The sequence below is a fragment of the Erwinia amylovora genome (genome assembly GCF_017161565.1).
Classification (GTDB): Bacteria; Pseudomonadota; Gammaproteobacteria; order Enterobacterales; family Enterobacteriaceae; genus Erwinia; species Erwinia amylovora.
This window is the reverse complement of sequence record NZ_CP066796.1, coordinates 1,895,454-2,010,796: the sequence shown is the minus strand read 5'-3', so window position 1 is coordinate 2,010,796 and position 115,343 is coordinate 1,895,454. Positions and strand designations below refer to the sequence as shown.

Below are 115,343 nucleotides of genomic sequence, written 5' to 3'. Positions count from 1 at the left end.
TGCACCCAGCGCCACGCCTGACATCGCAGCACCAAGCACTGGCCCCATCTCCGCATGGCTTATGCCCCAGTCTTCAATCAGCGCTGGCGCAATAAAGCCCATGGCCGCCGCGTCGTAACCATCAAACATAATGATAATGAAGCACAGAATGAGGACCAGCCACTGGTAACCTGATATCGGGCGTGAATCTATCCATTCTTTCACATCGATAATATCGTGATTGCTCATAGGGAACGCTCTGATTTTTTTATCAATAGGGGTATCGGGTTGGCATGCCAGCATCCGTAACTAACCGTTTGGTTAAAACATTAACCCGATCTCAGGAGTAAGAGTTATATTTTTTTTGCTTTCTAAAACAATACAATATGAATTTTTTGTATTTCGCTTCCCTTAACACGTTAGGGATGAGACCAGGATTTGTCTGCCATAAAATCGTTATACTGGTATGAGTTTTGTTTATTTGGTGAGCGATATCTTAAAAATTGAAACTGCTCAAACAAGGAGAGAGGCTGCAGTGAGTGTTGTGCGAACAGGGTTGTTGCCGCATAAGGGAACCCGGGGGAGTGAAAGGTCGATATAAGCGGGTGTTCGCCACTCGTTTGGGGGCAGTGAAACGTAAAACCCCGCCCGGCCGGACGGGGAGAGCGGCAGAGCGGGGGGAGGCCAGCAAACCTGAGTCGGTTACACCTGACTCAAGTTCTTTGCTTTTTTTTCAGCGGTTTTCGCAGCCAGCGGCGGCGTGACGGCCACGACCCGATCAGCCGCAGTTTCAGTGAATTTACGGCCGTAGTAGCTGTCCAGCAACACCTGTTTCAGCTCGTTAATCAGAGGGAAACGGGGATTAGCTCCGGTGCACTGGTCGTCTAAAGCATTTTCGGTCAGCTGGTCGACTTTTGCCAGGAAATCGGCCTCCTGCACGCCCGCTTCACGAATGGATTGCGGCATGCCCAGCGCGGTTTTCAAGCCATCCAGCCATGCCAGCAGTTTGTCGATTTTCTGCGCGGTGCGATCGGATGGCGCGCTCAGGCGCAGATGATCGGCAACTTCTGCATAACGACGACGCGCCTGTGGACGGTCATACTGGCTAAAAGCGGTTTGCTTGGTGGGGTTATCGTTGGCGTTGTAGCGAATCACGTTACCGATGAGCAGGGCATTGGCTAAACCATGCGCGAGATGAAACTCTGAACCGAGCTGGTGCGCCATCGAGTGGCACACGCCAAGAAAGGCATTAGCAGATGCAATCCCGGCAAGGGTGGCCGCGTTATGCACCCGTTCGCGCGCCAGCGGGTTTTGCGCCCCCTGCTGATAGCTGGCCGGCAAATATTCCTGCAACAGTTTCAGCGCCTGCAAAGCCTGGCCATCTGAATATTCGTTAGCCTGCACGGAAACATAGGCTTCCAGCGCGTGAGTGACCGCGTTCAGGCCACCACAGGCGCAGAGGGATTGGGGTAAATCCATCACCAGGTTGGCGTCAACAATCGCCATATCGGGCATCAGCGCGTAGTCTGCCAGCGGATATTTCTTGCCGGTAGCATCGTCGGTGACCACCGCGAACGGGGAAACCTCAGACCCGCTACCCGGGGTGGTGGTGACGGCAATCAGCTTCGCTTTTACGCCCATTTTCGGGAGGCGGCAGATACGTTTGCGGATGTCCATAAAGCGCAGTGCCAGATCGGCAAAGTGGGTTTCAGGATGTTCGTACAGCACCCGCATGATTTTTGCCGCATCCATCGTTGAACCGCCGCCGATGGCGATAATCACATCGGGTTTAAATGAGTGCATCTGCTCTGCACCCTTGCGTACGATACCCAGCGTGGGATCGGCTGCCACATCTGAAAACACCTCAGTCTCCAGGCCGTGGGCCTTAAGAACGGCGATCGCCCGGTCAGCATAGCCCTGATTGAACAGGAAGCGGTCAGTAACAATAAACGCGCGTTTCGCACCGTCGGTTGCCACCTCTTCAAGAGCGATGGGCAACGCGCCGCGGCGGAAGTAGATGGACTTCGGGAGCTTGTGCCACAGCATATTCTCTGCGCGTTTGGCAACGATCTTACGGTTAATCAGGTGTGCGGGACCCACGTTCTCAGAGATTGAGTTACCGCCCCACGAACCACAGCCCAGCGTCAGCGATGGCGCGAGCTTAAAGTTGTACAGATCTCCAATTCCCCCCTGGGAGGCTGGCGTATTGATCAAAATACGCGCCGTTTTCATTCTGATGCCGAAGGTTTGCACGCGTTGATGCTGATTATCCTGATCGGTATACAGGCAGGAGGTATGCCCGATACCGCCCATTGCCACCAGTTTTTCTGCCAGCGTTAGCGCTTGGCTGAAGTCTTTGGCCCGGTACATCGCCAGCGTGGGTGACAGTTTTTCGTGAGCAAACGGTTCCGCCTCATCAACCCGTCTCACTTCTCCAATAAGAATTTTGGTGTTATCCGGGACGCGGATGCCGGCCATGTCGGCGATTTTAGTCGCTGGCTGGCCGACAATGGCCGCATTCAGCGCACCGTTCTTCAATATGATCTCCTGCACTGCCTGCAATTCCGGCCCTTGCAGCAGATAGCCGCCGTGGCTGGCGAAACGCTCGCGTACCGCGTCATAGACAGCATCGACGACAATTACCGACTGCTCAGAAGCACAAATGACACCGTTATCGAAGGTTTTCGACATCAGGACAGAGGCCACGGCGCGCTTGATATCTGCATACTCATCAATCACCACCGGGGTATTGCCTGCACCGACGCCGATGGCCGGTTTGCCCGAACTGTATGCCGCCTTAACCATGCCCGGCCCCCCGGTAGCGAGGATCAGATTGACATCCGGGTGGTGCATCAGCTGGTTGGACAGTTCAACGGAAGGGCTGTCAATCCAGCCAATAATATCGGCTGGTGCTCAGGCAGCAACGGCTGCCTGCAACACAATGTTTGCCGCCTGACTGGTCGCATCTTTGGCACGCGGATGAGGCGAGAAGATCACCGCGTTACGCGTTTTCAGGGCAATCAGCGCTTTAAAGATAGCCGTTGAGGTGGGGTTAGTGGTGGGGACGATGGCGCAGATAATGCCGACAGGCTCCGCGATGGTGATGGTGCCAAAGGTGTCATCGCTGGCCACAATGCCGCAGGTTTTTTCATCTTTGTAAGCGTTATAGATGTATTCCGAAGCGAAGTGGTTTTTGATTACTTTATCCTCGACGAGGCCCATGCCTGATTCAGCCACCGCCATTTTAGCCAGGGGTATGCGGGCATCTGCCGCCGCCAGCGCCGCAGCCCTGAAAATCTTGTCGACCTGTTGTTGAGTGAAGGTGGCGTAGGTGCTTTGGGCCTTTTTCACACGTTCAACCAGCGCGTTGAGTTCAGCAACATTCGTAACGGTCATCATGCTCTCCTGAAGTAAGACTTTATGAGGAAACCTGTCAGAAAAACCTTCGTCTCTGCTGACCTGGCCGGAAGACCCGGTGATCGGCGTCTCGGTTGTCAAAGGTCGACTTAACGAGTCAGCGCATCAGCAGATTGACGATGACTTTTATCAGGTTTATGAGTGACTTTGATGCTTGTGAGCATAGCCGTTGCGCGGCGGCTTAAAGATGATGCAGATCATCAATTATGTTAGCTGATACCATTCAGCCTCGGCTAAACGACGCCGTAAGCCGCTGATATTCCGGTCGACAGGGATAGTCACCATCGTGGATTTACATTACATTAGCCGCCATCAAACTGTCCTCGCCACAGGAGCGCGCTGTGAACCCTGTTTTGTTAGATCTCTCTGGCTATATCAAATTTTTTGTTGGCCTGTTCGCGCTGGTTAACCCGATTGGCATTATCCCGATTTTTATCAGTATGACCCGTGATCAAGTCCCGGCGGCACGTAATAAAACCAATCTGACAGCCAACCTGTCGGTGGCTATCATTCTTTGGACCGCGCTGTTTCTTGGGGACGGCATCCTGCACATCTTTGGAATTTCGATTGACTCGTTTCGCATTGCCGGCGGTATTCTGGTGGTGACTATCGCCATGTCGATGATCAGCGGCAAACTGGGTGAAGATAAACAGAACAAGCAGGAGAAAACCGAAACCGCCAATCGCGAAAGTATCGGCGTGGTGCCGCTGGCACTACCGTTGATGGCAGGGCCGGGGGCTATCAGCTCTACCATTGTCTGGAGCACGCGTTATTACAGTTGGCAAAATCTGCTGGGTTTCAGCCTGGCCATTGCCCTGTTTGCCGGCTGCTGCTGGCTGTTGTTCCGCGCAGCACCCCTGATGGTCAGGGCGCTGGGGCAAACCGGGATCAATGTGGTGACACGTATCATGGGCCTGTTGCTAATGGCTCTGGGTATCGAATTTATGGTGACCGGCATCCGCGCAATGTTTCCGGGGCTGGTGACTTGATTAGTGTTTAATTCTTACAGAATGGACACCAAGCGCATTTAATGCGCTTTTTTTTTGCCTGAATCTCAATTCTGCACTTTAACAGTGCAAAGGGCTGCTTAAATGATCTGTCGGGGTGCAATTATTCATGTTTCTTAATTGCCTGTGACAATCATTAGTGTCATTACTGCAAAAAACCTTTCTTAGCCAGGCACAGATGCAAATGTTATTTCAATCACATCACACATTGCAGGTTTAATTGACGACTGCGCGGCGTTAACTGCTGGATGAAAATGTGTTTGTTGCTAAGTTTGTCCGCATTCGAGCACGTCCGGGTTAATGCGCTTATCTTCTGTACATATTGTGCGTGATATTTGTACCACAGGTAAATAAAATTGCTATTTATGAGTTAATTCAATGCGTTACCTGTTAATTTTTGATGATAAATAACCCTGTTCCCCTGACCTTTATCATGTTAAAAAAAAAGGGTTAACATTTTTATCATCTGGCATTAGGCAAACTAAGACATTTCTGATAATTTTCAATAAATCAGCAAAGGTTGGCATCGGATGTGCAAGGTTTTGCTGATGCACTGCCGTGTCAGTGCAGGCTTTTTATACAAAGGGGTTAATGCCTGATGAATAAGACCAAATCACGCTGTCTGGCGGCGATGGGAACAGGAATGCTGTTGAGTATGCAGGCGCTTGCTGCCGATATCCCGGCGGGAGTCAGTCTGAGTGACAGTCAGAAGCTGGTGATTAATAACGGCACGGAGCCATCTTCACTGGATCCGCAAAAAAGCGAAGGGGTGCCGGAAAGTGATATAACCCTGAACCTGCTGGAAGGGCTGGTTACCACTGATAACAACGGCAAGCTGGTCCCCGGCGTGGCGCAAAGCTGGCAGAACCAGCAGGGCAAGGTGTGGACTTTCACGCTGCGCTCCGACGCGCGCTGGAACAACGGTGAGCCGGTGACCGCCGCCGATTTCGTCTACAGCTGGCAGCGACTGGTCAGTGCTGAAACCGCTTCGCCCTATGCCAGCTTTGCCCAGGCCGCGCATCTGCTTAATGCCGACAAGATCCTTGCGCGAGAACTGCCTGCCAGCGCGCTGGGCGTTCGCGCGCTGGATGCGCATCATGTTGAAGTGACGCTCGCTGAACCAGTGCCTTATTTCCTTGCCATGGTGGCGCATACCGCCTTTAAACCGTTGAACCGCCGTACTATTGAAACCTGGGGCGAGAAGTGGACGCAGCCCGCGCACTATGTGGGAAATGGAGCCTACACGTTAAGTGACTGGGTGATAAATGAAAAGATTGTGCTGAAGCGCAACCCGCATTACTGGAATAACCGCAAAACGGCGATCGAGCAGGTCACTTTTCTGCCCATTTCATCGGAAACCAGCGATGTTAACCGCTACCGCAGCGGAGAGATCGATATCAGCAACAGTGCACTGCCGCCGGATCGCTTTCAGCAGCTTAAACAGCAGCTGGGCGCGCAGGTTCATGTCAGCCCCTATCTCTGTACCTTTTATTACGAGTTGAACAACCGCCGGCCACCGTTTAACGATGCGCGGGTGCGCACGGCGGTGAAGATGACGCTGGATCGCTCGATTATTGCAGAAAAAATCATGGGGCAGGGACAGATCCCGGCTTACAGTCTGACGCCACCTTATACCGATGGCGCCGCGTTAACGCCTCCGGCGTGGTTCACGCTCAGCCAGCCGCAGCGTAATCAGCAGGCCAAAGCGTTGTTGGCAGAAGCGGGTTACAACGCAACCCATCCGCTGCGCTTTTCTCTGCTGTATAACACTTCAGATGTCAACAAACAGCAGGCGATTGCTGCCGCATCAATGTGGAATAAAAACCTCGGGGCGCAGGTCACCTTACAGAATCAGGAGTGGAAAACCCTGTTGGATAGCCGTCACCAGGGTAACTACGACGTGGCGCGCGCCACCTGGTGCTCTGACTATAACGAGCCATCCACATTCCTTAATATGATGATCGGCAATGCCTCAACCAATACCACATTTTACCGCAGCGCAGCCTTTGACGAGCTGATGAAACGGTCGCTTACCGTTGCCGATGATGTGCAGCGGGCGCAAATCTACCAGCAGGCCGAGCAGCGGCTGGATGAAGATTCTGCCCTGGTTCCGGTCTATTACCGCGTTAGCGCCCGACTGATTAAACCCTGGGTGGGCGGCTACAGCGGTAAGGATCCACAAGATCATATGGACGTTAAATATTTCTATATCACTCAACACTAAGCGCGGGGCGTTTGCCAGACGCGTAATGGTGATAGCAAGCAAATAGCGCTCATTCGCGCATATAAAAAAACAAACCGGGCTGGCGCGTTCCGTTGCCCGGTGAAGTTTTCCCGACAGGGGACAGCCACGGTGCCTGGCACATGTTGGTACAAATAACACAGGAGTAGGTCAATCATGAAATACATCACCAAGACTACGCTGATCGCCGCAGGCGTTATGGCCGCTTTGACCGGCAACCTGGCGTGGGCCGCTAACGTTCCGGCTGGCGTGCAGCTGGCGGATAAACAGGAGCTGGTCAAGGGTAACGGCGCGGAACCGCAGTCGCTCGATCCGCACAAGATCGAAGGCGTAACGGAATCGAATATCAACCGCGACATTCTGGAAGGCCTGGCCGTTGCCGATACTGATGGCAAAGTCATCCCCGGCGTGGCGGAAAGCTGGGAAAGCAAAGAGGGCGGCAAGGTATGGATTTTCCATCTGCGCGATACGGCGAAATGGTCCGACGGCCAGCCGGTGACCGCACAGGACTTTGTGTACAGCTGGCAGCGGCTGGCTGACCCGAAAACCGCTTCGCCCTATGCCAGCTATCTGCAGTATGGCCATCTGCTGAACGTCGATGACATTATCGCCGGCAAGAAGTCGCCGGATGCCCTCGGCGTTAAGGCCATTGACCCCCATACGTTACAGGTGACGCTCAGTGACGCCGTACCTTATTTTTACAAGCTGCTGATCCACCCATCCATGTCACCGGTTTACAAACCGGCGATAGAGAAGTTTGGTGAGAAATGGACCCAGCCGGCGAATTTCGTCGGCAACGGCGCGTTTAAACCGGCAGAATGGGTGGTCAATGAACGGATCGTGCTGGAGCGCAACCCGCAGTACTGGGATAACGCCCATACCGTGCTGAACAAGGTCACTTTCCTGCCAATCTCGTCTGAAGTCACCGATACCAACCGCTATCGCAGCGGCAGCAGCGATATGACGTTTAACTATCTGCCAATTGAGCTGTATCAGAAGTTGAAAAAAGAGATCCCCGCTGAAATTCACGCTGAACCCTATCTCTGTACCTACTATTACGAGATAAACAACCAGAAGCCGCCATTCAACGATGTGCGGGTGCGCACCGCGTTAAAACTGGGTCTTGACCGCGATATTCTGGTGAACAAAGTGAAGGCGCAGGGTGAAGATCCGGCTTACAGCTTTACGCCTCCTTATACCGACGGCATTAAGCTGGCCACGCCGGAGTGGTTCAGCTGGTCACAGGACAAGCGTAACGAAGAAGCAAAAAAACTGCTGGCGGCAGCGGGCTACACCGCCGATAAGCCACTGACCTTTGACCTGCTGTACAACACCTCCGATCTGCACAAGAAGCTGGCGATTGCCGCTGCCTCGATCTGGAAAAAGAATCTCGGGGTGAATGTGAAGCTGCAAAACCAGGAGTGGAAAACCTATATTGACACCCGCCATCAGGGCAACTTCGATGTTGCGCGTGCGGCCTGGTGTGCAGATTACAATGAACCCAGCAGTTTCGTGAATATGCTGCTTTCAGACAGCAGCAACAATACCTCTCACTACAAGAGCGCGGCCTTTGACAAAGCGGTGAAGGCGACTCTGCAGGCGAAAGATGAAGGCCAACGCGCCGCCGACTATAGCGCAGCAGAGAAAGTGCTTGATGATGAATCAGGCATCGTTCCGGTCTATTACTATAAAAATCTGCGTCTGGTGAAGCCCTGGGTTGGCGGCTATGACGGGAAAGACCCGCTGGATAATATACGCGATAAAAATCTGTATATTATCAAACACTAAGCAGGTCGGGCAGCACGCTGCCCGTTTAACGCAATGTCACCGCAGCGGCTGTGCCGCTGCGGCTTAACGCCAGCAGGTATGGGCAATGTTAAAATTTATTCTGCGTCGTTTTCTCGAAGCGATCCCGACGCTCTTTATTCTGATCACCATCTCTTTCTTTATGATGCGGCTGGCACCCGGCAGCCCCTTTACCGGCGAGCGTCAGCTGGCGCCAGAAGTGATGGCTAATATTGAAGCCAAATATCATCTCAATGACCCGATGTGGAAGCAGTATCTCAACTATCTTCAGCAGCTGGCGCACGGGGATTTCGGCCCGTCGTTTAAATACAAAGACTATTCGGTTAACGACCTGGTAGCCGCTTCATTCCCGGTTTCAGCCAGGCTGGGCGCGGCGGCATTTCTGTTTGCGCTGGTGTTTGGCGTCAGCGCCGGGGTGATTGCTGCGCTGAAGCAAAACAGCAAATGGGATTACGCGGTGATGGGGGTAGCGATGACCGGCATCGTTATCCCAAGCTTTGTGGTGGCCCCGCTGCTGGTGCTGCTGTTCTCGATTACCCTGAAATGGTTGCCCGGCGGTGGCTGGAACGGCGGGGCGCTGAAATACATGATCCTGCCGATGGTGGCGCTGTCGCTGGCCTACATTGCCAGCATCGCGCGTATCACCCGTGGCTCAATGATTGAAGTGCTGCACTCCAACTTTATCCGTACCGCCCGTGCCAAAGGCTTGCCGATGCACCGCATCGTGCTGCGTCACGCGCTGAAGCCCGCGCTGCTGCCGGTGCTTTCCTACCTCGGGCCTGCTTTTGTCGGCATTATTACCGGTTCGATGGTGATTGAAACCATTTATGGTCTGCCCGGCATCGGCCAGCTGTTTGTTAACGGCGCGCTTAACCGTGACTACTCGCTGGTGTTAAGCCTGACCATTCTGGTCGGTGCACTAACCATTTTGTTCAATGCGATTGTTGACGTGCTGTACGCCGTTATCGATCCGAAAATTCGTTACTGATCTGGAGCTGGCAATGAAGTTAAGTAATAAAAACAGCGAAGCCCTGGATAAATTCAGCGAAAAGCTCGAAATCGAAGGGCGTAGCCTGTGGCAGGATGCACGCCGTCGCTTTATTCACAACCGCGCGGCGCTGGCCAGCCTGGTTGTGCTGCTGCTGGTAACGCTGTTCGTGGTGCTGGCCCCGATGCTGTCGCCGTTTGCCTATGACGATACCGACTGGGCGATGATGTCGGCCGCGCCGGACATGACCTCCGGTCACTATATGGGGACCGACTCCTCCGGGCGCGATCTGCTGGTGCGCGTGGCGATTGGCGGGCGCATCTCGCTGATGGTCGGCGTGGCCGCCGCGCTGGTGGCGGTGGTGCTCGGTACGCTTTACGGCACCCTGGCGGGGTACATCGGTGGAAAAACCGACTCGATGATGATGCGCCTGCTGGAGATCCTCAACTCATTCCCGTTTATGTTCTTTGTGATCCTGCTGGTCACCCTGTTCGGCCAGAACATCCTGCTGATATTTGTGGCCATTGGCATGGTTTCCTGGCTGGATATGGCGCGTATCGTGCGTGGTCAGACATTAAGCCTGAAACGTAAAGAGTTTATCGAAGCCGCCGAGGTGGGGGGCGTCTCTACCTTCAACATCGTGCTGCGCCACATTGTGCCTAATGTATTGGGCGTTGTGGTGGTTTACGCCTCGCTGCTGGTGCCGGGCATGATCCTGTTTGAGTCGTTCCTTAGCTTCCTTGGCCTTGGCACCCAGGAGCCGTTAAGCAGCTGGGGCGCACTGCTCAGCGACGGGGCCAATTCCATGGAAGTCTCGCCGTGGCTGCTGCTCTATCCGGCCGGGTTCCTGGTGATTACCCTGTTCTGTTTTAACTTTATCGGCGATGGTTTACGTGATGCCCTCGACCCGAAAGATCGTTAAGGAGTTTGCCGATGAGCGTAATTGAATTAAAGCCAGACATGGCGAAAACCCAGGGAAGCGAACCGCTGCTGGATGTGAAAGATCTGCGCGTGACGTTCAGCACCCCGGACGGTGATGTGACGGCGGTCAACGACCTCAACTTCAGTCTGCGCGCCGGGGAAACGCTTGGCATTGTTGGTGAGTCCGGTTCCGGCAAGTCGCAAACCGCATTTGCCCTGATGGGGCTGCTGGCCAGCAATGGCCACATTGGCGGTACGGCGCGATTCAATGGTGCTGAAATCCTCAATCTGCCGGAAAAGCAGCTCAATAAACTGCGCGCCGAGCAGATCGCCATGATTTTCCAGGATCCGATGACCTCGCTGAATCCTTACATGCGCGTCGGTGAGCAGTTGATGGAAGTGTTGCAGCTGCATAAAGGCCTGAAAGGCGCTCAGGCGTTTGAAGAGTCGGTGCGCATGCTGGATGCGGTCAAGATGCCGGAGGCGCGCAAACGCATGAACATGTTCCCGCACGAATTTTCCGGCGGCATGCGGCAGCGCGTGATGATCGCCATGGCGCTGCTGTGTAAACCTAAATTGTTGATCGCCGATGAGCCGACCACCGCGCTTGACGTCACCGTTCAGGCACAGATCATGACCCTGCTGAACGAACTGAAGCGCGAATTTAATACCGCCATAATTATGATCACCCATGACCTGGGCGTGGTAGCGGGCATCTGCGACCGCGTGCTGGTGATGTATGCCGGGCGCACCATGGAATACGGTGATGCGCGCCATGTCTTCTATCAGCCGACGCATCCTTACTCCATCGGCCTGCTGAACGCGGTGCCGCGCCTTAATGCGCCAGCCGGGGAGTCGCTGGTCACCATCCCTGGTAACCCGCCCAACCTGCTGCGCCTGCCGGCCGGTTGCCCGTTCCAGCCGCGCTGCCCACATGCTATGGATGTGTGCACCACCACTCCACCGCTTGAGGCTTTTGCACCTGGCCGACTGCGTGCCTGCTTTAAACCCGTGGAGGAGCTGGTATGAATAGCGTGGCGGAGAAAAAGATCCTGCTGGAAATTGCCGACCTGAAAGTGCATTTCGATATCAAAGAGGGGCGGCAGTGGTTCTGGCAAGCCCCCAAGACCCTGAAGGCGGTAGACGGCGTCAGTCTGCGTTTATATGAAGGGGAAACTCTGGGGATCGTTGGCGAGTCCGGCTGCGGCAAGTCCACGCTGGCGCGGGCGATTATCGGACTGGTGAAAGCCACTGACGGGCGTGTGGCGTGGCTGGGGCGCGATTTGCTTGGGCAAAGTGCCGAACAGTGGCGCGCCGCGCGCAGTGATATCCAGATGATATTCCAGGATCCGCTGGCATCGCTTAATCCACGTATGACCATCGGAGATATCATCGCAGAACCGCTGCGTACCTACCATCCGGACATGGCGCATGAGCAGGTGAAAGCGCGCGTGAAAACGATGATGATGAAAGTGGGGCTGCTACCTAATCTGATTAACCGCTATCCGCATGAGTTCTCCGGTGGCCAATGCCAGCGTATCGGCATCGCTCGCGCTTTGATCCTGGAACCTAAACTGATCATTTGCGATGAGCCAGTCTCGGCGCTGGATGTATCAATTCAGGCTCAGGTGGTCAATTTGTTGCAGAATTTGCAGCGTGAGATGGGGCTGTCACTGATTTTTATTGCGCACGATCTGGCGGTGGTCAAGCATATCTCTGACCGCGTGCTGGTGATGTATCTGGGTCACCCGGTGGAACTGGGCACCTATGAAGAGGTGTACCAGAACCCGCAGCACCCTTATACCCGTGCGCTGATGTCGGCCGTGCCGATCCCCGATCCCGATCTGGAGAAAAATAAAGCCATTGAGCTACTGGAAGGGGAACTGCCGTCACCGATAGATCCCCCTTCTGGCTGCGTTTTCCGCACCCGCTGCCCGATAGCCGGGCCGGAATGTGCCGTTACGCGTCCGCTGCTGGAGGGCAGTTTCCGCCATGCGGTCTCCTGCCTGAAGGTCGATCCTCTGTGATGCGCGGATAATCCAGCGGTCAGGTTGCCCGCATGCCTGTCTGGCCAACCTGACCGCGTATCATCATTCACGTGGCTGCCGCGCAGCCACGTTCGACATCACCGCCGTTTCACTCTTTCCACAAAATGTGGCACAGCTTATGGTCTTTCTCGCGGCAAATCAGCACCCGGGCGAACACATCGTTAATCGGTTCACCGTCTGCTTCGCCCAGGCCTATCACCACTTCAGCAAAAAAGTCCGGGTTCAGGTCGAAGTCGACATGATCTGACCAGTCTTCGGCGGGATCGTGCAGCTCGGCGCCGCCGCGCTGCTCAAACTGAAGATTAAACAGGATCACATCGGCAGGGTCGAGATTATCGACCGCCAGCTCAAGGAAAATATCGTATGCCTGTTCCAGCGTTTCGTCTTCGCTCAGGCGGTTGTTTAAATCCATAATAGTTCCTGTATTGCCGCTGCGGGCAGGTGCATTTTGGCTCGTTTTACAGTAACGGGCTGAAGAAGTAAAACAGTCGTTCAACGATGCGCTGCCAGTATGCACGGCGCGCCCAGCGTTTGGCATCAAGAAGGCGGGAGCGGGCGATGTAATCCTCCTGAACGCGGGCCAGGTCGCTGCCAAATCCGTTGTCATCAATCACCAGCGTTATCTCAAAGTTGAGCCACAAACTGCGCATATCCAGATTGACGGTGCCGACCAGGCTTAGCTGGCCGTCGACCAGAATACTTTTACTGTGTAGCAGCCCGCCCTCGAACTGATAGATGTTAACTCCGGCGGCCAGCAGTTCATCGAAGAAGGCCCGGCTGGCCCAGCGCACCAGCAACGAGTCATTGTGGCGGGGCACAATAATGCTGACCTCAACGCCGCGCCAGGCAGCGGTACAAATAGCATGCAGCAGGTCATCGCTGGGAACAAAGTAGGGGGTGGTCATGATCAGCTGCTCACGCGCCGAGTAAACGGCCGTTAACAACGCCTGGTGGATCATATCCTCCGGGAAGCCAGGACCAGAAGCGATAACCTGAATGGTATGGCCGCTCTCCTGCTCGAACGGCATCACATTGTCGTCGGGCGCGGGCGGCAGAATACGCTTGCCGGTTTCGATCTCCCAGTCGCAGGAGTAGATAATGCCCATTGTTGTCGCCACCGGGCCTTCCATTCGCGCCATCAGGTCTACCCACTGACCAACCCCGGCATGTTGTTTGAAATAGCGTGGATCGACCAGATTCATGCTGCCGGTATAAGCAATATAATTGTCAATAAGCACGACTTTGCGGTGCTGGCGTAAGTCCATGCGGCGCAGAAACACGCGCAGCAGGCTGACGCGCAGCGCTTCCACTACGTCTACTCCGGCATTGCGCATCATCGCCGGCCAAGGGCTACGGAAAAAATCTACACTGCCGGCGGAGTCAAGCAGCAGGCGGCAATGCACACCGCGGCGTGCGGCCGCCATCAGGGCTTCCGCTACGTTGTCAGCTTGCCCGCCCGGTAGCCAGATGTAAAACACCATCTCAATGTTGTGGCGAGCCAGCTGAATATCGCGCACCAGCGTGCGTAGCGTGTCATCGGTACTGGTCAGCAGCTGCAACTGATTACCTTTTACTCCCGCAATCCCCTGACGCTTTTCACAGAGCTGAAACAGCGGTTGGGCAACGTCGCTATTCTCTTTGGCAAAAATATGGTGACTGGACTTCAATTCGTTAAGCCAGCGGGCGGTAGACGGCCACATGGTACGCGCCCGTTCGGCCCGACGTTTACCCAGATGAAGTTCGCCCAGAGAGAGATAAGCGATAATACCGACCAGCGGCAGGATATAGATAATCAGCAGCCAGGCCATAGCAGATGGCACCGCGCGGCGCTTCATCAGGATGCGCAAGGTGACGCCGGCAATCAGCAACCAGTAACCGAATACCAGTAGCCAGCTGATCAAAGTGTAAAAAGTGGTCATTAAGTGAATAGTCCCGTTCACACATCAGAGTCGTGAGTTTACGTGCAGTTAATCGCGCTGAAAACCTTAAAGCGGCAAACTGTTGAAAGACAGCGGACCTTACAGAGTGCAGTAACGGTCTGTATTGGCCCGCAAATTTTCCTTAAACAGATGTCCTGGCAGAGGCTGTGATAAGACCAGGCGGAGACGAAGTGGCACGCTGGCGCATGATTCGACAGGTTCAGCGCCGCCGGGCGCGCTGGTGAGAAGGGCAGTCACGTCGCTATGGGCGTATGCATTCATTCCGCCATCAGCTAAGCCGGCAACAACGCCGCGCGATCCTGTTTATCAGCCACATTCTCTGGTCCTGTCATCAGGCCCGGCAAGCGTAGCCGCCCGGACGGCGACGGTTTAAAATGTCCGTTTAAATGGTTTGACCGTGACGAGCTTATAAACTTCCGCAGCGATGTACGGGTCATCCTGTGCCCACTGTTGTGCCGCTGCCAGCGAGGTGAACTCGGCAATAATGGTTGAACCGCTAAATCCCGCAGCGCCCGGTTCGTTGCTGTCAACTGCCGGCATCGGGCCGGCAATGATCAGCCGCCCTTCGTCACGCAGTAACTGTAAGCGGGCAACGTGCGCCGGGCGCACGGCGGCGCGTTTCGCCAGAGAGTCAGCATGATCTTCCGCGTAAATGACATACAACACTGTTGACAACTCCTGTCGGGGATGAAATTCGGCTTTACGTTAAGCGATCGCTAACATTTGTGCAAATAAAGATTATTCAGCCGTCCTTAAGGCCAATTTGATGAACTTTAAGCTGTAAAACAGCGATTATCGCCGCGCGTTTGTTGAAACTGATTGCTATTTGCATTTAAAATCGTCACCTCACATGATGAACAGAAAGATTATGACCACGCTGATAACTGATTTACCTCGCCGCTCACCGCTGCCACTGCTTGGCTCGATCGCATTGCATGGCGCGGTCATTGGGGCAATGCTGTATGCCTCATTCCATCAGGCAGTGGAAATGCCAAAAGCGTCTCAGCCAATTAGCGTTTCGATGGTGGCACCTGAAACGCAGCCAGAACCACAGGCTGCACCGCATGACGTCGCACCTGAACCTGTAGCGAAAGCAGAACCGGTACCTGAACCGGTAAAAACAGAGCCGGTAGCCATTCCTCAACCTGAACCTAAACCGAAGCCAAAACCTAAGAAGAAAGAGGTGGTGAAGCCTGAGCCAGAGGTGAAGCCCCGTCCGGCCGCTCCGCTGGAAACCCGGCCGGCAGAACAGGCTAAACCGTCTACCGCACCGAAAAAGTCGCCAACGCCTTCCAGCGCGCTGTCAAGCGGACCGCGTGCGTTGAGCGTGGGTAAGCCGTCTTATCCCGCCCGCGCCTTTGCCTTACGCATCGAGGGGCGAGTGCGCGTGCAGTTTGACGTGGACAGTTCGGGACAGGTGGACAACATTCGTATCTTGTCGGCAGAGCCGCGCAATCTGTTCGAACGTGAAGTAAAACAGGCGATGCGCAGGTGGCGTTATGAAGCGGGTAAACCCGCTAAAGACCTGAGTATGAACATTCAGTTCAAGCTTAACGGCGGTTCCAGCATCAGCTAACGCGGTACGCTCCACGTCGTTCAATCCTCCGGGCGCTAAATATCGGCAGCTCCCGGAGGTTAACCTCAAGGAACTATCGTTGCGGGTCTGCGCTAAAGTGGCTTTTACCCTCTGGCAACGGGCGCGGTTTTCCCTGGCTGTCGACCGCGACATAAATAAATACCGCTTCGGTGGTGCAGTAGCGTTGACCTATCGGTTCCGATGACACTTTTTTGATCCACACTTCAATATTAACGGTGACGGAACTGGTGCCGGTACGCACGCAGCGTGCGTGGCAGCAAACTACATCGCCTACCGCCACCGGCTTCATAAACGTCATGCCGTCTACCCGAACGGTAACGACACGCCCTCCGGCAATCTCCTTAGCCAGAATTGCGCCACCCATGTCCATTTGTGACATCAGCCAGCCGCCAAAAATATCTCCGTTAGCGTTGGTATCTGCCGGCATGGCAAGCGTGCGCAGCACCATCTCGCCTTGCGGGGTTCTCTGTTGTTCGTTCATTATATGCTCTTTGAATGGTTTGCTGGTGTGGTCTTCAATCCCCCGACAAGAGGCTTGTCGGAGGGGGGGCGTTTATTTTTCTTCTTGTGGCATCAAACGATAAATATAGATGCCGCTCAACAGGGTAAACAGCAGCGTCAGGCCGCTCAGGCCAAAGACTTTAAAGTTCATCCATGTATCCTGGGTTAGCCAAAACGCAACGTAAATGTTAGCCACGCCGCAGGCGAGGAAAAACAGCGCCCAGGCAAGGTTCAGGCGGCGCCAGGCAGATGCAGGCAGTTGGATCTCTTTGCCCAACATTTTCTGGATCAGAGGCTGCTGCATAAACCAGTGGCTGAACAGCAGGGCGGTAGCAAAAAGCCCATAAATGATGGTCACTTTCCACTTAATGAAATCAGGATTATGCAGGGCAATTGTCAGGGTGCCAAAAACAGCCACCAGGGCAAAGGTAATCAGCGCCATCTTTTCCAGCTTGCGATACAGCAGCCAACTGATGGCCAGCGCCACAGCCGAAGCGACAATCAGCGCGCCGGATGCGACAAAAATGTCGTACAGCTTGTAGAAAACAAAAAACACCACAAGGGGGAGAAAGTCGAGTAACTGCTTCATAGCGGCTTCCAGATAACGGGCTAATTCGAAATATCAATATGCCATGAAATGCCCCGGTCGGGGCACTCATTCACAATCAACGTAACAGCATATACAGCCGGGACAGATAGATAATCAGTGCGGCTGAAAGCAGGTTGCTCAGTGCATTCAGCAGCACCGAGGCAACGTCCGGCGGCAGCACCAGCAACGCCGAGGCCAGCAGCAGGACAACAAGCTTTGCCGCCATCCACAGAGTGACCGCCGGCGCCACCAGTTTCATCTGGCTCCAGCACAGGCGGAAGCTGGCACGCATCGCCGCGAAAACGCCGACTTTCTCAGTAGTCATAATCATCGGCGCCAGAGCCAGAGTCACCGCCAGCAGAACGCCGGGCACCAACAGCACCATAAAGCCAAGCTGGATGACCAGCGTCATCAGGAAGGTCAGCAGCAGCAGGCGAGGCAGGTCAGGGGCAGCGGCACCCATGGCGCGCAGAGCGCTGACCCGCTGTCCGGACGAAACCAATGGGACCAGGCTTAGCATGCCGCCAAGCAGCAGCACATTCCCCACCAGCGAGGCAAAGGTTCCGGCGGCTGAAGCGCGTAACAGCACCTGCTGCTGCTCGTGCGACATGTTGCGCACCATCTCCATCAGGCTGCTGGCAGAACCAGCCGCACCATCACCGAGGATCTGCATCTGATCGATTCCCGGCGTCAGCGCCTTACCGATAAGCATAGTGATAAATGAAGTCAGCAGCGCCATCAACATGATGGTGACCAGCTGGTGGCGGAAAAAATTCCCCGTGTCACGGTATAGCGAACCCGCCGTGATAGACATGTACTCTCCTTGAAAAGGCCGGTTTAAACACCCGGCGATTGTACATGTTCAGGTGGGGTACTGGCACTCAGATTGACATAACTTTCGCTTAAAGAAGGTTTTAACGGCAATTACTGACAGGACAATGCGCCGGTTAACGCATATTGCTCGCTGTTTTGCAGATGCGAAACGGGCCGTTTGTTCCGCATCTGATAGAAATTGATCTAAATCAACGCTATGTATTATAAGCTCTTTTTAGGGGTTTTTTCACATGACCGGCTGGTGAAAACAGCGTAAATATATGTCGCGAAATTTGGCATAAGGCTCTGCAGAAGGTCTTGCCCAGGCAAAATGAATGAATCTAAGCAAAGGAGTGGTAATGAAGTTGAAAGCATTAGCGTTGGCGGTTAGCGCGGTGATGCCCGTGGTCGCATCGGCCCATCAGGCCGGTGATTTTTTTATGCGTGCAGGTTCGGCTACCGTGCGGCCAACCAGCGGATCTGACGATGTGCTGGGGCTGGGCGAATTCAGGGTGGATAACAACACCCAGCCTGGTGTGACCTTTACCTGGATGGCTACTGACCATTTTGGCGTGGAGTTGCTGGCAGCCACGCCGTTCCGTCACAAAGTCGGTCTGGGGCCGACCGGGACGTTGGCCACGGTGCGCCAGCTGCCGCCAACGCTGATGGCGCAGTGGTACTTTATGGATGATGGCAGTAAATGGCAGCCGTATGCGGGTATCGGAGTTAACTACACCCTGTTCTACCACGCTGATTTTAACCAGACGGGGCGTGATGCCGGTCTAAGCGATCTGAGCGTGAAAAACAGCTGGGGCATGGCGGGACAGGTGGGACTGGATTACCAGCTGACCCCTGAATGGATGCTGAACGCCTCTGTGTGGTACATGGATATTGACACTAAGGTCAGTTTTAACGCCGGAGAAACCCGACAGAGCATTGATACCCGTATCGACCCGTGGGTATTCTTCATCGGCGCCGGTTACCGTTTTTGATTGGAAAAAAAGGCGCGATAATCGCGCCTTTTTAAGCGTTGTTGCTGACTACTTAATCTGCATATTGTTGACCACAGATTTCACCCCGGCAACGCCACGGGTAACCTGCACCGCGCGGTTTGCCGCCTGAGGTGAGATCACAAAGCCACTGAGCTGCACACGGCCTTTGAACGTCTCGACATTGATTTCAGTCGACTTGAGTGATTTATCACCCAGTAAAGCCGTTTTGACTTTGGTGGTCACCACCGTATCGTCAATATAACCCCCCGTTCCTTCTTTAGTCGCCGTCGGTGCACAGGCACTGACTGATAAGGCGACCACGGCGGCAATCACGACACCTGACAAGACTTTAAACCATTTCATAGCGTACTCCCTGTTATCATTCACATTGCGTTTTACCGACAAATGGCGGTACGCAATAATTTTTGTCGACAAAGGTGATAATTGCAAATTTCAGGCGCAACAAACGGAAAGAAAATAATGCCTTATCGCTCAGATAAGGCATCGTCAGCTTCAGCTTCGGGTAGCGTCTTTCAGACGGGCGGCAAAGGCGGTCAGTTCAGACAGCATCAGCGCAGGATCGGCCAGATGTTTTTCAATGATTTTGACCACGGCAGAACCTGAGATAGCCCCGGCCGCCCCGGCCGCAATCGCCTGCTGCACCTGTGAGGCTTCTGAAATACCAAAGCCCTGCAGCGCGGGGGCAGCATGATACTCGCGCAGTTTATCCACCAGATGTCTGAGCGGAAGACTGGCACGGGTTTCTGAACCGGTCACCCCGGCGCGCGACAGCAGGTAAGTATAACCCCGGCCGTGAGAGGCGATTTCGCGCAGTAAATCGTCACCGGCGTTTGGCGGGCAGATAAAAATCGGTGCAACGTTATGGCGCATGGCCGCCTGGCGGAACGGCGCAGACTCCTCAACCGGCACGTCGGCTACCAGCACCGAATCAACGCCAACCTGCTGGCAACGGGCATAGAAGTTATCAATGCCGTTGGAGAAGACCAGGTTGGCGTACATTAGCAGGCCAATGGGCAGCTGTGGGTATTTTTGCCGAATAACCGCCAGCAGTTCAAAACACTGCTCTGGCGTTACCCCGGCAGCAAAGGCGCGCAGATTCGCACTCTGGATGGTGGGGCCATCTGCCAGCGGGTCAGAAAAGGGAATACCCAGCTCAAGGGCATCGGCACCGCCCGCCACCAGCGCATCGATAATCTGTAACGACAGTTCGGGCGTCGGGTCGCCGAGGGTGACGAAGGGGACAAACGCCCCTTCCTGCTTTGCGGCCAGACGTTTAAAACAGAGGTCGTAACGATCCATCAGATTTCTCCCTTAGCGGTAAGGATGTCGTGCACGGTGAAGATGTCTTTGTCACCACGGCCGGAAAGATTGACCACTAACAGCTGCTCTTTTTCAGGATTTTCGCGCGCCATTTTCAGCGCATGGGCCAGCGCATGTGAGGATTCCAGCGCCGGGATAATCCCCTCGCTGCGGCACAGCGCTTTAAAGGCATCCAGCGCTTCGTCATCGGTAATTGATACGTAGTTCGCCCGGCCGATACTGTTGAGGTGAGCATGCTGCGGGCCGACGGAAGGGAAGTCGAGACCGGCTGAAATCGAGTAAGATTCTTCAATCTGCCCGTCAGATGTCTGCATCATCGGTGATTTCATGCCAAAATAAATACCGACTCGCCCGTGCTTGAGTGGAGCGCCATGTTCGCCGCTTTCAATACCATGACCGCCCGGTTCCACGCCAATCAGCTCCACGCCGGATTCATCGATAAAGTCAGCAAACATGCCGATGGCGTTAGAACCCCCGCCGACACAGGCGATGACCGCATCCGGCAGGCGGCCTTCCTGTTGCAGGATCTGCTTTTTAGTCTCTTCACCAATCATGCGCTGGAATTCGCGTACGATGGTCGGGAACGGATGAGGGCCAGCCGCCGTACCCAGCATATAGTGAGTGGTTTCGTAGCTGCCGGACCAGTCGCGCAGCGCCTCGTTACAGGCATCTTTCAACGTGGCAGCACCGCTGTGCACCGGGATCACTTCCGCACCCATCAGGCGCATACGAAATACGTTAGGCGACTGGCGCTCTATATCTTTCGCACCCATATAGATACGGCATTTCAGGCCAAGCAGCGCGCAGGCCAGCGCCGAGGCAACGCCATGCTGACCGGCACCCGTCTCAGCAATAATTTCGTTTTTGCCCATGCGCTTGGCCAACAGTGCCTGGCCCAGCACCTGATTGGTTTTGTGCGCGCCGCCGTGCAGCAGATCTTCACGCTTCAGATAAAGGCGCGTTTTGCTGCCTTTGGTCAGGTTTTTACACAGTGTCAGCGCGGTTGGACGGCCAGCATAATTTTTCAGCAGGTCGGTAAATTCAGCCTGAAATGCCGGATCGCTTTGCGCGCTGATAAAAGCATCTTCCAGCTGCAGCAGGGCAGGCATCAGGATCTGCGGCACATACATGCCGCCAAACTCACCAAAATAAGGATTTAAACGTGTCATGTTATCTCTCTTGATCAGTAGGCTTTCAACGTATGGAACACGGAAGCCATTTTTGCTGCATCTTTGATTCCGGGAGCGCTCTCCACGCCGGAATTAAAGTCGAGACCGGCACAGCCCTGCTGTGCGGCCAGAAGGCAGTTGTCCGCACTCAGGCCGCCGGCCAGCAGGACGTTATCCCACTTTTCACCTTGTAACAGCGACCAGTCAAACGCTTTACCGCTGCCGCCATTTCCCTGGTCAAATACGTAGCGATCGACGTGCGGCCAGTCGCGAGCGGGCAGGCTGGTGCTGATGCTGAAGGCTTTCCAGATCTGCACGTTTTCAGGCAATGCGGCTCGTAGCTGGCTAATGAACTCGCGATCTTCATCACCGTGCAGCTGTACCGCGTGCAGGTTGAGCCGCCGCGCGATAGTGACAACGTCACTCAGGCCGTCATTACGGAACACGCCAACGTACCTGAGTGCGGCGGCGGCCATGACCTCTTGCGCCCGTGCGGCGTCAATCTGGCGCGGCGATCCGGCGGCAAAGATCAGCCCGCCATAGATAGCCCCGCACTCCAGCGCGCTGCGCGCATCTTGCGGGCGGGTCAGTCCGCAGACTTTGTTCTCACCGATAATCACCCGCCTGACCGCAGCGGCAAGGTTGTCTTCCGACATCAGCGCCGAACCTATCAGGAAGCCGTCGGCGAAGTGACTCAGTTCGCGCACCTGGGCATAGCTGTTGATGCCTGATTCACTGATGACCGTCACGCCCTGTGCCACTTTCGGCGCCAGACGGCGGGTACGGTCGAGGTCGATTGACAGATCGCGTAAATCACGGTTATTGATGCCGACCACTTTTGCGCCCAGCGCGGTGGCGCGCTCAAGCTCTTCATCGCTGATCGCTTCCGTCAGCACGCCCATATTCAGGCTGTGTGCCACGGCGGCCAGCTGGCGGTACTGCTCGTCATTCAGTACCGACAGCATCAGCAGAATGGCGTCGGCCTGATAATAGCGCGCCAGATGGATCTGATACGGGTCGATGATAAAGTCTTTACACAGTACCGGTTGACTGACTGCTGCACTGACGATGGGGAGAAAGTCAAAGCTTCCCTGAAAGTACTTCTCATCGGTCAGCACCGAGATGGCGGAGGCGTAATGCCGGTAGACGCCGGCAATCACCGCCGGGTCAAAGTCTTCACGGATCAATCCTTTGGACGGCGAGGCTTTTTTGCACTCCAGAATGAACGCGGTACGGGCGCCCTTCAGCCCCTCGTAGAAGTTGCGCGTAGCCGGGACAATCTCATGCTGAAACGAGGCCAGAGGCTGCTGCTGCTGGCGAGCCGCCAGCCAGTCGGTTTTATCGCGCACGATGCGATCAAGTACGGTTTGCTGCATGATTATCCTCTTTCTGCCAGTGCGACCACATGCTGCCAGGCTTTGCCGCTGCGGATGGTTTCAAGCGCTTGTCGGGCGTTGTGCCGTAAATCTTCATGGCCAAAAATTTTCAATAGCAGAGCCACATTAGCCGCCACGGCTTCTTCATGAGCCAGCTGGCCTTTACCCTGGAGTAAACGCGTCAGAATGTCACGATTTTCTTCCGGCGAACCCCCGGCCAGCGACTCTTGCGGGTGATCAGACAGCCCGAAGTCATCCGGCGTCAGCTGGTAGCAGGTGATATCGCCGTCGCGCAGTTCAGCCACCTGGGTTGCGCTGTGCAGCGCCACTTCATCCATTCCGCCGCCGTGCACGACCGCCGCACGCTGGTAACCCAGCATTTTCAGCGTCTCGGCAATTGGCAGCACCAGCTCCGGGCTGTAGACACCGATCACCGCCAGCGGCGGGCGCGCCGGGTTAATCAACGGACCGAGGACGTTGAAGATAGTGCGGGTTTTCAGCTCCTTACGCACCGGCATCGCATGGCGGAAACCGCTGTGATACTGCGGGGCAAACAGAAAACAGACGTTCAACTCATCCAGCGCCTGACGAGCCTGTTCAGCCGGTAAATCCAGGCTGATGCCAAACGCTGCCAGCAGATCTGAAGATCCGGACTGGCTGGAAACGCTGCGGTTGCCGTGCTTGGCCACTTTCAATCCGCATGCTGCCGCAACAAAGGCGCTGGCGGTGGAGATATTTATGCTGTTACTGCCATCACCGCCGGTGCCAACAATATCGGCAAAAGGGTAATCCGGGCGCGGGAAGGGTTTCGCATCTTCCAGCAGGGCAGTCGCCGCTCCGGCAATCTCTTGCGGTGTTTCACCGCGCACCTTTATGGCGATCAGCGCGGCGGCCAGCTGCACGGGAGCCAGCTGCCCGCTGATGATGGCGGCGAACAGCTGGTGGCTCTCCGCCTGAGTCAGCCCCGCGGACTGGTATAATTTTTCCAAAATGGTATTCATCAATGGCTCCTTGATGACGCCAGCGCCCAGGCGAGGGTTTGCTCCAGCAGACGCGCGCCCTGGCTGGTCAGAATGGATTCCGGATGGAACTGGAAGCCGCAGACGCGATTAGCGTCATCGCGCACCGCCATCACCATATCGTTAAAAGTGGCATTAACGGTCAGTCCGGCGGGGATCGCGCTGCCAACCAGTGAGTGGTAGCGCGCCACCGGCAGCGGGTTGCTCAGCCCGGCAAACATGCCGTGATCGTCATGACTGATGGCGGAGGCCTTGCCATGCAGGATTTCCCCCGCCTGACCGACGTGGCCGCCGTATGCCTCCACTATCGCCTGGTGCCCCAGACAGATACCAATGATCGGCAGGCGGCCTCGTAGCTGCCGGAGCAGTTCTGGCATACAGCCCGCGTCTGCAGGGGCGCCGGGACCGGGCGACAGCATCAACACCGGACTTTCCATCTGTTGCAGACAAGCAATCAGCGTCTCTGCCGGGACGTTATTGCGGTAAATCGTCACCTGGTGGCCAAAGGTACGCAGCTGGTCGACGAGGTTGTAAGTGAATGAGTCAAAGTTATCAAGCAACAGAATATCGGCCATCAGAAAATCTCCTGGCAGTGATGAGCAGAGGCGATGGCGCGCAGAACCGCGCGGGCTTTATTGCGGCTTTCATCCGCTTCCGCTTGCGGGTTGGAGTCCAGTACCACCCCGGCGCCGGCCTGTACTGTTGCCATACCGTCTTCAACGTAAGCCGAACGGATAACAATACAGGTGTCGAGATCGCCGCTGGCGGTAAAGTAACCGACCGCGCCGCCATAGCTGCCGCGCCGTGTGCCTTCGGCTTTGGCAATCAGCTGCATGGCGCGCACTTTCGGCGCACCGCTCAGCGTACCCATGTTCATACAGGCGCGATACGCGTGCAGCACATCTATTTCATTACGCAGCTGACCGACAACGCGTGAGACCAGGTGCATAACGAAGGTGTAGCGATCGACTTTGGTCAGGTCGGCAACATAGCGAGTACCGGGCTGGCAGACACGTGCTAAATCGTTGCGCGCCAGATCGACCAGCATCAGATGTTCGGCCATCTCTTTATGATCGGTACGCATTTCAAGCTCAATACGGCTGTCGAGATCGCGATCGAGCGAGCCATCGGCGTGACGGCCACGCGGGCGCGTTCCGGCAATCGGATAGATTTCGATTTGATTGCTGGCGGCTTCGTACTTCAGCGAACTTTCCGGCGAGGCGCCGAACAGGCAGAAGTCGCGATCCTGCATAAAGAACATATACGGGCTGGGGTTACTGTTTTTCAGCGTGTCGTAAGCGGCCAGCGGGGAAGGGCAAGGCAAAGAGAAACGGCGCGAAGGCACAACCTGGAAAATTTCACCTACGCGGATCGCTTCCTGCATCTGGCGCACAACGGCGCAGTATTCTTCATCGCTCTGACTGACGCTAAGCTGCATACTGTCCACCGTTTGCACCGGTAAGGCGCTGACGGGTTGAGACATCATGCCGCACAGCTGTTCTACGCGGCTCTGCAAACGCTGGAACTCAGACGCGTTCGGGGTAAACAGGCTGGCCTGCAGGCGAGCGCTCCGTGCCTGGTGGTCGATAACCAGCAGCGTTTCAGCCAGATAGAAGCAGTAGTCCGGGCAGCGCTGCTGGTTGGCAATCTCCGGCAGCGTTTCGAAGCCGGCGACCAGGTCATAGGCGAACAGCCCACCAAGCAGCATTGCTTCACGCTCCTGGTGCGGAGAATTTACCAGTTGAGGGATCAGGCGCAGCGCATCAAATACTGACAGGGCGCGCAGTTTAGCGTCTTCGTCCTGAATCTCCTCATTGTGCGGAAACACCAGCTCACGGCTATCAGTACCCACATGGTTGACCACGGATAAGGGCAATGCGGCATCCAGCAATGGCAACAGTGCACGGCCATTGGCCGACAGTGCCTGGATCTGCACACGATTGTCCAGTGCGCTGATGCGCAGAGCGCTGTCAACAATCAGCAGGCTTTTCAGATTGCATTTACTGTCGACGTCGGCAGATTCCAGTAGCAGCGTTTCTGAACGAGCCGCGCAGAGCTGATGGAAAACCGCAGCGGGATCTTCCCGGTACGGCGCACTGGCGGTGATCAATTTCACTCCAGGTTTGGCATTTGGCATGAGATGTTCTCTGTATTTTGCTCAAAAAAAAGCCCGCATTATGCGGGCCTGAGTATCTGCACAACGTACTGACCGTGCATGACCGCTTCGCCCGTCAGGGAGAAATGCGCCACCAGCCAGTGATTGAGTTGAATAAATACGCCATGAGACAGATACCTTGCTTGTGAACTTGTGTACTAGTTAACTGGTTCGCGTTAAAAAAGTCAATACTCTTTTTCACTTAGCAGAAATCGCGTTATCATGTTGCACTATGTCCTCGCGTAACCGGAGTTGTTTTGACCGCCGTTGCATCCCCAGTCAGTGCTTTTCCTGTCTACGATCTTCACAGCCATACTCGCGCCTCCGATGGTTTACTGACGCCAGAACAGCTGGTGTTGCGCGCCGTGCAGCAGCGCGTAGGCGTACTGGCAATTACCGACCATGACACCACGGACGGCATTGCCCCGGCGCGTGAGGCGATGATGCGCCATCAGCTTCCGCTGCGGCTGGTCGACGGTGTGGAGATATCCACGCTGTGGGAGAATCATGAGATCCATATTGTCGGGCTGGGGATTGATATCGCTCATCCGCAGATGGTCGCGCTGCTTGCCGCGCAGGCTGAACGTCGCCTGGCGCGCGCCCGGTTAATCGCCGGGCGGCTGGAAAAAGCACATATTCCCGGCGCGCTGGACGGGGCGCTGGCGCTCGCCGAAGGGGGGGCCGTCACGCGCGGGCATTTTGCGCGTTTCCTTATTGCGGCCGGCAAAGCCGACAATATGCAGCAGGTTTTCAAAAATTATCTGGCACGTGGTAAAACCGGCTATGTCCCGCCGCAGTGGTGTACAATTAAGCAAGCCATTGATGCCATTCATCAATCCGGTGGTCGGTCGGTAGTCGCCCACCCGGGGCGTTACGGCCTGTCAGCCAAATGGCTGAAACGCCTGCTGGCCCATTTCAGCGAGCAGGGCGGAGAGGCGATGGAAGTCGCCCAGTGTCAGCAGGCACCCAATGAGCGTCAGCAGCTGGCACGCTATGCCCAGGATTATCAGCTGGCGGCTTCTCAGGGTTCCGACTTCCATCAGGCCTGCCCGTGGATCGAACTGGGCAAAAAATTATGGCTGCCGGGCGGTGTAGAGGCTGTCTGGCAGCGGTTTCCTGACATTTTGACATCTGTTTTGAGCCAAGAAATTCAGGCCAGAGGTGAATGATGAGCCAGTTTTTTTATATCCATCCGGATAACCCCCAACCGCGTCTGATCAAACAGGCGGTGGAGATGTTGAACAAGGGCAGCGTGATCGTCTACCCCACCGATTCCGGTTATGCGCTGGGCTGTAAGCTGGAAGATAAGAGCGCAATGGAGCGGATTTGGCGTATTCGTCAACTTGACGGCAATCACAACTTTACCCTGATGTGCCGCGATCTGTCCGAGCTGTCGACCTATGCTTACGTCGACAACACCGCGTTTCGCCTGATCAAAAACAACACGCCGGGCAATTACACCTTTATTCTTAAGGCCACCAAAGAAGTGCCGCGCCGTCTGATGAGCGAAAAACGCAAAACCATCGGTTTGCGCGTCCCCTCTAATCCGATAGCGTTGGCCCTGCTGGAGGCGCTCAACGAGCCAATGATGTCGACCTCGCTGATGCTGCCGGGCAATGACTTTACCGAATCCGACCCCGAAGCGATTCAGGATGAGATCGGCAAGCTGGTGGACTTGATTATTCACGGCGGTTTTCTTGGCCAGCAGCCGACCACCGTCATTGATCTCACCGAAAATACCCCGGAAGTGGTGCGTGAAGGCGTGGGGGATGTTCAGCCGTTCCGTTGAGTTAGCGTTCGATGCAGCATGACCATCTGGCAATGATGCCCGATGGACATGCTCTACCAGCCTGGCTTTCTGAGAAATACCGTTCAGCGTTGTTACCCATTTTCGTGACAAAGGCTAAATGCTGCCAGACAGAATCAGAGATAAACCCGCACGCGATCGGTATCATCGATGATGGTTATTCATTTTCATCGGTGATCAACAGACAACGTCAGACGACATCTCGTGTGACTACCGACAGGTCGTACATTGTTATGACCGCAGCGATACCGCTAACCCTACGACCAGGGTATGCCCCGTGCTTGCTGTACAGGACCGTTCTCCTTGCAGCATCCTGGCCAGGTTACCGTCCCCTGGGGATGTCTTTAGCGCCACGTACAAGTGAACGGCTGGTCAGAGACAGGGGTTTCCGCCGAAAATGAGATCTGTGGCGGGTACAAAGACTATCAGCGTGAATGACAACGTACCCTTAGCGCTCCGGGAAAAAGTGTGATGATGGTCACCGGCGACCTGTAAAGAGTGGAACGCAAATTCTGCTCTTTATTGCCTCATAAATTGCACGATACAGTCGGCAACAAACAGGGTTACACTACTGCCTAAAGGCTGTATAATACCAGCGCAATTTCAAATTAAATTATTGAAATAAAAGCACTTATTTTATCATGACGCCTGGGAAGGCGACACAGAGGTAGCTCCATGAGCGAAAAGTTACAAAAAGTTTTAGCACGCGCCGGGCACGGTTCCCGTCGTGAAATCGAAACCATGATCTCCGCCGGGCGCGTTAGCGTCGACGGCAAGCTGGCCACGCTGGGCGACCGCGTAGAGCCAGCCGCATCCTTGAAAATCCGCATCGACGGCCACGTTGTGCCGGTCAGTGAATCCATCAGTGAAGTGTGCCGCGTGCTGGCTTATTACAAGCCGGAAGGTGAGCTTTGCACCCGCAACGACCCGGAAGGACGGCCAACGGTGTTCGATCGCCTGCCCAAACTGCGTGGCGCACGCTGGATAGCAGTAGGGCGTCTCGACGTCAATACCTGTGGTCTTTTGCTGTTCACCACCGATGGCGAGCTGGCGAACCGTTTGATGCACCCGAGCCGCGAAGTCGAGCGTGAATATGCCGTTCGCGTGTTTGGTGCGGTTGATGATGACAAGATCAAGCTGCTCAGTCGTGGCGTGCAGCTGGAGGATGGCCCGGCAGCGTTCAAAACGCTAAAGTTCACCGGCGGTGAAGGGATTAACCAGTGGTACAACGTGACCCTGACCGAAGGACGTAACCGCGAGGTGCGCCGCCTGTGGGAAGCCGTTGGCGTGCAGGTTAGTCGCCTGATCCGCATCCGCTACGGTGACATTGATTTGCCGAAAGGACTGCCACGCGGTGGCTGGACCGAACTGGATCTGGCACCTACAAACTATCTGCGTGAGTTGGTGGGGCTGGCACCTGAAACCGTCAGTAAAGTGCCGGTGGAAAAAGATCGCCGTCGTACCAAGGCGAATCAAATTCGTCGTGCGGTAAAACGTCACACCACCACCAAGGTGAGCAAACCCGGCAGCGGTCGTCGTCCTTCAAAGCGTCAGCAGGGTTAACCACCCGTTAGGGTGGCTGGGGGCCATCCTCGCCCTTATATTTTCATCCGGCCGGGGTTTTCAGGCCGGTTAATTCCGTTGGCAGCGGGGTTAAGCCGTTGTTACTCATCCCGTCCTGCTAACGCTCTGCTACAGGTGTTTTTGGGTTGTCCCCAAGGATTATTCTGCCGCGCCCGGCTTACGGCCAGGCTGTGCATCAAAACTGATACCGGTCTTACCTTTGCTGTCGTCGCCCATCAGCCACAGATAGAGCGTCATGATCTCTGCGGGCGTTTTCAGCTTAGCGGCATCTTCATCCGGGAAGGCGCTGGCGCGCATTTTGGTGCGCGTACCGCCCGGATTGATACAGTTTACGCGCAGCTGGCGCGGATCGTACTCCTGTGCCAGCACCTGCATCATGCCTTCGGTAGCGAACTTGGAAACGGAATAAGCGCCCCAGCCGGCGCGCCCCTGGCGACCTACGCTGGATGATGTGAAGACCAGAGAAGCAGCTGGCGATTTTAGCAGCAGCGGCAGCAATGCCTGAGTCAGAAAGAACGTGCCGTCTATATTAACCCGCATCACCTGTTGCCAGATGGCCGGGTCCTGCTGTTGCATGGGTAAGACCTCACCCAGCAATCCGGCATTGTGCAATACCCCATCAAGGTGCGGAATTTTCCCGGCGAGGGAACGTGCCAGCTGCTGGCAATTTTCCGGCGTCGCCGTCTCTAAATCGAGTGCAAACCAGAGCGCAGCGCGTTGTGACTGACTGCATGCAGCCACTTCTTTGCTGACCTGAAGCAGTTTTTCTGCGTTGCGAGCTAAAAGCACGACCTGTGCACCGTAGCGCGCATAGGTTAAAGCCGCTTCGCGCCCGATACCATCACTGGCTCCGGTTACCAGAATGATTCGGTTATTAAGCAGGTCGCTTTTTGGTTGATACAGCACGTAAAATTCCTTTGCGATCGGTAGACAAGGCAAGAGAAGCTTCAGTTTCAACCACCCCTTGCTCCGCTTGAATAATGCGAGTTATGCCTGAAATGACTATTGTGTTCAATCCTTTTAGACAGTTATTCATCTTTTGTTAACGGGTTGCAGGCGACTCAGGGCCATGACTCAGCTACACTAATCTCATCTCTAACGTAATGTAATTTAAGGCGGATTGTGTGGAACTACTCTCTTATTACGGACTTTTCCTGGCGAAAACCGTCACCGTGGTGGTGGCGATTGCGGCAATCGCGATAATCGTTACCAATCTGGCCATGCGCAAGCGCGCCCACACCGGGCAGCTTAAACTTACCCGGCTGGATGAGAATTACAGCGAGATGCAGGACAGGATGCGTCTGGCAAAAATGGAACCCCCACAGCAAAAGTTGTGGAACAAGGAGCGGAAAAAAAAGGATAAGCAGGAGGCAAAATCCGCCAGGCAGCAGGCAAAGTCTGGCCATGCCGTGAACGGAGGAAAACCCACGCTGTACGTTATTGATTTCAAAGGCAGTATGGATGCCGGAGAAGTCTCATCGCTGCGCGAAGAGGTTTCTGCGGTGATGGCGGTGGCAGAAAAGGGTGATGAAGTTCTGCTGCGCCTTGAAAGCCCCGGCGGTGTGGTACATGGTTATGGTTTGGCCGCATCTCAACTGCAGCGGCTGCGTGATAAAAACATCCCGCTAACGGTGGCCGTAGATAAAGTTGCCGCCAGCGGGGGTTACATGATGGCCTGCGTGGCAGATCGCATCGTTGCCGCGCCGTTTTCTATTATTGGCTCGATTGGCGTCGTTGCGCAAATCCCCAATTTTAACCGTCTGCTGAAACGCAATGAAATCGACGTTGAGCTGCACACGGCCGGGGAATACAAGCGCACTCTGACGCTGTTTGGTGAAAATACCGAGCAGGGGCGTGAGAAGTTTCGCGAGGAGCTGAATGAAACCCATCAGCTGTTTAAGCAATTTGTTCATCAGATGCGCCCTACGCTTGACATTGACAGCATTGCCACCGGCGAACACTGGTATGGTCAACAGGCGCTGGAAAAAGGGCTGGTGGATGCCATCGGTACCAGCGACGATCTGATTATCGACCATATCGAAAAACATCAGGTAATCGGGGTGCGCTACGCCAGACGTAAAGGGATGATTGACCGTTTTACCCAGAGCGCAACCAGTAGCCTTGAACGCCTGCTGCTACGCATCTGGCAACGCGGCGATAAACCGCTGTTATAATGAACTCTTGCGCCCGCACCAGCGGGCGCCACAGCCGGGCGTGAACAGTGCAGCAGGCGGAGGATAGAGTTTGCCGGCGACTTCAGGCGCAACCCGCAGAGTGTGTCGACACCTCAAACTCGTTAGCATTTCAGAGTTGTGGGCTGGCAATCTTCAACGGAATAAATTTGAAAAGTTTGCCACTGCTGGCAAAACGCTTCTCTTTTTTGTCCCTTTTCTGGCGTAAACGGAGCCTTAATGCTAATTAAGTTGCGTAACAGATTTTATCAGGTAGAGTGTGGGCGTTTCGGGTTCCGAGCGTAAAACAGACTTTACGCTTTGTTAGATATTCGCTTAACAGGTTGTAAAACATGCCGTTAATCAACATGTTGTATTGGGACTTTTCGCACCGGCTTTGATCAAAGGTCAGGCGGGTTGCATTCGTTTTCCCCAACAGCCTTATATTGCAACTGCGCTGCGCGTCTCTACAATGACGGCATGAATTACACTCGGATGTTTTAATCAGGTAAAGGTAACCATGGGAAAAGCTCTCGTAATAGTTGAGTCCCCGGCAAAAGCCAAAACGATCAATAAATATCTCGGAAATGACTACGTGGTGAAATCCAGCGTCGGTCACATTCGTGATTTGCCAACCAGTGGAACAACAGTTAAAAAGAGCACTGACTCTACAACCAGTAAACCCACCAAAAAGGTCAAAAAAGACGAGAAGACGGCGCTGGTCAACCGTATGGGCGTTGACCCATTTCATGGCTGGGCAGCAAATTACCAAATCCTGCCCGGCAAAGAAAAAGTGGTGTCTGAACTCAAAGCGCTGGCGGAAAAAGCTGACCATATCTATCTCGCTACCGATCTCGACCGCGAAGGGGAAGCCATTGCCTGGCACCTGCGGGAAGTGATCGGCGGTGATGAATCGCGCTACAGCCGCGTGGTGTTTAATGAAATAACCAAAAATGCTATTCGTCATGCGTTTGACAAGCCGGGTGAGCTGAATATCGACCGCGTTAATGCCCAGCAGGCGCGGCGTTTTATGGATCGCGTGGTGGGCTATATGGTCTCACCGCTGCTGTGGAAAAAAGTCGCCCGCGGGCTGTCCGCCGGGCGTGTCCAGTCGGTAGCGGTGCGTCTGGTCGTCGAGCGCGAACGCGAAATAAAGGCTTTCGTGCCCGAAGAGTACTGGGAGTTGAATGCCGATTTGACGACGCCAAAAGGTGTCGATTTGCCCATGCAGGTAACCCACCAGCACGATAAACCTTTCCGGCCAATTAATCGTGACCAGACTTATGCCGCGGTCAGCCTGCTGGAAAAAGCGCGCTATGTGGTCGTCGATCGTGAAGATAAGCCGACCGGCAGCAAGCCTGGCGCTCCGTTTATCACATCTACATTGCAACAGGCCGCCAGCACCCGCCTCGGTTTCGGCGTGAAAAAAACCATGATGATGGCACAGCGTTTGTATGAGGCCGGGCATATTACCTACATGCGTACCGACTCCACCAACCTGAGTCAGGATGCGCTAAGCATGGCGCGCGGTTATATTGAAGAGGAATTCGGGGCGAAATATCTGCCGAAAACCGCCAACCTCTACAGCAGTAAAGAGAATTCACAGGAAGCTCACGAAGCCATTCGACCGTCTGATGTGAAAGTGCAGTCTGAGCAGCTGAAAGATATGGAAACCGATGCGCAGAAGCTGTATCAGCTGATTTGGCGTCAGTTCGTCGCCTGCCAGATGATGCCTGCCCAATTTGATTCCACCACCCTGACCGTGGAAGCAGCGGATTTCAAACTCAAGGCGAAGGGACGTACGCTGCGGTTTGATGGCTGGACGCGAGTCATGCCGGCACTGCGGAAAGGTGACGACGATCGTACTCTGCCAGCGGTAGAAGTAGGCAGCGAGTTGAGCCTGCAACAACTGCTGCCAAGTCAGCACTTTACCAAACCGCCAGCTCGTTTCAGTGAAGCCTCGCTGGTGCGCGAGCTGGAAAAACGCGGTATTGGCCGTCCATCAACCTATGCTTCTATCATCTCAACCATTCAGGATCGCGGCTACGTGAAAGTGGAAAGCCGTCGATTCTACGCTGAAAAAATGGGGGAGATCGTTACCGACCGCCTTGAAGAGAACTTCCGTGAGCTGATGAATTATGACTTCACCGCACACATGGAAGACAATCTGGACAAGGTGGCGAATAACCAGGCGCAGTGGAAAGCGGTACTTGATAAGTTCTTCGGTGATTTTAGCCAGCAGCTGGAGCAGGCAGAGAAAGATCCGGAAGAGGGCGGCATGCAGCCTAACCAAATGGTAGTGACGTCCATTGAGTGCCCGTCCTGCAGCCGGCAAATGGGTATTCGTACCGCCAGCACCGGCGTGTTCCTTGGCTGTTCCGGCTATGCCCTGCCGCCGAAGGAGCGCTGTAAACAGACCATCAACCTGATCCCCGAGAATGAAGTGCTTAATATTCTCGAAGGTGATGATGCGGAAACCAACGCGCTGCGCGCGCGCCGTCGCTGCGGTAAATGTGGAACGGCGATGGACAGTTACCTGATCGATAACCAGCGCAAACTGCACGTTTGTGGTAACAACCCGGAATGCGATGGCTACGAGATTGAACAGGGTGAGTTCCGCATCAAAGGTTATGACGGGCCGGTGGTTGAATGTGAGAAGTGCGGTGGTGAAATGCACCTTAAAATGGGGCGTTTCGGCAAGTACATGGCCTGCACGAATGACGACTGTAAGAACACGCGTAAAATTCTGCGTAACGGGGATGTTGCGCCACCGAAAGAAGATCCGGTACCGCTGCCAGAACTGCCTTGTGAAAAGTCAGATGCATACTTTGTCTTGCGTGATGGTGCTGCCGGTGTATTCCTTGCGGCAAACACCTTCCCCAAATCGCGTGAAACCCGCGCGCCGCGGGTAGAAGAGCTGCAACGATTCCGCGATCGCCTGCCAGAGAAGTTGCGCTATTTGGCCGATGCTCCAGCGGAAGACGCGGAGGGGAACAAGGCAGTGGTGCGCTTCAGTCGCAAAAACAAACAGCAGTATGTCAGCACCGAAAAAGAGGGTAAGGCCACCGGCTGGTCCGCTTTCTATGTTGATGGTAAATGGGAAGTTGCAAAGAAATAGTTTTGCCCATTTCCGTCGTGGGCAGTCCAGAAATGGGCTGCCCGTCTTTTTCTTATTCTCTCCAGCTTTCCCCGGGCGATGCTATACATATCCGCTATATTTGATATAGTTGTTATAGATATGTCTTTTCTTATTATTTAATCGCATTAGGCCGGTTCACTCAATGTCCTCCGGCTTCTCCTCGCGTGCCCCGCCCAGGATGGAATACAAAATGAAATTGCAGCAGCTGCGTTACATCGTTGAAGTGGTGAATCACAATCTCAATGTCTCTTCTACCGCCGAAGGTCTTTATACTTCACAACCCGGCATCAGTAAGCAGGTGCGTATGCTGGAAGATGAATTGGGGATCCAGATTTTTGCCCGCAGCGGTAAGCACCTGACTCAGGTTACTCCGGCCGGCCAAGAGATTATTCGTATCGCGCGGGAGGTGTTGTCAAAGGTTGATGCGATTAAATCTGTGGCGGGTGAGCATACCTGGCCAGACAAAGGATCGCTATATGTCGCCACCACGCACACTCAGGCACGCTACGCTCTGCCGAATGTGATTAAAGGCTTTATTGAACGCTATCCACGCGTCTCCTTGCATATGCACCAGGGGTCGCCGACTCAGATCGCTGAAGCCGTTTCAAAAGGGAATGCTGACTTTGCGATAGCTACCGAAGCACTCCATTTGTACGACGATTTGATCATGTTGCCCTGCTACCACTGGAACCGTGCCATCGTGGTTACGCCGGATCATCCTCTGGCTAGCCGAAGCAAAGTATCGATTGAAGAACTGGCGGCCTACCCGCTGGTTACTTACACCTTTGGCTTTACCGGTCGTTCCGAACTTGATACGGCCTTTAACCGCGCCGGCTTGACTCCGCGCATTGTCTTTACTGCCACCGATGCGGACGTGATTAAGACTTATGTCAGACTGGGGCTGGGGGTAGGAGTCATTGCCAGTATGGCGGTAGACCCGGTTTCGGATCCCGATTTAGTGCGCATTGAGGCGACAGACGTGTTTAGCTACAGCACCACCAAAATTGGCTTCCGCCGCAGTACATTTTTGCGCAGCTATATGTATGACTTTATCCAACGTTTCGCTCCTCACCTGACGCGTGATGTTGTCGATACCGCAGTGGCTTTGCGATCGAATGAAGACATCGAAGTAATGTTTAAGGACATTAAGCTGCCGGCGATATAATAACCTTAATAACAGCAATGTTTTTATCGGCCCTGGTCAGGGCCTTTTTGATAGGGGTTACCTGTTATTCTAATCGCCAATATGCCGCCAATAATTTGTCTTAAAGGAAATATTGCTCACACCATACTTAATAAATATTTATTAAATGAGAAACAGTACACACTTTTCGCTGCCCAATTTTGCAAATGGGCAGCGGCGTTCATATACTTTTCTAAGCAGTAAGTCCTTACAACTAATGGATTATCTTTTTTGTTGCCCGTCTTACATGGCAGTGAAGTGTCTCTTTCTACACTGATTTTTTTACAGATGAGAATCACTTTCAATCAGTTGGTGAAAATGTTGCAATGAATTTTCTTTAACTTAAATAAAAGCTGATTGACGTTTGTTAATTAAATATCACTGGATTTTACACCACTAAATGTTTAGGATTAATCCTGATTGATCCAAGCAATCTTTTATGAGGTGAAAATTAAATTATGGCTACAAGAATCTCTGTCCAACCCGATTTCGGGCGGAAAGCCGTTACTGCTAAGCGTTCTGGCAACCTGAAACGCAAAGCCTGGATGGCCGTATTTGCTGGCTGTGCACTATTCTGGGCAGCTGCGGCTTTGTCTGTCTGGCATATTTGGGGGTAACTATGCACGCAGCTCTGGTTAAACGCCAGGTTCGGGAAGTCACTATGACTCATCAAGGTTTTTGTAAAACTGTTGAGCGGAGTCATAACGACGCTCAGCTGAAGGTTCCATTATCGTGGGATCTGACCAAATTACAGCGCGGTTTCATCGAGTCGATGTTTGAAGATAAAAACCTAAAATAAGTCAGTGCGTGATAATGTCTTTCGAAACCAGGTGAATAAAAGTTTATAAACTGTTAATGGATATTCATTTTGCTGGCCAGTATGCCACTGTATCCGTCAATTTGTGCCTGCTTTATGCCGGGATCAAGCAGGGATTGATTTTGCTTCTGCCTGAGGCAGCAAGCTTAGATGAAATAAAAACTAACTTAACGCAAATTAAAGGCCATGCGGCTGAAGACTTCACTTTTGTCAGCACCGGTGCACAATGGATTGGCAGTCAAGTTAAAAAATAAAGTCAAGATGACAGCCCAGACAAATAGATTTTGACGCCTCGCTGATTTGATTAGCGAGGCGTTTTTTTTCCGTTTATATTTTTTTGTTTCAGCATTTCTCAAATGGAGTTGCTGGCTAATCTGGTTACCCGCTTGTGCTATGTTTAAAGCTAACCCTGTATTTCCTATGGTTATGATAAACAGATAACAACAATGGAGAAGCCATGTCGACAACCCTGCGCCAACTCAGCCAGCACTTCCTGGATGTAAATCAAAAGCGCTATCACTATTTTAGCCTTACCAAAGCCGCCGCTGAACTCGGCGATATCTCTCGTCTGCCAAAATCAATGAAGGTGCTGATGGAAAACCTGCTGCGCTGGCAGGACGAAGATTCCGTGACCGCTGAAGATATCCGCGCCCTGGCCGGGTGGCTGAAACATGCTCATGCGCAGCGAGAAATTGCTTACCGTCCGGCCAGGGTACTGATGCAAGACTTTACCGGCGTTCCGGCAGTCGTGGATTTGGCTGCCATGCGCGAAGCGGTTCAGCGCCTTGGCGGTGATGTGGCGAAAGTGAACCCGTTAACGCCCGTCGATCTGGTGATCGACCATTCGGTGACGGTCGATCGCTACGGTAATGATGATGCTTTTGCAGAAAACGTGCACCTTGAAATGGAACGGAACCATGAACGTTACGTGTTCTTGCGTTGGGGGCAGAAAGCTTTCAACCGTTTTAGCGTCGTTCCGCCGGGCACCGGGATCTGCCATCAGGTCAATCTGGAATACCTCGGCCAGGCCGTCTGGCACGAGTCCGATGGGGACAGGGAAGTTGCCTGGCCTGATACGCTGGTCGGTACCGATTCACATACCACGATGATCAATGCACTCGGTGTGCTGGGCTGGGGCGTAGGGGGAATTGAAGCAGAAGCCGCCATGCTGGGGCAGCCGGTATCAATGCTTATCCCGGACGTAGTTGGTTTCAAACTGACGGGCAAACTTCAGCCCGGGATCACCGCAACTGACCTGGTGCTTACGGTAACGCAAATGCTGCGTCAGCACGGCGTGGTCGGTAAATTTGTTGAGTTCTATGGGGATGGCCTGGATGATTTGCCGCTGGCCGATCGTGCCACCATCGCCAATATGGCGCCTGAATACGGCGCTACCTGTGGTTTCTTCCCCGTCGATGACGTCACCCTGGGCTATATGAAACTGACCGGGCGCAGTAACGATCAGCTGGCGCTGGTGGAAGCTTATGCCAAAGCGCAAGGCTTATGGCGATGTAGCGGTGATGAACCGGTGTTTACCAGCTCGCTGGCTCTGGACATGAACAGCGTCGAATCGAGCGTAGCCGGGCCGAAGCGGCCACAGGATCGCGTATCGCTAAGAGATGTGCCGGCCGCTTTTCGCGCCAGCAACCAGCTGGAAATCAATTACGCACTAAAACAGCATCATGCGGTTAGCTGCCGCGACGGTCGCTCCGGCCAGCAGTATCAACTGGAAGATGGAGCCGTAGTCATTGCCGCGATCACCTCCTGCACCAATACCTCAAACCCCAGCGTGATGATGGCTGCCGGACTGCTGGCAAAAAAAGCCGTCATGCTGGGACTGAAGCCTAAGCCCTGGGTAAAGGCCTCGCTGGCACCGGGCTCCAGGGTGGTTTCCGACTATCTTGCCAGCGCCCGACTGACTCCTTATCTGGATAAACTTGGCTTTAATCTGGTGGGTTATGGCTGTACCACCTGCATTGGTAACTCTGGCCCGCTGCCTGATGAAATTGAAAAGGCCATCCGGCAGGGCGATCTGACAGTGGGTGCCGTGCTTTCCGGTAATCGTAATTTCGAAGGTCGTATCCATCCGTTTGTCAAAACGAACTGGCTGGCCTCACCGCCGCTGGTGGTGGCATACGCGCTGGCCGGAAACATGACGCTCAATCTGGAGAGCGATCCCATCGGCGAGGATATTAACGGCAACGCAGTGTATCTCAGAGATATCTGGCCGAGTCCGACAGAAATCGCCGAGGCGGTGCAGATGGTCTCCATCACCATGTTCCACAAAGAGTATGCCGAGGTGTTTGAAGGCACGCCGGAATGGCAGTCGATTCACGTCAGCGAAGCGGCCACCTACGACTGGGATGGCAGCTCGACCTATATTCGCCTTTCACCCTTTTTTGATGGCATGGATAAGGAACCGAAACCGGTGCAGGACATACACGGAGCGCGTATTCTGGCGATGCTTGGGGATTCTGTCACCACTGACCATATCTCGCCAGCCGGTAGCATCAAAGCGGATAGTCCGGCGGGGCGTTATCTGCTGGAGCACGGCGTTGAACGAGGCGACTTTAACTCCTATGGTTCAAGGCGCGGCAATCATGAAGTGATGATGCGCGGTACCTTTGCCAATATCAGGATCCGCAATGAAATGGTCCCCGGCGTGGAAGGGGGGATGACGCGTTACATACCCGGTAATGAGCAGATGGCGATTTACGATGCGGCAATGCGCTATCAGCAGGCCGGCATTCCGCTCGCGATCATTGCAGGCAAAGAGTATGGATCCGGCTCCAGCCGTGACTGGGCGGCAAAGGGGCCGCGGTTGCAGGGAGTACGGGTGGTCATCGCCGAATCATTTGAGCGTATTCACCGCTCAAATCTGATCGGCATGGGGATTTTGCCGCTGGAATTCCCGCAAGGTGTAACGCGTAAAACCCTGAAATTAACCGGAGATGAACAGATCGAGGTGGTCGATCTCCGGCAGCTTAAACCGGGCGGCACGGTCAGCGTAACCCTGACCAGAGAGGACGGTAGTCAAGAGGTGCTGGCCGCGCGCTGCCGGATTGATACCGGCAATGAACTGACGTATTACAAAAACGATGGCATCCTGCATTACGTGATCCGTAATATGCTGCAATAACAATCAGTTATATGCATACGCTGCAGGAGGATTAAGCCTTATCCTGCAGCGTTTTGACAAGCTATTTCGACAGCAGGTGTCCCAGCTTCGCCGCCTTAGTATCGAGGTAATGCGTATTGCTGGGGTTGCGTCCAACAATCAGCGGTACACGCTCGACTATATTGATCCCGGCTTCACTAAGGATCTCCACCTTACGCGGGTTATTGGTCAGCAGTCGAACTTCATTCACTCCCAGCAGTTTGAACATATCAGCACATATGGTGAAATCACGCTCATCGGCGGCAAAGCCCAACTGATGATTTGCTTCCACCGTATCGTAACCTTTATCCTGCAGCGCATACGCCCGGATTTTGTTCAGCAGGCCGATATTGCGCCCTTCCTGACGGTGATAGAGCAGGATCCCGCGCCCTTGTTCAGCAATCTGGGTCAGCGCCGCATCCAGCTGGAAACCGCAGTCGCAGCGCAGGCTGAACAAAGCATCACCTGTAAGACACTCTGAATGAACGCGAGACAGTACCGGTTCACCGCCGGAAATATCGCCATAAACCAGTGCGACATGATCGTGCCCGGTTGCCAGTTCTTCAAAACCAACCATCAGGAAATCGCCCCGGGGCGTGGGTAAGTTGGCTTCAGCCACCCGTTTGAGTTGCATGTCAATCTCCAAAAACGTCAGGCGTTGCGCAAGCGCAACATTGTGTTCTGTCAGTTGTCTGACGCAAACGATGCTACTATTTTGCCACAACACGCAGAGAGGCAGTTAATACCTTGGAGCGATTGTTGTAATACAGCACAAATATCAACGCGAAAGCATTTATATGATTAATTTTAAAGATTTTCTTTTATGGTGATACTGTTCACCAACGCTTGACAAGGAACAAAAATGACCGAAATCTTCAAACGTACCACGTTGGCTACGGGCTTATTACTGCTGATGCCGCTCGCCGTGATGCTGTCTGGCTGGCGATGGCAGCCAGGGGAAATGGGGTGGGGACATCAAATCATGTTCTGGATTACCGAAACCGTCACCAGACCCTGGGGAGTATTGACCAGCGCAATACTCTGTGGCTGGTTTCTCTGGTGTTTGCGCTTGTGCCTTAAGCCTGCATTAGTTCTGCTGGCGATCGTCAGCCTGACCCTGTTAAGCGGGCAATACGTTAAAAGTACGATTAAGGAACATGTACAGGAACCGCGGCCGTATGCAGTATGGCTTGCAGACAGACATGCAATCGATCGGCAACAATTTTATGCCCATAAACGGGCCGAACGCAGTGAAATGGTGCGCGCGGCAGTAGTGAACGATAGCCAGATCCCGGTTTGGTTAAAGCAGCACTGGGCTTTTGAAACCGGATTTGCCTTCCCTTCAGGTCACACCATGTTTGCTGCTACCTGGGCGTTACTGGGTGTGGCTTTGCTTTGGCCGCGCCGTCACTACACCAGCGTAATAATAATGATGGGCTGGGCCACAGCGGTTATGGCAAGCCGACTGCTGCTGGGAATGCACTGGCCACGCGACCTGTTCGTTTCCACGCTGTTGAGCGGGGTATTGGTGACGCTGGCAGCCATCCTGGCGCAACGTCTGTGTGGCCCGCTGTCCCCGCAGCCGGATGAAAGCAAGGTCAAACAGCACGAGAATAGGGACAACTGATTGCAAAGCCGTTTTACGGCCCCATATTAAATGTTTGCCGTGCTGCTAAGCTGTTACTGGCGTTGTACTGAGCGGGAATGAGAAACTGACTCGCAACTGACAGACATCGGGGCAAGCATCTGGCCGGTTTTTTTGGCATAATTCATCTGGTTAACTCCAGCTTAAGGGATGAACAGTGAAATATTTGCTTATTTTTTTAGTGGTTTTGGTGATTTTCGTCATTTCCGTCACCCTCGGCGCTCATAACGATCAGGTCGTTACATTTAACTATCTGCTGGCGCAGGGAGAATTCAGCATCTCAACGTTACTGGCATCAATATTTGCCGTTGGCTTTTTGCTGGGCTGGGCTATCTGTGGATTGTTCTGGCTGCGTGTACGCGTCTCCCTGGCCCACGCGCAACGTAAATTAAAGCGCTTACAGCACCAGCTGGGACAGACGGACGACACTGTGACAACGTCACAGCATGCAGTCACTAAGGAATAATAATTTATGTTGGAACTGCTGTTTCTGTTACTACCCGTCGCTGCAGCCTACGGCTGGTACATGGGGCGCAGAAGTGCACAACAGGACAAGCAACACGAAGCGAGCCGTCTGTCGCGCGACTATGTCACGGGCGTGAACTTTTTGCTTTCCAATCAGCAGGATAAGGCTGTCGATCTGTTCCTGGATATGCTGAAAGAGGACAGTGGCACAGTGGAAGCCCACCTGACGCTTGGCAATCTGTTCCGTTCTCGTGGCGAAGTCGATCGCGCCATCCGCATCCATCAGGCGCTGATGGAGAGTGACTCCCTTACTTACGATCAACGCCTGCTGGCGATTCAGCAACTTGGTCGCGACTATATGGCGGCCGGTTTTTATGACCGTGCGGAGCAAATGTTTGGCCAGCTGGTTGACGAGACTGACTTTCGCGTTGGCGCTTTGCAACAGCTGCTGATTATTCACCAGGCGACCAGCGACTGGCTGAATGCAATAGACGCGGCGGAGCGGCTGGTCAAACTTGGTAAAAGTCGGCTCAAAATGGAAATCGCACACTTTTACTGTGAGCTGGCGTTGCAGGCGATGAGCAGCGACGATTTGGAACGAGCGATGAGCCTGCTGAAAAAGGGTGAAGCGGCGGACCGAAACAGTGCAAGGGTCTCGATTATGATGGGCCGTATTCACATGGCTCAGGCTGAATACGCTAAAGCAGTGCAGCACTTACAGCGGGTGATAGAGCAGGATAAGGAGCTGGTCAGCGAAACGCTTGACATGCTGGAAAGCTGTTACCGGCATCTGGAACAGGCACCTGCATGGCTCAGCTACCTTGAACGTTGTGTGGAAGAGAACACCGGAGCGGCGGCCGAGCTTTACCTTGCCGGCATTCTCGACCAACAGGATGGAGCAGAAGCGGCACAAACCTACATCACGCGTCAACTTCAGCGTCACCCCACGATGCGGGTTTTCCATCGGCTGATAGACTTTAACTTGCAGGAAGCGGAAGACGGCCGTGCAAAAGACAGCCTGATGGTTCTGCGTGATATGGTCGGAGAGCAGATACGCACCAAGCCACGCTATCGCTGTCACAAATGCGGCTTTACCGCACATGCACTCTACTGGCATTGCCCATCGTGCCGGGCATGGTCTTCAGTGAAACCTATTCGCGGTCTTGATGGACAGTAACGCTGCATAAGATTGCAGCTTGTCGCTGTACTTTAGTTACAACATACTAAAGTCCTGCTTTTCTTATTTTCCAGCAGCGCTGGTGTTTTCTTAGTCATTCAGGTCAATGGCAGGTAAACCAGGTAATTTCACAGGCCGGCAGGGATTATTCTCATCGACTCACTGTGAATTTCGCAGTGGCGCAGGTAGAATGCTTGCCGTTTATCCTTCGCGCCTTGTGGTGCTTCATTTTAAGAGGGTTTTTCATGTATTCACCTCAGGTTATCGGTTCGCCGATAGTCGTTGCGCTGGATTATGCCGACCGTAATCGCGCTCTGGCCTTTGTAGACCAGATTGAACCGGGCAGTTGCCGCCTTAAAGTCGGCAAAGAGATGTTTACCCTGTACGGGCCTCAGTTGGTGCGTGACTTACAGCAGCGTGGCTTTGAGATATTTCTCGATTTGAAGTTTCACGATATCCCAAATACTACCGCTCGTGCGGTTGCCGCCGCTGCCAATCTGGGCGTGTGGATGGTCAACGTTCATGCCAGCGGTGGGGCGCGCATGATGAACGCTGCCCGTGAAGCTCTGCTGCCTTTTGCAAAGGATGCCCCGCTACTGATAGCCGTAACGGTGTTGACCAGTATGGACGCCAGCGACCTGGCCGGTCTCGGCATAGCGCTTTCACCGGCAGAACAGGCGGAGCGTCTGGCACGCCTGACGCAGCAGTGCGATCTGGACGGCGTGGTGTGCTCCGCACATGAAGCCAGTCGTTTCAAACAGGCATTAGGGCCGGACTTCCGGCTGGTAACGCCGGGTATTCGACCGCAGGGCAGTGACGTTGGCGATCAACGCCGTATTATGACGCCACAGCAGGCGCAGCAGGCCGGAGTAGATTATATGGTGATTGGGCGTCCGATTACGCAATCTGCCGACCCGGCTGCGGCGCTGCGCACCATCCTTAGTTCATTGCAGGGGGTGTAATGGCTGAAAATAACAGCCGGCTGGTCTATTCCACCGAAACCGGGCGTATCGATCAACCTGAAGCTACCGTCCAACGTCCCAAAGGTGACGGAATTGCGCGCATTCAGCGCCAAACCAGTGGCCGTAAGGGGAAAGGCGTTTGCCTGATAACTGGCATTGATCTCAGTGATGCAGAGCTAAGCAAACTGGCGGCTGAACTGAAGAAGAAGTGCGGCTGCGGCGGGGCTGTGAAAGACGGAGTGATTGAAATCCAGGGCGATAAACGCGACCTGCTGAAAACGCTGCTTGAAGCGAAAAACTACAAGGTCAAACTGGCTGGGGGTTAAATCCGCTCCTGCTCGACAGATGAAGTTAATTTAAGGTGATCGCTAAAATGGTCACCGAATGCCGAATATTTGCCCATCCTTAGCTGCCAGATCTGGCACATAAACAACAGATTGCATAACCTGATACCTTTCCGGTCTTCACCTGACAGCGCATCGACGTCTGTCAAGCTGTGTACTGCGTCAAAGATAATGCCTTGCCAGGGGAAAAGTGTTCTGGCGATCTGGTGGCCATAGTTCATATTGTTCAACAGCGCTTCTAACAGTTTTGAAACATATTTATTTAATCACACCGGGTAACTGTATAGAATCACATCGCAACTGCATATAAATTCAAATTAAAACTTCAAGGATGTCAGTTATGAAAAAGATGCTGTTACTGATGGCGACCCTGGTTTTTTCCGCAATGATCTGTGTTACGGCAAATGCTGAAATCATTTGTTGGGAGAATGTCTGCATTGACGTCGGTGATGTTGGCGTTCACCCCTGAAATACATAACAAGCCCGGGGCATCGGTCAGATGCCACAGGCTTGATGGTTTTTCTCCGCGCTGTTTCATTTGGATCCCTAATCCGTCTCAGGACAGTCAGTGGACCTGATGCCCGATAAGGCCACCAACGGCTGCGCCGCCAACCGTTCCCCAACCGCTACCGTTTGATAAGATCGAGCCGGCAACGGCACCTGCACCCGCTCCAATCGCCGTGTTACGGTCGCGTTTGGACCAGTTTGAGCACGCGCTGAGTGAGACAACTAAGGTAGCAACCAGCATGGCGACGCTGATACGTTTAGCAATGACTGACATAAAACCCTCCTTAACCGACAGCAGAGATAATTATTAGTATAGAAGATGTGATTTGTTTGATCGCCATCAATGAGTGTTATTTGGTGATTTATGTCACTAAACAGATAAACCCAGCAGAATAATCTCGTATGCAATTTTTTCGTTCAGCAGCCGCGGATGCTAACATCAGGCTTACTGTGGAGAATTGACTGATTTAAACCGCATCGCAAGCATGCTGCATACCCAGCCAGGCGCGCTCTTAAAGTATGGCCCTCAACTTCACCGTTCAAGGTTATTGGGCGCACGGCGGCTATCAGTCGTATATTCCCCGGGATCCAGCCAATCTCTCCATAGCCGAATGCGCTTGTGGCGTCGACAATAGGCAGATGTCATCAAGGAGATCGCATCATGCTGAAACAATTGAAACAGCAGGTACTGGAAGCGAATCTGGCGCTGCCACGCCACGGTCTTGTCACCTTCACCTGGGGCAATGTCAGTGCGATAGATCGCCAGCAAGGGTTAATGGTGATTAAACCTTCCGGTGTGAGTTATGAGGTGATGCAGCGCGACGATATGGTGGTAGTCGAGCTGGTGAGCGGTGAGGTGATTGAAGGAAGCAAACGGCCTTCATCAGATACGGCGACTCATCGTGCGCTCTACCTTGCATGGCCTGAAATTGGCGGCATTGTGCATACTCATTCGCGGCATGCCACTATCTGGGCTCAGGCTGGCAAAGATCTGCCGGCCTGGGGCACCACGCACGCCGATGATTTCTTCGGTCACATTCCCTGTACGCGTCAGATGCGTAATGAGGAGATTATCGCTGATTATGAATGGCATACCGGCCAGGTCATTATTGAAACGCTAAAACAGCGAGGTATCAACCCGCTGAAGGTCCCGGCAGTTCTGGTTAATTCCCACGGGCCATTTGCCTGGGGGCTTAGTGCGCACGAAGCAGTACACAGTGCGGTGGTTCTGGAAGAAGTGGCCTATATGGGAATTTTTAGCCAGCAATTAACTCCCGATCTGCCGGCCATCGATCAGGCTTTATTGCATCAACATTATCAGCGTAAACATGGCAAAAATGCCTGGTATGGTCAGGATTAATCGCCCTGAACAGGCGGATGTCAAAGACATGAAAGGGAGCTGGTCATACCAATAAGCGGGATAGCTAAAACCATCCCGCTTGAGGTATCAGGCCAGTGGGCGGGCGACAATACTGCGGGTTTCCATGCGCACTTCAGCGATGGTTACCTCAATCAGATCGGTGACGCGGTAAACCACTTCGCCTTTAATTTGAACACTGCCATTTTCGTTACTGCACACCAGTTCATCACGTACGGCATGGATAAACGGGGCAGGGATAAATGCAACCGCACCGTTTTCCTGCAGGCGTACACGCATGCCGCCACGGGAGACATCAATCACTTCTGCACTAAAACGCCGATCGCTGCCAACCGCTTTCTGCAGGAAACGCGAGTAAAGCCAGTCACCCACATCGCGTTCAGCCATACGGTTCTGACGACGGCGTTCCGCCATCTTCAACGTGAGTTCGTCGGCAGGACGTGCGCTCTCTTCCCCTTTGATGATAGCTTTCAGCAGGCGGTGATTAACCATATCGCCATACTTACGGATCGGGGAGGTCCAGGTTGCATATGCCTCAAGGCCTAAACCAAAGTGCGGGCCAGGCGTGGTGCTGACTTCGGCAAATGACTGGAAGCGGCGAATACGGCTGTCAAGAAACTGAGTCGGCAGGGCATCCAGTTCGCGGCGCAAATTGCGGAAACCATCCAGGGTTGCAATCGCCAGCGGGTCAGCGGTTATGCCATGATTTGCCAGTACCGCCGCGGCCTGCCCGGCATTGACTTCATCAAAGCCGTGGTGGACGTTATAGATACCAAAGCCCAGCTTGTCACGCAGCACATTGGCAGCGCAGATGTTAGCCAGGATCATCGATTCTTCAACAATGCGATTAGCAATGCGACGGTGTTCGGCAATAATGTCCAGCACTTCGCCTTTATCACCCAGCTGGAAGCGGAAGTCTGGGCGGTCTTTGAATACCAGGGCATGCGCGTGACGCCACTCGCTGCGCGCCATGCAGAGACGGTTTAGCAGGCGGATCTGGTTGGCAATTGCCTCACTTTCCGGCTGCCATGCGCATGCTTCCCCGGTTTCTAACCAGTCAGAAACATTGTCATACGCCAGTTTAGCGTGAGATTCGATCCACGCGGCAAAGAACTGCACGTCGTCTGCGGGTGAACCATCTGCGGCGATAGTGACGCGGCACGCCAGCACCGGACGGCGCTCATGTGGGCGCAGCGAACAGATATCATCTGACAGCTGGCGAGGCAGCATGGGAATATTGAAGCCGGGCAGGTAGTTAGTGAAAGAGCGTTCAGCCGCGACCGCATCCAGCTTGCTGTTCACCGCTACATAGGCTGTGGGATCTGCGATAGCGACGATCAGCTTAAACACACCGTTACCCACGTCTTCCACATACAGCGCGTCGTCCATATCTTCGGTGCTGGCGCTGTCGATAGTGACAAATGGCAGAACGGTAAGATCTTCACGCTCAAGCTGTTCATCCAGCATCTCTTGCGGCGTAGCGATATCCGGCGCTTCACGCTCAAGATTATGGCGCGAAAGAGTGACCCACCACGGAGCCAGATGGTCTTCCGCTGTGGTGATAAATTCGGTCAGTTCGGCATAGAAAGTACGGTCACCCTTCAGTGGGTGACGGCGCATTTCAGCCACTGCCCAGTCGCCAGCCTGGAAGTCATGCTGCACATTACGCTCAGGGCGGCACTGAATAGCCTCTTTTAGCAGGGGGTGGTCGGGAATGATCGACAGCCTGTCGTCTTTCTTCTGAATACGACCGACAAAGCGCGTCAGAAACGGTTCAATCAGCGTTTCCGGATCGGCAACTTCGCGATCCTTATCGCTTTGAATAACCGCACTGACGCGGTCACCGTGCATGACTTTTTTCATGAACGGCGGGGGAATAAAGTAACTTTTCTGTGCATCGACTTCCAGGAAGCCGAAACCTTTTTCAGTGCCTTTTACCACACCCTCAACGCGCGGCGTCTGGGAGTGGAGCTTCTCTTTAAGCTGCGCGAGCAGCGGGTTATCCTGGAACATAATTTCAACAGTTTTCGTGGCCTAAGAGCGGCAGACAGTTTTACGCGATTAACCGCTCTTCGGCAAGTAAAAAGCCCTGCATCATCAGGCAATGCGTAACCCAGTACCTGGCGTCGACAGGGTGATTTTAACCGGTATCGATTTTGACGTCGGCGTCCCGCTGACGTCACCAAAACTTGAAAGCGGTACAAGGGGGTTGGTTTCCGGATAATAGGCGGCGAGGTTGCCTCGTGGGATGGCATAGGGGATCAGTTTGAAGCCGCTAACCTTACGCGTGATGCCATCATTCCACAGGGTTTCGATGTCGACATTATCGCCGGCGATGTAGCCCAGTTCTTCTAAATCCTCCGGGTTCATAAACAGCACTTCACGCTGGCCGTACACGCCGCGATAGCGGTCGTCCAGCCCATAAATAGTGGTGTTGTACTGGTCATGTGAGCGCAGGGTTTGCAGCGTAAAGGGCACATCGACGTCAAGCTGCGGAAAAAGCGTTGCGGGCAGGGCGGCAGAGCTGAACTGTGCCTTTTCATTCGGGGTACTGAAGCGCAGTTCGGCGGCGGCATTGCCCAAATAGAAACCGCCTTTAATATCGCAGCGGGCATTAAAATCGCTAAAGCCCGGGATGGTGGCGGCAATGTGATCGCGGATTTTATTATAGTCATCTGCCAGTCCGAGCCAGTCAACTTTTTCGCTGCCCAGTACCGCATGGGCAATTTGCGCCACAATCCAGGTTTCAGAACGCTGGGTATCAGCAATAGGTTTACCCACGCCCTCAGAGGCGTGCACCATGCTGAAGGAGTCTTCCACGGTGATAAACTGCGGTCCGCTGGCCTGAATATCCTGTTCAGTGCGGCCAAGCGTTGGCAGAATAAGGGCATCGCCACTGCCCGGGCAAAGGTGGCTGCGATTCAGTTTAGTACTGATTTGAACCGTCAGGCCGCAGCGCCTGAGCGCCTCCTGGGTGCGCGGACTGTCAGGCGCCGCAGCGGCAAGATTACCACCAAGCGCAATCAGTACTTTGACCTCATTACGCAGCATGGCCTCCAGAGCCTGAACGGTGTTATGACCGATGCCACGCGGGGGGGCAAAAGCAAAGTGTTGTCCCAGGCTGTCAAGAAATGCTTTCGATGGCTTCTCATCAATGCCCATAGTACGGTTGCCCTGCACATTACTGTGGCCGCGCACCGGACACAGACCAGCCCCTCGTTTGCCCAACTGGCCAAACAGCAGCTGCAGGTTAACAATTTCGCGCACGGTATCAACGGAATGCTTATGCTGGGTAATACCCATTGCCCAGGTACAGATAACCCGCTTCGCGCTCTGGTAAATCGCCGCTGCTTCACGGATCTGTTGTTCACTGAGGCCGGACTGCCTGACTATTTGCGGCCAGCCTGTGGCATCAACTGCGGCAAGGTACGCTTTCACGCCTTGCGTATTTGCACTGATAAAGCCTTCATCAAACAGGCCCTTATCACCGTTTTCGACAAGCGCACGATGATTTTCAGTGAGAACTTTCACCATACCGCGCACTGCAGCCATATCGCCGCCGAGATTCGGTTGATAATAGTTTGAGCTGATAGTGCCCGCCTTGCCAGTTACCACTTCCAGCGGCTTTTGCGGATCGGCAAAACGCTCGAGTCCACGTTCGCGCAGGGTGTTAAAAGTGACTATTTTTGCGCCATTATCGGCGGCGTGGCGCAGGCTGTGCAGCATGCGCGGATGGTTGGTTCCGGGGTTCTGACCGAAGACGAAAATCGCATTTGCATGGTCGAAGTCATCAAGGCGGACAGTCCCTTTTCCAACGCCAATACTGCGTTTCAGCCCGGCACCGCTGGCTTCATGACACATATTGGAACAATCAGGGAAGTTATTGCTGCCATTAATGCGGCCGAACAGCTGATACAGCCAGGAGGCTTCATTACTGGCACGACCGGAGGTATACAGCTCCATCTGGTCAGGATTGTCCATCGCTTTAATATGTGAAGCAATAAGTTCAAATGCCTTTTCCCAGCTAATCGGCTCATAACGATCGGTGGCGCGATTATAACGCAGCGGTTCGGTGAGGCGGCCCTGATATTCAAGGAAGTAATCACTCTGTTGGAAGAGCGCCGAAACGCTGTACTGCGCAAAAAAGTCGGCGCCGATATGCCGACGGGTTGCTTCCCAGGTCACCGCTTTCGCGCCGTTTTCACAGAAGCTGAAGGTGCTTTTATTGTCATCACCCCATGCACAGCCGGGGCAATCAAATCCTTTTGCTTTATTCATGCGCATCAAGTTGCGCATGTTCTTTAATACTTTTTTGCTGTCGAAAACGAAGCGGGTAGTCGCTTCCAGAGAACCCCAGCCGCCCGCAGCGGCCTGGTATGGCTTAATAGATTGTTTGAATTTCATAATCTCGCAGGCTTAAATTGAATTTTTGATAGTAGTTTTAGCATTCTTTTTTGCGATTCTGCGGTGTAAAAGAATAATTGTCTAATTGATTGCTAAGATGGTGCGATAAGTAGCGTTTATCGCGCAATTGAGACATCAGGATGCCGCCAGAAAATAACGGTCTCCGGCAACTTTCGGAGGTGGTATGTGCTGGCAAGCCATCATTCAGCTTTCACCGCTCACAGAGGTGACTGCTGATTCCGCCTGAGACCCGGCCCCATGCGGGTCGAAGCGCAGTCAGTGAACGTTGCATTCGACAGGTCGCTATATTCACCATTCACCGTACGGGTAGGTTTTTCCCTTAATGAATTCTGGCGTATCGCCGTAATACACGTAGCCATTTGGATGCTGATTTATGCCCTTGCAGGCGTCCAGCTTGTCGCCGGACAGGGTGGTGATTTTCTTTGGTTCCAGCGCTACATTGTCCCCGGCCGCGCTGTTCTGCAGCCAGATCCTGACTTTTCCTTCAGGAGCCAGGCCAAACAGCAGCGTTTTATACCAGGCGGTATTTCCCTGTCTGTCCTTACCGGTCGGGGTCAGCATGATCTTACGCAGCGACGGCGGGAAAATAATCTGCGTTTCGTAGGTCTTTTTATCGATGATGGAATCCCAGCAGAACAGCATCAGTACGGGCGGGTGGCGGGCTTTGTTAAAGTGCGCGGGAATTCGGGTTCTGTCCCTCCATTTCTGAATGGTGTCGGGATCACCGGGGGTACCATCCAGCGTCCGGTAAGAAGAAACCACCTTTTCACTGTCGATTATCATTGCCCTTGTGACCACTGCGGGTAAGGCATGCGGCGTAAAAAAGGCAAATCTCCACTTGCCATAGGGCATCTCGCCGGTCTCTTGCGGAGTCCGCGGCTTGCCCGTCTGGCAGCCGTTCAGCAGCAGCAGCAGCGCCAGCGAATACAGCGCTTTCGGTTTCAGCATTTCTTTCCGTCCATATTGTACTCCGTGCGCCGCCACTGCTTGTCCGGGCGATTAACAAAACTAATCACAGTGGTGAGATGGCATCCTGTGCAAACAGCATCTGTCCGGGTCGAAGCGCAGTCAGTGAACGTTGCGGTCGACAGGTCGTTATATTCACCATTCACCGTACGGGTAGGTTTTTCCTTTGATGAAATCCTGGGTCGTTTGGGTATAGCCGTACCCCTGAGAATGCCTGGTAATGCCCTTGCAGGCGTCCAGCTGGTCGCCGGACAGGGTGGTGATTTTCTTTGGTTCCAGCGCTACATTGTCCCCGGCCGCGCTGTTCTGCAGCCAGATCCTGACTTTTCCTTCAGGAGCCAGGCCAAACAGCAGCGTTTTATACCAGGCGGTATTTCCCTGTCTGTCCTTACCGGTCGGGGTCAGCATGATCTTACGCAGCGACGGCGGGAAAATAATCTGCGTTTCGTAGGTCTTTTTATCGATGATGGAATCCCAGCAGAACAGCATCAGTACGGGCGGGTGGCGGGCTTTGTTGAAGTGCGCGTGCCGCCTGACACGGTTGCTCCAGGAGTCGATGCTATTTGGATTATCATGAACACCATCCAGCGTCCGGTAAGAAGAAACCACCTTTTCACTGTCGATTATCATTGCCCTTGTGACCACTGCAGGTAAGGCATGCGGCGTAAAAAAGGCAAATCTCCACTTGCCATAGGGCATCTCGCCGGTCTCTTGCGGAGTCCGCGGCTTGCCCGTCTGGCAGCCGTTCAGCAACAGCAGCAGCGCCAGCGAATACAGCGCTTTCGGTTTCAGCATTTTTTTCCGTCCATATTGTACTCCGTGCGCCGCCACTGCTTGTCCGGGCGATTAACAAAACTAATCACAGTGGTGAGATGGCATCCTGTGCAAACAGCATCTGTCCGGGTCGAAGCGCAGTCAGTGAACGTTGCGGTCGACAGGTCGTTATATTCACCATTCACCGTACGGGTAGGTTTTTCCTTTGATGAAATCCTGGGTCGTTTGGGTATAGCCGTACCCCTGAGAATGCCTGGTAATGCCCTTGCAGGCGTCCAGCTGGTCGCCGGACAGGGTGGTGATTTTCTTTGGTTCCAGCGCTACATTGTCCCCGGCCGCGCTGTTCTGCAGCCAGATCCTGACTTTTCCTTCAGGAGCCAGGCCAAACAGCAGCGTTTTATACCAGGCGGTATTCCCCTGTCTGTCCTTACCGGTCGGGGTCAGCATGATCTTACGCAGCGACGGCGGGAAAATAATCTGCGTCTCGTAGGTCTTTTTATCGATGATGGAATCCCAGCAGAACAGCATCAGTACGGGCGGGTGGCGGGCTTTGTTAAAGTGCGCGGGAATTCGGGTTCTGTCCCTCCATTTCTGAATGGTGTCGGGATCACCGGGGGTACCATCCAGCGTCCGGTAAGAAGAAACCACCTTTTCGCTGTCGATTATCATTGCCCTTGTGACCACTGCGGGTAGGGCATGCGGCGTAAAAAAGGCAAATCTCCATTTGCCATAGGGCATCTCGCCGGTCTCTTGCGGAGTCCGCGGCTCGCCCGTCTGGCAGCCGTTCAGCAGCAGCAGCAGCGCCAGCGAATACAGCGCTTTCGGTTTCAGCATTTTTTCCCGTCCATATTGTACTCCGTGCGCCGCCACTGCTTGTCCGGGCGATTAACAAAACTAATCACTTCGGAGGCGGATGCGCCGCCGCGGGTGAACCCGTCCGCATCTGCCACAATGGCGTTCCAGTTGGCAGAACAGTGAATATACTGACCGGCGATGATATCCAGCTCACTCTGGCTGAAAGAGCCCGGAAACTGGCCCGAACGTACAGACTTGCCCATTGCTAAGGCTTTTTCGCAAAGAAAAGAAAGCGAGACAGGAAGACTGAAATTATCGTCGTCCTCGATGTTATCAAACAGCACCCCGGCTTCCTGTGCCGCATCGAGCATCACCCGCAGCACCACCCTCGACCAGTCGTTCTTCACTAACCGGTCCCGAAGCGTCATCGCCGCGAAGCTGCGCTTCTGCGGCTCGCCATAGCGGTTTGCCGGCATCCTGTCGTCGTACCAGGTTTCCGCCGTGATCTTACTGGTACGCAAGATCGGCGCGATGCAGGGCGATGCGTCCAGTACACGCAGCTGACGGGTCGCCTGGTGATAGCCCCGCGTCTGCTGACCCGGATGGTTGAGCAGGACGGTATCGGTTTGAGGGCGCGTGAGGAACAGATCCTCCTTCGTCAGCGGCAGGTAGCCGCCGCCGATATCAGAGTGCGCGCCCGGCAGCGCCAGCTCCGGCCACGCGGGTTTCACGCTGTTAAGGGCGAAGTTAAACCGGCACTCATGCGCCGCGGTAATATGAAACACCTTATCCGCCACGCCCGGGCGCAGCACGATATTGACATCGCCGGTATCGGCATTATGGGGGTTCAGGCCATTTAACGGTCTGCCAATCGCTGCCACGGTATCGAAAATGCCAATAAAGCGGGTTTTACCGGCAGGCACGCCGTTAAACGCCGTTCCTTTCAGGCCCTTATTAATGGCGCTAATTATTGCGGGATCGGCAGAATGGATGCGGTTGGCAAAATGGCGTGATGCGGCTGCACCGCGGCTGAAACCAAAAATATCAAACTGCAGGGATTTGATAACCAGTTCACAAGCCGATGAGTTGCAGTTTATACCCTCAATACTTTCAGTCAGAATGTCAGCCAGTTGAGCAATGGCTTTATCAGTTTTCGCGACAACGCCAGTATCAGCGATCCCCAGCCCCTGTCCGATTATGCTGTCAGGCTTGCCAGCTTCCGTACCAATGCCCTCTATATAAACAGCTGCCTGAAAATAACCAAGTGCCGGCGTTATATCCTGTTTATACAACGTACTCAGCCAGTAAATATTGGTGTAATAACCGCTATAACTGGTCGCCCCGGCACCTGATATGCCGAAGTCCTCGCGCGCACATTTACCGAGGATAGCCCCTGCTTCAGCATCGTTGAGGTGGTAATGCCTGGCGCTGCAGGCTTGCAGCATGTTGTCGGTATTGATCGCATTATTGCCGGTGCCATCAAAAAATACGCCGATAGCCAGCGTGATTTCACGCTTTTCCGGCGGTCTTTTTACCTCATCGGTCGTTGGTAAAGCCGCATTATTCCGCGCGGACTGCGCGCGTTGTTCCGGCTGTGCCGCAGTGGGGGAAGAGGGCACGACAACCGGAAGCGGGTCGCCCTGATAAAGCCCGTGAGACGCCCACGTCTGAGAAGGGATAAAGAAAGCCCTGCACGGGCAGGTGGAACGGCTGTACAGCGTGCTGGCCACGTATTGCCCGTGGACGATTTCGCCAGGATGCCCACCTCCCACGCTGTAGCTGCCGGGATGTATGCCACAGGAGACTTTACTGCCGTTCACCGCTACAGGGTTATTGGCTAAGCTTCTTTTCGCCAGGCCCTCTTTAACCGTGCCGCCACAGCTTGTCTTATCGCCTTTCACTATCCAGTACCCGGTTGTCATGGCTCCGTCCCAAAGGTAATTACCACGGGGATGATAATGACATAAGTAAACTATAAACAAGAAAAACGATAAATCAGGTTATAAATCTGCGAGCCAACGTCAGGGAATAGGTTAGCGGCGTGGTCTTCGAAACGGGCGTATTTGTTATACTGAGCGATGTGCAGTTGACTTGTCGCTCACAGGATAAAACTTGCCTGTCAGTTAAAACGTTGCAGGGTAGCACCTGACAGCGTCACCAACTGGCGTAAACTTGCCTGCCAGAATTAGAATAATCATGGATATTAAGCAGCTGATTTATTTGTGTAATTTAGAGCGCGAACGCCATTTTGGTCGCGCTGCCGAGGCCAGTTTTGTCAGCCAGCCAACGCTGTCCATGCGCCTGAAAAATCTGGAACGTGAGCTGGGATTGTCGTTGATCAACCGCAGTAACAATTTTGACGGCTTTACCCCCGAAGGTGAGCGAGTTCTGTCATGGGCGCGGGAGATCGTCTCAGTTTATCAGGGGCTGAAGCTGGAAGTGGAATCCTTAAAGCACGGTGTCAGCGGAACATTGCGGATTGGGGTAGTGCCCCAGTGCGGTATTTCGTTGCCAACAATGCTGAAAGCAATTGGCCAGCGCTATCCGCAGCTGGATTATCGTTTAGCGGTGCTCAGCGCCGACCAGCTGCTTGATGCGCTTAACGCGCATACGGTCGATGTCGGCATCGGTTTTTTTGAACTGGCGGCATTACGCGAGCTGCATTTACAGGCGGAAACATTGGCGGATCGTGGCGTGGAACTGTTTTATCATCCGCAACATTTTCCGCAGTTGGCGGGAGATACCCCGCTGGAACTGGCAGAAATTGCCGGCTTGCCGCTTTGTCTCGCTGAACAAACGCGCTATTTCCGCCGGTATATTGACAGCCATTTCCGCGAGGCCGGCCTCAGTCTGCGCGTGGTGCTGGAAACCACATCGGTATTTCAGCTGCTGCAAGCTGCGCAGGTAGGCCTGGGTTGTCTTATTTCGCCAGTGGGTCATCAGCTGGAACAGATGATCGGTGATTTGCAGCGCCGCCGGGTCGCGATAGCGCCAATGTCACGTCAGGGAGCGGTGGTGATTGCAGAGCCGGGGCGTGCCACTCCACTGGCGCAACATTTCTTTGATGAGGTACGCCGCTGGCTGGCTGGCGAGCCGATTAGCTAACTGGTTCCCAGCCCCTGCATCAGGCGGTTGCACCAGCTGCTTACCGCCACGCTATGGATAACCGCAAATATCTGTGCAAGGTTCAGGCCCGCGTCCTTCATCGGCTGTATATGTACTGCGCTCACGCGTTCCGGGCTGCGCGTCAGCTGGGCAGCGAATTGAATCACCTGCTGCTGTTGTTTATCGGCAATGCTCAGTCCCTGCTGAATACTCACCTTTAATGCTTCACGCAGCTCGCCTGCCGGATAACGGCTAAAGCAGAAGTGACTGCCATTGATGCGTGCCGCAACCGCCGCTGCCAGTGCGTTCAGAGGGTTATGGCTATCGTCTGCCAGTTTTTCCAACAGCTGGCTCCATTCTGACAGGGTTTTTGCATCATGCGCGAACAGCCGCGCAGCGACCTGCAAATCGTTGAACGGCTGGCTGTGAGCGATTGCCTCCAGCTGGTCGGGCGCCGCATAGCGCATTTCAACAGGAGCGACCAGCGGCTGCCAGTCTTTGATGCTGCTGAAAAGGCGGTGATCTGCATCAGGTGGCACCCTCATTCCAGGCATCCAGCTTACCGGTAGTGCCAACAGGGCGTGAATTCCGGCAATCACACGCGCCTGATAACTGACAAAACCAACAACCTGACTCAGACTGATAATATCGGGCGCGCTCAGGCCAACCTCATCAAGACGCTGTAGCGCAGCGGCATTGATTAATGTCGGTTGGGAAGCAAGCTGACGGACAAATTCTGTGATCTGCGTCAGGCGATGATTGCTCTCGCGAGACGAGTCTGGCCCCGGCAGAGGATGAAGCCGGGCCGCATAGTGATTGCACAGGCGCTGCACGCCAGCGACCTGTGCCACCGTCAGGGCGCTACTGAGCCGATCATACAGGGTAAGCGTATGGCTAAGCGTGGTGGCGAGTTGGGCAGGGAACAGAAGCTGATAAAGGCGACGCGAAGCCTGCAGAGTGGGATGGGTCTGACGCAATATGGATTTTACGTCTTGGTCAACAATCTGAGCCAGCCCGAGCAGAAACCGGTCTTCAACCGTCGCAGCTTCGGGAACCAGCGGTGCGCGCTGTGAGGGCAGGCTGGTCTGCGTTTCGTGATACCAGTAATTATTACCGGTAATGCGGCGCTGTTCCATGGTCATTCCTTTTCATATTGGCGGGCGCAGAGCGCAGACATCGGCCAGGCGGCCTGAATGGCAGAAATATCCTGACGCAAGCCGCAGGTCGAAAGAAATAATCATCGGTACTATCAAATAGCTGGAAGGCATAAGAAGACGGAAACTCAACGGCTTTCGGCAAATATTGGGGCGTTTAGCCTGATGGCATCAGGTTGGCCACGCATTGAAGCAGTAGCGCTTCAGGAGATGACCGTGCGCATGCCTTTGTGCCGTGACAGGATCAGCGTGGGGCGAAATCAAGGCGGTTCAGCGCCGGATTCGTTAATGGAAAATATCAAAGACACCCGGCGGGCGAAGGCACAGTTCCTGCATGCCAGCCAGGTGCAATAACCGTGTTTACCATCAGCGATCAGGCTAAACGGCCAAGCCAGTGACGCTTTGTCAGCTGGTTATCCGCGTCCGGCAACGGTGTTCCGCGTCTCGTCAAAATGGCCGGAGACCAGCCGTTTTGTCAGTTCATGTTGCGGCGCAGCGAGAACCCTGGCGGTCTCTCCGCGCTCTACCACTTCGCCATGGTGCATCACCAGCACCTGGTCGCTGATATGCTTCATCATGCCCAGATGCTGGGTGACATACACATAGGCAATGCCGTACTTTTCCTGCAACTCCAGCATCAGGTTGATCAGTTGCGAACGTATTGACATATCGAGAGCGGCCAGCGCTTCATCAGCAACAATCACCTGCGGTTGTAAAATCAGCGCGCGCGCAAGGCCGATACGCTGTTTCTGCCCCGGGGCCAGCATGTGGGGATAATAGGAGGCGTGATCGGCGAGCATCCCGACCTGACGCAATGTGGCGATAATCCGTTTTTCACGCTCTGCGCTCTCCAGTTCGGTATTAAGCCGAAGGGGGAAGTCAAGGATCTGGCTGATGCGCTGCCGTGGATTGAGTGATGTTGAGGGATCCTGGAAAATCATCCGTATTCGCTGGCTGCGCCAGGCATAATCGCCGAACTCCAGTAGACGATCATCGATGGATATCTCCCCACCAGAAGGGGCGATCATACCGCTGAGCATTTTTGCCAGCGTTGATTTCCCGGAACCGTTTTCCCCTATAATCGCCAAGGTCTGCCGCTGACCAAGGCTGAAACTGACGTCTTTAACTGCCTCGACATGCTGACGTCGAAACAGCCCGGTACGGTAGCGAAAAGTTTTGCTCAGATTACGCACTTCCAGCAGCGTCTTAAACATTACTGGCTCCCCGTATTCAGCGGAAAGTGACAGGCAAACAGATGATTTTTCGAGCCGCTCAGGCGCGGGGTTTCGATACAGGTTTTCTGCGCATAGGGGCAGCGCGGACCAAGACGGCAGCCAATCGGCAAATGCTCCAGCGACGGAATAGCGCCTGGTAAGGTATTCAGACGACTTTTGTGTGCCAGAGAGCGGCCAAAGTCCGGCATCGCACGGATCAATGCCTGAGTATAGGGATGGTGGGGCGAGTTAATCAGCTCATCACTGACTGCGCTTTCCATCGTTTGTCCGCAGTACATCACGTTGATTTTATCCGCCCAGTGACTGAGCATTTGCAGGTCGTGGCTGATCAGTAAAATGGTGGTGTTATTGTTCTGATTCAGGCGCGCCAGCAGGCGGAAAATTTGCGCCTGGGTGGTTGGCTCCATCGCATTGGTCGGCTCATCGGCGATAAGTAGTCGCGGCTGATTCGCCAGCGCAATAGCAATCATCACCTTCTGGCATTCACCGTCAGTTAACTCGTAGGGGAAGCTGCTCATAATATCTTTATGATCTTTAATCCCTACCCGATGCAGAAGTTCTGTTGCCCGACGGTGCCGCCAGCGAAAACGTTGATACCAGCGGCCTTTCCACGTCCAGCCTGGAATCGCCTGTTTCAGCTGTGTACCGATACTCTCGGACGGGTCGAGGCACGACTGCGGCTCCTGGAAGATCATCGAAACGTTATGGCCGACGATCTTGCGTCGTTCGCGTGGCGAGAGATGCAGCAGATCGATATCATTAAAGTGCATGCGGTCGGCAGTAATGCGCCAGTTATCTTTCGTGACGCCGCAAATAGCCTTGGCAATTAAACTTTTACCCGAACCAGACTCACCAACCAAACCGCGAATTTCCCCCTCGGTCAACGTAATGCTCACGCGATCCACCGCCTTGACCGGGCCGTCGGCGGTCATAAACTCAATTGTCAGGTTACGGATATCAAGTAGCGGCATTATTTCACTCCTGCATCGATGGCCCGGCGGATCCCGTCACCCAACAGGTTTACAATCAGTACGCTCAGCATAATGGCTGCACCGGGTAACATCACGGTCCACGGAGCGACATAAACCAGTTCAAGTGAGTCTCCGAGCATTGCTCCCCATTCCGGGGAAGGCAGCTGTGCGCCGAGATCGAGGAAACCGAGTGCGGCAATGTCAAGAATGGCCAGCGACAGGGCGCGGGTAAATTCGGTCACTAACAGGGCAACAATGTTGGGAAAAATGGCGTAACGCAGAATGTCAAAGCTGCTGGCACCGTCAAGACGAGCCGCCACCACATACTCTTTCTCCAGCTCGTCGTGTACTGCGCTATAAATAGCGCGAACCAGACGAGGTAACAGCGCAAGAAACACCGCCAGCATGGCATGCTCCAGCTTAGGCCCTGTAAATGCCACAACAATGATGGCCAGCAGCAGCGACGGTATCGATAACAGCGTATCGAGAACATGGTTGAGCACCGCCGAGCGCAGCCCATGCGTCAGCCCGGCCATCACTCCCGGCACCAGGGCGCAGCAGGCCGAACCCAGAGTCACCACCATGGCCGCCCCCACGGTCGGCGCAGCGCCACTCAACAGGCGACTGAGCAGGTCGCGCCCCAGATCGTCAGTGCCAAGGAAAAAAGAGACATCGCCGTAACGCGACCAGGATGGCGGCAACAGCTGGTAACCCAGAAACTGCTGGTCGATCCCATAGGGTGCCAGCACGGCGCCAAACAGGGTCAGCAGCAGCAGAGCCAAAAAGGCATAAAAGCCAATCATCGCCGTGGTATCACGGTAGAAAAGCCGCCAGGTATGACGCAAGGGACTGGGCGGCTTTCTTTCTGCGTAGATATTATCGGACGGCATACCATTCCTTGTGTTTCAGCGGATTAGTCACGGCTCCCAGAATATCGGATAGCACGTTTACGGCAATCACCAGCGCACCAACCACCATCACTCCGGCAGAAATGGCGGCATAATCCTGTTGCCGGACAGCATTAATCAGCCAGCGCCCCAGCCCGGGCCAGCTAAACACCATTTCGGTAATCATCGCCAGCGTCAGCATTGTCGAAAACTGTAAGCCCAAACGCGGTATTACCGGGGGCAGTGCATTATGCAATACGTGACGGTAAAGGATGGTGATTAACGACAGTCCGCGCGTTTCTGCCGCTTTGACGTAGTTTTGTTGCATGACATCACGCGTACTCAGGCGCAGCAGGCGGATCATCTCCGTGGTTGGGGCAACCGACAGCACGATCACCGGCAGCACCATGTGTTGTAGCGCGCTGATAACCATTTCACGCCGCCACGGCGAGTCGGATAGCCACGCGTCGATCAGCGCAAATCCGCTAACATGATTAACCGGATATAGCAGGTCGAAACGCCCGGAAACCGGCAGCCAGCCAAGATTGAGTGAAAAAAACAGCGTCAACAGGAGTGCCAGCCAAAAGACCGGCAGTGAAAAGCCTACCAATGCCAGTGCACTGATAGCCTTGTCCTGCCACTTATCATGCATCACGCCTGCGGCGATCCCCAGCGGAATGCCAATAAGCATGGCCAGCGTAAAGGCCATCAGGCACAGCTCCAGCGTGGCCGGAAACACTTCACCTAATTGTTGGGCGATCGGCTGGCCGTTAATACTGGAGACGCCGAAATCGAGATGCAATATCCCGCTAAACCAGAACAGCCAGGCATCCGGCAACGAAGCGCCCTGTAGCGGCGCATGCGGAGTAAAATAACTCAGGCTAAAGCCGAGGAGCGTTAACATAAATAGCGTGATGATAAACAGCACCAGGCGGCGCAGCGTATAGATAATCACGGTGATTTCTCCTTGCCGTCATCGCGGTAGACACCGGCAAACGAAGCATTGCCAAACGGACTGAGCACCAGCCCTTTTATATCATAACGGTAAGCCTGCAAACGTAAGGAGTAGGCAAGTGGCAGCACCGGTAGCTGCTGCGCCAGCAGCATCTGTGCGCGGTCATAATAGTCAATTCGTTTTGCCAGCTCCTGAGACAGCAACGCTTTATGCAGCAGTACGTCAAAGCCCGAATTGCACCAGTGCGCATAGTTAGTCTGTGAGGCTATCGCCGCGCAACTGAGCAGCGGGCGGAAAAAGCTATCCGGGTCATTGCTGTCGGTGGCCCAACCGGTCAGCGTAAGATCGTGGTTCATTGTCATCAGTCTTGCTTCCTGAAAACGGCCTTCGACCGGCACGATAGTCACCGTAACCCCGATCTGTGCCAGATCTGCCTGGATAAGTTCTGCCGTTTTCAGTGGGCTGGGGTTCCAGGCTTGCGACGCGGAGGGAACCCACAGCGTCAGATGAAGATCATTGATCCCCAACGCCTGCAGTTCTTCTCGCGCCCTGGCCGGATTATAGGGCGTGATATGCGCCCCGGTATCATAAGCCCATGAGGCGCGCGGTAATATCGAAGCCGCTGTTTCGGCGGTGCCGTAATAGATTGAAGCCATCAAGCGTTCGTTGTTGATGGCCAGCGCCAGCGCCTGACGAACCTCGGGCCGATCGAGGGGTGCCTTGCGGGTATTAAATGCCAGATAAGCAATATTCATTCCCGGGCGCAGCGTCAGGCGCAGACGCGGGTCATCACGCAGAATCGAAAGCTGGCTTGCCGCCGGGTATGCCAGCACATCACACTCCCCGGTTAACAGTTTCGATAAGCGCCCGGTACCGCCCGCGCTGATATCAACCACCACCTGTGACATACGCGGCTGTCCTTTCCAGTAGTCATCATGACGCTGCAAGCGAATATATTGCCCGCCACGGAAATCATTCAGCATAAACGGGCCGGTACCCACCGGCTGGCGGTCCATCAGCTCCTGGTGGTCGGCCCGGGTTAACCGTTCGGCGTATTCGTTTGACAGTACCGGAGCGTAGTGCGTGGCGAGATGCCAGAGAAAGGAGGCATCCGGGCTATTCAGGCGGATCTCTACCGTATCGTTGTTAAGCTTTTTCACGCTTTGCACCGCATCGACAAATTGTAAACTGTCAAAGTAGGGATAATTGCCGCCGTTAACGTTGTGCCACGAATGGTGACGGTTAAAAACCCGTTCGAAGCTGAACACCACGTCGTCAGCATTCATCGCCCGCGTTGGGGTGAACCACGGGGTATGCTGGAAAGAGACATCATGACGCAAATGGAAACGGTAGGTCGCACCGTTGTCCAGCACTTCCCAGCTCTTTGCCAGTTCAGGCATCAGACGGTAGGTATAGGGATCAACGTCAAGCAGGCGGTCATAGATCTGCGCGGCCAGCGTATCTACAACCAATCCGCCGCTGGCCAATTGTGGGTTAAACGTATTGATGACGCCGTTTACGCAGTACACAAAACCGCTCTGGCGAATGTCACCGGGCGAGGAGGGCCAAACCGGAGTGCTCAGCACACTCATAGCGAGAAGCAATAGAGGGAATAATTTGCGCATAACTCTTCTGATATTTCAGGCAGTAAACTTAGTGTAACTCACTCTCTGCCCGCACCCAAAATTTGCTGCGATGAAGGGGGGACGATTCAGGCGTAACACTGCCGCAATAAGGTGAGACAGGCTCACCGCCGCTACCTGAATGAGATGAATTCACAATAAAGAGCTTTACAAACGATAATGAGAATGATTATTATTAACGGGTACTTCGGCGGTGGCTCTACCGCTGAAGAGCACGACATTGCTCACATCGCTTCCAGTATTTTAGCCCGCCTGGTGCGGGCTTTTTTTATCCCTTACAGTCCACTTAAACCTGGCTAACAGCGCCCCCAGCTCCAGCCTAATTCTCATCAAACTGAATTTGATGCTTTTTCAGCATTGCCCTGAGCTGATGATAGGTGACGACCAGCAGGTCAGCGGCGCGGCGTTGGTTGAAACGTGCCTGAGCCAGCGCTTTCTCAACCAGCATTTTTTCCTGCTGATACTGCCAGTGGCGCAGATCGAGCGGCAAAGCGGGCAAATTAGCGCACCTGGACGGCGACGCCGCCGTGACCGCGCTGCGAACGAAAGGATCAATAATAATGGTATCAAGCGTCTCATCGCTGCCAGCATGGCGATATACCGAGCGTTCCACCACATTTTTCAGCTCGCGCACGTTGCCTGGCCAGCTATAGGCCAGCAGCTGCTGCTCTGCCGCCGGAGAAAAACCGGGGAACAGCTCCAGTCCCAGTTCCCGACACATCTGAATGGCAAAATGTTGCGCCATCACCAAAATATCGCTGCGGCGTTCGCGTAGCGGGGGGAGCTGGACAACATCAAAGGCCAGCCTGTCCAACAAGTCGGCGCGAAATTTACCCTCGCTTGCTAACTGTGGCAAATCGGCATTGGTGGCGCATACCAGCCTCACGCTCACCTGCAAAGGCTGACTGCCGCCAACCCGCTCCAGCTGACCATATTCAATCACTCGCAACAGCTTTTCCTGAACCAGCATCGGGGCGTTAGCCAGTTCGTCGAGAAACAACGTGCCGCCATCGGCGCGTTCAAAACGGCCCAGATGACGTTTTTGTGCGCCGGTAAATGCGCCGGCTTCGTGGCCAAACAGTTCAGAGTCCAGCAAATTTTCGTTCAGCGCTGCGCAGTTTAAAGAGATGAACGGACCCTGCCAGCGTTCAGACAGATAATGCAATCGGCTGGCGATTAATTCTTTACCGGTACCGCGCTCGCCGATCACCAGTACCGGCTTATGCAACGGGGCCAGCCTCGATACCTGCTCCAGTACTTCAATAAAATTGTTTGCTTCGCCGATCAGGTTTTCAGGATTTTCACTTATCATCAATTTCACCAATTATTAGTGATAATCACCATGATATTCCCTGGTGGACAGGCTGTAAAGCCGTTTTCTAATTTAAAATCAATAAGATATAAATTGGCACGCTATTTGTATTATCAGATGCAGATCAAGGGCATATGGCCAGAAACCAGACTGATGAGGAATTTGATTATGGGTATTTTTTCACGTTTTGCCGACATCGTTAACGCCAACATCAATTCTCTGCTGGAAAAAGCAGAAGACCCGCAGAAGCTGGTACGGCTGATGATTCAGGAGATGGAAGATACGCTGGTAGAACTGCGCTCCACCTCTGCACGCGCGTTGGCGGAGAAAAAGCAGCTGCTGCGCCGCATCGGGCAGGCTGAAGGTCAGCAGGCAGAATGGCAGCAAAAAGCCGAACTGGCACTGTACAAGGAAAAAGAAGATCTGGCCCGTGCGGCCCTGATTGAAAAACAAAAGCTGACCGACCTGATTGCTGCTTTGCAGCTGGAAGCCAGCCAGGTTGAAGAGAGCCTGGCTCGCCTTAAAGGTGAAATCAGCGAGCTGGAAAGTAAACTGGCTGAAACCCGCGCGCGCCAGCAGGCGCTGACGCTGCGTCACCAGGCTGCCGCCTCATCGCGCGATGTGCGTCGCCAGCTGGACAGTGGCAAACTGGATGATGCCATGGCGCGTTTCGAATCCTTTGAACGCCGCATTGACCATATGGAAGCGGAGGCTGAAAGCCACAGCTTTGGCAAACAGAAAAATCTCGATCGGCAGTTTGCAGAACTGCAGGCTGATGATGAAATCAGCCAACAGCTGGCGGCATTGAAAGAGAAAATGAACCGGCGTATCGGTGAATAATCACCGGGCAGGGCATCCGTTCAGATGCCCTCTGCCAGGCCCGATTATCTTAAGGAGAATGAATGAGCGCGTTATTTCTTGCCATACCCTTAACCATTTTCGTGCTGTTTGTTGCACCGATCTGGTTATGGTTACACTACAGCAACCGACATCATGGCGATGCTGAACTGTCACAAAATGAACTGCAACGCTTGCAACAGCTGACGCTCGATGCACGAAAAATGCGTGAACGCGTTCAGGCGCTGGAAGCTATACTTGACGCCGAACATCCCGGCTGGAGGCAACCATGAGTCGGCAGAAGCTGTATCGTATGCCGCAACAGGGTAAGCTGAAAGGCGTTTGTGCCGGGATTGCCCACTACCTGGACATTCCGGTGCGGCTGGTGCGGATTATTGTGGTGCTGTCGATGTTTTTCGGCCTGTTTGTTTTTACCCTGATTGCCTATTGCGCTCTGGCGCTGGCGCTGGACGACATGCCGCCCGGCGAGCAGGAGCAGGGCAAACCACTCAGTGCTCACCAGTTACTTGACCAGTTAAGTCGTGAACTTAACGGCGGCGAGCAGCAGCTGCAACAGGTGGAGCGTTATGTCACCTCGGAAACGTTCAGCGTGCGTAGCCGCTTCAGCCAGCTTTAACCTAATGAGGTATTATCATGCGTCATTTAAAACGACATGCTCCGGTTCTGCAAAAAGCCGGGAAATTTATTCTTATTAATGCTCTCACCTACGGCCCGGCGGGTTTAAGCGGCTGGGCGGTCAAATCGGTGGCACGCAAGCCGTTGAAAATTTTCCTGGCCTGGGCACTGGAACCGCTGATCCGCCGCGCATTAAAAGGGGCCAGCTCACGTTGGGTAAAGCCCTGATTGACTGACGATACAACCCGATAAGGCTGCTTCGCCACTGATGAAAAGACTACAAAATGAATTGCTGTCTCTGGTCAATCGCGGCGTGGATCGCCATCTGCGTTTGGCTGTTACCGGATTAAGCCGCAGCGGCAAAACCGCATTTATCACTTCACTGGTTAATCAACTGCTCAATGTGAATGCTGGCGCGCGTCTGCCGATGCTTTCAGCAGCACGTGAGCAGCGTTTGCTTGGCGTTAAGCGCGTTGCACAGCGCGATCTCGGGCTTACCCGTTTTACCTACGACGAAGGACTGGCACAGCTGTACGGTACGCCGCCAAACTGGCCAACGCCAACGCGCGGCGTCAGCGAAATGCGCCTTGCACTTCGCTACCGATCGCGTGACTCGCTGCTGCGCCACTTCAAAGACACCTCAACGCTCTACCTCGAAATCGTCGACTATCCCGGAGAATGGCTGCTGGACCTGCCAATGCTGGCGCAGAATTACCTCGGCTGGTCGCGGCAGATGACCGGCTTACTGCATGGCGACCGCGCCGTCTGGGCGCAACGCTGGCAGCAGCTGTTTGCCGGGCTTGATCCGTTCGCTCCCGCAGACGAGAACCGTCTGGCCGACATCGCCGCCGCCTGGACCGAATATTTACAGCGCTGTAAGCAGGAAGGTTTACATTTCATCCAGCCAGGGCGTTTTGTGCTGCCGGGTGAGATGGCGGGCGCACCGGCCCTACAGTTCTTCCCGTGGCCAACGGTGGAAGAGGGCGCAGAAACGCGGCTGATGCAGGCTGATACGGCCAGTAATATCGGTACGCTGCGCGCCCGCTATCAATATTATTGCCAACATGTCGTGAAGGGTTTCTATAAGAACCATTTCTTGCGTTTTGACCGACAAATTGTGCTGGTCGATTGCCTGCAACCGCTTAATAGCGGGCCACAGGCGTTTAACGATATGCGTCTGGCGTTGACGCAGCTGATGCAAAGCTTCTCTTACGGCCAGCGCACGCTGTTTCGTCGTCTGTTCTCGCCGGTGATCGACAAGCTGCTGTTTGCCGCCACCAAAAGTGACCACGTCACGGCCGATCAGCATGCCAACCTGGTCTCTTTACTGCAGCAACTGGTGCAGGACGCCTGGCAGAACGCCGCCTTTGAGGGAATAACAATGGACTGCGTGGGCCTTGCCTCGGTGCAAGCCACCCAGAGTGGACGGGTCGATCATCAGGGAGAAAGCATCCCGGCACTGCGGGGTCACCGCCTGGCGGACAATCATGCGCTGACGGTCTACCCCGGCGAGGTTCCTGCACGAATGCCCGGCAGTGCGTTCTGGCAGGAGCAGGGATTTCATTTTGAGCAGTTTCGCCCGCAGGAAGTGGATGTCGATCGCCCGCTGCCGCATATTCGTATGGATGCAGCGCTGGAATTTTTATTGGGAGATAAGCTGCGATGAACGCACCGATTAAGCCACGCATCGATTTTGCCCAGCCACTCAGTGAAGAGCGGGTGCCGTCGATGCGCCAGCAGCAGGCCTTTGTTGCGCAGCAGGATCGCTTTGTTGCCGCAGAACCTGAGCAGGATGCAGAGCCTGAAAACGCGGGCGAGCGGGCGGTGGAAGCCGCGCTGCAGCCAAAACGCAGCCTGTGGCGTAAAATGGTCAGGACCGGACTGGGTCTGTTTGCCGTAAGCGTTATCGCTCAGGGCGTGCAGGGGTTGCACCAGGCCTGGATCACACAGGACTGGATAGCTGTTGGCGGTGGAGCGGCTGGCATGCTGATCGTGGCGGCCGGGGCCGGATCGCTACTGAGCGAATGGCGTCGCCTGTATCGTCTGCGTGAACGGGCAGAGGAACGTGATGTGGCGCGCGGGCTGCTGGCCAGCCACGGTATGGGCAAAGGTCGTCCCTTTTGCGAAAAGTTGGCGCAGCAGGCAGAGCTGGAAGCCGGACACCCGGCGCTGCAACGCTGGCACGCCTCTCTGCATGAAACCCATAACGACCGCGAGGTGGTGGTGCTTTATGCCCAACTGGTGCAGCCGGTGCTGGACCGCCAGGCGCGGCGTGAAATTAGCCGTTGCGCCGCGGAGTCAACGCTGCTGATTGCCGTCAGTCCGCTGGCGCTGATTGATATGGCGTTTATTGCCTGGCGAAATCTGCGGCTGGTCAATCGCATCGCCGCACTGTATGGCATTGAGCTTGGCTATTTCAGCCGTATCAGGCTGTTCCGCCTGGTCATGCTCAATATGGCTTTTGCCGGGGCATCTGAACTGGTGCGCGAGGTCGGTATGGACTGGATGTCTCAAGATGTTGCCGCCCGTCTTTCCGCCCGGGCAGCACAGGGGATCGGCGCCGGGCTGTTAACCGCCCGGTTGGGCATCAAGGCGATGGAGCTTTGCCGCCCGCTACCGTGGCTGGAAGGCGACAAACCGCGCCTCGGCGACTTCCGCCGTGAGCTGATGGGCCAGCTGAAAGACAGCCTGCAACGCGGTGTTAAACACCCCTAGTCCTGTCGCTGTCAACTTTTCATGACAGATTGCTTCTGACCCGACGAGGGATAGAGTATTATCTGCGGATAGACTCTGCACTGTGAACACAAAGGTCAACACCCATGCGTCTCGAAGTTTTCTGCCAGGATCGGATCGGTCTGACTCGCGAACTGCTGGACCTGCTGGTCGAACGCGGTATCGATCTGCGCGGCATCGAAATTGCCGCCATTGGCCGCATCTACCTCAATTTTTCTCATGTCGGCTTTGAACAGTTCAGCCAGCTCATGGCCGATATCCGCCGTATTGCCAGCGTTACCGATGTTCGTACCATCGCCTATCTTCCTTCAGAACGTGAGCATCGTGCGCTCAGCGCGCTACTGGTTGCCCTGCCGGAGCCGGTCTTCTCCATTGATCTAAAAAGCAAAGTCGAACTTGCCAACCCCGCCGCGCAGACGCTGTTTGCACTGAACGAAGAAAAAATGCGCAACTATAACGCGGGAGCGCTTATTCCCGGCTTCAATTTTCAGCGTTGGCTTGACGACGATGGCATACGTCCGGAGGCACATCATGTGGTGTTACAGGGGCGTGATTTTCTGATGGAAGTCACGCCTGTTTATGCCCGGAGCGAAGAGCAGGTTACTCCTGACCCTGTCGGGGGCGTGATCCTGCTTAAATCGACGGCGCGTATGGGCCAGCAGCTGCAAAACCTGGCGGTTAACGACGATAGCGATTTTCAACATATTGTTGCGGTTAGCCCGAAGATGCGCCAGGTGCTGGAGCAGGCACGTAAGCTGGCGATGCTGGATGCGCCTCTGCTGATTGTCGGTGAAACCGGTACCGGTAAAGATATGCTGGCCGCCGCCTGTCATATGCGCAGCGCGCGAGGTAAAAAGCCGTTTCTTGCCCTTAACTGCGCCTCACTGCCGGATGATGTTGCGGAGAGTGAGCTGTTTGGTCACGCGGCGGGGGCCTATCCCAACGCGCTGCAAGGGAAAAAAGGCTTTTTCGAGCAGGCGAACGGAGGCTCGGTACTGCTGGACGAGATCGGTGAAATGTCGCCGCGCATGCAGACTAAGCTGTTACGCTTTCTTAATGATGGAACCTTCAGGCGTGTGGGTGAAGAGCATGAAGTGCATGTCGATGTGCGGGTCATCTGCGCTACTCAGAAGAACCTGATGGAGCTGGTGCAACGCGGCGAATTTCGCGAAGATCTGTTCTATCGGCTCAACGTGCTGACGCTTAATTTGCCGCCGCTGCGCGACCGTCCGCAGGATATTGTGCCGCTGACCGAAATGCTTGTTGCCCGTTTTGCCGACGAACTCGGCGTGGCACGGCCTAAGATCTCTTCGCAGATGAATGCGTTTCTTACCCGCTATACCTGGCCTGGTAATGTACGCCAGTTAAAGAACTCGCTGTATCGGGCGTTAACCCAGCTGGAAGGTGATGCGTTGCGTCCACATGATATTGTGCTGCCGGAGCAGGCAATGGCGTTACCATTGGGAGATGAGGTGATTGAAGGCACGCTGGACGAAATAACCAGCCGTTTTGAGTGCTCGGTATTGACCCGACTTTACCTTTCTTATCCCAGTACGCGCAAGCTGGCAAAACGCCTGGGTGTTTCCCACACCGCTATCGCTAACAAGCTGCGTGAGTATGGCATCAGCCAGAAAAAAATCGATATGGAGTAACGCGGCCAGCCAGCTAAGGCGCGCTCCAGACAAGGAGCGCACCACAGAAGAGCTATTTCAAGGCGGCCAGGGCCGCATCGTAATCCGGTTCAGTAGAGATTTCATTAACCAGCTGGCTATGAATGACCCGATCATTTTCGTCCAGAACGATGACTGCACGGGCCGCCAGGCCGCTTAACGGCCCTTCGACGATCGCCACGCCATAGTCTTTCAGGAAGACGTGGCCGCGCAGAGTGGAGAGGGTCACTACGTTGTTCAAACCGTCTGAGCCGCAAAAGCGTGATTGGGCAAACGGCAGGTCGGCAGAGATGCACAATACCACGGCATTATCGATTTCACTGGCCAGCTGGTTAAATTTGCGTACGGAAGTAGCACACAAGCCCGTATCAACGCTGGGGAAAATATTCAACACCTTGCGTTTGCCCGCGTAATGGGACAGTGAGACATCTGAAAGGTCTTTGGCTACCAGAGTAAACGGTTTTGCCGTCTGGCCCGGGGTTGGCAGCTGGCCATCCACGGAGACCGGATTGCCCTGAAGATGTACGGTCTGAGACATAAGCTATCCTTTTATTGTTTATGATGATTTATCGTTTTCAGTGTCGGTCGCACTTAAAGCACGATTCAGTAAAGTACCATTACAGCAGCCTAAAGCGAACCCGTTAAGGAATTGAGTATGAGAACAGTGAAGGTTTATCCGGAAAGCTGGCCGTTGCACAGTGCATTTATCATTGCACGCAGCGCTCGCCACGAGGCGGGGGTGGTGGTGGTCGAACTGGAGGAAAACGGCACGAAGGGGATCGGAGAATGCACGCCATATGCGCGTTACGGTGAAACCGAAGCCTCAGTGCTGGCTCAAATCGCGCTACTGCTACCGGAGATTGAGCAGGGGTTAACTCGCCACGCGCTGCAACAGCGTTTGCCTGCCGGAGCGGCGCGTAACGCTATCGATAGCGCCCTGTGGGATCTGCAGGTTCATTCAGGTTCGCAAAACCTTTGGCAGCTGACCGGCACAACGGCACCCGTTCAGATTGAAACGGCACAAACCGTCTGTGTCGACGTGCCGGAAATGATGGCGAGCAGTGCGCTGGCGCTGTGGGAAAATGGCGCGAAGTTAATTAAAATCAAACTCGATGACCACATGATTGCCGAGCGGCTGGTGGCGATCCGCAGCGCGGTTCCACAGGCGATGCTAATCGTTGATGCCAACGAGTCCTGGCATAGTGAAGGACTGGCGGCACGATGTCAGTTGCTGGCTGATTTGAATATCTCCATGCTGGAGCAGCCGTTGCCCGCCGCTGATGATGTGGCGCTGGAAAACTTCGTGCACCCGCTGCCGATCTGCGCTGATGAAAGCTGCCACAGCGTGGACAGCCTGGCGGCGCTGCGTGGGCGCTATGAGATGGTTAATATCAAACTGGATAAAACCGGCGGACTGACGGCGGCGCTGGAGCTGGCGCGCTGTGCGCAAGATCAGGGTTTTGCCATTATGCTGGGATGTATGCTGTGCACTTCACGCGCTATCCGGGCAGCATTGCCGCTGGTGCCGAAAGCACGCTTCGTCGATCTTGATGGCCCGACATGGCTGGCGATAGATGCCGAACCGGCGCTGGCGTTTGACTGTGGACGTATCTTACTTTCCCCTTCATCCTTGCCAGCAGAGTCGCTTCACCATCATGTCCGGACAGCGCCCGGCGATTAAAGGTTCGCCCCCGGCTGCCCGATCAGCCGGAGGTAAAAGTGCTGTTTGCCGGCTGATAAATTGCCTTAAAGTGCCGGCAGCTACGACGGGTAGCTCCCTATCATCAGACTCAGACAGGTAAGGATATCGTTTATGAGCAAATCATCGCCTTATGCGTTGGCCGGTTTAGCGTTACTTATCAGCTCTGGCGCGCATGCGGCTGATATCCCGGCAGGCACCCAGCTGGCGCAGCGTCAGGAAATCGTGCGCCATATCAAGGATGAGCCAGCATCGCTGGACCCGGCAAAAGCCGTGGGATTACCGGAGATCCCGGTTATCCGCGATCTGTTCGAAGGACTGACCAATCAGGATGCCCGCGGCAATATTATTCCTGGTGTTGCCAGCAGTTGGAAAACACATGACAACATCACCTGGGTGTTTACGCTGCGTAAGGACGCCCGCTGGTCTAACGGTGACCCTGTCACCGCTGCAGATTTTGTCTACAGTTGGCAGCGCCTGGTTGACCCGAAAACCAGCTCGACTTTCGCCTGGTTCCCGGGACTGGCCGGGATTGCCAACGCAGAAGCGATTGTGAAAGGACAAATGCCTGTGAATAAGCTGGGCGTTAGCGCCATCGATGCCAGCCACCTCAAAGTCACCCTTGACAAGCCAGTTCCCTGGTTTGTCAGTCTGACGGCGAATTTCAGCCTGTTCCCGGTGCCACAAAAAATCATCGCGCAAAATGGCGAACGTTGGACGCGTCCCGGCAACCTGGTCAGTAACGGGGCCTATGAGTTAAAGAGCCGGGTGGTGAATGAAAAGCTGGAGCTGGTAAAGAACCGCTATTACTGGGACAACGCCCACACGGTACTGACTAAAGTGACCTTTGTCCCGATCAGCGAAGAGTCCGGCACCACCAAACGTTACCGCGCCGGGGATATTGATATCACCGAGTCGTTCCCGAAAGAGCTGTATGGACTGCTGCAGAAGCAACTTGCTGGCGAGATCTATTCCCCTGACCAGCTTGGCACCTATTACTATGCGTTCAACACGCAGAAGGGACCGACCGCCGACGTGCGCGTACGTAAGGCGCTCTCCTGGACGATTGACCGTCAGGTGATTGTCAGTAAGGTATTGGCTACCGGAGAAAAACCGGCATGGCATTTTACTCCGGATGTGACCGCCGGTTTCTATCCGCAACCGAGCTTTATCGAGCAGCATAGTCAGGAAGTGTTAAACGCCCAGGCCAGAGCGCTGCTGGCCGCAGCCGGTTATGGGCCAGATCGTCCGCTTAATTTGACCCTGTTGTATAACACTTCCGAAAACAATAAGAAGCTGGCGATCGCGGCGGCTTCGATGTGGAAGAAAAACCTGGGGGTGAATGTCAAACTTCAGAATCAGGAATGGAAGACCTATATCGATAGCCGTAACAGTGGCCAATTTGATGTCATCCGCGCCTCATGGGTAGGGGATTATAATGAACCTTCGACCTTCCTGAGCCTTTTAACCTCGACACACAGTGGCAATATTGCTCGCTTCAGCAACAGCGAATATGATGGCCTGCTGCGAAAAGCCAGCCGCGAGACCAGTGCCAAACTGCGTAATGATGACTACAATCGTGCGGAGCAGATTATAGCCGACCGGGCGCCGATTGCTCCGGTCTATCAGTTCACCAACGCCAGGCTGATTAAGCCTTATGTGAAAGGCTATCCGATAACCAACCCGGAAGATGTCGCTTACAGCCGCACAATGTATATCCTGAAGCACTAAGCACCCGCGAAGTAAGCCCTTGCTGCGGGCTTAGCGCGATGCATCATGCTGAATTAACTGTTGTCCTTACCAGGCAGGATCAACAATGTTAATCCTGTTTAGCGGTTTGCCGGGAAGCGGCAAAAGCACGGTTTTGCGGACGCTTACCGCCCGGATAAGGTCAGTTTATTGACCTACAGATACCAGCGAGCTGGCCATTCGTCAGGCGGAAAAAGCAGATAAACAAACCGGGCATCAGGGAGGTTTTGTCGCGTATCAGCTGGCGTCAGAGGATCTGAAAACAGCATCGAGCGTAATAACCGATGCGGGCAATCCGCTGTGGCTGACGCGCGGTGCATTTCGTGAGGTCGCTGTTTCGAATGGCGTGGCCTGGTCGACGACACTGACCGACAACGTCATCGCCAGCGAATAAAGCAGCGCAGAGATAAGTGGGTTAAGGTTAACGGACTGGGCCACCGTCGCTAGCCGCGACTATCAGCCTGGAAGCGTCAGCGTTGAGTTGTCGACAGCGCTGAACGCTCTGTTGACCAAAACGTTGCAAGAGTTGGCGCAGCGCTGTCAGAGACTGAAAGGATCAGAAGCATCGCGTAAATCACAGGTAATGATAAATGATAAAACTTGCGGATAAATATCGTTGCAGGCTGAAACCACGGCATTTGCTGCCTGCCTGCATCGTGCTGTTAGTGGGCTGTGCCTTAAAACAGTATCCCGCTTCACCGCCGATTGATGCAGGACAGGCAGCACGACTTGATTGTAACGAGGTTAAGCAGCAGCTCGTTTCACAGCAAAAAGCGCAACAGCAGATTGATAAAACTGGCGAATTTGACGGCCTGACCGTGTTGGGGGCAGTACTGGACTTGGGCATTGGCAACGGTATCGCCAAAGCGGTGGCGCAAAAACGAGCCAACCAGCGCCAACAACAGTTACAAGGTTTAGCCCGGGAAAAATGCCCGCGCCCGGTTTGAGTAACAGAGCGCAAGTTTCTTCACCGTTACACGGCCCTCTGTGCTCAACCCGACCTCCGATTTCCCGGAGGTGGGCCACAGCCGTTTCAGTCAACCAGCGTCAGCATCAGGCTGGCTGCACTGCGCTGGAGATTGCCGGGCCGCGCATCTTTTTCGCGTAATACCGGTTGTATCTCCAGCCGCGCCGTCAGCGTTTTTCCCTCGGTTACTCGCCCCTGGACAAGCGTGACCAGCTGTTGCCCCGATATCAGTGGAAGTGGCTCGCTGCTGGCGTCTTCGGGGATGCCGTCCGGCGAAACTGAACGCAGTTCGGCTGGCTTGCCGTCCAGCCGGACGTCTGATAAGCGAAACAGGATGTGGCCACGCTCGCCATAGCGCAGATGACCCGTCCCGTTGGCATTACCCTGGAGCAGCAGTTTTATCTTCCGGTCATGCGGACAGAGCACGCTTACCGTTGTCGAGCGGATGCCGGGGCTAACGTTTCCACCCGCAATATCCTGCAACTGCCAGCGCGACATGACGCCGTAGTCGATAAGCGGGCTGCCAACCGTTATAGTGCAGCGATTCTCTGGCGGTTCCGTCATGCCGTTTCCGCTGCCGGGTAAAGGCTCGGCAGCGCAGACGCCGCTGACGAACAATAACACCGGCATCCACGCTCTGTGACATATTCTCATGCAATATCCTTACTGGCAGGTTGCCGTTGTGTTTTCATACAGCCGGGACGATTGCGCTTTCTGCGGCAGATTAAGACTGATTGTGCAAAGCGTTTTGCCCGCATTTTGTACTTCCAGCTTCATGTCAGCCACGGCGTCCGGTACAAAAACCGTTCCATCGTCAGCGACAATAGTTACCAGACGCTCATCACCATCAAACAGGCTGGCACCGCGAGGCAGCCTGCTGCCATCGGCCATTTGCACATCGACCAGCACCCGGCGGCTGCGTATAACGTCGAAATTAACCCGTCCAACAGCACCGCGAGCCAGCTCGGTTTCCTGCCAGGCATTAGCGATGTCGACATTTCTTTCCAGGCTACGAGTATCGACCTGAATGCCAGAGCTGCGGTATCCGTTAAGCGCTGGCAACACAGCATAGCCACGCCAGTCAGTCCACACTGGCCCCGCTGGCGTATTCATGCGTACGCCTGATTCATCACCCACCCGGGCAATGCCAAAGGTATCGGAAACGCGATGAGGTGACAGCGTCAATCCTTCTGCATGCAGCACCGCCGCGCCGCTGGCCTGCGTCGACCAGCTGGTATATTTATCGCTGTTATGACTGATACTGGCACCAAGTTGGCTTACACGCGTGACCGCGCTAACACTGCCACTTGCTGAGGTACGGTCGTTACCTAAGTCGCGCTCACTGGCAATACTCCAGTTAACATCCTGGCTCGATCGATCGCTGTAGCGTAAGCCGCCGTGGGCACTGTGCCTGGTTGTATTCATGAAGCTGCTGATATCGCGCCTGTCGCCCAAAGGCATGCTGAGGGAGGCGTACAGGCGATCGTCATTCTGACCACTAAGGGTGCTGGTGTTATGCTCAAAGCTGAGTCCCAGCCACGCACGGCCCAACCGGCGGTTCCAGCCAGCGCGCAGGTAATCGCTGTGTACTCCGGCAAATGTGGTCGTGCGGCCCCACGACAGGGAGAGGCTACCCGGCATCTCTGCTGCCCAGCTGATGCTGCCTCCCCACTGGTAGCGTCTGCGGTTCTGCCTGTCAGGATCGTGTTGCGTACCTGGCAGCGCATCACTCAGTTCACGATAGCCCGGCGTTTGCCGGCGTCCGTTGGCGCTGATACTAAGGCGATCGGTCAGGCTGTGACTGACCAGAGCAGATACCAACGTCCCGGTAGCCGCGTGCCTTGCATCCTGAGCCAGGGTGCTCTGGAGGTTAAGCCGGGTCGGGGCAAACAGTTGGCTGTCCAGGCTAAGTGCTCCGGCGCGCCAGGGCGAAGACCCGATAAGCCCTGCGTACAGGCCCGTATACGGCGTCAGCTGCCAGCCGGTGGCAAACGTGCCGACCAGTGGATTGATCCCATTATGCTGTTCAAGGCGTCCCGCTCCGAAAGAGAAACCCGGCGACACCACAGGAGCCTGTGTAGGTAGCGTGGAGGCAGGTACGGTAAACTGTCGCGTCTGCCCGTTACTGCCGGTCACGGTGACCAGCAGGTCAGAATGGGTATTGAGCAGGGAAAATCCCTGTAGGCGAAACGGGCCTGACGAAACGAGGGTATTATAGACCAGTACGCCGGACTGACGGACTTCAACGACTGACTGCGTGTCAGCCACTCCCTCCACCAGCCCGGCCCCTCCCTGTTCGTTAAGGGCGGATTCGGGGAATATCTGAAATCCCTGTACCTGCCCGGTGCCAAATAAGGAGTTAGCGAGATTGACCTGGCCGACCTGCAGCACTTTTTTTATGCTCGCGAAGCTGCGCTGCGCATAGGTGGCCTGGTGGTGAATATTGTTCTCTCCATTAAAGCGGCTCAATGTCTGGCGGCTGCGTAATATCCAGTCACTGACGTTTAGGCCGACCTCGCTGGCGATTTGAGCGAAACTTACCCCACCTGACGAGTTCATATAGCTGGCATCATAATTGAGCAAGCCGGCGCTACCGCCGTGTAACCATCGACTGTCCTCACTGCCTGCCTGATTGACCGCCTGGGGCGGAACCACCAGGCTGATTTTTCCTTCACCCGGTTGGGTGTGAACTTCAGCCTGAGGCCAGGCACGACGAAGGTCAAAGCAGGCAACGTCGTCAGCGTAATCAGGGGGTAGAATCAAACCAGCCTGGCGCTGAAATGGGCGATCTGCACAAAGCGTGCCCGCTTCATCAAATCTTACCTTTACCCGACCGCGGGTTGTGCCATTAACCGTTAATACAGCCGAAGACTCACCGGGCAGGAAGCGGGGCCGGTGACGGAAAATTTCGGCGAGTTTGGGGTCTATTCCGCGTTGTCTGAGTATATCGACATCGAAGGTCAGATTGTCGTTTACAGAGTCAGCCCCGGCTGTACAAATATAACCTGACGCCGCCAGCAGGGTGAAAACCAGGCGCAGCGTTGGCCATTGCGATGCAACGAGATTCGCCTGCATGATCACTCCCTTGACGCCAGCGGTGCATCATAGCTGTCTACGGTAAAGCCCCAGGTAGTTGCAGGGAAAACACGCACCCTGTCAGCTTTAGCCTCTGATTTTTTATTCTCACCTGACAGTGCTAACTGCTGTCCGGGCAAAATCCACGCGTTGGGGAGTGACCAGCTGGCGCCTTGCGGCAGGGTGGTGACGATCTGTCCGAGCCTGACGACATACGGTGAAGGATTGCTGACGCTGAGCCTGCCTGCTTTTAGCGTCCAGACAAGGTGTTTCCAGGGCGCCTCATCACGCTTCAAGCCGCCGGGACGGATAATGACCGGCAAATTCTGCCGTACCGTCATGCGCACCACGTTCTTCCCCTTTTCCTGTGGGGGAACTCCTTCAAAAGCCACCCGCATCAGGTGCTCGGTCTTCAGAGATGATGCCGAGGTGAGAATAAAACGTACCCGCTGGGTCTTGCCCGGCTCGACCCGTGCTGCCGGTGGCGTAATGGTTAGCAGTCTGCCTGTGTCCGGCTCTATATCTTGCAGGTTAGTCAGCAGCAGCACGGGAAAGGCGTCGGTATTCTTAAGATTAATGGCTCCTTCGCCTTCCTTCTCTTCAACAATCACTACTGATGTTTCGGGCAATATACCCGTAGCATTTAGGCTGGGCGCAAAAAACCACAGCACAGGAGCTATAGCTGCGCAGCAAGTTGAAAACCTCATATTTTCAATCGTCCGTGTCTGAAGGATAAATAGAGCCGGTGTAAGTGGACCTGAAAAGACCGGGCGCACAGTCCCGGTCGAACAATCTGTTACAGGTAGACCAGCTCAATGGTGGTCTGGCCATCGAGTTCGATGGGCTGGCTGATATCAAGTTCCGAGGTTTTATTAATATAGGCCTGGACGTTAATGGTGCCGCTCATATTGGTGAAAGTCCGGGGGCCATCTTCGGAGGGCTTTGACCATGAAGTCAGAATTTCTCCTTTGAGATAGAAAGGAAGCGTTGAAGTCTTTTCCCACTGGGTCGAACCGGAAGATAAATACCTGTAGATATTATTAACGGGGTCACCGTCGGCGGTAATACGATCCATCATAATATTGTAACCGCCGATTTTGTGATCCCCACTTTTGCCCAGTCCGACAACGACATTGCCATTTTGGTTAGATATTCCGGCGGGAGTGAAGCCGCCATAAGGCCCGTCTTCATCACCTCTTGCGTCTGCAGCAGAGCCTGGACGGCCGTTAACAGCTTTTAAGGCTAACCGCGTTGGGGCATCACAGTTGACAGAAAAAGTGAGCTGCTTATTATCCAGCTGAGTTAATGAACCCGGGTTTAATGTAGCAGTAGAAATAGTCCCATAGTCAATATTACCGTCATTGGAAATAACAGGGGTGCAGGCCGCCGGTTTTATCGTTCCAACAACTTGCACTCCAACGCTTTCAGATATTGCCGCACCGGAAAAGGTTGCCAAAACGGCAAGCGCGCAGGCATTCGTTAATAATTTCATGTTTAAACACTCTACTGGTTAATGAGCTGTAATATGCAATGATTTCATGCCAAGAATCGCGGCATAAAAATTATATTATCCAACTTAAAGGGAGGTTGGATAGTTATTATTTGGCTAAATAAAAAAAAGAGACGTATATGTCGCAATGTTATATTTCGGTAAGCATAAAGATCGAATATTAAACACATTCAAGTAAATGATCGGATTGCTGCTGCCTCTGTTGATTGTTTTCAAAAAACAGATGCATGATTAATTGCTTATTAACTACCAGCAGCAATCATTGTTTTTCGTTATTGCTAAATCTGCCTTTTTTCTCCTCATTCAATAAATGTCACCCTTGAACTTCGAAAGCTTATGAACAGATAACCGACAGCCGGCACTGGCATACTTTACAGAATGAAAAGCCCGCTATATCACTCTTTGATGCATAAGCAACATTTGCAACGACGTCGTCACAGGCTAGAATGTCGTGCGATTTATGACAAAGGTGAAACCAACGTGGACGCTATTGCAGGAAAATCACTACAGGTATCAGATGCGATTATCTCATGCCAGTTAGATGGTAAGGGCGGGATGACCCCAATCAATGACGGTGAAGTCTTCGACTGCGACAGGCCCTGCTGGCTGCATCTCAATTACGCCCATCACCAAAGTGCAGACTGGCTGAGGCTGACGCCGCTACTGCCTGATGCGGTCCGCGATGCTCTTGGCGGTGACAGCATGCGCCCGCGCGTGAGCCGCCTCGGTGATGGCACCATGATCACTCTGCGCTGCGTTAATCTGAACACGGAATCGCGTCCGGATCAGCTGGTGGTGATGCGGGTGTTTATTAATGAAAAACTGATTGTCTCGACCCGACGTCGCAAGGTCTATGCCGTCGATGAAGTCCTTGACGATCTGAAAAAAGGCAATGGCCCGGTCAACGGCGGCGGCTGGCTGGTCGACGTGTGTGATGTTCTAACCGACCATGCGAGTGAGTTTATTGAACTGCTGCACGATAAAATCATTGAGCTGGAGGATGCGGTCATCGATCAGCAGGTGCCGCCACGCGGCGAGCTGTCGCTGATCCGCAAACAGTTGATTATCATGCGCCGCTATATGGCACCGCAGCGCGATGTTTACTCGCGCATTGCCAGTGAACGGCTGCCGTGGATGAATGACGATGACCGTCGTCGCATGCAGGATATTTCCGATCGTCTGGGACGCAGTCTGGACGATCTCGACGCCAGCGTGGCACGAACCGGCGTGCTGTCTGACGAAATCGGCACGGTGATGGCGGAAGCAATGAATCGTCGCACCTATACAATGTCATTAATGGCGGTAGTCTTTCTGCCGACCACCTTTCTTACCGGACTGTTCGGCGTCAATCTGGGGGGCATACCCGGTGGAGGATGGCGCTACGGATTTGTGGCGTTCTGTCTGTTGCTGGTTTCTCTGGTACTGGGGGTTGCCTTTTGGTTAAGAAGGCGTAAATGGTTATGATGCACATTAATAATGGCTAACAGTGCGCAATACATAGCCGAACACTGATCGAAATCAATACGGATAAAAGCCTGTGCAGATAAACTTCTTTTCGCAGGTGAATGAAACGTCAAGCGATGGACGTTGCACTCCAATTGTTTCACTTCCTTTATAGAAAGAATTTTAGCAAATTCTATTCTTTTAACGCCGGCTTTTAGCCGGTTTTTTTTTCTCATTATCAAGTGAGAGTATAGCCTGTGAGTATGTGCCGGAGGCCAGAAAGCAGGGGGGAATAAACATTTTCCCTAACCGATGGAGAAGATTGGGATGTCAGGTATTAAACTCAGTTCGGTCATGGCGCTATTTTTTGCTCCTTTTTTAGCCGTTTCTTCGGGCCAGGTTCTGGCCGGCAAAACAGATATTGCAACAACTCAGGTAGTGCATAAATCTGATGATTTTCCAGCGTGGTGGAAACAGGCCGTCTTTTATCAGGTATATCCGCGTTCTTTTAAGGATACTAACGGTGATGGCATAGGCGATATTAAAGGCATCATTGAAAAACTTGACTATCTGAACAATTTGGGCGTTGATGCTATCTGGATCAATCCGCACTATGATTCGCCTAATACCGATAACGGCTATGATATCCGTGACTACCGTAAAATCATGAAAGAGTACGGTACGATGGAAGATTTTGATCGTCTTATTGCAGAAATGAATAAACGTAATATGCGATTGATGATTGATATCGTTATCAACCATACCAGCGATCAACATCGCTGGTTTGTGCAAAGTAAAAGCAGTAAAGATAATCCTTATCGCGAATATTACTTCTGGCGTGACGGCAAAAATGGCCAGCCGCCCAATAACTATCCCTCATTCTTTGGCGGCTCTGCGTGGGAGAAAGAGGATCATTCAGGCCAGTACTACCTGCATTATTTTGCTAAACAGCAACCCGACCTCAACTGGGATAATCCCAAAGTTCGTGAAGATCTCTATGCGATGTTACGCTTCTGGCTGGACAAAGGGGTAGCCGGACTGCGTTTTGATACGGTTGCCACCTATGCCAAAATCCCGAATTTTCCCGATCTCACTCCGTCACAGCGACAAAACTTCGCCCGGACATATACCGAAGGGCCATCTATTCACCGCTATATTAAAGAGATGAACCGGCAGGTTTTCTCGCATTATAATATTGCCACAGCCGGGGAGATTTTTGGCGTTCCTTTAGAAAAGTCAATCAACTACTTCGACAGACGCCGTAACGAGCTGAATATTGCCTTTACTTTTGATCTGATACGCCTTGACCGTAATGTCGAAGAGAGATGGCGTGAAAAAGCGTGGAGCCTGGTTGATTTCCGCCAAACGATCGGCAAGGTAGATCGCGCGGCGGGGAAATATGGCTGGAATGCATTTTTCCTCGATAATCATGATAATCCTCGCGCCGTATCGCATTTTGGCGACGATCGGCCACAGTGGAGACAGGCATCGGCTAAAGCGCTGGCAACCTTAATTATCACCCAGCGCGCGACGCCTTTTATTTATCAAGGCTCTGAACTTGGCATGACAAATTATCCCTTTAAAACCATCGCTGATTTTGACGACATCGAAGTAAAGGGATTTTGGCAGGATTACGTCAGCAGCGGCAGGGTCGATCCCGAAGATTTTATGCGCAACGTGCGTCTGACCAGCCGGGATAACAGCCGAACGCCGTTTCAGTGGGATGAAAGTGCCCATGCCGGATTCACTTCCGGAACACCGTGGTTCAAAGTCAATCCGAATTATAAGCTGATAAACGCTTCGGATCAGATGAAGGATTCGGACTCGGTATTCAACTACTATCGCAAGCTGATCAGATTACGTCATGCCATTCCGGCGCTTACTTATGGGGAGTATAAAGATCTGGACCCCTACAACGATACGGTTTATGCCTTTACACGCACTCACGGGGATAAGCGCTATTTAGTGGTCATTAACTTTAAGGAAAATAAGGTCAATTACCGGCTGCCAGGTCAACTCTCCATCAGGCAGACCTTGTCAGAGAGTAGCGCCAGTCAGCGCGTTGCTGACAACGCGCATGAACTTCTGCTACAACCCTGGCAATCAGGGATCTACCGACTTAACTGATCCCCCGGTTCATCAGGCCAGGCAAGGGCTATCTGCCGTAAGCCCGTTTTCTGGCCTGCACCGTTACTGCCGTCGGCCACTACTGGCAATTGGCGCCCTGTATGGCCCGTGTCATCAGCACATGCAACAGCTGCTGTCGATCCGTTAACGAATTTGCAGAACATCCAGCCGGGCAGGGGCGTCTTCCTCTTCTGCCGGATGCCAGCCTGAAGGTTGAACTGGAAGAGTTTCACGGTCAAATGCCAGATCGCCACCGTCAACAACATCAGCACCGCGGCGAATATGTTTGAAATCAAACAAATCTGCATCGGCAAGATGAGAGGGCACCACGTTCTGCATCGCAGTAAACATGGTTTCGATACGCCCCGGATAACGTTTATCCCAGTCGCGCAGCATGTCGCCGATCGCCTGGCGTTGCAGATTAGGCTGCGAGCCACAAAGGTTACAAGGAATGATCGGATACTGCCGGGCAAAAGCGAAACGCTGTATATCTTTTTCGCGGCAGTAAGCCAGTGGCCGGATAACAATATGCTGACCATCATCACTCATTAGTTTTGGCGGCATCCCTTTCATTTTTCCGCCGTAGAACATATTCAAAAACAGCGTTTGCAGGATGTCATCGCGATGATGGCCAAGAGCGATTTTGCTACAGCCCAGCTCGCTGGCAGTGCGATAAAGAATGCCACGACGCAGACGTGAGCACAGCGAGCAGGTGGTTTTTCCTTCCGGGATCTTTTCTTTTACGATGCTGTAAGTGTCTTCATTAACTATCTTATATTGCACACCCAGCTTTTCCAGATACTCCGGCAGAATGTGCGCCGGAAAACCCGGCTGCTTCTGGTCGAGATTTACCGCCACCAGCGAGAAGGAGACCGGGGCGCTCTGCTGCAAATTGCGAAGGATCTCCAGCATCGTGTAGCTGTCTTTACCACCCGACAGGCAAACCATAATGCGGTCGCCTTCTTCAATCATATTGAAATCAGCAATGGCTTCACCCACGTTACGGCGTAGGCGCTTTTGAAGTTTATTCAGATTGTATTGTTCTTTCTTTTTATCTAGTTGATTTTCTTGCATTTTATACTGTCTCTGAAATCAAAAGGGGCATATATGGGGCAACGTTTTTAACGTGCCAGCTTCTTGTTGAGCATTAATACCCGATCGCCGTTCAGCTCTTCAGTCCACTTTCCGTAGACTTCATAAACCCTGTGCCCGTTTTCATGCCCCATCTGATCCGCGATAAACGACGGGTTTGCGTCAGCAGGCAAAAGTATGTCGCGTATGGTACGGATTCCAGCGGCGAATGCCAGCACGTTTTACGGCTGCGTTCCATCTGGCCCGCTACGGGAAGAGCTATAGTACGGTCGCGGCTCTCACTTGTGTAGGCGAGGCATGAAATCGACGCTGTGCAACTATCGTCTAAACTTAAATAAACAGCCAACAAGGAGAGAGTCATGTCCCAATCTGAACCTGAAGACAAACCGCACCCGGCCAGAGATAAGCCAAAAGAACAGGGTGAAATTCCGCGCGCTCCCGACAGCAGTGAGGACGACAAAAAAGACCCTTACCGGCGTCGCTGAATCTCCGTCATCAAGGGCATTTCAGATCATAGCCGCGATGATCCTGACTCATGACGCAGTACGATATTCAGGCCAGCTTTACCTGTTAATGCTGATCAATGAACCTTTATGCAGCAAAGTGCTTTACCAACTTCTCTGTCGGAGCGATATATTGGGGAGAAATATTCACTATGAAATGGAACCGCAGAAATACCTGGATTGCAATCTTGCTATATTGTGCGGCATTCTGGCTGCTGGTCGCCCTCGTTTTCATCTGATGTGGATGCAAAACACAATGCGCTGGCAGGAACTCTCGCCGGCGCTTTTATCCCCTTCAGGCTTACTTATCTGCTACAATCGCCGCTAATAAACTGCCCCTTTTTTTCGAGACCTGTCCCGTGACTGCTTTTTCTACCTTGACCCAACTGCCAGCCAGCCAGATCGATAACCTTAATGAACTTGGCTACCTTGCCATGACCCCGGTGCAGGCTGAATCGCTGCCCGCCATTCTGGCTGGCCGTGACGTTCGCGCCCAGGCAAAAACGGGCAGCGGAAAAACTGCCGCATTTGGTTTAGGTGTGATGCACCGCGTCGATGCCAGCCAGTATGTCACCCAGGCTCTGGTCCTTTGCCCCACGCGTGAATTGGCCGATCAGGTCACGAAAGAACTACGCCGTCTTGCGCGTTTTACGTCCAATATCAAAATCTTAACCCTGTGCGGCGGCCAGCCTGTCGGTGCGCAACGTGACTCGCTACTCCACGCGCCGCACATCGTGGTAGGGACGCCGGGACGTATTCTCGATCATTTGCAACGAGAAACGCTGAAGCTGGACGCCATCAACACCCTGGTGCTGGATGAGGCCGACCGCATGCTGGAGATGGGTTTCCGCGAAGATATTGACGCGATAATCAGCCACAGCCCGCAGACGCGTCAGACGCTGCTGTTTTCCGCTACCTGGCCGCAGGCGATCGCGCAAATCAGTCAGAGCATTCAGCGCAACCCGTTGACGATTGAAACCGGGGACGTTTCTGACCTGCCAGCGATTGAGCAGACTTTCTATGAAGCAGCATCGCGTGAAAAACTGACTGCGCTTATTGGCTTGCTCAGCGAACGTCAGCCTTCTTCCTGTGTGGTGTTTTGCAATACCAAACGTGAATGTGATGACATCGCCTACGCGCTGGACAAAGCGCAGATTAGCGCACAGCCGCTGCATGGCGATCTTGAGCAACGCGAGCGCGATCAAATGCTGATACGCTTCGCCAACGGCAGTTGTCGGGTACTGGTTGCCACGGACGTGGCGGCACGCGGGTTGGATATTAAAGCTTTGCCGATGGTGGTCAATTATCAGTTGTCCTTCGATCCTGAAGTGCATGTACACCGTATAGGCAGAACTGCTCGCGCAGGGCAGGAGGGCTGTGCGGTGAGTTTTGTCTCTCCGGATGAAATGATACGTGCGCATGCACTGGAAGATTATTTGCAGCAAAAACTGGTGTGGTGCAACCTGTCTGCACTGAAATCAGTGGCTGCAAGGCCACTGCTGGCAGAAATGGTGACGGTAAGCCTGGACGGTGGGCGTAAGGCTAAAATCCGGCCGGGAGATATTCTGGGTGCATTGACAGGTGACGGTGGACTCAGCGGCGATCAGGTCGGCAAGATTGATATCGCTCCCACTCTGGCTTATGTGGCTATCCGCCGTGAGCTGGCGCGCAAGGTTATGCAGCAGTTACAGCAGGTGAAGATTAAAGGTAAGTCCTGCCGGGCACGCCTGCTGAAATAGCGGGTCGGGGCAGACGGGTCCCGTGAAGAGAAGTCCGCCTGCCTTGCCGGTGTTCAGTCGCCACGGCTTTTTATTCAGATCTTATTGATTACCGGCGGCTTTGCCAACAGCGGGCCGGCTTCAGCCAGTAACGTCTTGAAGTGCGGCTGGGCTTCATGTTGCTCCACGGCGGAGGCGTTTTTCCAGCTTTCATGGAACAGAAACTGGTCGCTATTTTCTACGCTGCGGTATAAATCGTAATGCATGTTACCCGGCTCATCACGGCTGGGAGCCACGCATTGGTTCAGAACTTTATACAGCGCGTCGCCCTTACCGGGGTGAGCAATCATAGTGGCAATAATTTAAACGGGTTTATCAGACATGCATCTCTCCTTAAAGAATATTAAAATGGCGCGGAGCATAATGACCCGGCCGCCGCAAATTAGCCGTCTGCCTCTAAGACTAACGCGGCGGCGCGTAATTGCCATGATCTTTTCAGGCTTTAATGCTTGCTCATCACAACTCACTTTTCCCATTTTCGTACGTGATAAATCAGAACACATCTGTTGATATTCGCTAAGAAATGGTTTTGTAAAATTACGTCCCACCTATCGACCTGCTGCTCAACCTGGCATATGCTGGCCAGCGCAACCCAGCACTTACCGACCCGGAGTCAATCCCATGAAAGCAGCAACATCGTTGTTGGTGGCAACCTGTTTGTTACTATCTGCCTGCAGTAGCAATAGCGATAATGAGCCGCCGCAGCAAGCGACGGCCGCCCACGTTTCTGCCCGAGTTGAGATGGCGGACCTGGCGGTGAACAACTGCCTGAATGCCGGAGGGACGCTGGCGCTGTCCCGCCAGCTGGATGGTAGCTCGGTAGGGATGTGTCAGTTAAAGAATGGTCGCCGGTGTTCGGAAGGGGCATTACTCAACGGTAGCTGCGCACGCTGAAACCCTTTACCTTTTGCACCGCAGGCACGCTGGCTGCCGTTGCTCACCGCGGTTACTGACGGGTGTCAGCTCCCGGGGGGCCGCGCCGCTGGCTACCTGAATCACGCGCTTAGCAGGTTTTCGCACGGCTCGCCTTTCTCCAGCAGCCGCAGATTCTCCAGCGTGGTGTGCGCAATACTGGTTATGGCTTCGGCGGTCAGAAACGCCTGGTGGCCGGTAAACAGCACGTTATGGCAGGCTGAAAGCCGACGGAACACATCATCCTGGATCACATCGTTAGAATTATCTTCAAAGAAAAGTCCACGTTCGTTTTCATATACGTCCATTCCCAGAGCACCGATTTTCTGCTGTTTAAGAGCCTCTGTTGCCGCCTGAGAATCAATAAGCCCGCCCCGACTGGTGTTAATCACCATCACGCCTTGCTTCATTTTGGCAAAGGCACTCACATTCAGCAGGTGGTGGTTTTCCGCCGTCAACGGACAATGCAGGGTAATAACGTCAGACTGGCTGAACAGGGTATCAATATCGACGTATTCAGCCCCCAGTTCTTCTGCCTGTGGGCTGGGATAAGGATCACAGGCCAGCAGACGCATGCCGAAGCCTTTCAGAATGCGCAGCGCGGCAATACCGATTTTACCCGTGCCGATCACCCCGGCGGTACGGCCGTGCATATTAAAACCAATCAAACCTTCAAGCGAAAAATTAGCATCGCGGGTGCGCTGGTAAGCGCGATGAATGCGGCGGTTCAGGGTCATCATCATCCCAACCGCATGCTCAGCAACCGCTTCGGGCGAATAGGCGGGAACACGAACGGCTTTAATTCCCAGTTCAGCGGCCGCAGCAAGGTCGACGTTATTAAAACCTGCACAGCGCAGGGCAACAAATTTCACCCCCAGCGCGGCCAGTTCCTCTAACACGCTGCGGCTGGCATCATCGTTGACGAAGAGACAGACACCTTCACATCCCGCAGCGTTTTTTGCCGTGGCTTCGCTAAGCAAAAAGTCGAAGAATTCGAATTCAAAGCCATAGTTTTCATTGACCTGTTGAAGATATTTCCGTTCATACTGCCTGGTGCTGTATACCGCAATTTTCATGGTTTACTCCTTTGCCTGCTCTTCATTCATTGTTTAGCAGTGTAACAACTAATGCCCGAAGGAGGGTGATGCCGTGCAACAGCGGCGTAAAAAACCGCGAATATGCTGCACGGCGGCGAAACACTTCACCCGTGTGGCATTCCGTGCCATCATTTAACGAATAATGACAGACTTAAAAGGATTTGCCGCAATGAAACAGGGCTGGATTAGAGCGCTGGTGGTGCTGACCGCAGTCATCTTGCTGCTGACGGGGCTGATGCTAACTGCGACACAATGGCTGCCGCGCCTGGCTGCTCTTTGGCTGCCGGAAAATACCACCCTTGTGCTTAATGGCCAGCTCCGTTGGCAACAGGGGGCGCTGCGGCTGCCAGGTTTACATTACCGCATTGGTGACTGCGAGCTGGTAACGGTGAACAACGCGGCGTTATCACGGCATCAGTCACGCTGGCAGCTTTCTGCCGATACGGTGTCGATTGACAGCATCTGTACAGCACAAATTCCACCATCAAATCGTCAGCAGGCTCCGCGATCGCTGGCTGAATGGCAGCAAATGTTGCCGGCTGCCGATATCAGCGTCGGTCAGTTGGCCGTAGCGCCCTGGCAAAATGGAAGCGGCAGTTTGAAGCTGCATATTGATGCCCGCCGTCAGCGCCTGGACTACCGGGCAAAAAAACTGACGTTACAGGCCGAACTCTACGGACAGCAGCTGGCGCTGAATAACGTTGAATGGCAAGCGGCGGGTATTGCACAGCCTGTTATCCTGAACGGCACGCTTAGTTTGCCGGCTTACCCGGGCGGCCTGCCTGAATCCGGCGGGCTGCGCAGCAAAATCACGCTTGATGGTGCCCCCGACCCCATTCGCGTCGAGCTGAACTGGCAACAGCAGAGCGGCACGCTGATCGCCCGCAGCGAAAATCACTCCATCCCGTTACTGGTTCTGCCGTGGCAAATTGATCCGCAGCTTATTGAGATAAGGCAGGGGCGGTGGAACTGGCCCTGGGGTGGTCAGCCCCTTTCTGGCCAGATTGCGTTAAGTGCAAAGAACTGGCAGCAGGGATTAGCCGCGACGGAAATAACCGGCCGCCTGAATCTGCTTACCCAGGGGCGCGGTGGTAAGGGCAACGTTGCGCTCGGTATCGGACCGGGCAAGCTTGACCAGGCCGACAGTCATCTGCCGTTACGGCTGACCGGCGAAGCAAAGATGGCGCAGCTGCAGTTCTATGCCGGACTGCCGGGGGTACTTCGTGGTCCGCTAATCGATCCGCAGCTGAAGCTGCAACCCGGGGCGTTGCTGCGCATGAAAGGGCAACTGCTGTCGACGCTGGAAGTGGATGAAGCACGCTGGCCTTTGGCTGGCCTGTCCGTCTCATCCGCCGGGATCACCGGCCGCCTGCAGGCCATTCTCAGCGCTCATAAACGTGAAATGGGACGTTTTCGTCTGCACCTCGATGGCCGGGCCAGCAGCTTCTGGCCGGATAAAGGCGAATGGCACTGGCGCTACTGGGGCAAGGGCTATCTGGCTCCGCTGGCAGCAACGTGGGATGTAAACGGTCGGGGACGTTGGCAAGACACACTGATTGAACTGAACTCGTTATCCACAGGTTTTGACCATTTGCGCTATGCAGGCACCACCATGGATGCGCCGCGTCTGACGCTGGATAAACCGATCATCTGGCAGCGTGACCCGGCACGGCCATCGTTTAACGCCCAGCTTAAGCTGAAAGCCAAAAAAGTGCGGCTGAAGAACGGGGGATATCTGCCACCTTCCATTTTGTCCCTGGCAATGAAGGGCCGCGACCCGGCCTGGTTTCTGTATAACGGCAGTTTGCAGGCCGGAAAAATTGGCCCGCTACAGGTACGCGGCCGATGGAATGGCGAGCGCTTGCGCGGTCAGCTATGGTGGCCGCAACAGTCGCTGCGTGTTTTCCAGCCGCTGCTCAGCCCGAACCTGAAAATGTCCATTCAGGACGGCCAACTTAAAGCGCAGATCGCTTTCTCTGCCGCTGGCGAGCAGGGGCTGAAAGCCGGCGGGCACTGGCTGGTCACTAACGGCAGCGTATTGATGCCCGATAATGCATTTAACGGTATTGATTTCTCCTTACCCTTCCGCCTGGAAGCGCAGCGTTGGTATTTCGGCACGCATGGCCCGGTGGCGTTGCGCATTGGCGAGATTAACAACCAGTTTGTCATGCAAAATATCACCGCCGATTTGCAAGGGTGGTATCCCTGGAGCAGCGCTAAACCGCTCAGACTCTCCAATGTGGGTCTTGATGTTTTAGGCGGCCAGCTTCGAATGGCCAGTCTGCAAATGCCGCAATCCCAGCCCGCCACCGTGCGTGTTAAGCATATCAATGTGTCCGAACTGGTAACGGCGATGAAGTTAAAGCAGTTAGCGATGTCCGGCACCATCAACGGGGCATTACCGCTGTGGTTAACCAATTCACAGTGGCTGGTTAAAGGCGGCTGGGTCGCTAATAGCGGTGTGTTAACGCTGCGCATGGATAAGGATATGGCGGATGCCATCATCAGCAACAATTTTGCCGCCGGGGCAGCAATAGACTGGCTACGTTATATGGATATTTCCCGCAGCTGGGCTACCATCGATATTGATAACCTTGGCTGGATGACGATGGCGGCAAAAGTTGATGGTTCCAGCCGTTTCAGCAATCGAAACCAGCGGGTATCACTGCATTACACCCAGCGCGAAAACCTGTTCCAACTGTGGCGCAGTTTGCGTTTTGGCGGTAATCTGCAATCCTGGGTGGAGGATAACGCCTCCCTGCCAGTGCATAAGGAAAAGAGTCATGAAAGCCCTGATTAGCCTGCCGTTGGCCAGTTGCATTATGTTGTTAACTGGCTGTGTTCCGCGTATCGAAGTGGCTGCGCCGAAAGAGCCAATTACCATTAATATGAATGTCAAAATCGAACATGAGATCCATATTAAGGTGGATAAAGACGTGGAAGCATTATTAAAAAACCGTAGCGGCCTGTTTTAAAGGAAAACCTATGAAACATCTGTACCGGGTATTGCTGCTGGGCTGTTTGCTGCTGCCACCGGCAGCAATGGCGCTCACGCTTAATGAGGCGCGCCAGCAGGGTCGGGTGGGCGAAACGTTAAACGGTTATATTGCCCCAATCCAGCAGGACGCTGAAACGCGGGAGCTGGTCAAGCAGATCAACGCCGGGCGAGCGCAACAGTATCAACAGCTGGCACAGCAAAATAGCCTGACTACGCAAGAAGTGGCAAATATCGCCGGGCAGAAGCTGGTTGATCGGGCAAAGCCCGGTGAATATGTGCGCGGTATTAACGGGCAATGGTTAAAAAAGACCCCTGAATAAGATCTGACATTGCTCTTTCTACAAGGAGTTTATTCACCGCATTGTCGGTGTTTTACTGTGCTACAAATCTCTGAAGGCTGGCCGGGAACTTTGTTATATGAGTAAGATCACAAATTCACCTGATCACCAGTGCCACTCCATTTTATTTGTAAACTTATGTCATCCTTTAGCTACAGGCTAATCTGATAAGCCTGTTTAAGTGATTGAATCCAGCCTTGAACCATTTATATCCGAAACCGTAAGCCTGTAAATACTGCATTATCAGAAAGTTACAATCTTTATAAAAAAACTGGCTGATTCAGCAGACTGGTTTATACTGGAAATTATATAAGCAGCTTGTTTAATTTAGCCCTATGAATTATTGGTTCGCCGCATTAACGTCACTAAAAAACGGCACTTCGCCCTGGTATCTGTTTTGTGAAGGATTTACTTATACTGATCATCTTGCAGGCTGATTTTCTGATTGGGGTTATCTTGTTAAGGTTTAGCTTATCTCTAAGGTTTTAGCAGGTGATTCAATTTATGATCTCACGATCAGCAGATCTGACCCATATAAACCTCTTTTAATAAGCGATGAAGCTCTTGCCTGTTATATATTTCATGATGATCAGATAAAAAAGAAACATCTGATGACAGATAACGGAGGACTTGATTCTGGTCAGATTTATTCAAGGGATTTGTCCATTTAAACCTTTCCGTTGAAGACGATTCTTCCATTGAGGCGTCAGAAGACACCTCTTATTCATTAACACATGGCAATGAAAACTCATGTATTTAAAAGGACGAACATGATGAAAATTCTTATAACTGGAGCAGGTACAGGATTTGGGAAGTTCTACTCGTTAGAGCTGGCTAAAAGAGGGCATCAGGTTTATTCTGCCGTTGAACTGCCAAGTCAGATTTATCCTCTGCGTGCAGAAGCGGACCGTCTCGGTGTGGATCTCAACGTGATAAAGGTGGATATCACTGACCCTATTGATCGGGAGTACGCCGCTCAATTTGACATTGATATTTTAGTCAATAACGCCGGAATTGGTGAGGGTGGGTCAATAGTTGATATGCCCGATGCGGTTTTTGAAAGGCAGTTTCAGGTTAATGTCTTTAGTACATTGTCTTTTACCAGGCACTTTATTAAAAAATTTACCGACAGGAAGAGCGGCAGGATTATATTCATTTCTTCCGTGGCAGGTTTTTTATCGGCGGAGTTTACCGGCGCCTATACAGCGTCTAAGCATGCATTAGAATCTGTAGCTGAAACATTACAGCTGGAGCTGGGTCAGTTTGGCGTGTCTGTTTCGACCATCAATCCAGCCCCCTATCGGACAGGATTTAACGATGCACAAATCGAAGCTTGCTATAACTGGTATAATAAAGATTCAGCAATCATTGATCATGATAACTTGAGCTTCCCCATGCCGCAATATGAACAGCATCAGGACGTCGGGGCTATGGTTGACGTGATCCTGGATCATAAAGCTTACGTCAGAAATGTTTTTCCTAAGGAATTCGAAGAAACGATCAAAGGAATTCAACAAGCGGCCTGGCTGAAGAAGAACGGCGAGTAAAGCAATTGACAGCATGGATGCCAGACAACATCTCCCTGGTGAAAGTTATTCGATAAGGAAACTTTTTTAACCGGCGGGCATTTCTTCAAAGTCTGTTGCACCCCGAACTTAAATATAGAAATCACGGCAGACAAGCCGCTGTAAAAGGAAGCAGGGCGGCGCATGATCTGTATTTCTATTTAGTCTTACTCATATTTTCGAGGCACACTGAGGATCCATTTATTATTTATGGCTGGGCTTCGCTCAGCCATAAATTTGATTTTTCAGGAAGGCAGACTGAAAGATTTGCTTCCGGAGCAGAATTTACGTTATTTGAATTTTCAACACGTAATGCAGATGCCACCGCGGATTGAACAGGCAGACAGCGCTGCAAACCGGATGAATTAACAGGCGTATCGCCACAGGAGCCGGGTGTCTCATTCAGCCCCTTTGATTTTTTATCCGCAAACGATCTGCGAAATCACTTCTTTTGCCTCGCTGGTGGCTTTCGCGGCCACTTCCGGGCCATAGGCGATACCTTCAGCAAAGACAAACTGCACGTCGCGCATGCCAAGGAAGCCGAGGAACAGCGTCAGGTAGGGGGTCAGCAAATCGCTTGGGGTGTCTTTATGAATTCCGCCACGGCTGGACAGAACCACCACTCTTTTACCTTTAATCAATCCCTCAGGGCCGTTTTCCGTATATCGGAAGGTTACGCCTGCACGGGCAACCAGGTCGAAATAGTTCTTCAGCTGCGTGGGGATGTTGAAGTTGTACATCGGTGCAGCTATGACGAGGGTGTCGTGCGCCTGCAATTCGGCAATCAGTCGATCGGACAAGTCCAGCGCTTCCTGCTGACGCGGAGTTAACGCTGCGTCCGATGGGCGCAACGCGCCGACCAGCTCACCGTCCAGCACCGGTACGGGGTTTGCGGCCAGGTCACGTTCGGTGACCTCATCCCCAGGATGGGCAGCTTTCCACTCGGAGATCAGGTAGTCAGCCAGCTGGCCGGACTGAGAATAATCGGCAAGAATGCTTGATTTCAGGACCAATACTTTGCTCATGTTATTTTCCTGTGCTGTCATACGGAAATACTCCGCTCGTAGCCGTTCACTTTACGGATAATCTGGCGCCAGTGTAAGTGCGAGTTTTCGATAACTATGTTCGAAAAGTTTGAATAAGTTCCCGTTGCGCATTTAAAACGCTAAGTTCCTGTCTGTGTTACACTACGCGTTATTCTCACCCCCGATTAATCTCTGTTGCCCGTGCAGGCGCAACAAAGCGAGCACTATTAACATGTCTGACACCTCACAATCTGTCCTGTCAACGCTGTACTCACGGCTGGATTCGCTGATGCTGCGTGACCGCCAGCGTCTGTTGCGCCGCCTGCAGGGTGCCAAAAAAATCAACATCCCGGCAGCGTTAGAGGCGGTAACTGGCGAGTTGAGCGCTGATATTACCAGCGCCGAACAGCGGGTAGCGGCCCGGCGAGCGGCAACACCGGCGATACGCTATCCGGAAAATTTGCCGGTCAGCCAGAAAAAGCAAGAGATTGCTAATGCCATCCGCACCAGTCAGGTGGTGATCGTTGCCGGGGAAACCGGCTCGGGTAAAACCACCCAGCTGCCGAAGATCTGTCTGGAGCTGGGGCGCGGTATTCGCGGGCTTATTGGCCATACCCAGCCGCGCCGGCTGGCAGCACGTACCGTGGCGGAACGCATCGCCGCTGAACTGGAAATCTCGCTGGGTGGCTGTGTCGGTTACAAGGTGCGATTTAACGATCACGTAGGTGATACCACCCAGGTGAAGCTGATGACCGACGGCATTCTGCTGGCGGAAATCCAGCAGGATCGTCTGTTGCTGCAATATGACACCATTATTATCGATGAAGCGCATGAGCGCAGTCTGAACATCGATTTTATTCTCGGCTATCTGCGTGAACTGCTGCCGAAGCGCCCCGATTTAAAGGTGATCATTACTTCGGCAACCATCGACCCGCAGCGCTTCTCACGGCATTTCCACAATGCGCCGGTCATCGAAGTCTCCGGGCGGACTTATCCGGTGGAGGTGCGCTATCGTCCGGTGGTGGAAGAGGCAGATGACAGCGACCGCGACCAGCTACAGGCGATTTTCGATGCGGTTGACGAACTGGGGCGCGAAAGCCGTGGTGATATCCTGATCTTTATGAGCGGCGAGCGCGAAATCCGCGATACCGCCGATGCGCTCATCAAGCGCGATCTGCCGCATACCGAAGTGCTGCCGCTGTATGCGCGCTTATCCAATGCCGAGCAGAACCGTGTGTTCCAGTCCCACGCCGATCGGCGCATCGTGCTGGCGACCAACGTGGCGGAAACCTCTTTAACGGTGCCGGGGATCAAATATGTGATTGATCCCGGCACGGCGCGTATCAGCCGCTACAGTTTCCGCACTAAGGTGCAACGTCTGCCTATTGAAGCCATTTCCCAGGCATCGGCCAATCAGCGTAAAGGGCGCTGCGGCCGCGTCTCCGAGGGAATTTGTATACGCCTGTATGCGGAAGATGACTTTCTGAGTCGTCCTGCTTTTACCGATCCGGAAATTCTGCGTACCAACCTCGCATCGGTCATTCTGCAAATGACCGCACTTGGCCTGGGCGATATCTCTGCGTTTCCTTTCGTAGAAGCGCCGGATCGGCGAAATATTCAGGATGGTGTGCGCCTGCTGGAAGAACTGGGGGCGATTACCCTTGCTGATAATCATCATTACCGCCTGACGCCTTCCGGGCGCGCGCTGGCACAGCTGCCGGTCGACCCGCGGCTGGCAAAAATGGTGCTGGAAGCGCAGAAGTTCGGCTGTGTGCGTGAAGCGATGATTATTACCGCCGCGCTGTCAATTCAGGATCCGCGTGAGCGGCCAGCAGACAAAAAGCAGGCATCGGATGAGAAACACCAGCGTTTTGCCGATAAAGAGTCTGATTTCATCGCCTTTGTCAATTTGTGGAACTGGCTGCAAGAGCAGCAAAAGGCGCTGTCATCCAGCCAGTTTCGCCGTCAGTGTAAAGCGGATTATCTCAACTATTTGCGCGTACGCGAATGGCAGGATATCTATACCCAGCTGCGTCAGGTGGTGCGTGAACTGGGCCTGCCGGTCAACACGGAACCGGCGGGGTTACGTGAAATCCATACCGCGTTGCTGACCGGGCTGCTGTCGCATATCGGTCAAAAAGACAGCGATAAACAAGAATTCACCGGCGCACGCAATGCCCGTTTTGCCCTCTTTCCCGGATCCGGGCTGTTTAAAAAGCCGCCGAAATGGACGATGGTGGCCGAACTGGTTGAAACCAGCCGTCTGTGGGGGCGCATCGCCGCGCGCATTGAGCCGGAATGGATCGAGCCGGTTGCGCAGCACCTGGTAAAGCGCAGCTACAGTGAACCGCACTGGGAAAAATCTCAGGGTGCAGTGATGGCCAGTGAAAAAGTCACGCTGTACGGTCTGGCCATCGTCGCCGCACGTAAAGTTAACTATGCTCCGATCGACCCGGTGCTGTCGCGTGAGCTGTTTATCCGCCATGCACTGGTTGAGGGAGACTGGCAGACGCGTCATGCCTTCTTTAAAGCCAATCTGAAGCTGCTGACGGAAGTGAAAGAGCTGGAAGACAAATCCCGCCGCCGCGATATTCTGGTGGATGATGAAACGCTATTTGCGTTCTATGACCAGCGCATCGGCCATGAGGTAGTATCGGCGCGACATTTTGACCGCTGGTGGAAAACCCTTAGCCGGGATGAGCCTGACCGTCTGAACTTTGCTAAAGAGATGCTGATTAAGCAGGGGGCTGATACCGTCAGCCCGCTGGATTACCCCAACTTCTGGCATCAGGGTAATCTGAAGCTGCGGTTAAGCTATCAGTTTGAACCTGGCGCTGATGCCGACGGCGTTACGGTATTTATCCCGCTACCGCTGCTTAATCAGGTGGAAGATAAAGGGTTTGAGTGGCAAATTCCCGGCGTGCGCCGCGAGCTGGTGATTGCCTTAATCAAGTCATTAGCTAAACCGTTACGCCGTAACTTTGTCCCGGCTCCCAACTACGCCGATGCTTTTCTTGCCCGGACAACGGCGCTGGAGCTGCCGCTGACGGATTCGCTGGAGCGAGAGTTTCGCCGCATGTCGGGGGTAACGCTGGAACCTGAGGCCTGGCAGTGGCAGCAGGTGCCCGATCATCTTAAAATCACTTTCCGCATTGTCGATGAAAGCAACCGCAAGCTGGCGGAAGGCAAAGATCTGACGGCGCTCAAAGCACAGTTGAAAAGCAAAGTACAGGAAACGCTGTCGAAAGTCGCGGATGCCGGACTGGAACAGCGTGGTCTGCATGGATGGAGCTTTGGTGACTTGCCCGACTATTTTGAACAAAAACGTGGAAATTACCGCGTTAAAGCCTGGCCAGCGCTGGTCGATGAGAAAGACAGCGTCGCGATCCGCCTGTTCGATTCGCAGCATGAACAGCAGAAGGCCATGTGGCGCGGACAGCGCCGTCTGCTACTGCTGAATATTCCCTCACCGATTAAGTATCTGCACGAAAAGCTTCCCAATAAAGCTAAACTGGGGCTTTACTTCAACCCTTATGGCAAGGTGCTTGACCTGATTGATGACTGCATCGCCTGTGGCGTCGACAAGCTCATAGCGGAATCCGGTGGCCCGAGCTGGCAGCAGCAGGGCTATGATCAACTGCATGATAAGGTCCGGGCAGAGCTGAATGACACGGTGGTGGAGATTGCGAAAAAGGTCGAGCAGATCCTTACTGCCGTATTCAATATCAACAAACGCTTGAAAGGGCGCGTCGACATGTCGATGGCGCTGGCGTTATCGGATGTTAAAGCACAAATGAGCGGACTGGTATATCGCGGTTTCGTTACGGGCAATGGCTGGAAGCGGTTAGGCGACACGTTGCGATACCTGCAGGGGATTGAACGTCGGCTGGAGAAAGTTGCCGTTGATCCTCACAGTGACCGGGCGCGTATGTTGAAAATTGAGTCAGTGCAGCAGGCCTGGAGCAGCTGGATGAATAAACTGCCGCCGCAGCGAAAGGATGATGATGACGTGCAGAATATTCGCTGGATGATCGAAGAACTGCGCGTGAGCCTGTTTGCTCAACAGTTAGGGACGCCGTACCCGATTTCTGAAAAACGCATCCTGCAGGCGATGGAACAAACCGCGGGATAGTGACGTTGCCAGCACCGCGGAGCTGGCAGCATCCATTGCGCTTCAGAGCGCCACATCGTTTTCTTGTGGCATTATTCTACCGGACATCCGGTACTTTGCTACCAACGCCGCGGCAATCGCTTCGGTTTCTGCGTCTGCCACGCCGCTGAAATTGGTCGGGCGGAAATGCATTTGAAACGCAGCAATTGCCTTGCGCGTTTTTTCATCCCCTATGCCGGTTTGCGGAATGGTGTAGCCGTAGCTGGCCAGGTCGGTTTGAATTTTGCGGACGGAACCGGCAGCAAAGTGAGACCGGCCAGCTAGATAGTGCTGAACGGTGGTGCTGTCCGGCCAGGCGCCGATGCCCTGTTCTGCCAGCTGTTGCCACGGGAAGAGCGGACCCGGGTCAAATTTACGGCCAGGCGCAATATCGCTATGTGCCACCACGTTGTCCGGGGTGATGGCATAACGCTGAATAACGTCTTGCGCCAGGCTGGCAACCAGCCTGACCTGCTGAGCATCCCACGGGTACCAATACCTTCCGTCACTGCTGTCGATGAAGCCTGGATGGACAATTTCGATGCCAATCGAGCTGTCGTTAAGATTACTGCGCCCGTTCCAGTTACTCACTCCGGCATGCCATGCACGTTTATCCTCCGGTACCAGTTGATAGACAGTACGTCGTTTCATTGAGGGATCGACGGCGGATGGGACAAGGTAATGGGCGCTGACGACTCCCTGAGTCAGTAAGCGCAACGATACAGCATCATCGGCAGCGGTGTAGTGCAGGACCAGAAAGCGCACGCGCTCATTTTGGCTTGTAGAAGGGTATTCACTATTCAGCAGATAGCCAGGGCGATTGCCGCCGTTTCGGGGCTCGCCGACACAGCCTGCCAGCAGAAGCGCAAGTGCGGCGAGGGTGAGTGTTTTCATCACGTCTTCCTTGATTGATGTCAAATTCGGCTACATTGTCAATCAATTCCCCGCGTCGTAAAATCCCGTTTATTACGATAAATCCTGTGATTATTGGGCCAGCGCGTCCAGGCTGTCACGAAAAGCGGTAACCGCAATGGCGCGGTTATCGGCGAGATAGCGGTCTTTAGCGGCAGGCGCCGAGCTTTGTACACCGATCAATTTCCACTCACCGTTCACTTTAAGCAGCAGCGGGGAGCCACTATCGCCCGGCAGCGTATCACACTGGTGTGAAAGCACGGCTTTCTGCGCCCAGCCGGTAACCATACAGTCATTGTGCGCATAGAGCGTATCAAGATGATCTTCCGGATACCCTGCCTGAGTGATCTGCCGCCCGCTTTCTTTGAGTGCCGAGGTCAGATCCTGACGTGAGCCTGAAAACAGCGGCAGCGGAACGATCCCCGAAGGGGGGTTACGCAGAATTATCAACCCAAAGTCATAAGGTGCCGCAGAGGAGGGGACAATCCAGCCGTCACCGTCGGCTTTTAGTTTCCTTCCCAAAGCCGGGTCCACGCGCGCTTCAATGTCATGGATTTCGTAACGCCAGCCGCCTTTAGTATTGGCAATAAAACGCAGTGCCACGGCTTTATCAAGCCTGCCCGGTGGTGAAAGCAGACAGTGCCCTGCAGTGAGAGCAAGGTTGGGGGCGATCAGCGTGGCGCTGCACAGATTGCCGCTTGCCGTTTCCAGCTGACCAATGGCTTCCCAGGGGGGGTGAGCGGTATTATCAACCGGTTGACGGTTGTCTTTACCAAAAAACAGCGTGGTTGTGTCCGCCTCGTTGCGGGTATCCTCATCGGCATGAGTATAAAATGAACAGGCAAAGCAACCCACTAATAACACAGCTGTCAGGCGCATATTTTTCTCAGGCTTAAAGCGCGTTGGTTCAAGATTCCGTAAGTGCAGTAACTATAGACGGCCGACGCTGAAAATGGGAGATTAATCCAGAATATCAGCACGCTAGTAACATCTGTTACCAGTAAAAGCTGGCAGCAACGATACCACAGACAATCATGACCACCAGAATGATTTCGAATAAATAGCGACGCACCATCATCCGAAACTCCTTAAAGAAACACCCGGCATAACCGGGTGTTGTGTTGACGATGTTGCAAAAGGTGACGGACACCCTGGCTGAACAAATTACGCTTTAGTGGCGGTTTTCTTCACGGCTTTATGGTGCTTTTTAGCCGCCTGAGCTTTCTGTGCTACTGGCTTAGTCGCTTTATGGTGCTTTTTAGCCGCCTGAGCTTTCTGTGCTACTGGCTTGGTCGCTTTATGGTGCTTTTTAGCCGCCTGAGCTTTCTGTGCTACTGGCTTGGTCGCTTTATGGTGCTTTTTAGCCGCCTGAGCTTTCTGTGCTACTGGCTTGGTCGCTTTATGATGCTTTTTAGCCGCCTGGGCTTTCTGTTCTACAGCTTTCTTATGTTTCTTAACATGCTTAACAGGTGCTTTAGCCGGTGCTGCAGTGGTTGTAGCAGCAGGTGCCGGTGCGGCAGTGGTTTCAGCAGCGAATGCAACTGAAGACAGACCCATTGTAGCGGCGACGACCAGAGCTAATAATTTTTTCATTGCAAAACCCTCAAGTGTTTAAGTTCATCTGTCAGCCCACTGCGGGGCCGGTGAAAAGACTATATGTCAACGGCAGAAAGCTTTCCGTGAGTGTTTGGTTTCGGCGTGTAACCGATTGTACAAACGGGGAAGAGGGGGAGAAATTGGGGATCAACGCCAAACCGGGTTCAGACGTTAGCATTACGGCAAGTGAGCCGGGCGCTTAATCAGCCGGTTCTGGTTTTACGCTTACCTGTACCGTGTTGCACTGACCGGCCCGGGAATGATTTTTTTTGAACAACGACTTTACCTTAACCAGACTCACCTGGCAGACCAACTCACCGATCTGAAAAGGTGGGTTTATGCGAAAGCAGAATATTTACGCTGCAAAGGCGCACCTTTCCAGCTGGTGTCAATGTCGCTGCGACTTGATAGGAATACCTCATTGCCCGGAATGGTCAGCCCATGGCTAAGCTTGTTGCTCTTACTTGCGGTGAGAAAACTTCCCGCATTAATTTCATGAAAAGACCAGCTGAAATCAACGTTTCTGACAAGATTAAGGAACCGTATGCCGGCTATCAAGGAGGGGTGATATCCACCGCGTCTGCCCCAGCGGCTTCACACCGGACACCCACGCACTGAAAATAATCTAATACCTTAAACAAGGGAGGCTGTGCCCCTTTTCAACAGAGTTAGCCAGTGATGAGAAAGAATTTTGTGTCAGATCCGCAGCGTGCAGACAGGATCAGTATTGCAACGGAAATCCAGCCTGAGCAGCACACAGCCTTTAAACAGGCTATGTGCAGATAGTTAAAATCATTGACCTGAATTCAGAACGCCATTATTTCAGGTAGCGCTGCTCCAGGTGCTGACGGAAATACCTGACATTGAGGTCCTCTCCTGTGGCATTCTCAATCAGCTGGCGGGTACTGAATCGGCTTCCATGCTGCCAGATGTTTTGCTGTAACCAGTCAAATACCGGCTGCAAATCGCCGCAACGAATATTTTCAGCCACCTGCGGAATAGCGCGTTTCAACGCCTGGAACAGCTGTGCGGCATACATTGCGCCGAGGGTATAAGTTGGGAAATATCCGAAGGCACCGTCGGTCCAGTGAATATCCTGCATGCAACCGTCACGATAGTTACCGTGCGTATCCAGACCCAGCAGGGTGAACATTTTCTCATCCCATAGCGACGGAATATCGTCGACTTCAATTTCCCCGGCAATCAGCGCCCGTTCAATTTCATAGCGTAGTATTACATGGGCAGGATAACTGACTTCATCAGCATCGACGCGGATAAGTCCCGGCTTAACACGCAGATTAAGGGCAATGAAGTTATCGGGATCCATCCCTGGACGCTCACCGAGGTGCCTGATGACTTGCGGATGGATCAGGCTGAGGAATTCCGCACTACGACCAAGTTGTTTTTCGAAGAACAGGCTTTGCGATTCGTGGATCGCCGTCGAGCGGGCTAATGCAACGGGCTGATCGGCCCACTGCTGCGGCAGGTTTTGCTCATAACGCGCATGGCCGGTCTCGTGGATCACCCCCATCATGGCACTGATAAATTCTGCTTCGCTATAGCGGGTGGTGATGCGAACATCCTGCGGAACACCGCCGCAAAACGGGTGGGCGCTGATGTCCAGACGACCCGCATTGAAATCAAAACCCAGCTGCTGCATGATGGCCAGCCCGAGCTGCTGTTGGCTCGCCTGCGGGAACGGGCCGGAAGGACGGACTACGCTCTCGCCGGCCTGCCGATCGACAATTTGCTGCAGCAGGTTAGGTAGCCACTGTTTAAGATCGCCAAAGGTTTTATCCAGTTGCGCACTGGTCATGCCGGGTTCGAAAATGTCCAGCAGGGCATCGTAGCCTGAGCATCCATTGGCCTGAGAACGGATTTCCGCCTCCTCACGGCTGAGTTTCACTACCTCTTTCAGATTAGCGGCGAAACCCTGCCAGTCATTCGCCGGTCGTTGCTGACGCCAGGCATGCTCGCAGCGCGAGCCGGCAATGGACTTAGCTTCGACCAGCGAAGCAGGTAACAGCGAGGCCTGCTGCCAGGCGCGCTGCATTTCATAAAGGTTAGCTTGCGCTACGTCATCCAGATTTTCTTGCTGCGCCTGCTGCAACCATTCTCCCACCTGTCTGGCGGTCAAGATTTCATGGCGCAGCACGCTCATCTCGGCAAGGGCTGCGCCGCGTGCGCGGCTTCCTCCGGCTGGCATCATTGTTTGCATGTCCCATCCGGCTATGGCAGACAAATGCCCAAAACGGGAAAGACGCTGGAATGTACGTGTCAGATTAGTATAGGCAGAAGACATAGCGTTCCTTAAAAGTTAGTTGAGCGCAGCAGGCCAGCAAAAACGTATGCTGGCACCGCCCAGTGGGCTACTGTCGATAGTGACATAGCCGCCAAAAGCCTGAGCAATAGAATGAACAATCGCCAGGCCGAGGCCGCAGCCTCCGGTGGCGCGGTCACGACTGGGGTCAAGCCGGACGAAGGGTTCGAAAACCCGTTCGCGTTGATCAAGCGGGATGCCCGGCCCATCATCTTCAACCTGAATACAGGCCGTGTTACCGTCAAACCACAGTCCAACCCGCAAATGTTTTTCGGCATAGCGCAAAGCATTGTTGACCAGATTATCCAGCACGCGCTCCATCAGCCGGGTATCAGCGATGCCCCTGTTTTCGCGCTGCGACGTAGTCAGTTCAATCTCATACTCCGGGTTTACCGTTCGGATGTCGTGTAAACGCTCCTGCAACCACTGGGCGAGATCGAGGGTTTGCAGGTTCAGTCTGACTTCGGGACGGTCAAGACGAGCAAAAGTAAGCAGCTCCTCAATCAGCGATTCCAGCTGGCCAATATCGCGATTTAACGCCACCCGCTCCGCATCTGTCAGGTTATCGCTCATCTCCAGTCGGTAGCGCAGACGCACCAGCGGGGTACGCAGCTCGTGGGCAATACCGTCAATCAGCTGCTTCTTACTGGCAACAAGCGTATGAATGTTATCCGCCATCTGGTTAAACGCCACGCCAAGGCGTAACAAACTGGAAGCGCTGTCGAAATGTATTCGCTCATCAAGATGCCCCTGCCCAAGACGCTGGGCGGCATTTTCCAGTTTCAGCATGTCTTGCCAGTGCGGACGCATCCAGATGAATACCGGAAAGGCGAGGGAGATGCCGATAAATGCCAGCAGCGCAATATCAAGAATGCGCATTTCATGCAGGAAGAACAGGTAGGGGATAGGCCCCACCGCCAGCACATAGTGGCTGCGCGGTATATGTTGCAGGAAGGTATATTCATCATCCAGCGCAACGATCTCGCCTGAACGCAGCCGACGTAAGGTATTCGGATCGAGCTGATATTTGCTCATCGGCTCAATATGCAGCTTAAACGACAGGTTAAGGTCGAGATTATCGATGGTTTTGTTCCAGTCGCGCGGCGGAATTTCACGCAGCTCGCTGCGCATCAGATACAGTGAGCTTTTCATCAAGTCGTTCATCGACTCACGCCCGGCGCGCTCGGCGGTAAATTTGTAAACCAAACCCACCAGCATCGCCATCACCAGGAAGCAAACGAACAGCAGCAGGTAAAACTGGACAAACAGCTTCCTCATTGTTTTTGCCTTAAAAACAGTAACTTAACTACGCCACATTAACGCGCAGGGGCGCTATGGGGGCATTATATCCACTGATGCGCTGATTCAGGAACTCTATCTGATCGCCATCAAGGGCATGTATCCATGCAGAATACACCGTATAAACCATCTCTGCATTCTCATGCCCCATCTGGCTGGCTATAAAGGCGGGGTTAGCGCCAGCTGACAGCAGCCAGCATGCATAGGTGTGGCGCGTCTGGTACGGCCGGCGGCGTCTGATCCCTGATTTACGTATTGCGCTATCCCAGAGTGATTTAATCGAATTTAAGGCGTAGTGGGGCGACTGTCTGTCTCGCTCAGGACGGGGCATAAACACGAAGTGCAGCTTCTGCTTTTCGGTTTTGCCAAACTCTCGGTGATGAATAGTCACGTCTGTTTTCGGGAAAGCACCGGTCAGTTTTTTTTGTGCCTTGAGCGCACGCCATGCCGGATCGAGTAGCTTAATTGTCCGGTAACCTGCTTTTGTTTTTGGAGGGCCAAAAATACCCTGCTGTATTAAATTCCGACTGATGTGGATTTCGCCTTTATCCAGATCAATATCTTCCCACGCTAACGCACAAAGCTCACCGGGACGAATGCCGGTGTAAACGGCAACCTGCCATAAGTTTCTATGCTTCTCTGGCACAGTATCAATTAACTGATGGAATTCATTTTTTAATAATGGCCCATGCTGCTGGTCAATTTCAGCCACGATGAAACCGCAGAGATGGCCGATGCGATCCCTTAATTTTCATTCCGACATGCTGAAAGCCATCCTGTGGCAGTATGAAAATGCGGATAATATTAACGCGCTGGCACACTATAAATCCGCGTATTTCAACCGGGCAACGGTGGAATTCTGGCGTAACTGGTATCGCGATGTGTTTAATATCGATACCGCTAATGATTTTGGCCTGGCGGTATGGGGGCGCATTCTGGATGTGCCGCTGGGTATTGATGTTCCTCCCAGCGACAAAAATAAAATGGGTTATGGGTTCGGCGCTAATAAGCGCAATTTTACCTCCAGTTTCAGGCGAAATGCTGATTACTCGCTGACGTTAACCACAGCGCAAAAGCGCCTGCTGGTGAGAATGCGCTATTTCACCCTGACGAAAAGCCCGACGATTACCCATATCAATGCTTTTCTTCAGCGTTTCTTCAGCGATGAAAACGGCAAGGTATTTGTCCTCGATCCCCTCGATATGTCTTACATCTGGTACGTGTTTAATTTTAACCCCGATGAAAGGTTACGCCTGCTGCTTGATAACTTTGACCTGCTCCCTCGTCCTTCGGGGGTAGGAGCCAAATATCGTATTGTCACCCGCCCGGCATTTGGCCTTGGCGAAAAACGTAAAAACTTCACAGATAACTTCGGTAACTAAATCATGACTAAAGTGTTTAAAACGCCCTTTGCCGCGCAGGGCGACAGAGCAGATGTGCCTGTAGAAACGCAGGCTGACGGCTCGGTGTCTTACACACAGGGCTATGGTTACGACTATGAGCGTGACCAGACGACAGATCCGGCGGCGAAGGATATTGAGCGCGAGAAGATGAATGCGCTGTTCCACGATGTGACCGAGGCCACTGGCGAAATGCAGCAATTCGGTACTGCCAGCTGGTCAGAGGATGGTAAACCCTATCCGATACGCTCACTGGTTTACTACAGCGAGAAAACGTGGCAGTCCAGAATAAAAAATAATAACGAGAAACCCGGAAAAGGTAGCGGCTGGATTGAGCTAAAGGCGGATATCAACGCCGTTGATCTGCTTTATCCGGTTGGGATCGTCACCTGGTTCGCTCAGAACAAAGATCCGAATAAGCTATTCCCCGGTACAACGTGGAAAAATATTGGTGAGAACCGCACGATCCGTCTGGCCAGCGCTAACGGTAGTGACGTTATGAAAACGGGCGGTTCCGACTCGGTCACGCTGGCTGTGAACAATCTTCCCGCACACGGACATACGTTTTCGGCGAATACCAGTGATTTTGATCATGGTTCCAAACAAACCAACGGGTTTGATTATGGATGGAAGCAAACTGACGAACAGGGGAATCACGAACACACGTATAATGAGGTGATACCTCGTGGCGGTTCTGGATTGGATATTGGTGGTAACTGGCAAACTATCATCAAAGGGAGTGCTACGTCTAGAGCCGGGGATCACGTCCATAACTTATATATGGGATCGCACGACCATTCGGTTGGTATCGGTGCTCACTCGCACTCTGTTTCGGGCACAACAGCTAGTGCAGGTTCAGGCACGGCATTTACTGTGGCTAACTCATTCATTAAACTAATGGGTTGGTATCGAAGCGCATAATCATAGAAACTTTTTAAATTTTGCAGGCGTACCAGCGTATAAACAATTTGCTGCTACGTCAGCGGTCACCACACTATTTGCAGCAATAACGCTGTTATCTCCGATACTTATGCCGGGTAAAACTATAACGCCTGCGCCGATCCAGACGTTTTCCCCTATGTTTATCGGGGCAATAATATTTGCAGCATGACGTAAAGTCGGTTCGGTATGGTGACTGACTGTAGTTAATGTTACATTTGGGCCAATCATGGTGCCGGTTTTTATTGTTATCATCTCATTATCAAGGAAGTTGCACCCATTGTTGATTAGTACATCACCAATGAAATTTATGTTTCCAAATTCAAAGTAAAACGGCGCGACTATGGTTGTTTGTGAGCTTGTTTTTATGTCAGTTTTGGATAATATTTTATTCTTCTTTCTAAGAGAACAATTTGATGTATTGAAGAACAGGCGAGCCTCATCTGGGCTTACTCTTTTTTTAAGTAAATAGTAATAATATCTAATCATCGTCAATTTCAACCATCCATGATAGTTACCGAAAAGCCTCTTGCGAGACTTACGTTTTCCACGCCCGATCACTTTACCAGCCACTTCCCTAAAACTAAAGCTAACCATGTGTGATTATTGGCGTATTTGGATGTGTACTAATATCTGTTCATTGTATGAACGCGGGGTGAAAATAATTTAAATTCATTCAGTTAACCTGGTATTGCATAAATATTGCTGCGTGACATGGAATGATTTGATTTGAATTGCCAGGCTGGCCCTCATTCACTATGCGCTCATAACAGCTCACTTACAGGGACACAAAAAGGGGCATTTGGTATAAAAGGGACATAAAAAAGGGCAGGGAAATGTCCGGGTTGGCTGTCGATGTCAACAAACGTATTACTATAAGTTCCTGGTTACAAACTTATTTCCTGAATAAGCAGGAGTTTATGGGTTTTTGCCCTGTTAAAATTGGATTAATGATGGCAGGTGCGCGGGCTTGCCCTGGCGACAAAACGAGTTACGGAGAGATGGTTTTTGCCACAGCGTGCTGATTCGAAGAAAGTAAAGCAATTGTTCGGACTGGCGACAAGGCATCATGCAGCAAATGCAACGGGTATTTTACAATCCTTGCCTCCGCACAAGACTGGGCAGAAGCAGGCAAAGCGTATGCTGCCACAGGCGACAGAGTGCTGTGCCGTTGTCCCGATCACTATGTTTAAGGTTCAGCCATGCAGTCTACCCGCACAGGTACTGGCTCTCTGACCTCCCGCAATACCAGTCAGTCGCCTGTTCTGGCACAGCAGTCACAGGATTACTGCGCCCGGAACGGTATTCGCTTTCAGTGCGCCGATGACGATGGTCAGCTAATAGCTGGCTGTCGCTACACCCTGATGTTCCCAGACGGACGTTCTGAAGCTGGCGTTACCGACGAACACGGGGTTACGGGGTGGCATTATGCCGAATCGGCAGACGATATCAGCCTGCACATTCTTACGGACTGAGGAAAAGCGAATGTCAGACAACAGATGGAGCGGTGTGCACGGTAAGAACTCCGGGCTTGATGGGGATGAAACATCAACAGGGCAGTATGTTATGGCGGAAGCCGGGCTGGTCAGTGAACGGAAGACGAAAGCTGTGAGTGTGACAGAACGTCCCCCTGCCCAAAATGCGGACAACCTGGAGTGATTGCTTCCGGCGATCTCCGACAGACCAACTTACAGGGATGGCAGTCGCCGCCGATGGTTGACCGGTACGCTGTGGATGTGCGACCGGAACGAACATGTATACACTGGAAGAATTTTCGTCAGGCAAAGCCTGGTCTCCGGTTAAGCGTGAGCACCCCTGTTATTTTGAGTCAAAAGGGACAATGAAGCCTGAGGATCAGGGGGAGGAAACAAAGCAGATTAAGATCACCATCTCTGAACGTCCATTTATTGCGAAAGAGTACGAATAGGTTCACCGCAAGATCCGTTCGAAAAAATAAAATGGAATCTGAAATAAACGACCGACTTTATCATTACTCTTATCCTTATCAGGTTAGGGCTAGTGTATGCGGTCCTGCTGCATTTTAACTGTATCCCCAGTAAACATCCTTCGGGTATGTTATATACAAGTGAAGGGAAACCAAGGATATCAGGACTTGACTGGATGACTCTGGCTGGGCTTAGAGATTCAGAACACAGTATTAGGTTTTAAGCTCTTGATTCTCCTGTGGCGGGTATCACACTGTGGCAAACACTGACGGAATGGTTTGAGAAAGCAGGTTATGAAGTTGTCTTTAGTCATGTTAAAATCACTCAGGCAGCCGTTCAGGGAATAAGAGATTTAAATAAATATATAGAGAGAGGCTATCAAGTCGTCACATTGATAAATGAGGGGCTCCTTGATGGCAGCAAGAATAATACAGCATTACCTACACATTGAATTGTATGGGTGGATCGGTAACACAGGATAATCATGGATATGTTAATTTGAAATTATTTTCTTGGGGGCAGTCAACCAACTGTTCTCGGCATATTCCTCTTGTATAAAGGCAGTAAAAAAGGACTGAGTGCAAATGACTTAATGGCCGGGACACCTTTTAACTGCATATTGGAACAGTCGAAAACATTCTTCACCGTACTCAATCTTTCCAGTGCATATAACGATCAAATTAATTTGATTTTCCGGTTGGGATCGTCACCTGGTTCGCTCAGAACAAAGATCCGAATAAGCTATTCCCCGGTACAACGTGGAAAAATATTGGTGAGAACCGCACGATCCGTCTGGCCAGCGCTAACGGTAGTGACGTTATGAAAACGGGCGGTTCCGACTCGGTCACGCTGGCTGTGAACAATCTTCCCGCACACGGACATACGTTTTCGGCGAATACCAGTGATTTTGATCATGGTAGTAAAAGAACCAGTGATTTTGATTACGGAACTAAGCCAACTGACTGGCAAGGAAACCACAGTCATCAGATGAAAGCCTCCCAGTCAAGCGGGTCGGGAGACGCATTCCTTAGCACCCCTCATAACAATGGCACACGAGAGCCTGAATATGCGAGGAATCACCAGCATAATGTGTGGATTGGAAGTCACAACCACGATGTCTGGCTTGGTGCGCACTCGCACTCTGTTTCTGGTTCAACGGCAAACACGGGTTCAGGTGCAGCTGTATCAGTAACAAACGCCTTCATTAAATTAATGGGTTGGTACAGAAGCGCATAAGCTTAACTCGACAAAAAGGGTATCCATATAGTTACAGGGTACCACATCGATTTGTCATATTGAGAGCTAGCATTCTAAATTGTTTTCATGTTTTTGATACGGAATTCGATACCAATTTATTAAGTGGTATCTCAACGAATCTATGGCAAAGAAGTCCAACTATCACTGATAGTAAAATCAGTGAGCACGAAAAAACATAGGCATTAGATGTTATCTTACTGATAATTTTAGCCGATGGGCTGAGTACAAAAGCATGTGAAAGATACAACGAATATGAGCTAAATCGAATTTTTTCAAGTATAGATGACCTTATCCTTCTTGCTTTATCCTCATATAAAACGAAAGACAGAAAAATTAATAACATCGGGATCCCTGCATGCAAAAATCTGTATTTCAGGTCAAATATATCAGCATTAATGTGCTGATATGTAAGTGCAGTAACCCCTGCTGCCAGCAATGTGAGATTAATAAACCAGTTCGTATTCTGAATTTTTTGGTATAAATAATACGCAAAGAAACCCATACTAAACTCAATAAATAAAGTGTTGGTTGCAAATTTCAAATATTCATTTAAAGGTTGATGCAATAAGCCTGCAAGCACCAGTAAAAAAATGGCTAAATTTGTGAATGAGCACAGGTATTTTCTGCCGAATAACAATGAGGCTGAAATGATTAAGTAAAAAAATAGTTCATACGATAAACTCCATCCATTTTGAAGAAGGAGTTTATCCTTGGTCGGGGTAATGAAAATTGAACTTATAATATCAATATTCCCCCCACTGCTATTAACCAAGGATGGTTTTATGATATAAATCACCAAAGCGAAAAGAGAAAGCAACCAATATAAAGGAAGTATTCTGGTGAGTCTTCTCCTAAGGAATTCTGTTGGTTTTGTTTTTTCGCTGGTTACATGGCACATTATGAACCCAGATATTATAAAGAATAAATCAACCCCAAAAGAGCCTACATTATATCCAGTCAAGATGTTGTAGTTGTACTGATGACTTTTGAAAGCAGTGTGCTGAACGACAACACTTAACGCTGCCAGACCTCTCAGCCACTGAATTGTTACAATCTCATTTTTCATTTAGGGCCACAAAAGAATCCGCTGATGCATTTATCAATAAAGCCTCTTGCGAGGCTTAACGTTTTTCGCGACCAATCACTTTATCAGCCGCCACGCGGGACAGGAAGCCGGAACGGCTACCGTACTCAGGATGTGCAGCGACAAACTGATCGATACGGCGGATCAGTAAAGAAGGGAGCGTAACATTGATTTTTTCCGCTTTCCCCATCAGCCGGGTAACGTCCACATCTACCAGCGCCCACACCACACCAACATAATCGGGATCGGCCAGCCAGTTTTCCACGCTGGTCGCTTCCGGCACCGCTTCGCCATCTTCCACCAGTAATTCGATATGCGCGTCGATAGCCTCACGCGCGCTCTCAATCGCATCCTGATAATTGTCGCCGCCAGAGAAGCAGCCTGGAATATCGGGTACGCGAACGCCGAAGGATGAATCGCCTTTATCAATAGCAACAGGGTATAACATGTAAACCTCCGGTAGGTGGGGCTTAAAGCCCCGCCTGTTTTTTAATGCTTTTCAGCGTTGGTAGCGGTATGTCCTTTTGGGGATGTTTTACCGTTACCAGCCCTTTTTTCGTTGGGTGCTTGAACTGGTGATGACTGCCTTTTACTCTCACCAGATACCATCCATCGGCCTCTATCATTGCTATTGCATTCCTGCTATCCATCCTCCGGCTCTCTGTGTTGTCTTGTTGGGGTTATAATAACTCCGACGGGTTTGGCGGTCAACCTTATTGCGGGGTTATAAAGGTTATTCCTGGAGACTGATACGAGGATCCTGAACCTGAATGAGTATTTCGATTCCCCAAAACCAAAGCTAACCATGTGTAATTCAAGAGTATTTAGACGCATGTTAGCGTCTGATTATCGCATAGCTGTGGGTGGAAAATGGCTAAAAAACAATTTGTTAACATGTTAGTGCGCAGATACCGCTGCGTGACATGGAATGATTTGATTTGAATTGCCAGGCTGGCCCTCATTCACTATGCGCTCATAACAGCTCATTTACAGGGGCACAAAAAGGGGCATTTGGTATAAAAGGGACATAAAAAAGGGCAGGGAAATGTCCGGGTTTGGCTGTCGATGTCCACAAGCGTATTATTATAAGCTCCTGTTTACAAAGCAATTGCCTAAATAAACAGGAGCTTATGGGTTTTTGACCTGTTAAAACTGGACAAACAGCTTCCTCATGACGCATCCCAGGCATGAGGGGCAAACAGGTAGCCCTTGTTTCTGATGGTTTTGATGCGGTAAGGCTCGGTGGCGTTATCGAGGAGTTTTTTTCGCAGACGTGAAATTGCCACATCAATGCTGCGATCCATACCGTCGTAGCTGACGCCGCGCAGAGTTTTAAGTAATGCGTCACGGTTGAGTATCGAGCCGGCATGGGTTGCCAGCTCCCATAACAGGTCGAAGTCGGCAGTGGAAAGGGCGATGGTTTCGTCTGACAGTGTGACCTGACGATTGATGGGATCGATACTCAAGCTACCGAAACGCAGTGCTTTTTGACCGGGGATGCCAGGGGCAATCTCATCATGCTGACTGCCAATCCCAGCCTGACGCAGATGCAGGCGCAGGCGTGCCAGCAGAACCGCAGGCGGAGTGGTCTTGAGGATATAATCACTGGCGCCCATCTCCAGCGACAAAATATGATTCATATCGCTATCAAGTGAGGTCAACAACACAATGGGGCCTTGCCAGCTGTCGCTGCAGCTCAAGTCGCGGCACAGCGTCATGCCATCTTTGCCGGGTAGCATGATATCCAGCATGACCAGATCCGGATGAGTGGCGGCGATAGTGGCTTCAGCGCGGTCACCACGGCTTTCAACAATAACCTCGATATCATGACGCCCAAGGTAGGCGGCGATCAGTTCCCCGACATCTTTGTCATCTTCAACGAATACAATTTTGTTCATAGAACCAAATATATGGGTTAGCAATAGGCTAGCTTAGCCTTTCCGTCACGCCACGACTACGTATCAGGCGAAATTATCATGTTACGGCATCGCGGCTGTCAGCGTGTAAAACCCGCTTTTGCAACGTGACCTGAACCGAATTATTTGGAGTATATCTGTTATAATCCAGACCGACTATGTCATCATCGTTGCCAGGGTTGTTAAGGCAAATTACGAAGGAGAGAAGAGCGTTGGAAAAGAAACCGGCTTCAGTGGGCTACAGCTCCCCCATCTGCCTTAACTATATTGATTTCCTTTCCGCCTCATGCAAGAAGCAATGGCGCTTTGTTGATGCGATCTACGGAGTTATCCCGTTTTTCGGCATGATAACCCGAAAGCCTGCCGATATGCCCCAGCCGTCCGCAGAGCGCCTGAAAGCGCTGGCGCTGCAAATTATCTCTACCCAGGTGAGTGATGAAATCAATATTGCGCGCCTGATCACCCTGGCCCGCCAGCAGCAGCTGGAACAATTTGATATTCTGCTGCCTTATCTGCTTTCAGAGCAGCAGCTGGATGCCATCCATCAGGAATACGCCAGGCCGCTCGATCTTCAACAGCATGACGACCGTCTTAGCGTGAACATCCTGCCAATGGCGCATTGATCGTCAGTGAAGCAGCATCCACGTCGCCGGCAGCGCTGCGACTACCAGCATAGCCATCATCGCTTTCTCTGCCACGTTGAGTGGCTGGCTTGCTCTTCCGCCCCGGCGGGCATAAAGAAACAGTAATATACCAGGCGCATACAGCACCAGCGAAAGCAGCAGATGCAGCGGCCCCGAAGCGTACAGCAGCCACAAGCCGTAAGCGCTGGCACCGAGCGCGACCAGTGTCACTGCCGGTCTTTTTAATCCGCGCGCGATCTTGAGCAGATAGGCACCCACCAGCAGATAAGGCACCAGGATCATTTCTGAGGCGATGGTTAATAACGTACCGTAGTCGGAACCGGTCAGACAAATCAGGATCAAACAGATTTGCACGCAGCCGTTGGTCAACCACAATGAGGCTACCGGAGCGCCACGATGGTTCTGCCGGCTGAGGATGCGCGGGAAAGCGCCATGCTGTGCAGCGATCAGCGGTACCTCGGCAGCCATGATCGTCCAGCTCAGGTAGGCGCCACACACCGAGATTATCAGCCCGGCGACGATGGTCAGATTGCCCCAAGATCCAATCAGCGTGGTCATTAAGCCAGCCATTGAGGGGTTGCGCATTTCTGCCAGCTCGCCGCGTGGTACGATGCCCAGCGACAGCAATGTAACCAGCAGATAGATAGCCAATGCCGCGATGACGGCCATCAGGGTGGCGCGGCCAATATCGCGCTTATCGCGTGCTCGCGATGACACCACCACCGCACCTTCGACGCCAATGAAAACCCACAGCGTGATCAACATGGTGTCTTTAACCTGCTGCCACACCGGTTTACTCAATTGCAGGCCGGTAAAATCGAAACGGAATCGTTGATAGTGAAAAGCGGCGATCGCCAGTACAACAAACAGCCCCAGAGGCAACAGTTTACCCAGGGTAGCCATCAGATTAATGCTGGCGGCCGTCTGCACGCCGCGCAGAACCAGCGCGTGTACCAGCCACAATAACAGAGAAGCCCCAAGCATCGACTGCCAGGTATTTCCATTGCCAAATATCACATGGCCCGGCGAGTCGGTAAAAAAACTCAGAGCGGAAAAAACGATCACCAGATAGGACACATTGGCGATCACCGCACAAAGCCAGTATCCCCAGGCTGAGCAGAAACCGACCAATTCCCCAAAACCTGCCCGGGCGTAGCTGAAAATACCGCCGTCCAGTTCAGGTTTGAGTCTGCTGAGCAGCAGCATGGCCAAAGCCAGCAACACAATCCCCACGCCGGTAATAGCCCAACCGATAAGCAGTGCGGCCGGGCCGGCGACAGCCGCCATATTTTGCGGCAAACTGAACACCCCGGCACCCAGCATCGAACTGAGTACCAGTGCAGTCAACGCACCCAGGCCTAACTTTTTTTCCAAGAAACACCCCAAATGCAGAATAAAATGCCAGTCAATATGATTGGTTCAGGTTTAACCTTGTCATCATGAGGATAAATAACAAAGAAACCCCTGAAGTGGCGGGCGATTTTACGGAGAGAGGAAGCGGGATGCAATGACTTGCTATGCAAAAAGTGGTGGCAATTATTCATAAAGCGGGGTGAGAAGTTGCCACCCCGCAACACGGCATTACTTGAACAGATCGGCAGACACCGTCAGGTTGCCGCCGCTCTGGTTCGACCACTGGCGGGTAACATGATAATACTTAGCACCTTT

General features: G+C 53.3%; 110 protein-coding genes, 3 pseudogenes and 1 other annotated feature (2 of these 114 cut by a window edge). Of the genes and pseudogenes, 56 read left to right on the top strand and 57 right to left on the bottom strand.

All coding sequences use genetic code 11. The features are described from left to right. Both JGC47_RS09325 and adhE read right to left on the bottom strand, forming a co-directional pair. Window positions 1-228, bottom strand: the 5' end (the start) of a protein-coding gene (locus JGC47_RS09325; protein WP_013036063.1) for an MFS transporter. It extends 1,152 nt beyond the left edge of the window; only the first 228 of its 1,380 coding nucleotides appear in the window; its start codon is at window positions 226-228; its stop codon lies beyond the left edge, outside the window. Window positions 229-681: 453 nt separating this feature from the next. Beyond that, window positions 682-3,375 (bottom strand): annotated as a pseudogene (adhE, locus tag JGC47_RS09320) (bifunctional acetaldehyde-CoA/alcohol dehydrogenase). A 362-nt stretch (window positions 3,376-3,737) separates the two neighbouring features. Between adhE and JGC47_RS09315 the strand changes: the two are divergent. From JGC47_RS09315 to oppF, 7 genes are all read left to right on the top strand, one after another. Then, window positions 3,738-4,385, top strand: coding sequence for a YchE family NAAT transporter (locus JGC47_RS09315; RefSeq protein WP_004157775.1), 648 nt, complete (start codon window positions 3,738-3,740; stop codon window positions 4,383-4,385). 616 nt (window positions 4,386-5,001) lie between these two features. Further along, window positions 5,002-6,627, top strand: a complete 1,626-nt coding sequence (locus JGC47_RS09310; protein WP_004157773.1) for an ABC transporter substrate-binding protein — start codon at window positions 5,002-5,004, stop codon at window positions 6,625-6,627. A 174-nt stretch (window positions 6,628-6,801) separates the two neighbouring features. Beyond that, window positions 6,802-8,433 carry an oligopeptide ABC transporter substrate-binding protein OppA gene (oppA, locus tag JGC47_RS09305; RefSeq protein WP_004157772.1) on the top strand — a complete coding sequence of 544 codons (1,632 nt, stop codon included), beginning with the start codon at window positions 6,802-6,804 and terminating at the stop codon, window positions 8,431-8,433. Between the two features lie 85 nt (window positions 8,434-8,518). After that, window positions 8,519-9,439: an oligopeptide ABC transporter permease OppB gene (gene oppB / locus JGC47_RS09300; protein WP_004157771.1), complete on the top strand. Its 921-nt coding sequence runs from the start codon at window positions 8,519-8,521 to the stop codon at window positions 9,437-9,439. 13 nt (window positions 9,440-9,452) lie between these two features. Next, complete coding sequence (oppC, locus tag JGC47_RS09295; protein ID WP_004157767.1) at window positions 9,453-10,361, top strand: oligopeptide ABC transporter permease OppC; 909 nt, start codon at window positions 9,453-9,455, stop codon at window positions 10,359-10,361. A gap of 11 nt (window positions 10,362-10,372) precedes the next feature. Further along, on the top strand, window positions 10,373-11,389 hold the full coding sequence (oppD, locus tag JGC47_RS09290; RefSeq protein WP_004157766.1) for an ABC transporter ATP-binding protein: 1,017 nt from the start codon (window positions 10,373-10,375) through the stop codon (window positions 11,387-11,389). Beyond that, on the top strand, window positions 11,386-12,387 hold the full coding sequence (gene oppF / locus JGC47_RS09285; RefSeq protein WP_004157765.1) for a murein tripeptide/oligopeptide ABC transporter ATP binding protein OppF: 1,002 nt from the start codon (window positions 11,386-11,388) through the stop codon (window positions 12,385-12,387). The genes oppD and oppF overlap by 4 nt, the downstream gene beginning before the upstream one ends. A 109-nt stretch (window positions 12,388-12,496) precedes the next feature. On the opposite strand, the gene JGC47_RS09280 is transcribed toward oppF, so the two are convergent. Continuing rightward, window positions 12,497-12,820 (bottom strand): HI1450 family dsDNA-mimic protein, encoded by a 324-nt coding sequence (locus JGC47_RS09280; protein WP_004157764.1) that lies wholly within the window; start codon window positions 12,818-12,820, stop codon window positions 12,497-12,499. 46 nt (window positions 12,821-12,866) lie between these two features. Next, window positions 12,867-14,327: a cardiolipin synthase gene (gene cls, locus JGC47_RS09275; RefSeq protein ID WP_004157763.1), complete on the bottom strand. Its 1,461-nt coding sequence runs from the start codon at window positions 14,325-14,327 to the stop codon at window positions 12,867-12,869. 245 nt (window positions 14,328-14,572) lie between these two features. On the opposite strand from cls, the pseudogene JGC47_RS17990 reads away from it, so the two are divergent. After that, a pseudogene (locus JGC47_RS17990) lies at window positions 14,573-14,698 on the top strand (YciY family protein); the annotation flags it as partial. A 19-nt stretch (window positions 14,699-14,717) separates the two neighbouring features. Here the strand turns inward: JGC47_RS17990 and JGC47_RS09265 are convergent. Continuing rightward, complete coding sequence (locus tag JGC47_RS09265; protein ID WP_004157760.1) at window positions 14,718-15,014, bottom strand: YciI family protein; 297 nt, start codon at window positions 15,012-15,014, stop codon at window positions 14,718-14,720. Between the two features lie 202 nt (window positions 15,015-15,216). On the opposite strand from JGC47_RS09265, the gene tonB reads away from it, so the two are divergent. Continuing rightward, complete coding sequence (gene tonB / locus JGC47_RS09260) at window positions 15,217-15,924, top strand: TonB system transport protein TonB (RefSeq protein ID WP_013036060.1); 708 nt, start codon at window positions 15,217-15,219, stop codon at window positions 15,922-15,924. A 73-nt stretch (window positions 15,925-15,997) separates the two neighbouring features. Here tonB and yciA read toward each other — a convergent pair whose 3' ends face one another. From yciA to JGC47_RS09245, 3 genes are all read right to left on the bottom strand, one after another. Next, entirely contained in the window at window positions 15,998-16,426 is a 429-nt protein-coding gene (gene yciA / locus JGC47_RS09255) for an acyl-CoA thioester hydrolase YciA (protein WP_004157758.1), read from the bottom strand. A gap of 72 nt (window positions 16,427-16,498) precedes the next feature. Continuing rightward, window positions 16,499-17,035, bottom strand: a complete 537-nt coding sequence (locus JGC47_RS09250; RefSeq protein ID WP_004157757.1) for a septation protein A — start codon at window positions 17,033-17,035, stop codon at window positions 16,499-16,501. 76 nt (window positions 17,036-17,111) lie between these two features. Then, entirely contained in the window at window positions 17,112-17,849 is a 738-nt protein-coding gene (locus JGC47_RS09245) for a YciC family protein (protein WP_004157756.1), read from the bottom strand. 358 nt (window positions 17,850-18,207) lie between these two features. Here JGC47_RS09245 and ompW point away from each other — a divergent pair, with 358 nt between their 5' ends. Then, window positions 18,208-18,840, top strand: a complete 633-nt coding sequence (ompW, locus tag JGC47_RS09240; protein WP_004157755.1) for an outer membrane protein OmpW — start codon at window positions 18,208-18,210, stop codon at window positions 18,838-18,840. Between the two features lie 48 nt (window positions 18,841-18,888). Here ompW and JGC47_RS09235 read toward each other — a convergent pair whose 3' ends face one another. From JGC47_RS09235 to JGC47_RS09205, 7 genes are all read right to left on the bottom strand, one after another. Continuing rightward, a complete protein-coding gene (locus JGC47_RS09235; protein ID WP_004157754.1) occupies window positions 18,889-19,203 on the bottom strand; it encodes a BON domain-containing protein in 315 nt (104 codons plus the stop codon). A 150-nt stretch (window positions 19,204-19,353) separates the two neighbouring features. Continuing rightward, window positions 19,354-20,160, bottom strand: coding sequence for a tryptophan synthase subunit alpha (trpA, locus tag JGC47_RS09230; protein ID WP_004157751.1), 807 nt, complete (start codon window positions 20,158-20,160; stop codon window positions 19,354-19,356). Next, the gene (gene trpB / locus JGC47_RS09225; RefSeq protein WP_004157750.1) at window positions 20,160-21,350 is read right to left on the bottom strand and encodes a tryptophan synthase subunit beta; all 1,191 of its coding nucleotides are present in this window, start codon (window positions 21,348-21,350) and stop codon (window positions 20,160-20,162) included. Before trpB ends, trpA begins: the two co-directional genes overlap by 1 nt. 14 nt (window positions 21,351-21,364) lie before the next feature. After that, window positions 21,365-22,726 (bottom strand): bifunctional indole-3-glycerol-phosphate synthase TrpC/phosphoribosylanthranilate isomerase TrpF, encoded by a 1,362-nt coding sequence (gene trpCF / locus JGC47_RS09220; RefSeq protein WP_004157749.1) that lies wholly within the window; start codon window positions 22,724-22,726, stop codon window positions 21,365-21,367. A 2-nt stretch (window positions 22,727-22,728) separates the two neighbouring features. Further along, window positions 22,729-23,727 (bottom strand): anthranilate phosphoribosyltransferase, encoded by a 999-nt coding sequence (gene trpD, locus JGC47_RS09215; protein WP_004157748.1) that lies wholly within the window; start codon window positions 23,725-23,727, stop codon window positions 22,729-22,731. Further along, complete coding sequence (locus JGC47_RS09210) at window positions 23,727-24,320, bottom strand: glutamine amidotransferase-related protein (protein WP_004157747.1); 594 nt, start codon at window positions 24,318-24,320, stop codon at window positions 23,727-23,729. Before JGC47_RS09210 ends, trpD begins: the two co-directional genes overlap by 1 nt. After that, on the bottom strand, window positions 24,320-25,882 hold the full coding sequence (locus JGC47_RS09205; protein ID WP_004157746.1) for an anthranilate synthase component 1: 1,563 nt from the start codon (window positions 25,880-25,882) through the stop codon (window positions 24,320-24,322). Before JGC47_RS09205 ends, JGC47_RS09210 begins: the two co-directional genes overlap by 1 nt. A gap of 23 nt (window positions 25,883-25,905) precedes the next feature. Beyond that, window positions 25,906-26,003: a sequence feature (Trp leader region), on the bottom strand. A gap of 154 nt (window positions 26,004-26,157) precedes the next feature. Between JGC47_RS09205 and rnm the strand changes: the two genes are divergently transcribed. The 3 genes from rnm to rluB all read left to right on the top strand — a co-directional run bounded on the left by rnm (window position 26,158) and on the right by rluB (window position 29,270). Beyond that, window positions 26,158-27,069, top strand: coding sequence for an RNase RNM (gene rnm / locus JGC47_RS09200; RefSeq protein WP_004157744.1), 912 nt, complete (start codon window positions 26,158-26,160; stop codon window positions 27,067-27,069). Further along, window positions 27,069-27,689: an L-threonylcarbamoyladenylate synthase gene (locus tag JGC47_RS09195; RefSeq protein ID WP_013036059.1), complete on the top strand. Its 621-nt coding sequence runs from the start codon at window positions 27,069-27,071 to the stop codon at window positions 27,687-27,689. Before rnm ends, JGC47_RS09195 begins: the two co-directional genes overlap by 1 nt. A 693-nt stretch (window positions 27,690-28,382) precedes the next feature. Continuing rightward, window positions 28,383-29,270: a 23S rRNA pseudouridine(2605) synthase RluB gene (gene rluB / locus JGC47_RS09190; RefSeq protein WP_004157741.1), complete on the top strand. Its 888-nt coding sequence runs from the start codon at window positions 28,383-28,385 to the stop codon at window positions 29,268-29,270. A gap of 159 nt (window positions 29,271-29,429) precedes the next feature. Here the strand turns inward: rluB and JGC47_RS09185 are convergent, their stop codons facing one another. Further along, on the bottom strand, window positions 29,430-30,197 hold the full coding sequence (locus tag JGC47_RS09185; RefSeq protein WP_013034875.1) for a YciK family oxidoreductase: 768 nt from the start codon (window positions 30,195-30,197) through the stop codon (window positions 29,430-29,432). A 218-nt stretch (window positions 30,198-30,415) separates the two neighbouring features. Between JGC47_RS09185 and sohB the strand changes: the two genes are divergently transcribed. From sohB to acnA, 6 genes are all read left to right on the top strand, one after another. Continuing rightward, window positions 30,416-31,465, top strand: a complete 1,050-nt coding sequence (gene sohB / locus JGC47_RS09180; RefSeq protein ID WP_004157738.1) for a protease SohB — start codon at window positions 30,416-30,418, stop codon at window positions 31,463-31,465. Window positions 31,466-31,982: 517 nt separating this feature from the next. Continuing rightward, complete coding sequence (topA, locus tag JGC47_RS09175) at window positions 31,983-34,580, top strand: type I DNA topoisomerase (RefSeq protein WP_004157737.1); 2,598 nt, start codon at window positions 31,983-31,985, stop codon at window positions 34,578-34,580. A 211-nt stretch (window positions 34,581-34,791) separates the two neighbouring features. After that, window positions 34,792-35,766 (top strand): HTH-type transcriptional regulator CysB, encoded by a 975-nt coding sequence (cysB, locus tag JGC47_RS09170; protein WP_004157736.1) that lies wholly within the window; start codon window positions 34,792-34,794, stop codon window positions 35,764-35,766. A 476-nt stretch (window positions 35,767-36,242) separates the two neighbouring features. Further along, entirely contained in the window at window positions 36,243-36,401 is a 159-nt protein-coding gene (locus JGC47_RS09165; protein WP_071524081.1) for a YmiA family putative membrane protein, read from the top strand. Between the two features lie 238 nt (window positions 36,402-36,639). Further along, complete coding sequence (locus JGC47_RS09160; RefSeq protein ID WP_004157735.1) at window positions 36,640-36,855, top strand: hypothetical protein; 216 nt, start codon at window positions 36,640-36,642, stop codon at window positions 36,853-36,855. Window positions 36,856-37,058: 203 nt separating this feature from the next. Further along, window positions 37,059-39,740 carry an aconitate hydratase AcnA gene (gene acnA, locus JGC47_RS09155; protein ID WP_004157734.1) on the top strand — a complete coding sequence of 894 codons (2,682 nt, stop codon included), beginning with the start codon at window positions 37,059-37,061 and terminating at the stop codon, window positions 39,738-39,740. Window positions 39,741-39,801: 61 nt separating this feature from the next. Here acnA and ribA read toward each other — a convergent pair whose 3' ends face one another. Continuing rightward, entirely contained in the window at window positions 39,802-40,392 is a 591-nt protein-coding gene (ribA, locus tag JGC47_RS09150; RefSeq protein ID WP_004157733.1) for a GTP cyclohydrolase II, read from the bottom strand. 228 nt (window positions 40,393-40,620) lie between these two features. Here ribA and pgpB point away from each other — a divergent pair, with 228 nt between their 5' ends. From pgpB to yciH, 5 genes are all read left to right on the top strand, one after another. Next, entirely contained in the window at window positions 40,621-41,385 is a 765-nt protein-coding gene (gene pgpB / locus JGC47_RS09145; protein WP_004157732.1) for a phosphatidylglycerophosphatase B, read from the top strand. Window positions 41,386-41,560: 175 nt separating this feature from the next. Then, the gene (locus tag JGC47_RS09140) at window positions 41,561-41,869 is read left to right on the top strand and encodes a LapA family protein (RefSeq protein WP_004157731.1); all 309 of its coding nucleotides are present in this window, start codon (window positions 41,561-41,563) and stop codon (window positions 41,867-41,869) included. Window positions 41,870-41,875: 6 nt separating this feature from the next. Next, window positions 41,876-43,045 (top strand): lipopolysaccharide assembly protein LapB, encoded by a 1,170-nt coding sequence (gene lapB, locus JGC47_RS09135; protein WP_004157730.1) that lies wholly within the window; start codon window positions 41,876-41,878, stop codon window positions 43,043-43,045. Window positions 43,046-43,290: 245 nt separating this feature from the next. Next, a complete protein-coding gene (gene pyrF, locus JGC47_RS09130) occupies window positions 43,291-44,007 on the top strand; it encodes an orotidine-5'-phosphate decarboxylase (protein ID WP_004157729.1) in 717 nt (238 codons plus the stop codon). Next, a complete protein-coding gene (yciH, locus tag JGC47_RS09125) occupies window positions 44,007-44,333 on the top strand; it encodes a stress response translation initiation inhibitor YciH (protein ID WP_004157728.1) in 327 nt (108 codons plus the stop codon). The genes pyrF and yciH overlap by 1 nt, the downstream gene beginning before the upstream one ends. Window positions 44,334-44,706: 373 nt before the next feature. Here yciH and JGC47_RS09120 read toward each other — a convergent pair whose 3' ends face one another. Together JGC47_RS09120 and osmB are read right to left on the bottom strand one after the other, a co-directional pair. Further along, window positions 44,707-44,889, bottom strand: coding sequence for a hypothetical protein (locus JGC47_RS09120; protein WP_004157725.1), 183 nt, complete (start codon window positions 44,887-44,889; stop codon window positions 44,707-44,709). Window positions 44,890-44,916: 27 nt separating this feature from the next. Further along, window positions 44,917-45,132 (bottom strand): osmotically-inducible lipoprotein OsmB, encoded by a 216-nt coding sequence (gene osmB / locus JGC47_RS09115; RefSeq protein WP_004157724.1) that lies wholly within the window; start codon window positions 45,130-45,132, stop codon window positions 44,917-44,919. A gap of 387 nt (window positions 45,133-45,519) precedes the next feature. Between osmB and araD the strand changes: the two genes are divergently transcribed. Then, the gene (gene araD, locus JGC47_RS09110) at window positions 45,520-46,218 is read left to right on the top strand and encodes an L-ribulose-5-phosphate 4-epimerase (RefSeq protein ID WP_004157723.1); all 699 of its coding nucleotides are present in this window, start codon (window positions 45,520-45,522) and stop codon (window positions 46,216-46,218) included. An 87-nt stretch (window positions 46,219-46,305) separates the two neighbouring features. Here araD and JGC47_RS09105 read toward each other — a convergent pair whose 3' ends face one another. The 6 genes from JGC47_RS09105 to JGC47_RS09080 form a co-directional block, all read right to left on the bottom strand. Further along, complete coding sequence (locus JGC47_RS09105) at window positions 46,306-48,249, bottom strand: exoribonuclease II (RefSeq protein ID WP_004157721.1); 1,944 nt, start codon at window positions 48,247-48,249, stop codon at window positions 46,306-46,308. An 84-nt stretch (window positions 48,250-48,333) separates the two neighbouring features. Then, window positions 48,334-50,640 carry an FdhF/YdeP family oxidoreductase gene (locus JGC47_RS09100; protein ID WP_004157719.1) on the bottom strand — a complete coding sequence of 769 codons (2,307 nt, stop codon included), beginning with the start codon at window positions 50,638-50,640 and terminating at the stop codon, window positions 48,334-48,336. 309 nt (window positions 50,641-50,949) lie between these two features. Beyond that, window positions 50,950-51,609 carry a DUF2931 family protein gene (locus JGC47_RS09095; protein ID WP_004157717.1) on the bottom strand — a complete coding sequence of 220 codons (660 nt, stop codon included), beginning with the start codon at window positions 51,607-51,609 and terminating at the stop codon, window positions 50,950-50,952. A gap of 153 nt (window positions 51,610-51,762) precedes the next feature. Further along, window positions 51,763-52,422 carry a DUF2931 family protein gene (locus tag JGC47_RS09090; RefSeq protein ID WP_004157715.1) on the bottom strand — a complete coding sequence of 220 codons (660 nt, stop codon included), beginning with the start codon at window positions 52,420-52,422 and terminating at the stop codon, window positions 51,763-51,765. Between the two features lie 153 nt (window positions 52,423-52,575). Further along, window positions 52,576-53,235, bottom strand: coding sequence for a DUF2931 family protein (locus tag JGC47_RS09085; protein WP_004162359.1), 660 nt, complete (start codon window positions 53,233-53,235; stop codon window positions 52,576-52,578). Continuing rightward, window positions 53,229-55,118 carry a PAAR domain-containing protein gene (locus JGC47_RS09080; protein WP_004157712.1) on the bottom strand — a complete coding sequence of 630 codons (1,890 nt, stop codon included), beginning with the start codon at window positions 55,116-55,118 and terminating at the stop codon, window positions 53,229-53,231. The genes JGC47_RS09085 and JGC47_RS09080 overlap by 7 nt, the downstream gene beginning before the upstream one ends. Before the next feature lie 274 nt (window positions 55,119-55,392). On the opposite strand from JGC47_RS09080, the gene JGC47_RS09075 reads away from it, so the two are divergent. Next, window positions 55,393-56,301 carry a LysR family transcriptional regulator gene (locus JGC47_RS09075; RefSeq protein WP_004157711.1) on the top strand — a complete coding sequence of 303 codons (909 nt, stop codon included), beginning with the start codon at window positions 55,393-55,395 and terminating at the stop codon, window positions 56,299-56,301. Here JGC47_RS09075 and JGC47_RS09070 read toward each other — a convergent pair. Then, window positions 56,298-57,437: a carboxymuconolactone decarboxylase family protein gene (locus JGC47_RS09070; protein WP_004157710.1), complete on the bottom strand. Its 1,140-nt coding sequence runs from the start codon at window positions 57,435-57,437 to the stop codon at window positions 56,298-56,300. The genes JGC47_RS09075 and JGC47_RS09070 overlap by 4 nt on opposite strands. A gap of 183 nt (window positions 57,438-57,620) precedes the next feature. On the opposite strand from JGC47_RS09070, the gene JGC47_RS09065 reads away from it, so the two are divergent. Continuing rightward, window positions 57,621-57,809: a hypothetical protein gene (locus JGC47_RS09065; protein WP_004157709.1), complete on the top strand. Its 189-nt coding sequence runs from the start codon at window positions 57,621-57,623 to the stop codon at window positions 57,807-57,809. Window positions 57,810-57,868: 59 nt separating this feature from the next. Here the strand turns inward: JGC47_RS09065 and sapF are convergent, their stop codons facing one another. The 5 genes from sapF to sapA are packed head-to-tail and all read right to left on the bottom strand — an operon-like array spanning window position 57,869 to window position 63,128. Next, window positions 57,869-58,669, bottom strand: a complete 801-nt coding sequence (gene sapF, locus JGC47_RS09060; protein ID WP_004157708.1) for a putrescine export ABC transporter ATP-binding protein SapF — start codon at window positions 58,667-58,669, stop codon at window positions 57,869-57,871. Next, window positions 58,669-59,661 (bottom strand): putrescine export ABC transporter ATP-binding protein SapD, encoded by a 993-nt coding sequence (gene sapD / locus JGC47_RS09055; RefSeq protein WP_004157707.1) that lies wholly within the window; start codon window positions 59,659-59,661, stop codon window positions 58,669-58,671. The genes sapF and sapD overlap by 1 nt, the downstream gene beginning before the upstream one ends. Then, window positions 59,661-60,551 carry a putrescine export ABC transporter permease SapC gene (gene sapC / locus JGC47_RS09050; protein WP_004157705.1) on the bottom strand — a complete coding sequence of 297 codons (891 nt, stop codon included), beginning with the start codon at window positions 60,549-60,551 and terminating at the stop codon, window positions 59,661-59,663. The genes sapD and sapC overlap by 1 nt, the downstream gene beginning before the upstream one ends. Further along, window positions 60,538-61,503, bottom strand: coding sequence for a putrescine export ABC transporter permease SapB (sapB, locus tag JGC47_RS09045; protein ID WP_004157704.1), 966 nt, complete (start codon window positions 61,501-61,503; stop codon window positions 60,538-60,540). The genes sapC and sapB overlap by 14 nt, the downstream gene beginning before the upstream one ends. Beyond that, window positions 61,500-63,128, bottom strand: coding sequence for an ABC transporter substrate-binding protein SapA (gene sapA, locus JGC47_RS09040; RefSeq protein WP_004157703.1), 1,629 nt, complete (start codon window positions 63,126-63,128; stop codon window positions 61,500-61,502). The genes sapB and sapA overlap by 4 nt, the downstream gene beginning before the upstream one ends. 183 nt (window positions 63,129-63,311) lie before the next feature. Between sapA and JGC47_RS17795 the strand changes: the two genes are divergently transcribed. Continuing rightward, window positions 63,312-63,446 (top strand): hypothetical protein, encoded by a 135-nt coding sequence (locus tag JGC47_RS17795; RefSeq protein WP_255211773.1) that lies wholly within the window; start codon window positions 63,312-63,314, stop codon window positions 63,444-63,446. Between the two features lie 19 nt (window positions 63,447-63,465). On the opposite strand, the gene pspF is transcribed toward JGC47_RS17795, so the two are convergent. After that, window positions 63,466-64,458, bottom strand: a complete 993-nt coding sequence (pspF, locus tag JGC47_RS09035; RefSeq protein ID WP_004157701.1) for a phage shock protein operon transcriptional activator — start codon at window positions 64,456-64,458, stop codon at window positions 63,466-63,468. Between the two features lie 168 nt (window positions 64,459-64,626). Between pspF and pspA the strand changes: the two genes are divergently transcribed. From pspA to tyrR, 7 genes are all read left to right on the top strand, one after another. Continuing rightward, the gene (gene pspA / locus JGC47_RS09030) at window positions 64,627-65,298 is read left to right on the top strand and encodes a phage shock protein PspA (RefSeq protein WP_004157700.1); all 672 of its coding nucleotides are present in this window, start codon (window positions 64,627-64,629) and stop codon (window positions 65,296-65,298) included. 62 nt (window positions 65,299-65,360) lie between these two features. Next, complete coding sequence (gene pspB, locus JGC47_RS09025; protein WP_004157699.1) at window positions 65,361-65,588, top strand: envelope stress response membrane protein PspB; 228 nt, start codon at window positions 65,361-65,363, stop codon at window positions 65,586-65,588. Continuing rightward, complete coding sequence (gene pspC / locus JGC47_RS09020; protein ID WP_004157698.1) at window positions 65,585-65,932, top strand: envelope stress response membrane protein PspC; 348 nt, start codon at window positions 65,585-65,587, stop codon at window positions 65,930-65,932. Before pspB ends, pspC begins: the two co-directional genes overlap by 4 nt. A 17-nt stretch (window positions 65,933-65,949) precedes the next feature. Beyond that, a complete protein-coding gene (gene pspD, locus JGC47_RS09015; RefSeq protein WP_004157697.1) occupies window positions 65,950-66,159 on the top strand; it encodes a phage shock protein PspD in 210 nt (69 codons plus the stop codon). 40 nt (window positions 66,160-66,199) lie between these two features. Next, a complete protein-coding gene (locus tag JGC47_RS09010; protein ID WP_004157696.1) occupies window positions 66,200-67,597 on the top strand; it encodes a YcjX family GTP-binding protein in 1,398 nt (465 codons plus the stop codon). After that, window positions 67,594-68,646: a YcjF family protein gene (locus JGC47_RS09005; protein WP_004157695.1), complete on the top strand. Its 1,053-nt coding sequence runs from the start codon at window positions 67,594-67,596 to the stop codon at window positions 68,644-68,646. The genes JGC47_RS09010 and JGC47_RS09005 overlap by 4 nt, the downstream gene beginning before the upstream one ends. A 104-nt stretch (window positions 68,647-68,750) precedes the next feature. After that, window positions 68,751-70,316, top strand: a complete 1,566-nt coding sequence (gene tyrR, locus JGC47_RS09000; protein ID WP_004157694.1) for a transcriptional regulator TyrR — start codon at window positions 68,751-68,753, stop codon at window positions 70,314-70,316. Window positions 70,317-70,368: 52 nt separating this feature from the next. On the opposite strand, the gene tpx is transcribed toward tyrR, so the two are convergent. Then, window positions 70,369-70,872 carry a thiol peroxidase gene (tpx, locus tag JGC47_RS08995; protein WP_004157693.1) on the bottom strand — a complete coding sequence of 168 codons (504 nt, stop codon included), beginning with the start codon at window positions 70,870-70,872 and terminating at the stop codon, window positions 70,369-70,371. A gap of 117 nt (window positions 70,873-70,989) precedes the next feature. On the opposite strand from tpx, the gene ycjG reads away from it, so the two are divergent. Then, on the top strand, window positions 70,990-72,015 hold the full coding sequence (gene ycjG / locus JGC47_RS08990; RefSeq protein WP_004157692.1) for an L-Ala-D/L-Glu epimerase: 1,026 nt from the start codon (window positions 70,990-70,992) through the stop codon (window positions 72,013-72,015). 132 nt (window positions 72,016-72,147) lie between these two features. Beyond that, window positions 72,148-73,764, top strand: coding sequence for a peptide ABC transporter substrate-binding protein (locus JGC47_RS08985; RefSeq protein ID WP_004162354.1), 1,617 nt, complete (start codon window positions 72,148-72,150; stop codon window positions 73,762-73,764). Window positions 73,765-74,019: 255 nt separating this feature from the next. On the opposite strand, the gene JGC47_RS08980 is transcribed toward JGC47_RS08985, so the two are convergent. Continuing rightward, window positions 74,020-74,220: a hypothetical protein gene (locus tag JGC47_RS08980; RefSeq protein ID WP_004157690.1), complete on the bottom strand. Its 201-nt coding sequence runs from the start codon at window positions 74,218-74,220 to the stop codon at window positions 74,020-74,022. 152 nt (window positions 74,221-74,372) lie between these two features. Here JGC47_RS08980 and JGC47_RS08975 point away from each other — a divergent pair, with 152 nt between their 5' ends. Then, on the top strand, window positions 74,373-74,729 hold the full coding sequence (locus tag JGC47_RS08975; RefSeq protein WP_004157687.1) for a hypothetical protein: 357 nt from the start codon (window positions 74,373-74,375) through the stop codon (window positions 74,727-74,729). A gap of 86 nt (window positions 74,730-74,815) precedes the next feature. Here JGC47_RS08975 and JGC47_RS08970 read toward each other — a convergent pair whose 3' ends face one another. From JGC47_RS08970 to JGC47_RS08955, 4 genes are all read right to left on the bottom strand, one after another. Beyond that, the gene (locus JGC47_RS08970) at window positions 74,816-75,403 is read right to left on the bottom strand and encodes a DUF1120 domain-containing protein (RefSeq protein WP_004157686.1); all 588 of its coding nucleotides are present in this window, start codon (window positions 75,401-75,403) and stop codon (window positions 74,816-74,818) included. Window positions 75,404-75,412: 9 nt separating this feature from the next. Further along, window positions 75,413-77,824: a fimbria/pilus outer membrane usher protein gene (locus tag JGC47_RS08965; RefSeq protein WP_004157684.1), complete on the bottom strand. Its 2,412-nt coding sequence runs from the start codon at window positions 77,822-77,824 to the stop codon at window positions 75,413-75,415. A gap of 2 nt (window positions 77,825-77,826) precedes the next feature. Beyond that, on the bottom strand, window positions 77,827-78,531 hold the full coding sequence (locus tag JGC47_RS08960) for a fimbria/pilus chaperone family protein (protein WP_004157681.1): 705 nt from the start codon (window positions 78,529-78,531) through the stop codon (window positions 77,827-77,829). An 89-nt stretch (window positions 78,532-78,620) separates the two neighbouring features. Then, window positions 78,621-79,316, bottom strand: coding sequence for a DUF1120 domain-containing protein (locus tag JGC47_RS08955; protein WP_004157680.1), 696 nt, complete (start codon window positions 79,314-79,316; stop codon window positions 78,621-78,623). A gap of 498 nt (window positions 79,317-79,814) precedes the next feature. Here JGC47_RS08955 and zntB point away from each other — a divergent pair, with 498 nt between their 5' ends. Both zntB and JGC47_RS08945 read left to right on the top strand, forming a co-directional pair. Continuing rightward, window positions 79,815-80,798 (top strand): zinc transporter ZntB, encoded by a 984-nt coding sequence (gene zntB, locus JGC47_RS08950; protein ID WP_004157678.1) that lies wholly within the window; start codon window positions 79,815-79,817, stop codon window positions 80,796-80,798. Window positions 80,799-81,104: 306 nt separating this feature from the next. Next, window positions 81,105-82,904 carry a glycoside hydrolase family 13 protein gene (locus JGC47_RS08945; RefSeq protein ID WP_004164340.1) on the top strand — a complete coding sequence of 600 codons (1,800 nt, stop codon included), beginning with the start codon at window positions 81,105-81,107 and terminating at the stop codon, window positions 82,902-82,904. A 144-nt stretch (window positions 82,905-83,048) separates the two neighbouring features. On the opposite strand, the gene ttcA is transcribed toward JGC47_RS08945, so the two are convergent. Both ttcA and JGC47_RS17875 read right to left on the bottom strand, forming a co-directional pair. Continuing rightward, window positions 83,049-83,978: a tRNA 2-thiocytidine(32) synthetase TtcA gene (gene ttcA / locus JGC47_RS08940; RefSeq protein WP_004157668.1), complete on the bottom strand. Its 930-nt coding sequence runs from the start codon at window positions 83,976-83,978 to the stop codon at window positions 83,049-83,051. A gap of 47 nt (window positions 83,979-84,025) precedes the next feature. Next, window positions 84,026-84,268, bottom strand: a pseudogene (locus JGC47_RS17875) (site-specific integrase); the annotation flags it as partial. An 87-nt stretch (window positions 84,269-84,355) separates the two neighbouring features. Between JGC47_RS17875 and JGC47_RS17790 the strand changes: the two are divergent. Together JGC47_RS17790 and dbpA are read left to right on the top strand one after the other, a co-directional pair. Then, window positions 84,356-84,481: a hypothetical protein gene (locus JGC47_RS17790; RefSeq protein WP_004157663.1), complete on the top strand. Its 126-nt coding sequence runs from the start codon at window positions 84,356-84,358 to the stop codon at window positions 84,479-84,481. A 377-nt stretch (window positions 84,482-84,858) separates the two neighbouring features. Next, window positions 84,859-86,238 (top strand): ATP-dependent RNA helicase DbpA, encoded by a 1,380-nt coding sequence (dbpA, locus tag JGC47_RS08930; RefSeq protein WP_004157661.1) that lies wholly within the window; start codon window positions 84,859-84,861, stop codon window positions 86,236-86,238. 74 nt (window positions 86,239-86,312) lie between these two features. On the opposite strand, the gene JGC47_RS08925 is transcribed toward dbpA, so the two are convergent. Then, window positions 86,313-86,567 carry a putative quinol monooxygenase gene (locus JGC47_RS08925; protein WP_004157659.1) on the bottom strand — a complete coding sequence of 85 codons (255 nt, stop codon included), beginning with the start codon at window positions 86,565-86,567 and terminating at the stop codon, window positions 86,313-86,315. 331 nt (window positions 86,568-86,898) lie between these two features. On the opposite strand from JGC47_RS08925, the gene JGC47_RS08920 reads away from it, so the two are divergent. Beyond that, on the top strand, window positions 86,899-87,171 hold the full coding sequence (locus tag JGC47_RS08920) for a putative hemolysin (protein ID WP_004157658.1): 273 nt from the start codon (window positions 86,899-86,901) through the stop codon (window positions 87,169-87,171). Between the two features lie 101 nt (window positions 87,172-87,272). On the opposite strand, the gene JGC47_RS08915 is transcribed toward JGC47_RS08920, so the two are convergent. Continuing rightward, complete coding sequence (locus JGC47_RS08915) at window positions 87,273-88,265, bottom strand: 2-hydroxyacid dehydrogenase (RefSeq protein WP_004157657.1); 993 nt, start codon at window positions 88,263-88,265, stop codon at window positions 87,273-87,275. Window positions 88,266-88,455: 190 nt separating this feature from the next. Between JGC47_RS08915 and JGC47_RS08910 the strand changes: the two genes are divergently transcribed. From JGC47_RS08910 to JGC47_RS08895, 4 genes are all read left to right on the top strand, one after another. Continuing rightward, on the top strand, window positions 88,456-91,086 hold the full coding sequence (locus tag JGC47_RS08910) for a YdbH family protein (RefSeq protein WP_004157656.1): 2,631 nt from the start codon (window positions 88,456-88,458) through the stop codon (window positions 91,084-91,086). Next, entirely contained in the window at window positions 91,070-91,261 is a 192-nt protein-coding gene (locus JGC47_RS08905; RefSeq protein ID WP_004157655.1) for a YnbE family lipoprotein, read from the top strand. The genes JGC47_RS08910 and JGC47_RS08905 overlap by 17 nt, the downstream gene beginning before the upstream one ends. 10 nt (window positions 91,262-91,271) lie before the next feature. After that, the gene (locus tag JGC47_RS08900; RefSeq protein ID WP_004157653.1) at window positions 91,272-91,604 is read left to right on the top strand and encodes a YdbL family probable chaperone protein; all 333 of its coding nucleotides are present in this window, start codon (window positions 91,272-91,274) and stop codon (window positions 91,602-91,604) included. Between the two features lie 788 nt (window positions 91,605-92,392). Beyond that, window positions 92,393-93,169 (top strand): SDR family oxidoreductase, encoded by a 777-nt coding sequence (locus JGC47_RS08895; RefSeq protein ID WP_004157652.1) that lies wholly within the window; start codon window positions 92,393-92,395, stop codon window positions 93,167-93,169. A 437-nt stretch (window positions 93,170-93,606) separates the two neighbouring features. Here JGC47_RS08895 and JGC47_RS08890 read toward each other — a convergent pair whose 3' ends face one another. Further along, window positions 93,607-94,212, bottom strand: a complete 606-nt coding sequence (locus JGC47_RS08890; RefSeq protein WP_013036050.1) for an FMN-dependent NADH-azoreductase — start codon at window positions 94,210-94,212, stop codon at window positions 93,607-93,609. A gap of 232 nt (window positions 94,213-94,444) precedes the next feature. Between JGC47_RS08890 and hrpA the strand changes: the two genes are divergently transcribed. Beyond that, the gene (gene hrpA / locus JGC47_RS08885; protein ID WP_004157649.1) at window positions 94,445-98,344 is read left to right on the top strand and encodes an ATP-dependent RNA helicase HrpA; all 3,900 of its coding nucleotides are present in this window, start codon (window positions 94,445-94,447) and stop codon (window positions 98,342-98,344) included. 42 nt (window positions 98,345-98,386) lie between these two features. On the opposite strand, the gene JGC47_RS08880 is transcribed toward hrpA, so the two are convergent. The 7 genes from JGC47_RS08880 to JGC47_RS08855 all read right to left on the bottom strand — a co-directional run bounded on the left by JGC47_RS08880 (window position 98,387) and on the right by JGC47_RS08855 (window position 105,201). Beyond that, entirely contained in the window at window positions 98,387-99,256 is an 870-nt protein-coding gene (locus tag JGC47_RS08880; RefSeq protein WP_004157648.1) for an N-acetylmuramoyl-L-alanine amidase, read from the bottom strand. Between the two features lie 90 nt (window positions 99,257-99,346). Continuing rightward, the gene (locus JGC47_RS08875; protein ID WP_004157647.1) at window positions 99,347-100,153 is read right to left on the bottom strand and encodes a trypsin-like serine peptidase; all 807 of its coding nucleotides are present in this window, start codon (window positions 100,151-100,153) and stop codon (window positions 99,347-99,349) included. A 115-nt stretch (window positions 100,154-100,268) separates the two neighbouring features. After that, a complete protein-coding gene (gene ydgU / locus JGC47_RS18095) occupies window positions 100,269-100,349 on the bottom strand; it encodes a small membrane protein YdgU (RefSeq protein ID WP_455580173.1) in 81 nt (26 codons plus the stop codon). Window positions 100,350-100,438: 89 nt separating this feature from the next. Continuing rightward, a complete protein-coding gene (gene asr, locus JGC47_RS08870; protein WP_004157644.1) occupies window positions 100,439-100,867 on the bottom strand; it encodes an acid resistance repetitive basic protein Asr in 429 nt (142 codons plus the stop codon). An 820-nt stretch (window positions 100,868-101,687) separates the two neighbouring features. Further along, on the bottom strand, window positions 101,688-103,172 hold the full coding sequence (locus JGC47_RS08865; protein WP_004157642.1) for a carboxypeptidase M32: 1,485 nt from the start codon (window positions 103,170-103,172) through the stop codon (window positions 101,688-101,690). 15 nt (window positions 103,173-103,187) lie between these two features. Further along, a complete protein-coding gene (gene rstB, locus JGC47_RS08860; protein ID WP_004157641.1) occupies window positions 103,188-104,468 on the bottom strand; it encodes a two-component system sensor histidine kinase RstB in 1,281 nt (426 codons plus the stop codon). A 28-nt stretch (window positions 104,469-104,496) separates the two neighbouring features. Then, window positions 104,497-105,201, bottom strand: a complete 705-nt coding sequence (locus JGC47_RS08855; RefSeq protein ID WP_004157640.1) for a site-specific integrase — start codon at window positions 105,199-105,201, stop codon at window positions 104,497-104,499. Window position 105,202: 1 nt separating this feature from the next. Here JGC47_RS08855 and JGC47_RS08850 point away from each other — a divergent pair, with 1 nt between their 5' ends. Both JGC47_RS08850 and JGC47_RS08845 read left to right on the top strand, forming a co-directional pair. Beyond that, window positions 105,203-105,871, top strand: a complete 669-nt coding sequence (locus JGC47_RS08850) for a baseplate wedge 1 family protein (protein ID WP_004157639.1) — start codon at window positions 105,203-105,205, stop codon at window positions 105,869-105,871. A gap of 3 nt (window positions 105,872-105,874) precedes the next feature. Further along, a complete protein-coding gene (locus JGC47_RS08845; protein WP_004157638.1) occupies window positions 105,875-106,810 on the top strand; it encodes a phage baseplate protein in 936 nt (311 codons plus the stop codon). Here JGC47_RS08845 and JGC47_RS08840 read toward each other — a convergent pair whose 3' ends face one another. Then, window positions 106,811-107,401, bottom strand: coding sequence for a DapH/DapD/GlmU-related protein (locus JGC47_RS08840; RefSeq protein WP_223386180.1), 591 nt, complete (start codon window positions 107,399-107,401; stop codon window positions 106,811-106,813). It abuts the gene before it with no gap. Between the two features lie 629 nt (window positions 107,402-108,030). Here JGC47_RS08840 and JGC47_RS08835 point away from each other — a divergent pair. The 5 genes from JGC47_RS08835 (at window position 108,031) to JGC47_RS17985 (ending at window position 110,010) form a co-directional block, all read left to right on the top strand. Beyond that, window positions 108,031-108,303, top strand: coding sequence for a hypothetical protein (locus JGC47_RS08835; RefSeq protein ID WP_004157637.1), 273 nt, complete (start codon window positions 108,031-108,033; stop codon window positions 108,301-108,303). Window positions 108,304-108,313: 10 nt separating this feature from the next. Beyond that, the gene (locus tag JGC47_RS08830) at window positions 108,314-108,487 is read left to right on the top strand and encodes a hypothetical protein (RefSeq protein ID WP_013036045.1); all 174 of its coding nucleotides are present in this window, start codon (window positions 108,314-108,316) and stop codon (window positions 108,485-108,487) included. A 94-nt stretch (window positions 108,488-108,581) separates the two neighbouring features. Continuing rightward, on the top strand, window positions 108,582-108,755 hold the full coding sequence (locus tag JGC47_RS08825) for a hypothetical protein (protein WP_004157636.1): 174 nt from the start codon (window positions 108,582-108,584) through the stop codon (window positions 108,753-108,755). A 257-nt stretch (window positions 108,756-109,012) separates the two neighbouring features. Next, on the top strand, window positions 109,013-109,225 hold the full coding sequence (locus JGC47_RS08820; RefSeq protein WP_004157635.1) for a hypothetical protein: 213 nt from the start codon (window positions 109,013-109,015) through the stop codon (window positions 109,223-109,225). Window positions 109,226-109,476: 251 nt separating this feature from the next. Beyond that, a complete protein-coding gene (locus tag JGC47_RS17985) occupies window positions 109,477-110,010 on the top strand; it encodes a phage baseplate protein (protein ID WP_371410426.1) in 534 nt (177 codons plus the stop codon). Between the two features lie 85 nt (window positions 110,011-110,095). Here the strand turns inward: JGC47_RS17985 and JGC47_RS08815 are convergent, their stop codons facing one another. The 4 genes from JGC47_RS08815 to rstA form a co-directional block, all read right to left on the bottom strand. After that, complete coding sequence (locus tag JGC47_RS08815) at window positions 110,096-111,097, bottom strand: acyltransferase family protein (RefSeq protein ID WP_004157633.1); 1,002 nt, start codon at window positions 111,095-111,097, stop codon at window positions 110,096-110,098. Window positions 111,098-111,152: 55 nt separating this feature from the next. Continuing rightward, window positions 111,153-111,563, bottom strand: a complete 411-nt coding sequence (locus JGC47_RS08810) for a type II toxin-antitoxin system HicB family antitoxin (protein ID WP_004157632.1) — start codon at window positions 111,561-111,563, stop codon at window positions 111,153-111,155. A gap of 22 nt (window positions 111,564-111,585) precedes the next feature. Beyond that, window positions 111,586-111,765: a type II toxin-antitoxin system HicA family toxin gene (locus JGC47_RS08805; protein ID WP_012906750.1), complete on the bottom strand. Its 180-nt coding sequence runs from the start codon at window positions 111,763-111,765 to the stop codon at window positions 111,586-111,588. Window positions 111,766-112,284: 519 nt separating this feature from the next. Further along, window positions 112,285-113,013, bottom strand: a complete 729-nt coding sequence (rstA, locus tag JGC47_RS08800; RefSeq protein WP_004157629.1) for a two-component system response regulator RstA — start codon at window positions 113,011-113,013, stop codon at window positions 112,285-112,287. Between the two features lie 176 nt (window positions 113,014-113,189). Here rstA and JGC47_RS08795 point away from each other — a divergent pair, with 176 nt between their 5' ends. Beyond that, window positions 113,190-113,654 carry a hypothetical protein gene (locus tag JGC47_RS08795; protein WP_004157626.1) on the top strand — a complete coding sequence of 155 codons (465 nt, stop codon included), beginning with the start codon at window positions 113,190-113,192 and terminating at the stop codon, window positions 113,652-113,654. Between the two features lie 3 nt (window positions 113,655-113,657). Here JGC47_RS08795 and JGC47_RS08790 read toward each other — a convergent pair whose 3' ends face one another. Together JGC47_RS08790 and ydgH are read right to left on the bottom strand one after the other, a co-directional pair. Beyond that, window positions 113,658-115,049 carry an amino acid permease gene (locus JGC47_RS08790; protein ID WP_004157625.1) on the bottom strand — a complete coding sequence of 464 codons (1,392 nt, stop codon included), beginning with the start codon at window positions 115,047-115,049 and terminating at the stop codon, window positions 113,658-113,660. A gap of 207 nt (window positions 115,050-115,256) precedes the next feature. After that, window positions 115,257-115,343 carry the 3' portion of a DUF1471 family protein YdgH gene (ydgH, locus tag JGC47_RS08785; protein WP_004157624.1) on the bottom strand. Its footprint extends 864 nt past the window's final position, so only the last 87 of its 951 coding nucleotides appear in the window; its start codon lies beyond the right edge, outside the window; it ends in the stop codon at window positions 115,257-115,259.

Bases quoted from the DNA above. Each gene is read 5' to 3' on its own strand.
- JGC47_RS09310 (WP_004157773.1), top strand. From the start codon at position 5,002: ATGAATAAGACCAAATCACGCTGTCTGGCGGCGATGGGAACAGGAATG.
- oppA (WP_004157772.1), top strand. From the start codon at position 6,802: ATGAAATACATCACCAAGACTACGCTGATCGCCGCAGGCGTTATGGCC.
- oppB (WP_004157771.1), top strand. From the start codon at position 8,519: ATGTTAAAATTTATTCTGCGTCGTTTTCTCGAAGCGATCCCGACGCTC.
- oppC (WP_004157767.1), top strand. From the start codon at position 9,453: ATGAAGTTAAGTAATAAAAACAGCGAAGCCCTGGATAAATTCAGCGAA.
- oppD (WP_004157766.1), top strand. From the start codon at position 10,373: ATGAGCGTAATTGAATTAAAGCCAGACATGGCGAAAACCCAGGGAAGC.
- oppF (WP_004157765.1), top strand. From the start codon at position 11,386: ATGAATAGCGTGGCGGAGAAAAAGATCCTGCTGGAAATTGCCGACCTG.
- JGC47_RS09280 (WP_004157764.1), bottom strand. From the start codon at position 12,820: ATGGATTTAAACAACCGCCTGAGCGAAGACGAAACGCTGGAACAGGCA.
- cls (WP_004157763.1), bottom strand. From the start codon at position 14,327: ATGACCACTTTTTACACTTTGATCAGCTGGCTACTGGTATTCGGTTAC.
- tonB (WP_013036060.1), top strand. From the start codon at position 15,217: ATGACCACGCTGATAACTGATTTACCTCGCCGCTCACCGCTGCCACTG.
- yciA (WP_004157758.1), bottom strand. From the start codon at position 16,426: ATGAACGAACAACAGAGAACCCCGCAAGGCGAGATGGTGCTGCGCACG.
- JGC47_RS09250 (WP_004157757.1), bottom strand. From the start codon at position 17,035: ATGAAGCAGTTACTCGACTTTCTCCCCCTTGTGGTGTTTTTTGTTTTC.
- JGC47_RS09245 (WP_004157756.1), bottom strand. From the start codon at position 17,849: ATGTCTATCACGGCGGGTTCGCTATACCGTGACACGGGGAATTTTTTC.
- ompW (WP_004157755.1), top strand. From the start codon at position 18,208: ATGAAGTTGAAAGCATTAGCGTTGGCGGTTAGCGCGGTGATGCCCGTG.
- JGC47_RS09235 (WP_004157754.1), bottom strand. From the start codon at position 19,203: ATGAAATGGTTTAAAGTCTTGTCAGGTGTCGTGATTGCCGCCGTGGTC.
- trpA (WP_004157751.1), bottom strand. From the start codon at position 20,160: ATGGATCGTTACGACCTCTGTTTTAAACGTCTGGCCGCAAAGCAGGAA.
- trpB (WP_004157750.1), bottom strand. From the start codon at position 21,350: ATGACACGTTTAAATCCTTATTTTGGTGAGTTTGGCGGCATGTATGTG.
- trpCF (WP_004157749.1), bottom strand. From the start codon at position 22,726: ATGCAGCAAACCGTACTTGATCGCATCGTGCGCGATAAAACCGACTGG.
- trpD (WP_004157748.1), bottom strand. From the start codon at position 23,727: ATGAATACCATTTTGGAAAAATTATACCAGTCCGCGGGGCTGACTCAG.
- JGC47_RS09210 (WP_004157747.1), bottom strand. From the start codon at position 24,320: ATGGCCGATATTCTGTTGCTTGATAACTTTGACTCATTCACTTACAAC.
- JGC47_RS09205 (WP_004157746.1), bottom strand. From the start codon at position 25,882: ATGCCAAATGCCAAACCTGGAGTGAAATTGATCACCGCCAGTGCGCCG.
- JGC47_RS09195 (WP_013036059.1), top strand. From the start codon at position 27,069: ATGAGCCAGTTTTTTTATATCCATCCGGATAACCCCCAACCGCGTCTG.
- rluB (WP_004157741.1), top strand. From the start codon at position 28,383: ATGAGCGAAAAGTTACAAAAAGTTTTAGCACGCGCCGGGCACGGTTCC.
- topA (WP_004157737.1), top strand. From the start codon at position 31,983: ATGGGAAAAGCTCTCGTAATAGTTGAGTCCCCGGCAAAAGCCAAAACG.
- cysB (WP_004157736.1), top strand. From the start codon at position 34,792: ATGAAATTGCAGCAGCTGCGTTACATCGTTGAAGTGGTGAATCACAAT.
- JGC47_RS09165 (WP_071524081.1), top strand. From the start codon at position 36,243: ATGGCTACAAGAATCTCTGTCCAACCCGATTTCGGGCGGAAAGCCGTT.
- JGC47_RS09160 (WP_004157735.1), top strand. From the start codon at position 36,640: ATGGATATTCATTTTGCTGGCCAGTATGCCACTGTATCCGTCAATTTG.
- acnA (WP_004157734.1), top strand. From the start codon at position 37,059: ATGTCGACAACCCTGCGCCAACTCAGCCAGCACTTCCTGGATGTAAAT.
- ribA (WP_004157733.1), bottom strand. From the start codon at position 40,392: ATGCAACTCAAACGGGTGGCTGAAGCCAACTTACCCACGCCCCGGGGC.
- pgpB (WP_004157732.1), top strand. From the start codon at position 40,621: ATGACCGAAATCTTCAAACGTACCACGTTGGCTACGGGCTTATTACTG.
- lapB (WP_004157730.1), top strand. From the start codon at position 41,876: ATGTTGGAACTGCTGTTTCTGTTACTACCCGTCGCTGCAGCCTACGGC.
- pyrF (WP_004157729.1), top strand. From the start codon at position 43,291: ATGTATTCACCTCAGGTTATCGGTTCGCCGATAGTCGTTGCGCTGGAT.
- yciH (WP_004157728.1), top strand. From the start codon at position 44,007: ATGGCTGAAAATAACAGCCGGCTGGTCTATTCCACCGAAACCGGGCGT.
- JGC47_RS09120 (WP_004157725.1), bottom strand. From the start codon at position 44,889: ATGAAACAGCGCGGAGAAAAACCATCAAGCCTGTGGCATCTGACCGAT.
- osmB (WP_004157724.1), bottom strand. From the start codon at position 45,132: ATGTCAGTCATTGCTAAACGTATCAGCGTCGCCATGCTGGTTGCTACC.
- araD (WP_004157723.1), top strand. From the start codon at position 45,520: ATGCTGAAACAATTGAAACAGCAGGTACTGGAAGCGAATCTGGCGCTG.
- JGC47_RS09105 (WP_004157721.1), bottom strand. From the start codon at position 48,249: ATGTTCCAGGATAACCCGCTGCTCGCGCAGCTTAAAGAGAAGCTCCAC.
- JGC47_RS09100 (WP_004157719.1), bottom strand. From the start codon at position 50,640: ATGAAATTCAAACAATCTATTAAGCCATACCAGGCCGCTGCGGGCGGC.
- JGC47_RS09095 (WP_004157717.1), bottom strand. From the start codon at position 51,609: ATGCTGAAACCGAAAGCGCTGTATTCGCTGGCGCTGCTGCTGCTGCTG.
- JGC47_RS09090 (WP_004157715.1), bottom strand. From the start codon at position 52,422: ATGCTGAAACCGAAAGCGCTGTATTCGCTGGCGCTGCTGCTGTTGCTG.
- JGC47_RS09085 (WP_004162359.1), bottom strand. From the start codon at position 53,235: ATGCTGAAACCGAAAGCGCTGTATTCGCTGGCGCTGCTGCTGCTGCTG.
- JGC47_RS09080 (WP_004157712.1), bottom strand. From the start codon at position 55,118: ATGACAACCGGGTACTGGATAGTGAAAGGCGATAAGACAAGCTGTGGC.
- JGC47_RS09075 (WP_004157711.1), top strand. From the start codon at position 55,393: ATGGATATTAAGCAGCTGATTTATTTGTGTAATTTAGAGCGCGAACGC.
- JGC47_RS09070 (WP_004157710.1), bottom strand. From the start codon at position 57,437: ATGGAACAGCGCCGCATTACCGGTAATAATTACTGGTATCACGAAACG.
- JGC47_RS09065 (WP_004157709.1), top strand. From the start codon at position 57,621: ATGGCATCAGGTTGGCCACGCATTGAAGCAGTAGCGCTTCAGGAGATG.
- sapF (WP_004157708.1), bottom strand. From the start codon at position 58,669: ATGTTTAAGACGCTGCTGGAAGTGCGTAATCTGAGCAAAACTTTTCGC.
- sapD (WP_004157707.1), bottom strand. From the start codon at position 59,661: ATGCCGCTACTTGATATCCGTAACCTGACAATTGAGTTTATGACCGCC.
- sapC (WP_004157705.1), bottom strand. From the start codon at position 60,551: ATGCCGTCCGATAATATCTACGCAGAAAGAAAGCCGCCCAGTCCCTTG.
- sapA (WP_004157703.1), bottom strand. From the start codon at position 63,128: ATGCGCAAATTATTCCCTCTATTGCTTCTCGCTATGAGTGTGCTGAGC.
- JGC47_RS17795 (WP_255211773.1), top strand. From the start codon at position 63,312: ATGATTATTATTAACGGGTACTTCGGCGGTGGCTCTACCGCTGAAGAG.
- pspF (WP_004157701.1), bottom strand. From the start codon at position 64,458: ATGATAAGTGAAAATCCTGAAAACCTGATCGGCGAAGCAAACAATTTT.
- pspA (WP_004157700.1), top strand. From the start codon at position 64,627: ATGGGTATTTTTTCACGTTTTGCCGACATCGTTAACGCCAACATCAAT.
- pspB (WP_004157699.1), top strand. From the start codon at position 65,361: ATGAGCGCGTTATTTCTTGCCATACCCTTAACCATTTTCGTGCTGTTT.
- pspC (WP_004157698.1), top strand. From the start codon at position 65,585: ATGAGTCGGCAGAAGCTGTATCGTATGCCGCAACAGGGTAAGCTGAAA.
- pspD (WP_004157697.1), top strand. From the start codon at position 65,950: ATGCGTCATTTAAAACGACATGCTCCGGTTCTGCAAAAAGCCGGGAAA.
- JGC47_RS09010 (WP_004157696.1), top strand. From the start codon at position 66,200: ATGAAAAGACTACAAAATGAATTGCTGTCTCTGGTCAATCGCGGCGTG.
- JGC47_RS09005 (WP_004157695.1), top strand. From the start codon at position 67,594: ATGAACGCACCGATTAAGCCACGCATCGATTTTGCCCAGCCACTCAGT.
- tyrR (WP_004157694.1), top strand. From the start codon at position 68,751: ATGCGTCTCGAAGTTTTCTGCCAGGATCGGATCGGTCTGACTCGCGAA.
- tpx (WP_004157693.1), bottom strand. From the start codon at position 70,872: ATGTCTCAGACCGTACATCTTCAGGGCAATCCGGTCTCCGTGGATGGC.
- ycjG (WP_004157692.1), top strand. From the start codon at position 70,990: ATGAGAACAGTGAAGGTTTATCCGGAAAGCTGGCCGTTGCACAGTGCA.
- JGC47_RS08985 (WP_004162354.1), top strand. From the start codon at position 72,148: ATGAGCAAATCATCGCCTTATGCGTTGGCCGGTTTAGCGTTACTTATC.
- JGC47_RS08975 (WP_004157687.1), top strand. From the start codon at position 74,373: ATGATAAAACTTGCGGATAAATATCGTTGCAGGCTGAAACCACGGCAT.
- JGC47_RS08970 (WP_004157686.1), bottom strand. From the start codon at position 75,403: ATGAGAATATGTCACAGAGCGTGGATGCCGGTGTTATTGTTCGTCAGC.
- JGC47_RS08965 (WP_004157684.1), bottom strand. From the start codon at position 77,824: ATGCAGGCGAATCTCGTTGCATCGCAATGGCCAACGCTGCGCCTGGTT.
- JGC47_RS08960 (WP_004157681.1), bottom strand. From the start codon at position 78,531: ATGAGGTTTTCAACTTGCTGCGCAGCTATAGCTCCTGTGCTGTGGTTT.
- JGC47_RS08955 (WP_004157680.1), bottom strand. From the start codon at position 79,316: ATGAAATTATTAACGAATGCCTGCGCGCTTGCCGTTTTGGCAACCTTT.
- JGC47_RS08945 (WP_004164340.1), top strand. From the start codon at position 81,105: ATGTCAGGTATTAAACTCAGTTCGGTCATGGCGCTATTTTTTGCTCCT.
- ttcA (WP_004157668.1), bottom strand. From the start codon at position 83,978: ATGCAAGAAAATCAACTAGATAAAAAGAAAGAACAATACAATCTGAAT.
- JGC47_RS17790 (WP_004157663.1), top strand. From the start codon at position 84,356: ATGTCCCAATCTGAACCTGAAGACAAACCGCACCCGGCCAGAGATAAG.
- JGC47_RS08925 (WP_004157659.1), bottom strand. From the start codon at position 86,567: ATGATTGCTCACCCCGGTAAGGGCGACGCGCTGTATAAAGTTCTGAAC.
- JGC47_RS08920 (WP_004157658.1), top strand. From the start codon at position 86,899: ATGAAAGCAGCAACATCGTTGTTGGTGGCAACCTGTTTGTTACTATCT.
- JGC47_RS08915 (WP_004157657.1), bottom strand. From the start codon at position 88,265: ATGAAAATTGCGGTATACAGCACCAGGCAGTATGAACGGAAATATCTT.
- JGC47_RS08910 (WP_004157656.1), top strand. From the start codon at position 88,456: ATGAAACAGGGCTGGATTAGAGCGCTGGTGGTGCTGACCGCAGTCATC.
- JGC47_RS08905 (WP_004157655.1), top strand. From the start codon at position 91,070: ATGAAAGCCCTGATTAGCCTGCCGTTGGCCAGTTGCATTATGTTGTTA.
- JGC47_RS08900 (WP_004157653.1), top strand. From the start codon at position 91,272: ATGAAACATCTGTACCGGGTATTGCTGCTGGGCTGTTTGCTGCTGCCA.
- JGC47_RS08895 (WP_004157652.1), top strand. From the start codon at position 92,393: ATGATGAAAATTCTTATAACTGGAGCAGGTACAGGATTTGGGAAGTTC.
- JGC47_RS08890 (WP_013036050.1), bottom strand. From the start codon at position 94,212: ATGAGCAAAGTATTGGTCCTGAAATCAAGCATTCTTGCCGATTATTCT.
- hrpA (WP_004157649.1), top strand. From the start codon at position 94,445: ATGTCTGACACCTCACAATCTGTCCTGTCAACGCTGTACTCACGGCTG.
- JGC47_RS08880 (WP_004157648.1), bottom strand. From the start codon at position 99,256: ATGAAAACACTCACCCTCGCCGCACTTGCGCTTCTGCTGGCAGGCTGT.
- JGC47_RS08875 (WP_004157647.1), bottom strand. From the start codon at position 100,153: ATGCGCCTGACAGCTGTGTTATTAGTGGGTTGCTTTGCCTGTTCATTT.
- ydgU (WP_455580173.1), bottom strand. From the start codon at position 100,349: ATGGTGCGTCGCTATTTATTCGAAATCATTCTGGTGGTCATGATTGTC.
- asr (WP_004157644.1), bottom strand. From the start codon at position 100,867: ATGAAAAAATTATTAGCTCTGGTCGTCGCCGCTACAATGGGTCTGTCT.
- JGC47_RS08865 (WP_004157642.1), bottom strand. From the start codon at position 103,172: ATGTCTTCTGCCTATACTAATCTGACACGTACATTCCAGCGTCTTTCC.
- rstB (WP_004157641.1), bottom strand. From the start codon at position 104,468: ATGAGGAAGCTGTTTGTCCAGTTTTACCTGCTGCTGTTCGTTTGCTTC.
- JGC47_RS08850 (WP_004157639.1), top strand. From the start codon at position 105,203: ATGAAACCGCAGAGATGGCCGATGCGATCCCTTAATTTTCATTCCGAC.
- JGC47_RS08845 (WP_004157638.1), top strand. From the start codon at position 105,875: ATGACTAAAGTGTTTAAAACGCCCTTTGCCGCGCAGGGCGACAGAGCA.
- JGC47_RS08835 (WP_004157637.1), top strand. From the start codon at position 108,031: ATGCAGTCTACCCGCACAGGTACTGGCTCTCTGACCTCCCGCAATACC.
- JGC47_RS08830 (WP_013036045.1), top strand. From the start codon at position 108,314: ATGTCAGACAACAGATGGAGCGGTGTGCACGGTAAGAACTCCGGGCTT.
- JGC47_RS08825 (WP_004157636.1), top strand. From the start codon at position 108,582: ATGTATACACTGGAAGAATTTTCGTCAGGCAAAGCCTGGTCTCCGGTT.
- JGC47_RS08815 (WP_004157633.1), bottom strand. From the start codon at position 111,097: ATGAAAAATGAGATTGTAACAATTCAGTGGCTGAGAGGTCTGGCAGCG.
- JGC47_RS08810 (WP_004157632.1), bottom strand. From the start codon at position 111,563: ATGTTATACCCTGTTGCTATTGATAAAGGCGATTCATCCTTCGGCGTT.
- JGC47_RS08805 (WP_012906750.1), bottom strand. From the start codon at position 111,765: ATGGATAGCAGGAATGCAATAGCAATGATAGAGGCCGATGGATGGTAT.
- rstA (WP_004157629.1), bottom strand. From the start codon at position 113,013: ATGAACAAAATTGTATTCGTTGAAGATGACAAAGATGTCGGGGAACTG.
- JGC47_RS08795 (WP_004157626.1), top strand. From the start codon at position 113,190: ATGTCATCATCGTTGCCAGGGTTGTTAAGGCAAATTACGAAGGAGAGA.